General features: G+C 68.3%; 117 protein-coding genes and 1 tRNA gene (1 of these 118 only partly in view). 65 read left to right on the plus strand and 53 right to left on the minus strand.

What is annotated here, in order from left to right; genetic code table 11:
• Window positions 1–32 precede the first annotated feature (32 nt).
• From AVR91_RS22420 to pdhA, 7 genes are all read right to left on the minus strand, one after another.
• Complete coding sequence (locus AVR91_RS22420; RefSeq protein ID WP_063274060.1) at window positions 33–515, minus strand: FxsA family protein; 483 nt, start codon at window positions 513–515, stop codon at window positions 33–35.
• A gap of 44 nt (window positions 516–559) precedes the next feature.
• The gene (locus AVR91_RS22425; RefSeq protein WP_063274059.1) at window positions 560–1,060 is read right to left on the minus strand and encodes a P-loop NTPase family protein; all 501 of its coding nucleotides are present in this window, start codon (window positions 1,058–1,060) and stop codon (window positions 560–562) included.
• 2 nt (window positions 1,061–1,062) lie between these two features.
• Window positions 1,063–3,006, minus strand: a complete 1,944-nt coding sequence (locus AVR91_RS22430; protein WP_143254076.1) for an ABC transporter ATP-binding protein — start codon at window positions 3,004–3,006, stop codon at window positions 1,063–1,065.
• 26 nt (window positions 3,007–3,032) lie between these two features.
• Window positions 3,033–3,602 (minus strand): TetR/AcrR family transcriptional regulator, encoded by a 570-nt coding sequence (locus tag AVR91_RS22435; protein ID WP_063274058.1) that lies wholly within the window; start codon window positions 3,600–3,602, stop codon window positions 3,033–3,035.
• Between the two features lie 148 nt (window positions 3,603–3,750).
• Window positions 3,751–5,067 carry a dihydrolipoamide acetyltransferase family protein gene (locus AVR91_RS22440; protein WP_063275306.1) on the minus strand — a complete coding sequence of 439 codons (1,317 nt, stop codon included), beginning with the start codon at window positions 5,065–5,067 and terminating at the stop codon, window positions 3,751–3,753.
• A 16-nt stretch (window positions 5,068–5,083) separates the two neighbouring features.
• Window positions 5,084–6,076: an alpha-ketoacid dehydrogenase subunit beta gene (locus AVR91_RS22445; RefSeq protein WP_063275307.1), complete on the minus strand. Its 993-nt coding sequence runs from the start codon at window positions 6,074–6,076 to the stop codon at window positions 5,084–5,086.
• Between the two features lies 1 nt (window position 6,077).
• Window positions 6,078–7,283, minus strand: a complete 1,206-nt coding sequence (gene pdhA, locus AVR91_RS22450; RefSeq protein WP_063275308.1) for a pyruvate dehydrogenase (acetyl-transferring) E1 component subunit alpha — start codon at window positions 7,281–7,283, stop codon at window positions 6,078–6,080.
• A gap of 373 nt (window positions 7,284–7,656) precedes the next feature.
• Between pdhA and AVR91_RS22455 the strand changes: the two genes are divergently transcribed.
• Both AVR91_RS22455 and AVR91_RS22460 read left to right on the plus strand, forming a co-directional pair.
• Complete coding sequence (locus tag AVR91_RS22455) at window positions 7,657–9,069, plus strand: M20/M25/M40 family metallo-hydrolase (RefSeq protein WP_083737699.1); 1,413 nt, start codon at window positions 7,657–7,659, stop codon at window positions 9,067–9,069.
• 52 nt (window positions 9,070–9,121) lie between these two features.
• A complete protein-coding gene (locus tag AVR91_RS22460) occupies window positions 9,122–9,979 on the plus strand; it encodes an alpha/beta fold hydrolase (protein WP_063275310.1) in 858 nt (285 codons plus the stop codon).
• A 168-nt stretch (window positions 9,980–10,147) separates the two neighbouring features.
• Here the strand turns inward: AVR91_RS22460 and AVR91_RS22465 are convergent, their stop codons facing one another.
• Entirely contained in the window at window positions 10,148–11,146 is a 999-nt protein-coding gene (locus AVR91_RS22465; protein WP_063275311.1) for an ABC transporter substrate-binding protein, read from the minus strand.
• Between the two features lie 114 nt (window positions 11,147–11,260).
• Between AVR91_RS22465 and AVR91_RS22470 the strand changes: the two genes are divergently transcribed.
• Together AVR91_RS22470 and AVR91_RS22475 are read left to right on the plus strand one after the other, a co-directional pair.
• The gene (locus tag AVR91_RS22470; RefSeq protein WP_063275397.1) at window positions 11,261–12,244 is read left to right on the plus strand and encodes a FecCD family ABC transporter permease; all 984 of its coding nucleotides are present in this window, start codon (window positions 11,261–11,263) and stop codon (window positions 12,242–12,244) included.
• On the plus strand, window positions 12,241–13,245 hold the full coding sequence (locus AVR91_RS22475) for a FecCD family ABC transporter permease (protein ID WP_063275312.1): 1,005 nt from the start codon (window positions 12,241–12,243) through the stop codon (window positions 13,243–13,245). The genes AVR91_RS22470 and AVR91_RS22475 overlap by 4 nt, the downstream gene beginning before the upstream one ends.
• Here AVR91_RS22475 and AVR91_RS22480 read toward each other — a convergent pair.
• From AVR91_RS22480 to AVR91_RS22490, 3 genes are read right to left on the minus strand one after another with little or no spacing between them, the layout of a single operon-like run.
• Complete coding sequence (locus AVR91_RS22480; RefSeq protein ID WP_037334373.1) at window positions 13,242–14,084, minus strand: transglutaminase family protein; 843 nt, start codon at window positions 14,082–14,084, stop codon at window positions 13,242–13,244. The genes AVR91_RS22475 and AVR91_RS22480 overlap by 4 nt on opposite strands.
• Window positions 14,081–15,028 (minus strand): alpha-E domain-containing protein, encoded by a 948-nt coding sequence (locus AVR91_RS22485; RefSeq protein WP_016338202.1) that lies wholly within the window; start codon window positions 15,026–15,028, stop codon window positions 14,081–14,083. The genes AVR91_RS22480 and AVR91_RS22485 overlap by 4 nt, the downstream gene beginning before the upstream one ends.
• Before the next feature lie 11 nt (window positions 15,029–15,039).
• Window positions 15,040–16,701: a circularly permuted type 2 ATP-grasp protein gene (locus tag AVR91_RS22490; RefSeq protein WP_063275313.1), complete on the minus strand. Its 1,662-nt coding sequence runs from the start codon at window positions 16,699–16,701 to the stop codon at window positions 15,040–15,042.
• A gap of 201 nt (window positions 16,702–16,902) precedes the next feature.
• Here AVR91_RS22490 and AVR91_RS42850 point away from each other — a divergent pair, with 201 nt between their 5' ends.
• The 4 genes from AVR91_RS42850 (at window position 16,903) to AVR91_RS22505 (ending at window position 19,847) form a co-directional block, all read left to right on the plus strand.
• The gene (locus AVR91_RS42850) at window positions 16,903–17,190 is read left to right on the plus strand and encodes a hypothetical protein (protein ID WP_143254066.1); all 288 of its coding nucleotides are present in this window, start codon (window positions 16,903–16,905) and stop codon (window positions 17,188–17,190) included.
• A gap of 218 nt (window positions 17,191–17,408) precedes the next feature.
• Entirely contained in the window at window positions 17,409–18,221 is an 813-nt protein-coding gene (locus tag AVR91_RS22495) for a basic amino acid ABC transporter substrate-binding protein (protein WP_063275314.1), read from the plus strand.
• A gap of 70 nt (window positions 18,222–18,291) precedes the next feature.
• The gene (locus AVR91_RS22500) at window positions 18,292–19,095 is read left to right on the plus strand and encodes an amino acid ABC transporter permease (protein ID WP_063275315.1); all 804 of its coding nucleotides are present in this window, start codon (window positions 18,292–18,294) and stop codon (window positions 19,093–19,095) included.
• Complete coding sequence (locus AVR91_RS22505; protein ID WP_016338197.1) at window positions 19,092–19,847, plus strand: amino acid ABC transporter ATP-binding protein; 756 nt, start codon at window positions 19,092–19,094, stop codon at window positions 19,845–19,847. The genes AVR91_RS22500 and AVR91_RS22505 overlap by 4 nt, the downstream gene beginning before the upstream one ends.
• Here AVR91_RS22505 and AVR91_RS22510 read toward each other — a convergent pair.
• From AVR91_RS22510 to AVR91_RS22530, 5 genes are all read right to left on the minus strand, one after another.
• A complete protein-coding gene (locus AVR91_RS22510) occupies window positions 19,844–20,587 on the minus strand; it encodes an ESX secretion-associated protein EspG (protein ID WP_016338196.1) in 744 nt (247 codons plus the stop codon). The genes AVR91_RS22505 and AVR91_RS22510 overlap by 4 nt on opposite strands.
• Window position 20,588: 1 nt before the next feature.
• Window positions 20,589–21,794, minus strand: a complete 1,206-nt coding sequence (locus AVR91_RS22515; RefSeq protein ID WP_063275316.1) for a hypothetical protein — start codon at window positions 21,792–21,794, stop codon at window positions 20,589–20,591.
• 5 nt (window positions 21,795–21,799) lie between these two features.
• Window positions 21,800–22,405 (minus strand): DUF3558 domain-containing protein, encoded by a 606-nt coding sequence (locus AVR91_RS22520; RefSeq protein WP_063823174.1) that lies wholly within the window; start codon window positions 22,403–22,405, stop codon window positions 21,800–21,802.
• Window positions 22,405–22,911 (minus strand): hypothetical protein, encoded by a 507-nt coding sequence (locus tag AVR91_RS22525; protein ID WP_063275317.1) that lies wholly within the window; start codon window positions 22,909–22,911, stop codon window positions 22,405–22,407. The genes AVR91_RS22520 and AVR91_RS22525 overlap by 1 nt, the downstream gene beginning before the upstream one ends.
• 173 nt (window positions 22,912–23,084) lie before the next feature.
• The gene (locus tag AVR91_RS22530) at window positions 23,085–23,723 is read right to left on the minus strand and encodes a DUF3558 domain-containing protein (RefSeq protein WP_228709297.1); all 639 of its coding nucleotides are present in this window, start codon (window positions 23,721–23,723) and stop codon (window positions 23,085–23,087) included.
• A gap of 276 nt (window positions 23,724–23,999) precedes the next feature.
• Between AVR91_RS22530 and AVR91_RS22535 the strand changes: the two genes are divergently transcribed.
• A complete protein-coding gene (locus AVR91_RS22535; RefSeq protein WP_063275319.1) occupies window positions 24,000–26,345 on the plus strand; it encodes a hypothetical protein in 2,346 nt (781 codons plus the stop codon).
• A 35-nt stretch (window positions 26,346–26,380) separates the two neighbouring features.
• The gene (locus tag AVR91_RS22540; RefSeq protein WP_063275320.1) at window positions 26,381–26,842 is read left to right on the plus strand and encodes an SRPBCC family protein; all 462 of its coding nucleotides are present in this window, start codon (window positions 26,381–26,383) and stop codon (window positions 26,840–26,842) included.
• A gap of 261 nt (window positions 26,843–27,103) precedes the next feature.
• On the opposite strand, the gene AVR91_RS22545 is transcribed toward AVR91_RS22540, so the two are convergent.
• A complete protein-coding gene (locus tag AVR91_RS22545; protein ID WP_063275321.1) occupies window positions 27,104–27,673 on the minus strand; it encodes a hypothetical protein in 570 nt (189 codons plus the stop codon).
• A 179-nt stretch (window positions 27,674–27,852) separates the two neighbouring features.
• On the opposite strand from AVR91_RS22545, the gene AVR91_RS22550 reads away from it, so the two are divergent.
• From AVR91_RS22550 to AVR91_RS22560, 3 genes are read left to right on the plus strand one after another with little or no spacing between them, the layout of a single operon-like run.
• Window positions 27,853–29,661 (plus strand): NHL domain-containing thioredoxin family protein, encoded by a 1,809-nt coding sequence (locus AVR91_RS22550; protein ID WP_063275322.1) that lies wholly within the window; start codon window positions 27,853–27,855, stop codon window positions 29,659–29,661.
• A gap of 40 nt (window positions 29,662–29,701) precedes the next feature.
• Complete coding sequence (locus tag AVR91_RS22555) at window positions 29,702–29,995, plus strand: GroES family chaperonin (protein ID WP_007032412.1); 294 nt, start codon at window positions 29,702–29,704, stop codon at window positions 29,993–29,995.
• Between the two features lie 30 nt (window positions 29,996–30,025).
• Complete coding sequence (locus tag AVR91_RS22560) at window positions 30,026–31,858, plus strand: VanW family protein (protein ID WP_063275323.1); 1,833 nt, start codon at window positions 30,026–30,028, stop codon at window positions 31,856–31,858.
• Between the two features lie 3 nt (window positions 31,859–31,861).
• Here AVR91_RS22560 and AVR91_RS22565 read toward each other — a convergent pair whose 3' ends face one another.
• The 6 genes from AVR91_RS22565 to mug all read right to left on the minus strand — a co-directional run bounded on the left by AVR91_RS22565 (window position 31,862) and on the right by mug (window position 36,996).
• On the minus strand, window positions 31,862–32,578 hold the full coding sequence (locus AVR91_RS22565) for a leucine-rich repeat domain-containing protein (protein WP_063275324.1): 717 nt from the start codon (window positions 32,576–32,578) through the stop codon (window positions 31,862–31,864).
• Between the two features lie 22 nt (window positions 32,579–32,600).
• Window positions 32,601–32,894, minus strand: a complete 294-nt coding sequence (locus AVR91_RS22570; protein WP_038521684.1) for a GlsB/YeaQ/YmgE family stress response membrane protein — start codon at window positions 32,892–32,894, stop codon at window positions 32,601–32,603.
• A gap of 73 nt (window positions 32,895–32,967) precedes the next feature.
• The gene (locus AVR91_RS22575) at window positions 32,968–33,243 is read right to left on the minus strand and encodes a GlsB/YeaQ/YmgE family stress response membrane protein (RefSeq protein ID WP_016338181.1); all 276 of its coding nucleotides are present in this window, start codon (window positions 33,241–33,243) and stop codon (window positions 32,968–32,970) included.
• Between the two features lie 124 nt (window positions 33,244–33,367).
• A complete protein-coding gene (locus tag AVR91_RS22580; protein ID WP_063275325.1) occupies window positions 33,368–35,212 on the minus strand; it encodes an acyl-CoA dehydrogenase in 1,845 nt (614 codons plus the stop codon).
• 149 nt (window positions 35,213–35,361) lie between these two features.
• Window positions 35,362–36,162 carry a response regulator transcription factor gene (locus AVR91_RS22585; protein WP_063275399.1) on the minus strand — a complete coding sequence of 267 codons (801 nt, stop codon included), beginning with the start codon at window positions 36,160–36,162 and terminating at the stop codon, window positions 35,362–35,364.
• 282 nt (window positions 36,163–36,444) lie between these two features.
• On the minus strand, window positions 36,445–36,996 hold the full coding sequence (mug, locus tag AVR91_RS22590; RefSeq protein ID WP_063275326.1) for a G/U mismatch-specific DNA glycosylase: 552 nt from the start codon (window positions 36,994–36,996) through the stop codon (window positions 36,445–36,447).
• Window positions 36,997–37,024: 28 nt separating this feature from the next.
• Here mug and AVR91_RS22595 point away from each other — a divergent pair, with 28 nt between their 5' ends.
• A complete protein-coding gene (locus tag AVR91_RS22595; RefSeq protein WP_063275400.1) occupies window positions 37,025–37,678 on the plus strand; it encodes a class I SAM-dependent methyltransferase in 654 nt (217 codons plus the stop codon).
• Between the two features lie 97 nt (window positions 37,679–37,775).
• Entirely contained in the window at window positions 37,776–37,958 is a 183-nt protein-coding gene (locus AVR91_RS22600) for a hypothetical protein (RefSeq protein ID WP_063275327.1), read from the plus strand.
• Here the strand turns inward: AVR91_RS22600 and AVR91_RS22605 are convergent.
• Entirely contained in the window at window positions 37,893–38,546 is a 654-nt protein-coding gene (locus AVR91_RS22605; protein WP_063275401.1) for a VanZ family protein, read from the minus strand. The genes AVR91_RS22600 and AVR91_RS22605 overlap by 66 nt on opposite strands.
• A 150-nt stretch (window positions 38,547–38,696) precedes the next feature.
• Here AVR91_RS22605 and AVR91_RS22610 point away from each other — a divergent pair, with 150 nt between their 5' ends.
• The 4 genes from AVR91_RS22610 (at window position 38,697) to AVR91_RS22625 (ending at window position 42,199) form a co-directional block, all read left to right on the plus strand.
• Complete coding sequence (locus AVR91_RS22610; protein WP_063275328.1) at window positions 38,697–39,185, plus strand: GNAT family N-acetyltransferase; 489 nt, start codon at window positions 38,697–38,699, stop codon at window positions 39,183–39,185.
• 14 nt (window positions 39,186–39,199) lie between these two features.
• Window positions 39,200–39,988, plus strand: coding sequence for an alpha/beta fold hydrolase (locus AVR91_RS22615; RefSeq protein WP_063275329.1), 789 nt, complete (start codon window positions 39,200–39,202; stop codon window positions 39,986–39,988).
• Between the two features lie 65 nt (window positions 39,989–40,053).
• A complete protein-coding gene (locus AVR91_RS22620; protein WP_063275330.1) occupies window positions 40,054–41,751 on the plus strand; it encodes a bifunctional metallophosphatase/5'-nucleotidase in 1,698 nt (565 codons plus the stop codon).
• Window positions 41,752–41,860: 109 nt separating this feature from the next.
• Complete coding sequence (locus AVR91_RS22625) at window positions 41,861–42,199, plus strand: MmcQ/YjbR family DNA-binding protein (RefSeq protein ID WP_063275331.1); 339 nt, start codon at window positions 41,861–41,863, stop codon at window positions 42,197–42,199.
• On the opposite strand, the gene AVR91_RS22630 is transcribed toward AVR91_RS22625, so the two are convergent.
• Both AVR91_RS22630 and AVR91_RS22635 read right to left on the minus strand, forming a co-directional pair.
• Window positions 42,196–42,723 (minus strand): GNAT family N-acetyltransferase, encoded by a 528-nt coding sequence (locus tag AVR91_RS22630; protein WP_063275332.1) that lies wholly within the window; start codon window positions 42,721–42,723, stop codon window positions 42,196–42,198. The genes AVR91_RS22625 and AVR91_RS22630 overlap by 4 nt on opposite strands.
• Before the next feature lie 34 nt (window positions 42,724–42,757).
• Window positions 42,758–43,150: a pyridoxamine 5'-phosphate oxidase family protein gene (locus tag AVR91_RS22635; RefSeq protein WP_063275333.1), complete on the minus strand. Its 393-nt coding sequence runs from the start codon at window positions 43,148–43,150 to the stop codon at window positions 42,758–42,760.
• A gap of 36 nt (window positions 43,151–43,186) precedes the next feature.
• Between AVR91_RS22635 and AVR91_RS22640 the strand changes: the two genes are divergently transcribed.
• Window positions 43,187–43,588, plus strand: coding sequence for a DUF4279 domain-containing protein (locus AVR91_RS22640; RefSeq protein ID WP_063275334.1), 402 nt, complete (start codon window positions 43,187–43,189; stop codon window positions 43,586–43,588).
• Between the two features lie 61 nt (window positions 43,589–43,649).
• Complete coding sequence (locus AVR91_RS22645; protein ID WP_063275335.1) at window positions 43,650–44,303, plus strand: hypothetical protein; 654 nt, start codon at window positions 43,650–43,652, stop codon at window positions 44,301–44,303.
• On the opposite strand, the gene AVR91_RS22650 is transcribed toward AVR91_RS22645, so the two are convergent.
• From AVR91_RS22650 to AVR91_RS22660, 3 genes are read right to left on the minus strand one after another with little or no spacing between them, the layout of a single operon-like run.
• Complete coding sequence (locus tag AVR91_RS22650) at window positions 44,300–44,665, minus strand: hypothetical protein (protein WP_063275336.1); 366 nt, start codon at window positions 44,663–44,665, stop codon at window positions 44,300–44,302. The genes AVR91_RS22645 and AVR91_RS22650 overlap by 4 nt on opposite strands.
• A gap of 4 nt (window positions 44,666–44,669) precedes the next feature.
• Window positions 44,670–45,158: a GNAT family N-acetyltransferase gene (locus tag AVR91_RS22655; RefSeq protein ID WP_063275337.1), complete on the minus strand. Its 489-nt coding sequence runs from the start codon at window positions 45,156–45,158 to the stop codon at window positions 44,670–44,672.
• Window positions 45,159–45,173: 15 nt separating this feature from the next.
• On the minus strand, window positions 45,174–45,689 hold the full coding sequence (locus tag AVR91_RS22660; protein WP_228709299.1) for a hypothetical protein: 516 nt from the start codon (window positions 45,687–45,689) through the stop codon (window positions 45,174–45,176).
• Window positions 45,690–45,767: 78 nt separating this feature from the next.
• Between AVR91_RS22660 and AVR91_RS42855 the strand changes: the two genes are divergently transcribed.
• Window positions 45,768–46,031, plus strand: coding sequence for a hypothetical protein (locus AVR91_RS42855; protein WP_158077412.1), 264 nt, complete (start codon window positions 45,768–45,770; stop codon window positions 46,029–46,031).
• Here the strand turns inward: AVR91_RS42855 and AVR91_RS22665 are convergent.
• Window positions 46,012–46,659, minus strand: a complete 648-nt coding sequence (locus AVR91_RS22665) for a YdcF family protein (protein ID WP_063275338.1) — start codon at window positions 46,657–46,659, stop codon at window positions 46,012–46,014. The genes AVR91_RS42855 and AVR91_RS22665 overlap by 20 nt on opposite strands.
• Window positions 46,660–46,724: 65 nt before the next feature.
• Window positions 46,725–46,795: transfer RNA gene (locus tag AVR91_RS22670), tRNA-Gly, on the minus strand.
• A gap of 110 nt (window positions 46,796–46,905) precedes the next feature.
• Here AVR91_RS22670 and AVR91_RS22675 point away from each other — a divergent pair.
• Both AVR91_RS22675 and dcd read left to right on the plus strand, forming a co-directional pair.
• Window positions 46,906–48,108, plus strand: a complete 1,203-nt coding sequence (locus AVR91_RS22675) for an oxygenase MpaB family protein (protein WP_063275403.1) — start codon at window positions 46,906–46,908, stop codon at window positions 48,106–48,108.
• A 13-nt stretch (window positions 48,109–48,121) separates the two neighbouring features.
• Window positions 48,122–48,703 (plus strand): dCTP deaminase, encoded by a 582-nt coding sequence (gene dcd, locus AVR91_RS22680; protein ID WP_016338162.1) that lies wholly within the window; start codon window positions 48,122–48,124, stop codon window positions 48,701–48,703.
• Here dcd and AVR91_RS22685 read toward each other — a convergent pair.
• Window positions 48,700–49,887: an FAD-dependent oxidoreductase gene (locus tag AVR91_RS22685; protein WP_063275404.1), complete on the minus strand. Its 1,188-nt coding sequence runs from the start codon at window positions 49,885–49,887 to the stop codon at window positions 48,700–48,702. The genes dcd and AVR91_RS22685 overlap by 4 nt on opposite strands.
• Window positions 49,888–49,958: 71 nt before the next feature.
• Here AVR91_RS22685 and AVR91_RS22690 point away from each other — a divergent pair, with 71 nt between their 5' ends.
• Together AVR91_RS22690 and AVR91_RS22695 are read left to right on the plus strand one after the other, a co-directional pair.
• Window positions 49,959–50,417, plus strand: a complete 459-nt coding sequence (locus AVR91_RS22690; protein WP_063275339.1) for a MarR family winged helix-turn-helix transcriptional regulator — start codon at window positions 49,959–49,961, stop codon at window positions 50,415–50,417.
• A gap of 121 nt (window positions 50,418–50,538) precedes the next feature.
• Window positions 50,539–51,231 (plus strand): CAP domain-containing protein, encoded by a 693-nt coding sequence (locus tag AVR91_RS22695; protein ID WP_063275340.1) that lies wholly within the window; start codon window positions 50,539–50,541, stop codon window positions 51,229–51,231.
• On the opposite strand, the gene AVR91_RS22700 is transcribed toward AVR91_RS22695, so the two are convergent.
• From AVR91_RS22700 to AVR91_RS22710, 3 genes are all read right to left on the minus strand, one after another.
• Window positions 51,225–52,208 (minus strand): cation diffusion facilitator family transporter, encoded by a 984-nt coding sequence (locus tag AVR91_RS22700; protein ID WP_063275341.1) that lies wholly within the window; start codon window positions 52,206–52,208, stop codon window positions 51,225–51,227. The two genes, AVR91_RS22695 and AVR91_RS22700, sit on opposite strands and share 7 nt — an antisense overlap.
• A gap of 30 nt (window positions 52,209–52,238) precedes the next feature.
• Window positions 52,239–52,640: a DUF742 domain-containing protein gene (locus AVR91_RS22705; protein WP_228688270.1), complete on the minus strand. Its 402-nt coding sequence runs from the start codon at window positions 52,638–52,640 to the stop codon at window positions 52,239–52,241.
• A gap of 267 nt (window positions 52,641–52,907) precedes the next feature.
• The gene (locus tag AVR91_RS22710; RefSeq protein WP_063275342.1) at window positions 52,908–55,202 is read right to left on the minus strand and encodes a (Fe-S)-binding protein; all 2,295 of its coding nucleotides are present in this window, start codon (window positions 55,200–55,202) and stop codon (window positions 52,908–52,910) included.
• Between the two features lie 151 nt (window positions 55,203–55,353).
• Between AVR91_RS22710 and AVR91_RS22715 the strand changes: the two genes are divergently transcribed.
• Genes AVR91_RS22715 through AVR91_RS22725 form a run of 3 tightly spaced genes read left to right on the plus strand, consistent with a single transcriptional unit; the run spans window position 55,354 to window position 56,698 of the window.
• Window positions 55,354–55,680, plus strand: coding sequence for a DMT family transporter (locus AVR91_RS22715; protein ID WP_063275343.1), 327 nt, complete (start codon window positions 55,354–55,356; stop codon window positions 55,678–55,680).
• The gene (locus AVR91_RS22720) at window positions 55,681–56,241 is read left to right on the plus strand and encodes a TetR/AcrR family transcriptional regulator (RefSeq protein WP_016338154.1); all 561 of its coding nucleotides are present in this window, start codon (window positions 55,681–55,683) and stop codon (window positions 56,239–56,241) included. It begins immediately after the preceding gene.
• A 22-nt stretch (window positions 56,242–56,263) separates the two neighbouring features.
• Complete coding sequence (locus AVR91_RS22725) at window positions 56,264–56,698, plus strand: GNAT family N-acetyltransferase (protein WP_063275344.1); 435 nt, start codon at window positions 56,264–56,266, stop codon at window positions 56,696–56,698.
• Window positions 56,699–56,767: 69 nt separating this feature from the next.
• Here the strand turns inward: AVR91_RS22725 and AVR91_RS22730 are convergent, their stop codons facing one another.
• The gene (locus AVR91_RS22730; RefSeq protein ID WP_063275345.1) at window positions 56,768–57,307 is read right to left on the minus strand and encodes a YbhB/YbcL family Raf kinase inhibitor-like protein; all 540 of its coding nucleotides are present in this window, start codon (window positions 57,305–57,307) and stop codon (window positions 56,768–56,770) included.
• Window positions 57,308–57,468: 161 nt separating this feature from the next.
• On the opposite strand from AVR91_RS22730, the gene AVR91_RS22735 reads away from it, so the two are divergent.
• The 7 genes from AVR91_RS22735 to AVR91_RS22765 all read left to right on the plus strand — a co-directional run bounded on the left by AVR91_RS22735 (window position 57,469) and on the right by AVR91_RS22765 (window position 64,749).
• Complete coding sequence (locus tag AVR91_RS22735) at window positions 57,469–58,236, plus strand: DUF4097 family beta strand repeat-containing protein (RefSeq protein ID WP_063275346.1); 768 nt, start codon at window positions 57,469–57,471, stop codon at window positions 58,234–58,236.
• 26 nt (window positions 58,237–58,262) lie between these two features.
• Window positions 58,263–58,934: a DUF4097 family beta strand repeat-containing protein gene (locus tag AVR91_RS22740; protein ID WP_063275347.1), complete on the plus strand. Its 672-nt coding sequence runs from the start codon at window positions 58,263–58,265 to the stop codon at window positions 58,932–58,934.
• A complete protein-coding gene (locus AVR91_RS22745; protein ID WP_063275348.1) occupies window positions 58,931–60,337 on the plus strand; it encodes an alpha/beta hydrolase in 1,407 nt (468 codons plus the stop codon). Before AVR91_RS22740 ends, AVR91_RS22745 begins: the two co-directional genes overlap by 4 nt.
• Before the next feature lie 166 nt (window positions 60,338–60,503).
• On the plus strand, window positions 60,504–62,375 hold the full coding sequence (dnaK, locus tag AVR91_RS22750; protein WP_016338148.1) for a molecular chaperone DnaK: 1,872 nt from the start codon (window positions 60,504–60,506) through the stop codon (window positions 62,373–62,375).
• The gene (gene grpE / locus AVR91_RS22755; protein ID WP_063275349.1) at window positions 62,372–63,109 is read left to right on the plus strand and encodes a nucleotide exchange factor GrpE; all 738 of its coding nucleotides are present in this window, start codon (window positions 62,372–62,374) and stop codon (window positions 63,107–63,109) included. Before dnaK ends, grpE begins: the two co-directional genes overlap by 4 nt.
• 33 nt (window positions 63,110–63,142) lie before the next feature.
• A complete protein-coding gene (dnaJ, locus tag AVR91_RS22760; RefSeq protein WP_063275350.1) occupies window positions 63,143–64,315 on the plus strand; it encodes a molecular chaperone DnaJ in 1,173 nt (390 codons plus the stop codon).
• A 5-nt stretch (window positions 64,316–64,320) separates the two neighbouring features.
• A complete protein-coding gene (locus tag AVR91_RS22765; protein ID WP_063275405.1) occupies window positions 64,321–64,749 on the plus strand; it encodes a heat shock protein transcriptional repressor HspR in 429 nt (142 codons plus the stop codon).
• A 234-nt stretch (window positions 64,750–64,983) separates the two neighbouring features.
• Here the strand turns inward: AVR91_RS22765 and AVR91_RS22770 are convergent, their stop codons facing one another.
• From AVR91_RS22770 to AVR91_RS22785, 4 genes are all read right to left on the minus strand, one after another.
• Window positions 64,984–65,580 (minus strand): DUF305 domain-containing protein, encoded by a 597-nt coding sequence (locus AVR91_RS22770; protein WP_063275351.1) that lies wholly within the window; start codon window positions 65,578–65,580, stop codon window positions 64,984–64,986.
• Entirely contained in the window at window positions 65,577–66,329 is a 753-nt protein-coding gene (locus tag AVR91_RS22775) for a lytic polysaccharide monooxygenase (protein WP_016338143.1), read from the minus strand. Before AVR91_RS22775 ends, AVR91_RS22770 begins: the two co-directional genes overlap by 4 nt.
• 159 nt (window positions 66,330–66,488) lie before the next feature.
• Window positions 66,489–67,697: a globin domain-containing protein gene (locus tag AVR91_RS22780; protein ID WP_394329964.1), complete on the minus strand. Its 1,209-nt coding sequence runs from the start codon at window positions 67,695–67,697 to the stop codon at window positions 66,489–66,491.
• 273 nt (window positions 67,698–67,970) lie between these two features.
• On the minus strand, window positions 67,971–69,176 hold the full coding sequence (locus AVR91_RS22785; RefSeq protein ID WP_172843548.1) for a globin domain-containing protein: 1,206 nt from the start codon (window positions 69,174–69,176) through the stop codon (window positions 67,971–67,973).
• A gap of 271 nt (window positions 69,177–69,447) precedes the next feature.
• Between AVR91_RS22785 and AVR91_RS22790 the strand changes: the two genes are divergently transcribed.
• The 4 genes from AVR91_RS22790 to AVR91_RS22805 all read left to right on the plus strand — a co-directional run bounded on the left by AVR91_RS22790 (window position 69,448) and on the right by AVR91_RS22805 (window position 75,016).
• Complete coding sequence (locus AVR91_RS22790; RefSeq protein WP_063275352.1) at window positions 69,448–69,912, plus strand: MarR family winged helix-turn-helix transcriptional regulator; 465 nt, start codon at window positions 69,448–69,450, stop codon at window positions 69,910–69,912.
• 75 nt (window positions 69,913–69,987) lie between these two features.
• Complete coding sequence (locus AVR91_RS22795; protein WP_063275353.1) at window positions 69,988–71,187, plus strand: MFS transporter; 1,200 nt, start codon at window positions 69,988–69,990, stop codon at window positions 71,185–71,187.
• A 72-nt stretch (window positions 71,188–71,259) separates the two neighbouring features.
• A complete protein-coding gene (gene clpB, locus AVR91_RS22800) occupies window positions 71,260–73,857 on the plus strand; it encodes an ATP-dependent chaperone ClpB (RefSeq protein WP_063275354.1) in 2,598 nt (865 codons plus the stop codon).
• A gap of 508 nt (window positions 73,858–74,365) precedes the next feature.
• Complete coding sequence (locus AVR91_RS22805) at window positions 74,366–75,016, plus strand: DUF4232 domain-containing protein (protein ID WP_063275914.1); 651 nt, start codon at window positions 74,366–74,368, stop codon at window positions 75,014–75,016.
• On the opposite strand, the gene AVR91_RS22810 is transcribed toward AVR91_RS22805, so the two are convergent.
• From AVR91_RS22810 to AVR91_RS22825, 4 genes are all read right to left on the minus strand, one after another.
• Entirely contained in the window at window positions 75,013–75,450 is a 438-nt protein-coding gene (locus AVR91_RS22810) for a hypothetical protein (RefSeq protein WP_063275915.1), read from the minus strand. The two genes, AVR91_RS22805 and AVR91_RS22810, sit on opposite strands and share 4 nt — an antisense overlap.
• Window positions 75,451–75,511: 61 nt before the next feature.
• The gene (locus AVR91_RS22815; protein WP_063275916.1) at window positions 75,512–76,771 is read right to left on the minus strand and encodes an MFS transporter; all 1,260 of its coding nucleotides are present in this window, start codon (window positions 76,769–76,771) and stop codon (window positions 75,512–75,514) included.
• 215 nt (window positions 76,772–76,986) lie between these two features.
• Window positions 76,987–77,337, minus strand: coding sequence for a metallopeptidase family protein (locus AVR91_RS22820; RefSeq protein WP_037333558.1), 351 nt, complete (start codon window positions 77,335–77,337; stop codon window positions 76,987–76,989).
• A gap of 4 nt (window positions 77,338–77,341) precedes the next feature.
• Window positions 77,342–78,322: a septum formation family protein gene (locus AVR91_RS22825; protein ID WP_063275917.1), complete on the minus strand. Its 981-nt coding sequence runs from the start codon at window positions 78,320–78,322 to the stop codon at window positions 77,342–77,344.
• A gap of 94 nt (window positions 78,323–78,416) precedes the next feature.
• Here AVR91_RS22825 and AVR91_RS22830 point away from each other — a divergent pair, with 94 nt between their 5' ends.
• The 4 genes from AVR91_RS22830 to AVR91_RS22845 are packed head-to-tail and all read left to right on the plus strand — an operon-like array spanning window position 78,417 to window position 81,650.
• Entirely contained in the window at window positions 78,417–79,019 is a 603-nt protein-coding gene (locus tag AVR91_RS22830; protein WP_172843547.1) for a hypothetical protein, read from the plus strand.
• Complete coding sequence (locus AVR91_RS22835) at window positions 79,020–80,186, plus strand: glutathionylspermidine synthase family protein (protein WP_016330637.1); 1,167 nt, start codon at window positions 79,020–79,022, stop codon at window positions 80,184–80,186.
• Between the two features lie 50 nt (window positions 80,187–80,236).
• On the plus strand, window positions 80,237–80,689 hold the full coding sequence (locus AVR91_RS22840; RefSeq protein ID WP_016330638.1) for a DUF350 domain-containing protein: 453 nt from the start codon (window positions 80,237–80,239) through the stop codon (window positions 80,687–80,689).
• A 55-nt stretch (window positions 80,690–80,744) separates the two neighbouring features.
• Window positions 80,745–81,650, plus strand: coding sequence for a haloalkane dehalogenase (locus AVR91_RS22845; RefSeq protein WP_063275918.1), 906 nt, complete (start codon window positions 80,745–80,747; stop codon window positions 81,648–81,650).
• Between the two features lie 69 nt (window positions 81,651–81,719).
• On the opposite strand, the gene AVR91_RS22850 is transcribed toward AVR91_RS22845, so the two are convergent.
• A complete protein-coding gene (locus tag AVR91_RS22850) occupies window positions 81,720–83,003 on the minus strand; it encodes an aspartate aminotransferase family protein (protein WP_063275919.1) in 1,284 nt (427 codons plus the stop codon).
• Window positions 83,004–83,136: 133 nt separating this feature from the next.
• Here AVR91_RS22850 and serS point away from each other — a divergent pair, with 133 nt between their 5' ends.
• Genes serS through AVR91_RS22865 form a run of 3 tightly spaced genes read left to right on the plus strand, consistent with a single transcriptional unit; the run spans window position 83,137 to window position 86,493 of the window.
• Window positions 83,137–84,405, plus strand: coding sequence for a serine--tRNA ligase (gene serS / locus AVR91_RS22855; protein WP_076857403.1), 1,269 nt, complete (start codon window positions 83,137–83,139; stop codon window positions 84,403–84,405).
• Between the two features lie 25 nt (window positions 84,406–84,430).
• A complete protein-coding gene (locus tag AVR91_RS22860; RefSeq protein WP_063275920.1) occupies window positions 84,431–85,441 on the plus strand; it encodes a DUF3558 family protein in 1,011 nt (336 codons plus the stop codon).
• A 47-nt stretch (window positions 85,442–85,488) separates the two neighbouring features.
• Entirely contained in the window at window positions 85,489–86,493 is a 1,005-nt protein-coding gene (locus tag AVR91_RS22865) for a DUF3558 family protein (protein WP_063275921.1), read from the plus strand.
• Here the strand turns inward: AVR91_RS22865 and lhgO are convergent.
• The gene (lhgO, locus tag AVR91_RS22870) at window positions 86,490–87,674 is read right to left on the minus strand and encodes an L-2-hydroxyglutarate oxidase (RefSeq protein WP_063275922.1); all 1,185 of its coding nucleotides are present in this window, start codon (window positions 87,672–87,674) and stop codon (window positions 86,490–86,492) included. The genes AVR91_RS22865 and lhgO overlap by 4 nt on opposite strands.
• Window positions 87,675–87,754: 80 nt before the next feature.
• Between lhgO and AVR91_RS22875 the strand changes: the two genes are divergently transcribed.
• Both AVR91_RS22875 and AVR91_RS22880 read left to right on the plus strand, forming a co-directional pair.
• Window positions 87,755–88,351 carry a TetR/AcrR family transcriptional regulator gene (locus tag AVR91_RS22875; RefSeq protein WP_063275923.1) on the plus strand — a complete coding sequence of 199 codons (597 nt, stop codon included), beginning with the start codon at window positions 87,755–87,757 and terminating at the stop codon, window positions 88,349–88,351.
• Window positions 88,348–88,836 (plus strand): nuclear transport factor 2 family protein, encoded by a 489-nt coding sequence (locus tag AVR91_RS22880; protein ID WP_063275924.1) that lies wholly within the window; start codon window positions 88,348–88,350, stop codon window positions 88,834–88,836. Before AVR91_RS22875 ends, AVR91_RS22880 begins: the two co-directional genes overlap by 4 nt.
• A gap of 170 nt (window positions 88,837–89,006) precedes the next feature.
• On the opposite strand, the gene AVR91_RS22885 is transcribed toward AVR91_RS22880, so the two are convergent.
• Window positions 89,007–90,539 (minus strand): MFS transporter, encoded by a 1,533-nt coding sequence (locus AVR91_RS22885; RefSeq protein ID WP_063275925.1) that lies wholly within the window; start codon window positions 90,537–90,539, stop codon window positions 89,007–89,009.
• Window positions 90,536–91,633: a C45 family peptidase gene (locus AVR91_RS22890; RefSeq protein ID WP_063275926.1), complete on the minus strand. Its 1,098-nt coding sequence runs from the start codon at window positions 91,631–91,633 to the stop codon at window positions 90,536–90,538. Before AVR91_RS22890 ends, AVR91_RS22885 begins: the two co-directional genes overlap by 4 nt.
• A gap of 123 nt (window positions 91,634–91,756) precedes the next feature.
• Here AVR91_RS22890 and AVR91_RS22895 point away from each other — a divergent pair, with 123 nt between their 5' ends.
• Both AVR91_RS22895 and AVR91_RS22900 read left to right on the plus strand, forming a co-directional pair.
• Window positions 91,757–91,975 (plus strand): hypothetical protein, encoded by a 219-nt coding sequence (locus AVR91_RS22895; RefSeq protein ID WP_063275927.1) that lies wholly within the window; start codon window positions 91,757–91,759, stop codon window positions 91,973–91,975.
• Entirely contained in the window at window positions 91,972–92,658 is a 687-nt protein-coding gene (locus AVR91_RS22900; protein ID WP_063275928.1) for a hypothetical protein, read from the plus strand. Before AVR91_RS22895 ends, AVR91_RS22900 begins: the two co-directional genes overlap by 4 nt.
• On the opposite strand, the gene AVR91_RS22905 is transcribed toward AVR91_RS22900, so the two are convergent.
• Entirely contained in the window at window positions 92,637–95,768 is a 3,132-nt protein-coding gene (locus tag AVR91_RS22905; protein WP_063275929.1) for a BTAD domain-containing putative transcriptional regulator, read from the minus strand. The two genes, AVR91_RS22900 and AVR91_RS22905, sit on opposite strands and share 22 nt — an antisense overlap.
• 104 nt (window positions 95,769–95,872) lie before the next feature.
• Between AVR91_RS22905 and AVR91_RS22910 the strand changes: the two genes are divergently transcribed.
• The 4 genes from AVR91_RS22910 to AVR91_RS22925 are packed head-to-tail and all read left to right on the plus strand — an operon-like array spanning window position 95,873 to window position 99,776.
• On the plus strand, window positions 95,873–97,003 hold the full coding sequence (locus AVR91_RS22910) for a DegT/DnrJ/EryC1/StrS family aminotransferase (protein WP_063275930.1): 1,131 nt from the start codon (window positions 95,873–95,875) through the stop codon (window positions 97,001–97,003).
• Window positions 97,004–97,010: 7 nt separating this feature from the next.
• Window positions 97,011–97,940, plus strand: a complete 930-nt coding sequence (locus tag AVR91_RS22915) for an NAD-dependent epimerase/dehydratase family protein (protein WP_016330653.1) — start codon at window positions 97,011–97,013, stop codon at window positions 97,938–97,940.
• Window positions 97,941–97,966: 26 nt separating this feature from the next.
• Window positions 97,967–99,163 (plus strand): glycosyltransferase family 4 protein, encoded by a 1,197-nt coding sequence (locus AVR91_RS22920; protein ID WP_038507471.1) that lies wholly within the window; start codon window positions 97,967–97,969, stop codon window positions 99,161–99,163.
• A complete protein-coding gene (locus AVR91_RS22925; protein ID WP_038507474.1) occupies window positions 99,150–99,776 on the plus strand; it encodes an acyltransferase in 627 nt (208 codons plus the stop codon). The genes AVR91_RS22920 and AVR91_RS22925 overlap by 14 nt, the downstream gene beginning before the upstream one ends.
• Here AVR91_RS22925 and AVR91_RS22930 read toward each other — a convergent pair whose 3' ends face one another.
• Complete coding sequence (locus AVR91_RS22930) at window positions 99,777–100,193, minus strand: hypothetical protein (protein WP_063275931.1); 417 nt, start codon at window positions 100,191–100,193, stop codon at window positions 99,777–99,779.
• Between the two features lie 13 nt (window positions 100,194–100,206).
• On the opposite strand from AVR91_RS22930, the gene AVR91_RS42475 reads away from it, so the two are divergent.
• Entirely contained in the window at window positions 100,207–100,395 is a 189-nt protein-coding gene (locus AVR91_RS42475) for a hypothetical protein (protein ID WP_063275932.1), read from the plus strand.
• A 42-nt stretch (window positions 100,396–100,437) separates the two neighbouring features.
• Here AVR91_RS42475 and AVR91_RS22935 read toward each other — a convergent pair whose 3' ends face one another.
• Entirely contained in the window at window positions 100,438–101,028 is a 591-nt protein-coding gene (locus AVR91_RS22935; protein WP_063275933.1) for a hypothetical protein, read from the minus strand.
• A 173-nt stretch (window positions 101,029–101,201) separates the two neighbouring features.
• On the opposite strand from AVR91_RS22935, the gene AVR91_RS22940 reads away from it, so the two are divergent.
• The 4 genes from AVR91_RS22940 to AVR91_RS22955 all read left to right on the plus strand — a co-directional run bounded on the left by AVR91_RS22940 (window position 101,202) and on the right by AVR91_RS22955 (window position 103,788).
• Window positions 101,202–101,777: a Uma2 family endonuclease gene (locus tag AVR91_RS22940; RefSeq protein ID WP_063275934.1), complete on the plus strand. Its 576-nt coding sequence runs from the start codon at window positions 101,202–101,204 to the stop codon at window positions 101,775–101,777.
• Between the two features lie 158 nt (window positions 101,778–101,935).
• On the plus strand, window positions 101,936–102,496 hold the full coding sequence (locus tag AVR91_RS22945) for a copper resistance CopC family protein (protein WP_063275935.1): 561 nt from the start codon (window positions 101,936–101,938) through the stop codon (window positions 102,494–102,496).
• 45 nt (window positions 102,497–102,541) lie between these two features.
• The gene (locus AVR91_RS22950; RefSeq protein ID WP_016330660.1) at window positions 102,542–103,051 is read left to right on the plus strand and encodes a SigE family RNA polymerase sigma factor; all 510 of its coding nucleotides are present in this window, start codon (window positions 102,542–102,544) and stop codon (window positions 103,049–103,051) included.
• A complete protein-coding gene (locus AVR91_RS22955) occupies window positions 103,048–103,788 on the plus strand; it encodes a hypothetical protein (RefSeq protein WP_063275936.1) in 741 nt (246 codons plus the stop codon). Before AVR91_RS22950 ends, AVR91_RS22955 begins: the two co-directional genes overlap by 4 nt.
• On the opposite strand, the gene AVR91_RS22960 is transcribed toward AVR91_RS22955, so the two are convergent.
• The gene (locus tag AVR91_RS22960; RefSeq protein WP_076153331.1) at window positions 103,789–104,748 is read right to left on the minus strand and encodes a Gfo/Idh/MocA family protein; all 960 of its coding nucleotides are present in this window, start codon (window positions 104,746–104,748) and stop codon (window positions 103,789–103,791) included.
• Window positions 104,745–105,851 (minus strand): DegT/DnrJ/EryC1/StrS family aminotransferase, encoded by a 1,107-nt coding sequence (locus AVR91_RS22965; protein WP_063275937.1) that lies wholly within the window; start codon window positions 105,849–105,851, stop codon window positions 104,745–104,747. The genes AVR91_RS22960 and AVR91_RS22965 overlap by 4 nt, the downstream gene beginning before the upstream one ends.
• Window positions 105,852–106,009: 158 nt before the next feature.
• Between AVR91_RS22965 and AVR91_RS22970 the strand changes: the two genes are divergently transcribed.
• The 5 genes in view from AVR91_RS22970 to AVR91_RS22990 are tightly spaced (at most 10 nt apart) and all read left to right on the plus strand, a layout consistent with a single transcriptional unit that may run on beyond the window.
• Window positions 106,010–106,741, plus strand: coding sequence for an acyl-ACP--UDP-N-acetylglucosamine O-acyltransferase family protein (locus AVR91_RS22970; RefSeq protein WP_063275938.1), 732 nt, complete (start codon window positions 106,010–106,012; stop codon window positions 106,739–106,741).
• 10 nt (window positions 106,742–106,751) lie between these two features.
• Window positions 106,752–106,991 (plus strand): acyl carrier protein, encoded by a 240-nt coding sequence (locus tag AVR91_RS22975; protein ID WP_063275939.1) that lies wholly within the window; start codon window positions 106,752–106,754, stop codon window positions 106,989–106,991.
• Window positions 106,991–107,716 (plus strand): SDR family NAD(P)-dependent oxidoreductase, encoded by a 726-nt coding sequence (locus AVR91_RS22980; RefSeq protein WP_063275940.1) that lies wholly within the window; start codon window positions 106,991–106,993, stop codon window positions 107,714–107,716. Before AVR91_RS22975 ends, AVR91_RS22980 begins: the two co-directional genes overlap by 1 nt.
• A complete protein-coding gene (locus AVR91_RS22985) occupies window positions 107,716–109,113 on the plus strand; it encodes an AMP-binding protein (RefSeq protein ID WP_063275941.1) in 1,398 nt (465 codons plus the stop codon). Before AVR91_RS22980 ends, AVR91_RS22985 begins: the two co-directional genes overlap by 1 nt.
• A protein-coding gene (locus AVR91_RS22990; RefSeq protein ID WP_063275942.1) for a LuxE/PaaK family acyltransferase crosses the window boundary here: on the plus strand, window positions 109,110–109,974 show its 5' portion. 188 nt of this gene lie beyond the right edge of the window; only the first 865 of its 1,053 coding nucleotides appear in the window; the start codon lies at window positions 109,110–109,112; its stop codon lies beyond the right edge, outside the window. The genes AVR91_RS22985 and AVR91_RS22990 overlap by 4 nt, the downstream gene beginning before the upstream one ends.

Here is a 109,974-nt window from a genome sequence, read left to right on the forward strand (position 1 = left end):
GTGGCGAAGCTAGTGGCGAAGTCGAGCGGCGCTTAGCCCTCGACGATGCGGCCCTCGATCACCGGCGGCTGCTTCTTGGTGGCCTCCGCGGGCGGCGTGTCCACGACGACCTCGCTGTCCACGACCATCACCGGCCCGCGGGCGCGGTTCGCGAACTTGACCGCCCTGCGCTGCATCCGCTTCTGCCACACCTTGCGCGCGACACTCCGCGTCGGCGGCAGGATGAACAGCAGGCCGATGACGTCGCTGACGAAACCGGGCAGCAGGATCAGCAGGCCACCGAGCCCGATCAGCATCCCGTCGGTGAGTTCCTTCTCCGCGTCGGCGGGGCGGCCGAGCCGTGCGGACTCGGCGAACGCCCGGAAGGCGCGGCCGCCTTCACGGCGCGCGAGCCAGGAGCCGACGAACGCACCGGCGAAGAGCAGCGCGATCGTGCCGAGCACGCCAACGGCCGAGCCCACCGCCCACACGGCGGCGATCTCGGCGACGACATAGAGCAGGAACGCGACAGCCATACCTGGACAACGTACGGCTTGCCCGTTTTGCTCCCAACCCCCGGTCAGCCGATCCGGCGAAGGAACTCCTCCGCCTCGCGTGGCCTGGTCAGCACGATCCGCCGCGCGTGGGCCCCTTGCTCCGCCAGCCTTCGCACCGTCCGCTCCCGGTAGTGCTTGGGCCAGCGCCAGACGTAGGTATAGAACTCCGGATCCAGCCTTTCGGGGCAGCCGGGTGCCTGCTTGTCCTGGCCGAGATCGCGCAGGCACCGCACGAGCACTCGGCGTAGGCAGACGCGGCGCGGGTAGTCGAGGAAGACGATCGTGTCCGCTCTCGGGAGGCGGAGATGCATCGACGCCCCGTAGTTGCCGTCGATCACCCAGGCGTCGGACGCGATGACCTCCTGTTGCGCGGCGTGGAACTCGGCGTCCGGCGCCGGTGTCCACCCCGGCCGCCAGTAAAGCCGGTCGAGGTGGGTGACGGGCAGGCCGAGCGTGGCGCCGAGCCGTCGCGCGAACGTCGACTTCCCGGCGCCGCTGCAGCCGACGACCATGATCCGCCGCACGGTCAGGCCTCGTCGAGGTACGCGGCGGCCTGCAACGTGAACAGCTCGGCGTAGCCCGCCTCCGTCGCCATCAGCTCGTCGTGTGTCCCGTATTCGGCGACCTTTCCGTGCTCCAGCAACAGGATCCGCTCCGCCTGCCGCACGGTGGAGAACCGGTGCGAGATGTACAGCGTCGTGCGCCCCTCCGAAAGCTCCCGCAGCCGCGAGAAGAGGTCGTGCTCGGCCTGGGCGTCCAGCGCGGAGGTCGGTTCGTCGAGGATCAGGATCGGCGCCTCCCGCAGGAACGCCCTGGCCAGCGCGATCTTCTGCCATTCGCCGCCGGACAGGCTGACACCCTGGTCGAACCAACGGCCGAGCGGGGTGTCGTAACCGCTGGGCAGGCGCTCGATCCGCTCGTCGGCGCCGGCGCGTTTCGCCGACGTCTCGATCCGTTCCCGGTCGACGAGGTGCGTGAGGTCGCCGAGCCCGATGTTCTCGGCAGCGGTGCCCTGGTAGGTCACGTAATCCTGGAACATCGCACTGATCTGCCGCCGCAATTCCACCGGGTCGTACTCGCGGATGTCGACGTCGTCGAGCAGGATCCGCCCGCCCGTCGGGTCGTACAGCCGGCACAGCAGTTTGAACAGCGTCGACTTCCCCGCTCCGTTGCGGCCGACGACGGCGACCGTCTCACCCGGCCGGATCTCGAAGCTCACGCCGTCGAGGGCGGGATCGGCCGCTCCCGGATAGGTGAAGGACACTTCTTCGAACCGGATATGTCCCTCCACAGTGGACGGAAGCGGCCGCGGCTCCGACGGCGCGACGATCTCCGGTTTCGTCCCGAGGAAGCGATACAGCGTGTCGAGATAGAGATTGTTCTCGTACATCCCGGAAAACGCGGTGAACAGACCCTGGACGGACGTCTGTACCGACGCCGCGGCCGCCGTGTACAGCGCGAGGTCGCCGAGGGTGAGCCTGCCGCCGACGGCCTCCAGCGCGATGTACAACGCGATCGCGGATCCGGCGGCCGTGCTGAGCAGACCCCACGATGTCGAGCTGACGCTGCGCTTGCGGGTCAGTGTCCGCTGACGGTCGTAGAAGACCTGCCCGAGCCGCTGGAAGCGGTCGACGAAGTACGGGCCGAGGCCGAAGAGCTTGGTCTCCTTGGCGTAGGTGTCCGTGGTGACCAAGGAGTTCAGGTAGTCCATCCGCCGTTTCAGCGGCGACATCATCAACGTCAGCCAGAACGCGCGGGCGCCGTACTTCGACTGCGAGATGAACGCGGGGATCGGCGCCAAGAGCGCGACGAGCGCCAGCAGCGGGCTGACCGAGACCAGCAGAGCGATCATGCTGCCGAACGTGATCACCGTCCGGATCAGGCCCAACGCCGAGTTCATCATCGACAGCGGCCGGGTCGGCGCCTCCTGCGAGGCCTGACGCAACATGTCGTAGGACGCGGAACCCTCGAAATACGAGAGATGCAGCGCGCTCGCGTGATCCATCACCTGATGGCGGATGGTCAGCGTCATCCGTTCCTGCAGCAACGACTGGCCATAGGTGGTCAGCGCCTGCGAAACCGCGGTGAGCACGAGAATGCCGAACTGGAAGAGCGCGACACCGACGATCGCGCTCTTCGTCCCGTGTCCCTGGATCGCCGCGACCACCGAATCGATCAGCAGCTTCGCGATGTACGCGGTCGCCGTCGGGAGGAGACCGGAAAGAAGCGTTACGAGGGTGATCACGATGGTGAGGACCGGGCTCGCCTGCCAGGTCAGCTTCGCGACCTTCGGCAGGCCGCGGACCGTACCCGTGACGTTGACCCACATGCGGTTGAGCCGGGACTTGAGGTCTTTCGGAACGGCTTCGGGTTCGGGCTCCGGAATGTCGACCGGGCCGGTCAGCCCGCTGTCGGGCACCGTCGACGGCGGACGCCGCCGCCTGCCGCCGCGCGCCATGAACAGTTCCAGGCCGCCTCCCCCACCGGGCGGGCCGATCATGCGGCCGCCAAAGCGCCGTTGAGGAACACGTCGACGAGCTCCATCGTGGTGGGCTCGTCGCCGGTCTCGCTGAACCGGATCCGGCCGCTGAACAGCAGCGACAGGAAGAGCGCCGCGGACTGCGACGGCGGCAGGCGGAGCCGGTCCTTCTCGGGCTCGAACAGCTCGGCCATGGCGTCGCGCATGGCGCTCATCGACTCCTTGCGCCGGTCCCTCCGGTCGTCATGGCGATGCTCCAGCCGCCTGCCGGAACCGTGCATGACCGCCATGAGCGCGCCCATGCGCTGGAGGTGCGCGCTGAGCGCGTCGGCCGCCTCGATGAGCCTGTCGTCGAGGGTCTGGTCGAGGTCGATGACCGCGATCGCGTCGAGGACCTGGTCGGGCTTCAGCGCTTCGGCGAAGCAGGTGGCGAACAGTTCGTCCTTGTCCTTGAACACGCGGAAGACGGTGCCTTCGCCGATGCCCGCGGCGCGCGCGATCTGGCTCGACGTGACACCGGTGCCGTGTTCCACCAGCAAGGGCAGCACGGACTGGACGATCATCCGGCGCCGCTCGTCGGCACTCATCCCCGGCGCTCTCCGCCGGGTGGTGGTTTCTGTCATGAACCCAGTTTGCGGAGTGAGCGCTCACTCCGTCAACTGAATATGGCTGAAGCGCGTGAAGGCCCCCTTCCCTCGACTGAGCCGAGGGAAGGGGGCCTTCACGCGCGAAACGTCAGTAGGTGATCGCCACAGCCGGGTCGGCCAGCAAAGCGCCGACGTCGGCCAGGAACTCCGAGCCCTGCTGCCCGTCGACCACGCGGTGGTCGAAGCTCAGCGAAAGCTGGAGCACCTTGCGCACCTTGATCTCGCCGTCGACCACCCACGGGGTGTCCTTGATCGCGCCGAGGCACAGGATCGCGGACTCGCCGGGGTTGATGATCGGCGTGCCGGTGTCGACGCCGAAGACGCCGACGTTGGTGATGGTGATCGTGCCGCCGAGCATGGCAGCCGGGGTGGTCTTGCCCTCGCGGGCGACGTCGGTCAGCTCGGTGAGCGCGATCGCGAGTTCCTTCAGCGACATCGAATCCGCGTCACGGACCTTGGGCACGACGAGCCCGCGCGGGGTGGCCGCGGCGATCCCGAGGTGCACGTAGTCCTTGTAGACGATCTCCTGCGCCGCCTCGTCCCACACCGCGTTGACGTCCGGAGTGCGCTTGGCCGCCAGGCAGACGGCCTTCGCCGCGAAGGTCAGCGGGGTGACCTTGACCCCGGCGAACTCGCGCGACTTCTTCAGCTTCTCCCGGAACTCCATTATCGGCGTGACGTCGATGGTCAGGAACTCCGTGACATGCGGGGCGGTGTAGGCGCTCTGCACCATCGCGGCGGCGGTGGCCTTGCGGACGCCCTTGATCGGGACACGGCGTTCCCGCGTCGCGGGGTCATAGCAACTATCCACAGTGGACACAGCAGTCGGAGCGGCCGAACCGTTGGCGGCCGCCTGCACGTCGTCACGGGTGATGACGCCGCCGTCGGCGGTGCCGGTGAGCGCGTGCAGATCGACGCCGAGGTCCTTGGCGAGCTTGCGCACCGGCGGCTTCGCCAGCGGCACGTACCCGCCCTTCGGCTTCGAAGACACCGCGGCCGCAGCAGGCGCCGCGGGAGCAGGGGCGGGAGTCGCGCCCTTCCGCGCCCGACGCTGCGTGACGACGGCCTTGGAGCCGTAGCCGACCAGCGGCTTCATCTCCTCTTCCGCCGGCTCTTCCGCCGCGGGCGCGGCGGTGGGTGCCGGGGCCGCCTTGCCGCCGGGGTCGACGTCGATGGTGAGGATCGGCGCGCCGACCTCCACCGTCTGGCCCGGCTCGACGAGCAGTTCGGTGATCACGCCGGCCCACGGGATGGGCAGTTCGACGGCGGCCTTCGCGGTCTCGACCTCGACGACGATCTGGTTCACCGTCACGGTGTCACCCGGCTTGACCTGCCAGGCGATGATGTCGGCCTCGGTCAGCCCCTCCGCCGTGTCGGCCAGGGGGAATTGTTTGTACTCGGGCATTTCAGCGATTTCCCCCTTACCAGGCGAGCGAACGGTCGACGGTGTGCAGCACCCGGTCCAGGTCGGGGAGGTAGTGCTCCTCGAGCTTGGCCGGCGGGTACGGCGTGTCGAATCCGGTCACCCGCAGCACGGGGGCTTCCAGCGAGTAGAAGCATTCCTGCTGCACGCGCGCGGCGATCTCCGAGGTCAGCGACGATTCCGACGGCGCCTCGCTCAGCGCGACGAGCCGTCCGGTCTTGCGCACCGACTCGAACACCGGCTCCAGGTCGAGCGGGGACAGCGTCCGCAGGTCGATGACCTCCAGCGACTTGCCCTCGTCCTCGGCGGCGGCCGCCGCGTCGAGCGCGACCTTCACCGACGGGCCGTACGCGACGACCGTGGCCGTCGTGCCTTCTCGGACCACACGCGACTTGAACAGCTGGTCCGGCGTGGCTTCCGTGTCGACCTCGGACTTCATCGCGCCCGAGTGGTACAGCTTCTTCGGCTCGAAGAACAGGATCGGGTCGTCGGATTTGATCGCCTGCTGGATGCCCCAATAGGCGTCGACGGCGTTCGAAACCGAAACGACCTTGAGGCCGGGGATGTGCGCGAACAGCGACTCCGGCGACTCCGAGTGGTGCTCGACCGCGCCGATGCCGCCGCCGAAGGGCACCCGGATCACGATGGGCATCTTGATCTTGCCCTGTGTCCGGTAGTGCAGCTTCGCGACCTGGCTGGAGATCTGGTCGAAGCCGGGGAAGATGAAGCCTTCGAACTGGATTTCGCACACCGGGCGGAAACCGCGGACGGCGAGGCCGACCGCGGTGCCGATGATGCCCGATTCCGCGAGCGGCGTGTCCAGCACGCGCTGCTCGCCGAAGTCCTTCTGCAGACCGTCGGTGATGCGGAAGACGCCGCCGAGCTTGCCGACGTCTTCACCCATGATCAGGACCTTCGGGTCCTCTTCCATGGCGCGACGGAGGCCGAGGTTGAGGGCCTTGCCGATGGTGAGTTTCTGGAGGTCGGCCATTTCAGTGCTCACCCGCCCCGACGAAACCGTCCAAGTAGGACAGGAAGTCTTCGCGCTGCTTGTCCAGCAGCGGCGTGGACTCCGCGTACACGTTGGAGAAGATCCGGTCCGGTGGTGGTTCCGGCATGTTGAAGCAGTAGTCGCGCAGCTCGGCCGCGAACGCGTCCGAATCGGCCTGCACCTGGTCGAAGAACGCCTGGTCGGCGCCGCCACCGCGGGCGAGGTACGCCCGGACGCGCTCGATCGGGTCCTTGAGCTTCCACTCCTCCAGCTCGTCGGAGAGCCGGTAGCGGGTGGGGTCGTCGGTGGTGGTGTGCGCGTCCATCCGGTAGGTGAACGCCTCGATCAGCACCGGGCCGTTGCCGTGGCGGCACTCCTCCAGCGCCCAGCGGGAGACCGCGAGGCAGGCGAGGACGTCGTTGCCGTCCACGCGGATGCCGGGGAAGCCGTAGCCGCGGGCGCGCTGGTACAGCGGCAGGCGCGACTGGCGTTCGGTGGGCTCCGAGATCGCCCACTGGTTGTTCTGGCAGAAGAACACGAGCGGCGCGTCGTAGACGGCGGCCCAGACGAAGCCCTCGTGCACATCGCCCTGCGAAGTCGCTCCGTCACCGAAGTAACAGATGGTCGCTTCGCTGTCGTCGTCGCCGACCTTGCCTTCGAACTTCTGGCCCATCGCGTAACCGGCGGCGTTGAGCACCTGGTTGCCGATCACGATGGTGTACGGGTGGAAGCCGTGGGCCTTGTAGTCCCAGCCGCTGTGGTCGGTGCAGCGGAAGATGCCGAGCACCTCTTTGAGGTCGACGCCGCGGGTGTAGGCGACACCGTGCTCGCGGTAGCTGGGGAACGCCATGTCCCCCTTCCGCAGCGCGCGGCCGGAGCCGATCTGCGCGGCCTCCTGCCCGAGCAGCGGCACCCAGATGCCGAGCTGGCCCTGGCGCTGCATCGCGTTGGCCTCGCGGTCCGCGCGGCGGACCAGGACCATGTCGCGATACAGACCCTTGAGGGCCTCGGCGTCGATGTCCTCGACGTAGCGGTCGAATTGCGGCGAGGCGACCCGTTCGCCTTCGGGGGTGAGCAGCTGAGTCAGCTCAGCGCCACCTTCGCTCGTTGCTCGCAAACCGGCGATCACCTGTTCGGGGGAAGGCTGCGCCGCTACGGCGGCGGGACCATCTCCAGGCTCCGGGTGCGTCCAGTGTTCGGACGGCATGCGCTGCTCTCCTTGATGTCGGCGCCTCTGGCGGCCACTTGTGGCGGCCACAGTGACTGCGCCGGCGGGGACCAGCGCGTCGGATCTGAAGCGCTGGGTCACCGTCGGCGTTGACGGTTCGTGCGGACATCCTGGCATGCCGGATGCCGTTTTGGTCAGTGGCGGATGCTGATTTGTTGCTGAGAAAGGGTGTCTGATCAGGGAAAATGCTAGGAAGCCCGAGTGTGGGGCCGCCGAAAGTAGGGAATTCACCCGCGGGCCGACCAGCGGACGACGCACCCGGACGGGTGTCCTGTCCGGCGCGGGCGATGACGATCCGTGCCCGCCGCTGTGATCCATCCCACTCTCCGGCACCCGTGGCAGGATGGCGGACGTGGAGCAGAAATCCGTACGCGAAACCGTGGTTTCGAACTGGACGAACGACGTCCTTCCCAGCCTGTCCGGCCTGGTGGCGATCCCCGCCCTGTCGCCGGCGTTCGACGCCGAGTGGGCGAAGACCGGCCATCTCGCCGCCGCCGTCGAGCACGTCCGCTCCTGGATCGCCGCGCGGGAGATCCCCGGCGCGACGCTCGAGGTCGTGGAGCTCGAAGGCCGCAGCCCGCTGCTGGTCGTCGACATCCCGGCGACGTCCGAAGCCGCCGACAAGGGCACCGTGCTGATGTACGGGCACCTCGACAAGCAGCCCCCGGTCGGTGGCTGGTCCGAGGGGCTCGCCCCGTGGACGCCGGTGATCCGCGACGGCAGGCTGTACGGCCGCGGCGCGGTCGACGACGGCTACTCCGGCTACGCGGCGACGACGGCGATCGAGGCCGTGCGCGCCGCCGGTGGCGAGCACTCCCGCGCGGTCGTGCTGCTGGAGACCGGTGAGGAATCCGGCAGCCCGGATCTGCCCGCCTACGTCGAGCATCTGAAGGAGAAGCTCGGCGCGGTCTCGCTGGTCGTCTGCCTCGACGCCGGCGGCACCGACTACAAGCGCCTGTGGCTGACCACCAGCCTGCGCGGCATGCTGCACGTCAACGTCACCGTGAAGGTGCTCGAGTCCGCGCAGCACTCCGGAATGGCCAGCGGCATCGTGGCGAGCTCGTTCCGCGTCCTGCGTGTCCTGCTCGACCGGATCGAGAACGCCGAAACCGGCGAGATCAAGCTCGCCGAGCTGAGCGTCGACATCCCGGAGAACCGCGTCGAGGACGCTCGCGGTGTCGTCGAGATCGCGCCCGGCGCGGCGAAAACGCTCTTCCCGGTGGTCGGCCGGACGGTGTCCGACGACGATCTGGAGCTGCTGCTCAACAACTCGTGGCGGCCGACGCTGTCGGTGATCGGCGCGGAGGGCTTCCCGCTCCCGGCCGACGCGGGCAACGTGCTGCGCGACAGCACCACGCTCACCCTGAGCTTCCGCCTGCCGCCGACTGCCAATGCGCAGGCCGCGATGGAGGCGGTCCGCCGCGTGCTCACCACCGACGTGCCGTACGACGCTTCGGTGGAGCTCGGCGACTTCCAGGCGGAGAACGGCTGGAACGCTCCGGACACCGCGCCGTGGCTCGACGAGGTGCTCCACCGCGTCAGCGGCGAGGTCTTCGGTGAGCCGCACAAGAGCTTCGGCATGGGCGGGTCGATCCCGTTCATGGGGTTGCTCGGCGAGAAGTACCCGGACGCGCAGTTCGTGGTCACCGGTGCTTGCGGGCCGGATTCGAACATCCACGTGCCGGACGAGTGGCTGAACATCGACTTCGCGCAGCGGGTCACCGAGGCGGTCGCGCACATCCTGGACGCGCACGCGCGGAGCTGATCTCCCGGCTCACGCTGCAATGAACGGGCCGTTCATAGCGCTCGGGAGGATCATGTTCGAAGGCTTCGAGCTCGAAAACGTCGACACCGGCGAAGTGACCCTCAGGGTCCGCCACGGCGGATCGGGGCCGCCCCTCGTCCTCCTGCACGGACATCCCCGCACCCACACCACCTGGTACGACGTCGCGCCGCGGCTCGCGGACGCGTTCACCGTCGTCTGCCCGGATCTCCCCGGCTACGGCCAGTCCTCGAAACCCGAGACCACCGAAGACCACTCAGCGCATTCGAAACGCGCCATGGCCAGGCACATCGTCGCGCTCATGCGGCATCTCGGCCACGAGCGGTTCGCCGTCGCCGGCCACGATCGCGGCAGTTACGTGGCGCACCGGCTGGCCATGGACCATCCCGAAGCGGTCACCAAGCTGGTCATCCTCGACGGCGTCCCGATCGGTGAGGCGCTCGCGCGCGCCGACGCGGACTTCGCGCGGAAATGGTGGCACTGGTTCTTCTTCGGCCAGCTCGCGAAACCCGCCGAGCGGGTGATCAACGCCGACCCGGACGCCTGGTACGGCGGTGACCCCGAAGCCATGGGCGCCGAGAACCACGCCGACTTCCTGCGCGCGATCCACGATCCCGAGACGGTCCACGCGATGCTCGAGGACTACCGCGCGGGCCTCGGGCCCGACCGCGAAGCCGACGACGCCGACAAGGAGGCCGGGCGGAAGCTCGCTTGTCCCGTCCTCATGCTGTGGTCCAGCCGCGACGACATGGCCGAGCTGTACGGCGACCCGATCGCGGTGTGGCGTGAATGGGCCGACGATGTCCGCGGCTTCGCCATCGAGTCCGGGCACCACGTCGCCGAGGACAACCCGGCCGACCTCGCGGCGGCGCTACGCGAGTTCCTGGCCTGACTCGCGGGCCGGACCGGTACTTTCGCGTGACTGGATGGACGACACGCGTGATCAGACGGACGACACGCGTGATTGAACGGACGACACGGGGCGGGGACTCCGGCGCGCGTGTGTCGTCCGTCCAATCACGCGTGTCGTCCCTTCGGTCACGCCAAACCGCTCGGCCTCCTAGGCGAACTTGTTCAGCGCCGCGGTCAGTTCCGTCAGTTGCGGCGTGAAACGCTGATACGAGAACGGCGTCTCGTTGTTCCACGGGATCAGCTTCCCGGCCTTCACCGCGGGCAGCTGGGCCCAGGTCGGCACGCCGCCGAGCCCGTCCGGGCCGAGCGACAGCGAACCGCCGCGGTTGTCGTACATGATCACGTCGGCCGGGTACTTGCCGATGTTCTCCCAGCTGATCTGCTGGTAGTAGCCGCCCTGGCTCTCGTCCGGCGCCTCCGGCGTGACGAAGTTCAGCCCCTTGCTCTGGTAGTGCTTCGAGGTCGCGAACTTCGGCGCGTTCGAGACGTAGACGGCGTCCTTCTGCGCGGACACGAGGAGGATCTTCAGCCCGGCGGCCTTCTTCGCCGCTTCGGCGAGCGCGGCGTCGGCCTTCTCGTACTCCTCCTTCGCGGCCTTGATCGCCGGAGTCTCGGTGTCGGCGCCGAGCGCCTTCGCGAGCGCGATGAACTTCGCGATCCCTTCGGGCATCGAGATGTCCTGCAGCCGGACGCCGACGCTCGGCGCGGCCTTGTCGATCTTCTCCGTCTGCGTGTCCGGGACGTACCACATCTGGTCCTTGAGGTACATCACGCTGACCAGCAGCTGCGGATTCAACGAGACGAACTTGTCGAAGTTGAACTCGTTCCACACGTTCCCGAGCGAGGTCACCGCGTTCAGGTCGACGCCGCCCGCCTGCGGGTCCGGCTTGCCGTCGGCGAACTTCGACGGGCCGAAGATCCCGACCGACTTCACGCCGAGATCCCACAGCGCCGCCGCCGCGGTCACCTGCGCGACGATCCGCGTCGGCCGTTCGCCTTCGAGCTTGCGGCCGCGGTCGTCGGTGAAGGTCCAGGTCGCGCCCGCTCCCTGCGTGGGCGTCTCTTCCTGATAGCCGCAGGCGGTCAGGAGGCCGGTGGCGCCGAGCGCCGCGGTGCCGGCGAGAAAGCCGCGTCGGGAGAGGTGCATGGAGATCTTCTTTCGCCGTCGTACCGGATTTCGTCGTTAGGCTAGCCTTCCCTTATCGTGGACGCCATGGTCCAGGTCACGGAGCGCGGCACAACCATGAGGACCAGCGTTTCCGTGAGAACGCTGGTCCTCGTCGGGTCTCTGGCAGCGCTCGTCGCGGTCATCCTCCTGTCGATCGGCTTCGGCTCGAATCGCCTCTCGCTCGGCGAAGTGCTGCACGCCCTCTTCGCCTACGACGGGAGCTACAACGACGTCGTCGTCCGCGACGATCGCCTGCCCCGCACGGTGCTCGGCGTCCTGGTCGGGATGGCGCTCGCGCTGGCCGGCTCGCTCATGCAGGCGATCACCCGCAACCCGGTCGCGGAACCCGGCCTGCTCGGCATCAACCACGGTGCCGCCGTCGCGATCGTGCTCGGCTCGACGCTGCTCTCGGTGACTTCGCCCGGCGAGTACGTCTGGTTCGCCTTCGCCGGGGCACTCGCGGGCACCGCGCTGGTCTCGGTGATCGGCGGGACACGCGGTGCGACGAGCCCGCTGAGGCTGGTGCTGGCCGGTGTCGCCATCCAGGCGGTGTTCGTCGGGATCAACCAGGGTATGCAGCTGATCAACACGCACAACCTGCAGGCCATGCGGTTCTGGCTGGTCGGTTCGCTGGTGAACCGGAACCTGGATCAGCTGTCGGTCTTGCTGCCGTTCTTCGTCGCGGGCGTGGTGATCGCGATCGTGCTGGCCCGGGCGCTGAACGCGTTGGCGCTGGGCGAGGACACGGCCCGCGGCCTCGGCGCGAATCCGGCGCTCGTCCGCGTGGCCGGGATGGTCGCCGTCGGCCTGCTTTCGGCGTCGGCGACCGCGGCCTGCGGGCCGATCGCCTTCGTCGGCCTGATGATCCCGCACGTCGTCCGGACGCTGATCGGCCAGGACGAGCGCTGGGTGATGCTGATTTCGGCGTTGCTCGGCCCGGTGCTGCTGCTCGGCTGCGACGTCCTCGGCCGCCTGCTCGGCTCGCCGGGCGAGATCCAGGTCGGCGTGATGACCGACGTCGTCGGCGGGATCGCGTTCGTGATCGTGGCCCGGCGACTGAAGGCGGTGCGCCGATGACCGCGCCCGTCCGTCGTGAGTCCGGTTTGGACAGACGATCGGTGCTCGTCGTCGCCGCGCTGGCCCTGGTGACGCTGACGCTCGTCGTGCTTTCCGTCGGCACCGGCGACTACGAGATGAGCCCCGGCGAAGTACTCGCCACCCTGTCCGGCCAAGGGACGAAGGCGCAGTACCTGGTCGTCATGGGACGGCTTCCGCGCGTGCTGGTCGCGATCCTCGCCGGGGCCGCGCTGGCGCTGGCCGGGGCGGTCTTCCAGACGATCACCCGGAATCCGCTCGGCAGCCCGGACATCATCGGCTTCACCACCGGTTCGGCGACCGGCGGCATCGTGACCCTGCTGCTCTTCGGCTCCGGCCCGGGACTCGTGTCGGTCGGCGCGCTGGTCGGCGGGCTGCTGACCGCGCTGGTCGTGATGGCGTTGTGCGCGCCGCACGGTCTGCTGAGTTCGCGGCTGGTGCTGCTCGGGATCGCGATCAGCGCGGTACTGGTCGGGGTGAACTCGTACCTGCTGGTGAAGGCGAACCTCGAAGCCGCGTCGCAGGCCGTCGGCTGGCTGGTCGGCGACCTTTCCGGCCGCGACTGGAGCTTCTTCGTGCCGCTGGCCGTCGCGGTGGTGGTGCTCGCCCCGGTCGTGTTCGCCAACGGCCGCGCGCTGCGCATGCTGGAGATGGGCGACGACACCGCCACCGGTATCGGCGTCGACGTCCACCGCGTGCGGCTGACCTTGGTGCTGGTCGCGGTCGCGCTGGTCGCCGCCGCCACCGCCGCGACCGGACCGCTGCCGTTCATCGCCCTCGCCGCGCCCCAGCTCGCGCGCCGGATGACGCGTCTGCCGGGGCCCAACCTGCTCGCCTCGGTCTTCGTCGGGGCCACGCTGGTCGTCGCGGCGGACTACCTCGGCCAGCGGTTGCTGGAGTCCTCGCTGCTGCCCGCGGGTGTCGTGGCGGCGGCCCTCGGCGGCGCGTACCTGCTCTGGCTGCTGCTTCGGAGACGTGCCTAGGTCAGCCGGGTCAGCTGAACTGAGACGTCCAAAGTGGACTGGCCGCCACCGGTGAAGATGCCCTTGAGCGGCGGCACGTCGGCGTAGTCCCGGCCGTACGCGACCCAGACGTGCCGCGGTCCGACCGGGATCGCGTTCGTCGGGTCGTAGGCCCACCAGCCGCCGGTCCAGACGTCGACCCAGGCGTGGCTCTCGCCTTCGACCGTCTCGCCGAGTTTCGCCTCCGGTTTCGTGTGCAGATACCCGGAGACGTAGCGCGCGGGGACGCCGATCGCTCGCAGCATCACCAGCGTGACATGCGCGAAGTCCTGGCAGACGCCTTCGCGCGCACGCCACGCGTCGGTCGCCGTGCTGTGCACGCCGGTCGTCCCCGGCTGGTACTTGAGCTGCTGGTTGACCCATTCGCACACCGCGAGCACGGCCTCCGCCGGGTCGAGCCCCTTCCGCAGTTCGCGCGCGACCTTCGTCAGCTCCGGATCGCGGGGCGTGTACGGCGTCGGTGTCAGGTACTCGGTGCGGTGGTCGACCACGGTGTCACTGCGCAGGTCCTTCCACGTCGCCGAACGGACCGGCTCGCCTTCGTCGGCGGTCTCGACCACCGACGTCGCGAGCACGGTGAACTCGGTGTGCGGCGCGTGAAGGTCGAACGAGGTCACGACGGTGCCCCAGTAATCCGTGTACCGGTAAGCACGGGTCGCCGGCGTCGTCTCGACCCGGTTCACGACCGTGGTCTGCCGGCGGTCGGAGCGCGGGGTCAGCCGCGCCTCGTTGTACGACTGAGTGGCCGGCGTCGCGTACCGGTACCCGGTCCGGTGGGCCACCCGAAGCTGCCAGGTCACAGCGAAACCTCCGCACCGCTCCAGGCCACCCAAGGCGACGAATGGAAGTACTGCACCGAAACCGCGTCGCCGATGTCCTTGATCGAGGTCTGCAGGGCGCCGAGCCGTTTCGGCAGATCCTCCAGCAGATCCGACGGCCGCAGGAACTCCAGCTCGCTGCGCGCGCGGCCGAGCTGCCGCAGCGCTTCGGACTTCTCGTTGGCACGGGAGTTGACGCCGGGGTCGAGCCGCTCCAGGCATTCTTCGGCCTGCCGGAGCGCGTGGAACACCGAACGCGGGAAGAGCGTGTCCCGCAACAGGAACTGCACGACCCGGGCGGCGTCGAGCGCGCCGCGATAGGTCCGCAGGTACGTGTCCTGCGCGCCCGCCGAGCGGAGCACGGTGATCCAGCCGGGTGACGACGCGCTGTCCTGCACTCGGGAGAGCAGCAGCCGCACCACCATGTCGGCGCGTTCGACCGAGCGGCCGAGCACCATGAACAGCCAGCCGTCGTCGCGGCTCATCGTCGAATCGGCGAGTCCGGCGAACATCGCCGCGCGCTCCTCCACGAAGGAGAGGAACGCGTGCGGCCCGGCGCGGCGCGCGTACCGCTGCCGGTCCGGCACCGCGTTCCACGTGGCGTTCAGGCATTCCCACAGCTCGGTCGAGACGACCTCGCGGGCGCCGCGCGTGTTCTCGCGGGCGGAGTTGATCGAGCCGACGATCGACGCCGGATTGTCCTTGGCGTAGGCGACCAGTTCGGTCAGCTTCCACACGTCGAGGGTGTCCATGCCCTCGGGCGAGATGCCGAGGACGGCGAGCAGCTGGCGGCTCGCGTGGTCCGGGTCGACGCTCGCGTCTTCGAGCAGCTGATGCACGGAGACGTTGAGGATCCGGGAGGTGTCATCGGCGCGTTCGACGTACCGGCCGATCCAGTACAGCGATTCCGCGTTGCGGGCGAGCACATCAACCTCCCTTATGCCTGTTGCTGCTGCTGTTGCTGGGTGGTGGTCAGCTCCGGACCCTGTTCGGCGACCAGACCGTCCACTTGGGACAGTGCGCCGAGCGCGGGCCGGTCCAGTTCCCGTTCCGCCGTCGAGGACCGCGGCGCCAGCACCCAGGTGTCCTTGGAACCGCCGCCCTGCGACGAATTGACGACCAGGCTGCCCTCCGGAAGCGCGACCCGCGTCAGCCCGCCCGGCAGGACGAAGATCTCCTTGCCGTCGTTGACCGCGAACGGCCGGAGATCGACGTGCCGCGGCGCCAGTCTTTCGTCCACTTTGGATGGAACGGTGGACAGCTGGACCACCGGCTGGGCGATCCAGCCGCGTTTGTTCGCGCGGACCTTGCGCTTCAGCGCGGTCAGCTCGGCCTGCGTCGCCTCCGGGCCGAACACTATGCCGTACCCGCCCGAACCTTCGACCGGTTTGATCACCAGCTCGTCCATATGCCGCATGACGTGGTCGAACTCGTCCGGCAGCCAGCACCGGAAGGTGTCCACGTTGGGCAGCAGCGGCTTCTCGTTGAGGTAGTACTTCACCATCTCGGGCACGTAGGTGTAGACGAGCTTGTCGTCGCCGACGCCGTTGCCCACCGCGTTCGCGATCACCACGTTGCCCGCACGCGCCGCGTTGAGGATTCCGGCCACGCCGAGCACGGAATCCGGCCGGTAGTGCACCGGATCGAGGAACTCGTCGTCGATCCGCCGGTAGATGACGTCGACCTGCCGCTCACCCTCGGTGGTACGCAGGTACACGACGTTGTCCCGGCAGAACATGTCGCGGCCTTCGACCAGCTCGACCCCCATCAGCCGGGCCAGCAGCGAATGCTCGAAGTACGCGGAGTTGTGCACGCCGGGGGTGAGCACGACGACCATCGGGTCGGCGACGTTGGCCGCGGCCGCCGCCCGGAGCGCACGCAAGAGATGCGAAGCGTAATCGCCGACCGGGCGCACCCGGTGCTGGGCGAACAGGTCCGGGAACACGCGCGCCATCGTGCGGCGGTTCTCCATCACGTACGACACGCCGGACGGGTTGCGGAGATTGTCCTCCAGTACCCGGAAGGTGCCCTCCTCGTCGCGCACCAGGTCCACACCGGACACATGGATGCGGACGCCGTTGGGCGGGTTGATCCCGAACGCCTCACGCTGGAAGTGCTCGCACGAGGTGATCAGCCGTCGAGGAAGAACGCCGTCACGCAGGATCTGGCGGTCGCCGTACACGTCGGCGAGAAAGGCTTCGAGCGCGCGGACCCGTTGCGCCACCCCGCGTTCGAGTTTGCTCCATTCGGTGGTGGTGATCACGCGCGGCACCAGGTCGAGCGGGAACGGGCGTTCCTGGCCGGACAGCGAGAACGTGATGCCCTGGTCCACCATGGCCCGGTCGATCGCCGCCGACCGGGACGAGAGGTCCGCCGACGTCAGCGCGGAGATCGATTCGTACAGCGCGCGGTACGGCTGGCGGACCGTGCCGTCGGCGGTGAACATCTCGTCGTACGCGCCCGCGTGCGGCCGGGACGGCGAGAGATAGCCGTCGAACTGCGCCCCGGGTTTCGCCGCGCGCCGGGCCGACGTCGTCGTCCGAGGGCGGCGGCCCGCAGGTGGGAGCCGGGGCGCCGAGTTGTTGTTCATGGGGGTCATCGTGACCCATGTACCCCGTTCGGCGCGAGATGCCCGGGTTGGCTTGTTGGAATGATCAGCCTGATGCTAGCCTCGCCGCACGTATTCAAACCTGACTGGGGAAGGTTGGATTCTGTTCGGCGTTTCGCCATGCGTATAACTCGCATATTACCTGCTGGATAAGCAGGCTCTGAATTTTACATGCAATTTTCAAGGGGAATTGTGAAGAATCTTGTGAAGACGTTCATCGTGGCCGGTGCCGCAGTGGCGGCGCTGGCCGTTCCGGGTGTCGCGATGGCAGCTCAGGACGGTGCCGCGGCGCCGTCGACCAGTGTCGGCGTAACGGATGTCACGAGTCGTTGGTGCGGTCACAACTACGATAGCTGTATCCGTGAGCGGAGCGAATTCGCCCGGTATTACAACGTCGGGCCGCTCGAGTACTTTCCTGTCGACCCCAGTTGTGCGGGTATCTGCTACAACGGCTACAGGTTCCAATACTGGCCCAAGTAGATAGGGCGGCGGTGGGGCGCTTCGGCGCCCCACCGTGTTTCACGTGCCGGGCCGGTCGAACCCCTGTCGGGACCCACCGGGACCCGAGGTCGGCTCCATCCCGTCGTCGGGACGATCTTCGCTAGAAACAGCGCTGTAACGTCTCGGTGCTGTGCTTGCCGCCGGATGAGTGGCACTATGCATGCTCTCGACACATGGGAACTACAAGGAGTGACGACGTGGCTCGATTCAAAGCGCTCGCCCTGATCCCGGCGCTCGCCCTGGCCGCGGGTGCGCTGTCCGCGTGCGGCGAGGAAGGCGGAACCGCGGCCGGCGGCGTCCAGCTCGTCGCGTCCGGCAAGGTCACCACCTGCACGCACCTGCCCTACCAGCCCTTCCAGGTCAAACAGGGTGACAAGATCGTCGGCTTCGACGTCGACCTGGTCGACCTGGTCGGCAAGAAGCTGGGTGTCGAGCAGAGCATCGTCGACATCGCCTTCGAGAACATCGAGTCCGGCGAAGCGATGAACAGCGGACAGTGCGATCTCGCCGCCGCCGGGATGACGATCACCGACAAGCGCAAGGAGAAGTTCGACTTCTCCGACCCGTACTTCGAGGCGACCCAGGCCCTGCTGGTCAAGACCGGTTCGCCGATCAAGGACCTCTCCAACGTGGCGGGCAAGAAGATCGGTGTCCAGTCGGCCACCACCGGCGCCGACTACGCCAAGGAGAAGGCGACCGGCGCCGAGATCGTCACGTTCGACGACCTCGCCCTGCTGGAGCAGGCCGTCAAGAACGGCACGGTCGACGCGGGCGTCAACGACAACGGCGTGCTCTACGACTTCGCGAAGACGAACCCGGACACGACGGTCGTCACCGAGTTCAAGACGAACGAGTTCTACGGCATCGGCGTGAAGAAGGGCAACACCGCCCTCCTCGGCAAGATCAACGAGGTGCTCAAGGCCGCCGCGACGGACGGCTCCTACGCGCAGATCTACCAGAAGTGGTTCGGCAAGGCGCCGACCTGGCAGCCCGGAGCTGCGTCGAACTAGTCGAAGCCGCCCTGTGGCCGGTGCCGAGCGCACCGGCCACAGGCTTGTCGTCACCTGTTTGAGGAGAGAAATGGCTTTGAGCCGCCGCCAGCGACGTTCGGCGTTCCGGACCGGGCAATACGTCCTGCTGCTGGTGATCGTCATCGTGCTCGCACTGCTGGCCGATTGGAGCAAGATCGGCAAGGCGTTCTTCGATCTCGAAGTCGCCGCCAAGCAGTTCCCTGACGTCATCACGGTCGCGCTGAAGAACACCGTCATCTTCACCGCGCTGGGCTTCGCGCTCGGCCTCGGGCTGGGCCTTCTGCTCGCCCTCATGAGACTTTCGTCCGTGGGCCCGTACCGCTGGTTCGCGCGCGGGTACATCGAGTTCTTCCGCGGGCTTCCCGCGCTGCTGATCTTCCTCGCGGTCGGCATCGGTGTCCCGACGGCCTTCAACACGAACCTGCCGCGCAATATCGCGATCATGCTCGCGCTGGGCATCGTGTCGTCCGCCTACATGGCGGAAACCATCCGGGCCGGTATCCAGGCGGTGCCGCGCGGGCAGGTGGAGGCCGCGCGTTCGCTCGGTATGTCACCCGCCCGCACGATGATCACCGTCGTGATCCCGCAGGCGTTCCGGATCATCCTGCCGCCGCTGGCCAACGAGCTGATCATGCTGACGAAGGACTCTTCGCTGGCGTTCCTGCTCGGCACCACCCCGGCGCAGCAGGAACTCGCGCAGTTCAGCCGTCAGGCGCTGCTGGAGGCGAAGGGCCTGACCCCGATCGTCGTCGCCGGTCTGTGCTACCTCGTCATCACCATTCCGCTGTCGATCCTGCAGCAGCGGCTAGAAAAGAAATACGGAGCCGGAGTGCCCGGCGGAGGAACGGTATGAGCACCCAGACGATCGTCGAAGTTTCGGGACTGCACAAGGCGTTCGGCGAGCTCGAGGTGCTCAAGGGCATCGATCTGGAGGTTCAGCGCGGCCAGGTCGTCTGCATCATCGGCCCGTCGGGATCCGGCAAGTCGACGTTGCTGCGCTGCGTCAACCTCCTCGAAGAGCCGCAGCAGGGCAAGATCGTGGTCAACGGCAGCGAGATCACCGATCCGGACGTCGACATCGACGGCGCCCGCACGAAGATCGGCATGGTCTTCCAGTCGTTCAACCTCTTCTCGCACCTGAGCGTGCTCGACAACCTCACCGTCGCTCAGCGCAAGGTGCTGAAGCGCGGCAAGGAAGAGGCGGAGCGCGTCGCGCGGGAAAACCTCGCGAAGGTCGGGCTGGCGGAGAAGGAGTCTTCGCTGCCGACGCAGCTTTCCGGCGGTCAGCAGCAGCGCGTCGCGATCGCGAGGGCGCTGTCGATGAACCCGGACGTCATGCTGTTCGACGAGCCGACGTCCGCGCTCGACCCCGAACTGGTCGGCGACGTCCTCGCCGTCATGCGGCAACTCGCGCAAGAGGGCATGACGATGCTCGTCGTCACGCACGAAATGCAGTTCGCGCGTGAAGTGGCCGACATCGTGCTGTTCATGGACGGCGGCGTCGTCGTCGAGCAGGGCGCGCCGGACCAGGTGATCGGGGACCCGCAGGAGGAGCGCACGAAGACGTTCCTCTCGCGGGTCCTGAACCCGAACCACCAGGGCTAACGTCCGCGAAGCTGCGACTCCAGCTGGACGACCTTCGCGACGATTTCGTGCGGCCCGGCGCCCATGAGGCTCACCCAGCCCTTGGCGTCCGGGCCGAACACGACGCGGCCGTGTTCGGTGTCCATCCAGCCCGGCGGCCTTTCGACGCGTTTCCGGTTGCCGCCACCGTCACGGATGGCGACGTAGAGCCGTCCGAAGAAGGTGTGCGGCGACCGGATCCACTGGAGGATCTTCTTGGCGTCGCGGATGCTCGGACCGGTGCCGGTGAGCATCTCGCCCTTCATCAGGACCTGGAGATCGGCTTCCGAGCAGTTCAAGGACGGCGTGCGCGCGGCGGGCGCCTCGGGGAGCAGACCGGTGAAATCCTGCGCCAGCGTGTCCGGCCGCGTCGGCGTCAGATAGACGACCTTGTCGACCAAAACGACGTTGACCGCTTCCCGCCCACTTCCCGCGGCGCGAACCGTCCGTTCACGCCCCTCGGACTTCACCCACGAGTAGTACTCCACCGCCGGCCGCTGCAGGAACCGCAACGTGTCGAGGAATTCGTCGTCGATCCGGCCGCGCCTCAGCAGTCCTTGTCTGTCCAATTCGGACTGTGCGGTGGCGGCGAGCTCGCGCCGTTCCTCGGGCAGATACCACTGCGCACCGCGGACGAGCGTCGGATGGATGTCGCCGAGATTGTGTTGGTCCAGCAGGGTTTCGTAGGTCTGGAGCGTCAGTTCGACGGGTTTCTGCAGCACGTCACGCGCCGATCACCGGCGGAACCGGCTTGTCACCGTCGTACCCGCCGAAGAGTGAGTCGCCGTCCTCTTCCTGCAGCGTGATCTTGCGCTGGTGCTCCTCGTCCTCGCCGCCCTTGCCCTTGCCGGCCCCGGCGCCCATCCCGCCGCCGCCCATACCCGGCGCTCCGGGCCGCCCCGCCGCCGCGGGCCCGCCGCCCGCCGGTGTACCGCGCATCGCGCCTTCACCGGGCATGGCGGCGCCGACGCCGCGACCGGGCCCCATGCTCCCCGGCCCGCCCGTCGACCCACCCGGCCCGAACCCGCCGCCGGGCCCGAAACCAGGTCCGAAGCCGCCGCCCGATCCCGGTCCGAATCCGTTGCCGCCACCGGGTCCGCCGCTGCCGGGTCCGAAGTTGGGGGACCGGAAGTCGCCTGGCCTCGCTTGCATCCGGTGGCTCGTGCTGGACAGGTCGGTCCCATCGTTCGGCTGCGGCGACGGCAGCGGCCGCGGCATCTGCGGCACCCGCGGCGCCGGCGGAACCTGCGGGGGCCTCGGCGCCTGATACCCCTCGGCCCCCGGAGGCGCGCTGTACGAACTCGGCCCGCCGGTGTACCCGCTGGGACCACTGTGCCGCCCGGAGTCGCCGGGCCCGCCGCTAAACCCGCTGACCTTGGTCTGGCCGGGATCGATCGGATCCGGTGTGATCGGCCCCGACGAGACGTTCGGATCATGCGCGGCCGGATAGACCGGCGCGAGCGACTGCTGCCGCGGCTGGGTGCTTTGGTAATACGGCTCGTAGATCTCGACGTTGTGCTTGGTGTCGGCGTCGAACTTCGCCGCGGCGATCTCGTCGTCACTCGCGCCGATGGACAGGATGTCCTCGGGCCCGCTGTCCCCCGCGCGCTCCTTCTCGACCGGGCGGACATTGCCGCGCGTGTAATGGAAGGAGGCGTTCTGGTCGTACATCGACTGGCGGGCGCGGTCCATGTTCTCGCCGGCGATCTTGGACGTCGCGATGAGCGGGGCGAGGCCTGCTGTTCCGCTGTCGGCGGCCTTGCCCTTCCAGAAGGTACTCAGCGCCGTTTGGCTTTTCTCCAGCGTGATGCTCATCTTGTGATGGACGTCCATCAAGGTGTGAGAGGCCTGCTGTGCTTTGTCGAGGGTGCCGGTGGTGTCGGGGTTGGCGTTGAGCTTGGTGTAGATCTCCCAACCGCTGTAGGTCATGGGCCCTACGCTCCCTTGAGGTTCTTGATCGCCGCAGCCGCTACCTTGGTGGCCATTCCGCAGGAATCAGAATACGAAGGGTGGTCGCTACCGAGCCGCGGAATGACGGTGTAAACGAGGTCGTCTCGAATGCCGACAGCGAGGGTGCAGGTCCCAGGTCCTTCGCCGCCATTCGCGTAGACGACAGCTGGGTATCCGTCAACTTGTTCGACTGGTTTGAAGGTCGTCAAGCCTCCGGTCGCGTTCTGTGCGTAGAGAGAACTGAGTCCTTCTTTGTTACCGGCGACAAGCCCTGCACTGACGGTGTTCGCCCCTTTGGCGAAGATCCACGCGCAGGCTTTGCCCATGGTCAGATTCTCTTGTTCAGTGCGTTCGACTTTGCCGCCGAGTGACTCGACCTCAGCCGTGGGGACGGCCGCACACGGGTCGGACTCGAACTGCGCGGTGTTGGCGATCGGATTCATGACGGCTGGGGCTCCGTTCGACGGAAGACCTGTCGAGGACGGAGCACCGGTCGGCGTGGGAGTACCGGACTTCTGGTCGCTGCAACCACCGAGAAAAGCTATTGAGCTCAACGCCGCAATGGTCAAAACCGTGGCCTTGGGTCGCATCAGTCGATCTTTCCAATCTGGCGGAGCGCGTCGATCGCGGCTTGGTCTTGCTCTTGGTAAGCAGTCCGTATCTGGATCAGGGTGTCGACGTAGGCACGGGTGTACAGCTCCGCACCCTGGAGGAAGCTCTTGTATTCGGTACCGGACTTATTCGCCGCGGCTGTGTAACCCTGGCTGCCGACCTCATCACCAGGTGGCTTTATCTGGTCCAGCCATACACTTTCGTTCTGGGCAAGCCTGAAATCGTCCTTCAGGCAGTCCTCAAGGGATTTGATCACGTTGTCCATGGCTTCCGGGTCAAACTCCCAGCCGCCGTTCGCCGAGGCAGCTGCGAAGTCGGCCTTTGCCTGCCCTGCGCCGAGATTGCGGTAGTCCGGCGGTGGGGGTGGCGGAGGCGGCGCTGCGGCGGCGCCCTGAATCAGCCCCGATCCTTGCGGCGGCGTCTGCGGGCTGGGTCCGTTGATCTGGTCGTAGACCCCTTGAGGCCCGCTTCCCGGTCTCGTCATGTCGTGCCTCCCCGCACGGGCCGCGATGGGGCCGCGACCTACCCGTAGTTCCCTACTGACTCCAACCGGTGACGATAGCAGCAGATAAACCGGTGATCAGCACCTTCGTGGAAGATCACCATCGAAAGATGTGGACATCGATGTACTTTGTCCCGATCGACGGTTTCGTGTGGTCAGGAACCCTTCAGATTCTTGATTGCCGCTGCGGCCACCCTGGTCGCCATACCGCAGGGATCGGAGACCAGGGGATTCCCGGATGACAGGTGCGGGATCACCGTGTAGACGAGGTCGTCCCGGATGCCGACCGCGAGGGTGCAGGTCCCTCTGCCTTCGCTGCCGTTGGCGTAGATGACCGCAGGATGTCCGCCGACCGGCTCCACGGGTCTGAACGTGGTCAGGCCACCGGTCGAGTTCTGTGCGTATAGAGCGCTCAAGCCGTCCTTATTGCCGACGAGAAGCCCAGCGCTTACCGTGCTGGGGGCTTCGAGGAAAAGCCAACTGCAGTTCAGGCCTCCCGCTAGCTCGACAGTGCGTAAGCGCTCGACCTTGCCGCCGATCTCTTCGATCGTCGCTGTCGGGACCGCGCTGCACGGATCCGTCTCGACTCTTGTCGTGTCGTTGATCGGGTTCGGTACGGCAGGTGCGCTGTTCGAGGGCAGGTGCGATGATGGCTTCGCAGGTGGCGGCGGTGTGTTCTTGCCTTTTTCGTCGCAGCCGCTCAGCATTGCGGCGGTGATGGCGACGAGCGACAGAAGGACCGTTGAACGCGCCATACTGCCGGTCCGACGGGACCTATCGCCCAGTTCTTCCATGTCGTGCCTCCCCGCACGGGCCGCGAAGGGCGCGACCTACCCGTAGTCCACCACTGACTCCGGTGAGTGACCGTAGCAGCGAACCGCCGCCCTGGCGGCGAATCCGGTCAAGATCACCGCCGCGGACGCAAACGACCTGTTCCAGCACCCGGGGCGGCCGTTCTGCCGTCGCGATCCCGTGGCATGTTCCGGTCTACTGTCCCGGGCCACTTGCGAACCCCGTGCGTGATCGGCTTCGCTTGGGGCTGAAGAACGACGGGGGAGGGAAGCGAAACGATGCCGGGTTTTCGGCGCAACAACGGGCCGCGTGATCCGGGGGAAGGTGACCAGAACGGCGACACGTCCCTGCCGCCGCTCGACCCGTTCGACCCGAACCCCGACAAGCGGTACGAGGTCCCGGCGTCCGAGCTGATGAAGCCGGGGACGACGGGGCTGCTCCGGTGGCGCCGCCAGGCGACCAACGCGCCGATCGTGCAGGTCGAGGACGCGTACATCACCGGGACGCTCGATCTGCGCGCCGCCGACATCAAGTATCTGTTCCGGTTCGAGCGGTGCCGGTTCGAGCATCCGCCGGACGTCCGCGAGGCGCATCTGCTCGGGCTCGTGTTCCGCAAGTGCTGGCTGCCCGGGCTCAAGGCGCGCAATCTCCGTACCCGCAACGACGTCCGCCTCATCCGCAGTGTCGTGCACGTCGACGCCGAGCACGAGATCGAGGAGACCACGGTCCAGCGCGGCGACGATCGCGAGCGCGGGATGCCCAACGCGGCGGTCAATCTCACCGACGCGGTCATCGAGGGTTCCGTCGTGCTGACGCGTACGGTGATCACTCATCCGCGCGGCAAGGCGATCCAGGCCGACCGGGTCAACATCGTCGGCGCGCTGCTGGCGTATCGGTTGGTGGCCAACGGAGAAGTCCGCATCCCGGGTATGCGGGCAGGCGGTAACGTCAACTTCTCCGGCGCGACGTTGAACAACCGGGACGGCTTCGCGCTCAACGGCAACGGCATCCACATCGGCGGCAGCCTGCTGTGCGAGGTGGACAACTATGGGCCCGCCGCGCAGCGGAAACGCTTCTCCGCCAGTGGGATCATGTTCCTTCCGAGCGCCACTGTGGACAGTGACATCATTTTCCGCGAGGCCAAGCTCTCGGTGAACCAGTCCGGGCCGATCGTCGTAGACGCGTGGAAGTCGAACGATCCGTACATCGATCCGCGGCCGGCGTTGGTCGCGGATCGTTCGACGGTCAACGGAAACCTCGAGCTGAGCGACGGCATGCAGGCCACCGGGACGTTGCGGATGGTCAACGCCCGCATCGGCGGTTCGCTGCGGTTGGCCGGGGCCGAGGTCCAGGTCGTCCGCGGGCAGAGCATTCCCTACTACGACCGTGCCATCCACCTCGACGGGACCACCATCGGCGGCGATCTCGAGGCGACGAGCCTGCGGGTGCCGTCCGGGCAGCTGCGCATGGCCGACATCACCGTCGGTGGCAACGTGCTGGCGTGGAACTCGATGTTCCTGCACCCGCGCCGCGACGTCTTTTCCGCGCGGCGCGCGAAGATCGCGGGCAACTTCCAGCTCACGGACGCGACCGTCCAGGGCACCTTGCGGCTGCAGGGTGCGGAGATCGGCGGCAGCGTGAACCTCTTCGGCACGAGCCTGACCGAGCCCGGTGCGCGCACGCGGACCAGCTATTCGCTGGACGTCCGAACCGCGCGGATCGGCAGGGATCTGATCCTCACCGAGAACAAGGAACGCCCGTTCGTCGCGCAGGGCGGGGTCAACCTCGACGGCGCGCAGATCGCACGCCGCGTCGACTTCCGCGGCGCGCGGCTCGGTTCCCTGCCGCAGCACGGGATCGCGCTCGACGGCAGTGACGTGTCGGCCGACGAATTCCTGCTCACGCCCGCCGTTCCCCCGGACGGCCGCATCGTGCTGCGCCGGGCGCATTGCGGGACGCTGGGCGACAACGAGGCGTTCTGGGCGTCGGCGACGGGGATCGAGCTGGAGGATTTCCGTTACGACGCACTGCAAGAGGACATCGCGCTCGACGACGACCGGGCGATCGACCATCGGATCGCCTTGCTGCGCAAAGCGATGGACGGTTACCGGCCCGGCCCCTACGACCAGCTGGCGGCGACGCTGCGCGCGTCCGGTAACGAAGAGCACGCCTCCACGGTGCTGCTGAAGAAGCAGCAGTTCCGGTACGAGGCGCTCGCGAAGGGCTTCAAGTTCTTCGGGCCCGGCGTGCACGTGTGGAGCTGGTTGCAGCGGTCGATGGTCGGGTACGGCTTCCGTCCGGTGCGTGCGCTCGGCTGGCTGCTGACGCTGCTCGTGCTGGGCAGTCTGTGGTTCGGGTTCGGCGTCGACGACTGCGTCACCAAGCCCAATCTCACCGTGAGCGGGCCGCGCTGCCTGGTCAACCAGGACGACACCGGGCTGCAGTGGAACCCGGTGCTGTACACGATCGACCTGCTGGTTCCGATCGTCGACTTCGGCAACAAGTCACGGTGGTACATGCACGGCATGGACAACTGGGTCGCCGCCGGGTTCACCGCTTCGGGCTGGGTGCTGGCGACGACGGTCGCGGCCGGGATCAGTCGTATGCTCCGCCGCGACAACTGAGGGTATTTCACATACCATCAGTACGGAGGTATGTCATGACGGAGCCCAGCGCCACCGGAAAGATCGCGATCGCCGCCCCGCCCGAGAAGGTGTATTCCCTGGTCAGCGACCCGGGTGCGCTCGCGGGCATGGCCGAGGAATACGAGGGACACCGCTGGGTCGGCGCCGCGGGAGCCGTCGTCGGAGCCAAGTTCCGCGGGCGAAACCGCCGTGGGTTCCGTCGCTGGAGCACGCTCTCGACGATCACGGACGCCGACGAGGGCAAGCGGTTCGCGTTCGAGGTGACCACTTTCGCCGGCCTTCCCGTCGCGCGCTGGCAGTACGACATCGAGGCCTCGGGCGACGGGTGCGTGGCCGTCGAGAGCACGTGGGACCGGCGGCCGGGCTGGCTTCGCGGGCCGACGTCGCTGTTCACCGGGGTCTGGAAGCGGGACGACGCCAACCGGGCGAACATCGCCGCGACGCTGGCCCGGCTGAAGGCCGCCGCCGAATCCTGACCCATACCACGGTGGGTCGCGGATCACCGAAAAGAGCAAGGGACCTTTGCTACCACTTGGGGCACATGTGGTGGCGCACGACGCTCAACGCCACCACATGTAGCGATCCCAATCCGAAAACTCAAGGTATGAACGGACCGTTCATCACGCGTCGAGAGCTGCCGACAGGGCCAGCGCCCCCAATGTCACATCGGTGACGTCCAGTGCCCCCAATGCCGCATTGGGGGCGGCGAAGCGCCGCGGTGAACGCCCAAGCGCCGTTCATTCGACGAACCGCGACCAGAACTCGACGGGCCGCGGCCCGCCCTCCGGAGGCGGGCCCAGCGGCTGGCCGCAGAAGTCGTGCTGCAGGTATCCCCGCAGGTCGTAGCCGTAATAGACGATGTCGGTCTGATACACCGACAGCACCGGATATCCCGTGCTCCCGGCGATCCCGGGCAGATACCGGTGCCCGCAGACGGGTACCAGCTGCGGGGCGAGCGCCAGGTGCGATCGGGCCCGCGAAAGCGCGTCCGCGAGGTCGATCGGGCGCATGCCCCAGTCCGGCAGCCAGAAGCCGTTGTGTTCGACGTCGTAAAGCACCCCGTCGACCGGCCAGTCCAGGCGTTTTCGCAGTTGATCGGGGTTGCCGCAGCGCCAGTCCGGCCAGCGGTCGCCGATCGGCACCCCGGCGGACAGGAACGTCCGGTGGTCGGCGGCGAACCGGAAGCCGAAGCGGGCTTCGACGTCGTCGAGCTCGGCCTCGCTCAACCCGGGACGCACGGGTTCGGCCAAGCTCGCCTGGAGGTCGTGTGCCTCCTCGATGGTGAAGGCGTGCTCAACAGTGGACATGTGTTCGAGCCTAAATTGCACAACGCGAAGGCGCCTTCCCTTTTAACACCCCGCCCTCATCACCCACATGGGCCTCCTCCCGAGGGGTGAGCTCGCCCTCTCAACGCCTGGACCTCGGAACAGCACGGCCGCACGTGTAGTTCACTCATGTCGTGACTTCCCCACGAACGCAGTCCCGTGTGCGCGCGCCCGAGCTCGCCGGCGACGGGTGGCTCAACACCGGCGGCGAGCGGATCACGCTCGCCGGGCTGCGCGGCCGCGTCGTCCTGCTGGACTTCTGGACCAGCGGCTGCATCAACTGCCTGCACGTGCTGGACGAGCTGCGCCCGCTGGAGGCCGAGTTCGCCGACGTACTGGTGACCATCGGCGTGCATTCGCCCAAGTTCCTGCACGAGGGCGAGGCGGCCGCGATCGAGGCCGCCGTACGGCGTTACGAGGTGCACCACCCGGTCCTCAACGACCCGAAGATGACCACCTGGTCGCAATACGCGGTCAAGGCGTGGCCGACGCTGGTCGTCGTGGACCCCGAGGGTTACGTCGTCCACGTCGCCGCCGGCGAGGGGCACGCCGAGGCGCTGCGCCGGGTGATCGCCGACCTCGTCGCGACCCACGAGGCCAAGGGCACGCTCCGCCGCGGCGGCAGCCCGTACGTCCCGGCCGAGGAACAGCGCACCGAGCTGCGGTTCCCGAGCAAGGCCGTCACCACCGCCGAAGGCCGCATCCTGGTCGCCGACACCGGCAACCACTCCATCGTCGAGTTCGCCTCCGACGGCGAGACCATCATCCGCCGCTTCGGCAGCGGTGAGCGCGGCGCACAGGACGGGCCCTTCGACCTGGCGAGCTTCACCGAGCCGTCCGGGATCACCCTGCTGCCGTACGAGGTCGCCGAGCGCGCGGGCTATCACGCCGTCGTCGCCGACACGGCCGGTCACCGGCTGCGCGGTATCGACCTGATCACCGGCGAGGTCTCCACCGTCGCCGGCACCGGCCGCCAGTGGCGCGACGGCGTCGACACCGGCAAGGCGCTCGACATCGACCTCACGAGCCCCTGGGACGTCGCCTGGTGGGGTCCCGCGGGCGGCGTCGTGGTCGCGATGGCGGGCAACCACACGCTGAGCGTGTTCGAGCCGGTCTCGGGCACCATTCGCCGCTTCGCCGGCACGACCGTCGAAGGGCTGCGTGACGGCGACGTCCACGAAGCGTTCTTCGCGCAGACGTCCGGCCTGACGCCCGACGGGCAGAAGCTGTGGCTCGCGGACGCGGAGACGTCGGCGCTGCGCTGGATCCAGCCCGAGGGCGAGACGTTCACCGTGCACACCGCGGTCGGCGTCGACCTGTTCTCCTTCGGCCACGTCGACGGACCCGCCGACAAGGCGCTCCTTCAGCATCCGCTCGGCCTCGCCGTGCTGCCCGGCGACACCGTCGCGATCGCCGACACCTACAACGGCGCCATCCGCCGTTACGACCCGCTCACCCGCCAGGTCATCACGCTCGCGACCGGGCTCGCGGAGCCGTCCGGGCTGCTGGTGCACGACGGCGAACTGCTGGTCGTCGAGTCGGCGGGCGGCCGGATCGGGCCGGTGCCGCTCGGGGAGCAGGCCGTGGCGGGCGACGCGCACGCGGTCCGTCGTCCGCCGACCGTGCTGGCGCCGGGCGAGCTGGAGTTCTCCGTCGTCTTCACCCCGCCGCCTGGCGAGAAGCTCGACGACCGGTTCGGCCCGTCGACGCGGCTGGAGATCAGCGCGTCGCCGCCGGAACTGCTCGCCGACGGCGCCGGGGTGGGCACCGACCTGTTCCGCAAGCTCCGCTTCGCCGAGGGCGTCACCGGGGGAGTCCTGCAGGTCGTCGCGCAGGCGGCGAGCTGTGACGACGGCGGCGAGCATCCCGCCTGCCGCATCACCCGGCAGGACTGGGGCGTGCCGGTGCGGTTCGAAACCGGCGGAGAAAGCGTGCTGAGCCTGGTCATGGCGGGCGACCCGGGTAAGTAGAGTCGTACCTGTGTCAGATCGGCCGAAACTCGAGATTCAGATGCTGCAGGACAGGGTGCTCGTGAAGCTGTCCCCCGAGGACGGGGAGCGCCGAAGTTCCGGCGGCATCGTCATCCCCGCCACCGCGCAGGTGGCGCGGCGGCTCGCGTGGGGTGATGTACTGGGCGTGGGCAACAGTGTGCGGAACGTCAAGACCGGCGACCGCGTGCTGTTCAACCCGGACGACCAGCACGAGGTCGAGATCCAGGGCGAGGGGCACCTGGTGATGCGGGAACGCGACATCCACGCCGTGGCGACCGAACGGACCGAACACGGCACGGGGTTGTACCTGTAACTCGAGCCACGGGAGGGGCGGTGAGGGGCGGTGCGCGAAGACCATGACGACCTGTTCACCGAAGACCTCCTCTCGGCCCCCGAAACCGATGAGGGCCTGGTGGACGAGCTCTTCGAGGGCGACAGGGTGGTGCATCCGCCGCCGACGCCCGCGTCGAAGTTCCGCAAGGGACTGGGCAAGGCCCTGATGCTCACCGGCGTGCTCATGGGCCTGTTCGTGCTCCTGTACGCGGTCGATCTGATCGTCAGCGCCGGAGACGTCCCGCGCGGCGTCACGGTCGCCGGGATCGACGTCGGCGGTCTCACGCACAAGGAGGCCGAGTCGAAGCTTCGCCGTGAGCTGGAGCCGAGGCTGATCGAGCCGGTCCGGGTACGGGCGGGAGACGTCCGCACGGTGCTGTACCCGACGTCGTCCGGGCTTGGCCTGGACTGGCCGCAGACGCTGGGCCGCGCCGGGCATCAGCCGCTGAGCCCGTACACGCGGCTGATGTCGTTCTTCACCAGCCGCGAGGTCGGCGTCGTCACCTGGACCGACGCGCCGAAGCTCGAAAAGGCCGTCTCGGACCTCGCCGCCACGAAGCTGAACCGCCCGCCGGTCGAAGGGAACATCACCTTCCAGCCGATCGCGGGCACCGACGGCGGCGTCGTCCCGGCCGCGGTCGAACCGCGGAACGGCCAGACCCTCGCCGACCTCAAGGAGGCGGTCACCGCGATCACCGACGGCTGGTTGAGCGACGACGGTGTCGAGCTGAAGGTGAACGTCGCGCCCGTGAAGGCGACTTCGCCGGGGGTGCACGCGGCGCTCGTCAAGATCGTTGTCCCGGCCGTCGCGAAGCCGCTGCTCATCCGCGGTGAAGGCAAGGACGCGACGCTGAAACCGGACGTGATCGCGGGCTCCTTCCAGTTCGCCGCGCGCGACGACGGTAACCTCGAAGTGCGGATCGACCAGGGCAAACTGCGGGCGGTGGCGCAGCCGCAGCTCAAGGAGACCGAGACCGACGGCGCCGACGCGCAGATCGTCTTCGTCGGCGACCGGCCCGCCGTCCAGCCGTCGAAGGACGCGAGGAAGGTCAACTGGGACCTCACGTTCTCGTCGCTGACCTCGACGCTCGCCAAGAGCGAAGAGCGGGAGCTGAAGGCGGTCTACGACGCCAGCAGCCCGGCCGTCAGCACCGAGGCGGCGAACGTCCTCGGCATCAACGAGGTCATCGGCGAGTTCACCACGTCCGGTTTGAGCGGGCCGGCGATGACGAACGTGCAGGCGCTGGCCGCCAGGGTCTCCGGCAGCATCGTGAAGCCGAACGAGCGGTTCAGTCTCGGCGCGCGGTCCGGGCCGAGGACGGCGGACGCGGGCTACGTGCCCGCCCCGGTGAACGAGGACGGCACCGGGCCGGTCGTGGTCGGCGGCGGCGTCTCACAGCTCGCGACGACGCTCTACAACGCCGCGTACCTGGCGGGCCTCGCCGACGGCGGTCACCTTGAGCACGACAACTACCTGGACCGGTATCCGGTCGGGCGCGACGCCAAGGCGATCAACACCGACGGATCGCCGGTCGACCTGCAGATCGTCAACGACGCCCCGACCGGGATCGCGATCCAGGCGATCCCCGCCAACGGCTCGGTGACGGTGCGGATCTGGGGTACGAAACGGTTTTCGGTGCAGAGCGTCGCCGGTGAGCGGCATTCGTACGTCCCTCAGCCGGTGCAGATGGGCTCAGGGCCCGGCTGCGTCCCGGATCCCGGCGCTGCCGGGTTCAGCACCTCGGACACCCGCGTGCTCGTCGACGTCGTCACCGGTACGGAGGTCCGCCGGGAGACCCGCAACGCGACCTACTCGCCGAGGGCCGCGATCATCTGCGCCTGAGCTTCACCGCAGCACCATGCAGCCCCGCGCCTCGAAGTCCGCGAGCCACGGAGGCTCGCGCAGTTCCTTGTTCCACCGCAGATCCAGTTTGTCCAATTTGGACAGCCGGGTGATGGACTCCGGCAGCGAGGTGAGCCGGTTCTCCCGCAGGTCCAGCTGACGCAGCTCGCTCAGGTCGCCGATGGAGGACGGCAAGGACGTCAACAGGTTCTTCCGCAGGTGCAGTTCGCGTAGCGCGGAAAGCGTCCCCATCGATTCCGGGATCCCGGTCAATCCGTTGCCGTACAAGCGGAATTCGCGCAGCGAAGCCAGCCCGGAGAGGTCTTCCGGAAGCGTGGGGATGCGGTTGTCCGTGCACCCCAGGTATTTCAGCCGCCCGAGCGAACACAGCGCGGCGGGGAACTCGGTCAACCGGTTGTCGCTCACGTAGAGGTATTCCGTCAGCCCGGAAAGCTCGCCGAGTTCGTCCGGCAGGACGGAAAGTTCGTTGTGCCCCAGATCCAGCGTGTGCAGATTCCGCAACGCGCCGATGGCGGGCGGTACGGAGGTCAGCCGGTTCGTGGCCAGATTCAGCACGCGGAGTCCGGAAAGCGACCACAGCTCGTCGGGAACGGACGTCAGCCGGTTGTCGTACAGATCCAGGTACTCCAGCGTCGCCGGAAGGGGGATGCCGGACAGGGAGGTCAGCCCCTGGCCACCGAGTTCGAGCCGAGTGGTCACAGGGGCCGACCGTAGTCCTGGGTCAGGTCGCGGCGCGATGCCCGCCCTTGATCTTGGCGTAGATCGCGGCCGCGGCGATCACGCCGACGATGGCCGCGCCGACCTGGAAGGCGTGCCGGATCCAGTCGATGCCCGCGGTGTCACGGACGCCGAACACGCCGGCCAGCCAGTTGCCGATGAACGCGGCGACGATGCCGACGACGATCGTCAGCCACATCGGGATCTTCTGATCGCCGGGCGCGATCATCCGGCCGATGACGCCGAGGATCAGCCCGACCACGATCGTGGTGATGATGCCCCAAAGGCCACCCAACATGGTTCCTCCTTCGCTGGAGAATCGAGTGAACCCACGGTGACACCGAAACCGGCTCGTCGCGCCTCAAGACCCCTTACCGGGTGACACTGCGGCGTCCGTAGAGGTTCGCGGCCAGCGTGACCCCGATACCGGCGATGACGATCTGGGTGATGAGTTCGAGCCAGTCGAAGCCCTTCGTGTCCGCGTAGCCGAGCCCGCGGGCGATCGCGGTGCCGATGAAGGCGGCGACGATACCGACGACGATGGTCAGCCAGATCGGGATGGACTGCTTGCCGGGGGCGAAGAACCTGCCGAGCACCCCGAGGATCAGGCCGACCACGATCGCCGTGATGATGCCGGTGACTGTCATTGAGACTCCTTTGCCGAGGTCTCCGCCAACGGGCGGACTCAGCACGGAAATTCCCCCGGAAATCCTCCTCGAAACCACGAAGAGCCCCCTCCGGGCCGGAGAGGGCTCTTCGTCACGAAACCGTTTAGAACGCGGCTTCGGGGATGTCCATGAGGCTGTTGTCCGCGGCCTCGACGATCGCGCGGCGCGAAGTCAGCTCCGGCAGCACGTTCTTCGCGAAGAACGACGCCACGGCGAGCTTGCCCTCGTAGAACGGGACGTCCTTCGCCGACGCGCCCGAGTCGAGCTTGCCGATGGCGACCTCGGCGTGCTTGATGAGCTGCCAGCCGATGAGCAGGTCGCCGACCGACATCAGCAGGCGGACCGTGTGCTGGCCGACCTTGTTGATGTTCTGCGGGTCTTCCTGCGACGAGGTCAGGTAGCCGATCAGCGAGCCGAGCATGCCCTGGGTGTCCTCGAGCGCCTGCTTGAGCAGACCGCGCTCGTTCTTGAGCCGCCCGTTGCCGATCTCCGACTCGATGGTCTTCGTGATCTCCCCGGCGACGTAGGCCAGCGAAGCGCCCTTGTCGCGGACGATCTTGCGGAAGAAGAAGTCCAGCGACTGGATGGCCGTGGTGCCTTCGTACAGCGAGTCGATCTTCGCGTCACGGATGTACTGCTCGATCGGGTAGTCCTGCAGGAAGCCCGACCCGCCGAGGGTCTGCAGCGACTGCACGAGCTGCTCGGTCGCACGCTCGGAGCCGACGCCCTTGACGATCGGCAGCAGCAGGTCGTTGACGCCGTGCGCGATCTTCTGCGAGGCCTCGTCGCCCTCGCCGGTCCACACCTGGTCCTGGAAGGTCGCGGTGTAGAGGTACACCGCGCGCAGGCCCTCGGCGTACGCCTTCTGCAGCATCAGCGAGCGGCGGACGTCCGGGTGGTGGGTGATGGTGACGCGCGGCGCCGCCTTGTTCAGCATGTTCGGCAGGTCCGCGCCCTGGACGCGCTCCTTGGCGTACTCGAGCGCGTTGAGGTAGCCGGTCGACAGCGTCGCGATGGCCTTCGTGCCGACCATCATGCGGGCGTACTCGATGACCTGGAACATCTGCGCGATGCCGTCGTGCACCTCGCCGAGCAGCCAGCCCTTGGCGGGGGTGCCGTGCTGGCCGAAGGTCAGCTCGCAGGTGGTGGAGGCCTTGATGCCCATCTTGTGCTCGACTCCTGTGACGAAGGCGCCGTTGCGCTCGCCCAGCTCACCGGTCTCGCCGTCGAAGTGGAACTTCGGCACGAGGAAGAGCGAAAGGCCCTTGGTGCCGGGTTTGGTCTCGATGCCGGGGCCCTCGGGGCGGGCCAGCACCAGGTGCATGATGTTCTCGACCATGTCGTTCTCGGCCGAGGTGATGAACCGCTTCACGCCGTCGATGTGCCAGGAGCCGTCCTCCTGCTTGACGGCCTTGGCGCGGCCGGCGCCGACGTCGGAACCGGCGTCGGGCTCGGTGAGCACCATGGTGGCGCCCCAGCCGCGGTCGATCATGATCTGCGCCCAGCGCTTCTGCTCGTCGGTGCCGTTCTTGTCGACGATGCCGGCGAAGTTCGGGCCCGCCATGTACATGAACAGCGGCGCGTTGGCACCGAGGATCAGCTCGGCCGCGGCCCACTGCACGGTCGGGGGCAGGCCGAAGCCGCCCAGCTCGTTCGGCAGGCCCAGCCGCCACCATTCGCCGTCCATCAGCGCCTGGTAGCTCTTCTTGAACGACTCGGGGATCTTCACCGAGAAGGTCTTCGGGTCGTACACCGGCGGGTTGCGGTCCGCGTCGGCGTACGAGTCGGCGAGGGGACCGGAAGCGAGCTTGTTCAGCTCGGTCAGCACGCCGCGGGCGGTCTCCTCGTCGGATTCCGCGAGGACGCCCTTGCCGAGGCGGTCCTGCACGCCGAGGACCTCGAAGAGGTTGAACTCCAGGTCTCGGACGTTGCTCTTGTAGTGGCCCATTTCGTCACTCCAATGTGTTCGGCTCCCCGGCCGGGCACACGTCCCTACTCGCCGGTAACATCAGGATATTACCTGTGGGTAACCGGCGGCAAGTGAATGGCCACTGTTGTGATGTGTAAATCAGCAATACGGGGGGTCTCGGCGCCGGTTCAGCGGGGCGACGGCGCGACCGAAGTGGCCGCCTGCGGCTCCGCCGGGGTGTGCGCGTCGTCGGGACTCGCCACCAGGATGCCGGAGCGGAACGCGATCGTCACCGCGTGTGTGCGGTCGCGGGCCGAAAGCTTGCGCAGGATGCTCTTGACGTGCGTCCGCACGGTTTCGACGGACAGGAACAGGATCTTCGCGATCCCGGAGTTCTCCAGTCCCTCGGCCACCAGCTGCAGGACCTGGTACTCGCGGCGGGACAGCGGCATCAGGCCGCGTGCGGTCGCCGGTTTGGGGGCGTCGCCGGGCTTCGGGAGCACGGGCTGGCGCTTCGGCCGTGCCGTCAGCGCGGCCAGCGTCGGGTCGATGTAGCGGCGGTCGCTGTGCGCGCGCCGGATCGCCTCGGCGAGATGCCGCCCGTCGGTCGCCCGCGGCACGATCGCGTGCACGCCGGCCGCGATGGCCGCGGCGAGGTACTGCTGGGTGCGGTTGGTGTCCCTGATCATCGTGATGATGACCAGCGCCGGGTCGCCGCCGCTGAGCAGCCGGGACAGATGGCAGTTCGGGTCGAGCGCCGAATCCAGCACGATGACGTCCGGTTTGAGCTGCTCGCACAGCTGGAGCGCGGCGTGGTGGCTCGCCGCGTGGCCGAGCCAGGTCAGCCCCGGCGTGCGGTGGACCAGCGAGCTCAATCCCTCGCAGAAGATCGGGATCGGATCGACGGCGGCCACGCCGAGTCCGCGGCCGCCTGGCGACAGTCCGCCAGGCCTGCCGGCCTGCGTTCGGTTCGGCTCGATGCTTCGCATCACGGACCCCTCCGTTTTCGTGCCCGCCATCTCCGGACGAGAGGACTCGGAAGTCCATTCGGTGACCACTGCCCCCCGGCGTGGTCACCCTCGTCAACCGGTCCCCCCTGCGGGACCGGACAGAGATGACACCTCGTAACTATTACGAGTCGGTAGGTCGGGGCACGTGACGCGATATCCCCCTCATAGATGTATCGCCTCGTCGCAGCAAACTCTGCGTATCTGCTGGTTGTGGATCTCTTGCTCGAATGAGCGCGCCGGCGGGAGATCCTGACCCGTTCACTACTCAGAGTGGACTTCGGCGCGGAGGCGCCCGAACTCGTCCCCGAGCGCCGCGGGCGTCCAATGCGCGTTCAACCCGCTCGGATTCGGCAGCACCCAGAGCCGTGCTCCGCCGATCTCGGTGTCTTGCGGACCGATCTTCGCCTTCGGCAGGCCGAACGCGATCCGGTAGGCCGTGATCCCGACCACCGCGAGCCAGCGTGGCCGGAATTCGGCGACCCTCGCCGTGAGCAGGCGGCCGCCTTCCCGGAACTCGTCCGGCGTCAGCTCGTCGGCCCGCGCCGTCGTCCGCGCGACGACGTTCGTGATGCCGAGACCGAGGCCGAGCAGTTCGTCCTGCTCGCTGGGGTCGAGCAGACGCGGGGTGAAGCCGCCGCGGTACAGCGCGGGCCAGAACCGGTTCCCCGGCCGGGCGAAGTGCAGGCCGAGGGCGCCCGAGTAGAGGCCAGGGTTGATCCCGCAGAACAGCACGTCCAGATCGGGCGCGATGACGTCGTCGATGGTCTTGCCGTAGGCGGCGGCCAGCTCGTCCTTGGTCGGTTTGGTCCTCACCCGGCCAGTTTCCGGCACGCTGGCGGGTATGGAGCAGGGGGCGTTCACGGCGGACGGCTGTTCGGTGGAGGTGTACCGGCTGCTGCCGCCGGGCGACGAGCCGGGCATCGTGCACGCGGCGGCCCCGGCGGGGGCTTCGATCCTGGAGCTCGGCAGCGGCGCCGGGCGGGTCGCCCACGCGCTGCTGGAGCTGGGGCATCGGGTGGTCGCGGTGGACGACTCGCCGGAGATGCTGGCCCACGTCCGCGCCGAAAAGGTGTGCTCGAAGATCGAAGACCTGCGGCTCGGCCGGGTCTTCGACGTGGTGTTGCTCGGCAGCCACCTGATCAACACCGCCGCCGCGGCCGACCGCGCGGCCTTCCTGGCCACCGCCCGAGCGCATGTCGCACCCGGCGGGCGAGTGCTCGTCGAATGGCATCCGCCGGAGTGGTTCGACTCGGTCCGCGACGGCCAGGGTGGCAGGCTCGGCGAGGTCGACGTCCGGCTCGGCCAGGTCGTCCGTGACGGAGACCTGCTGTCGGCCGTCGTGCGCTATGCGGCGAGCGACCGGTGGTGGAGCCAGGCCTTCACCTGCCGACGGCTGGAACCGCCGGCCCTGAAAGCCGCCCTGACCAGCGCAGGCCTGGTCTTCGAACGCTGGCACACCGAAGACCGGACCTGGTTCTCGGCGAGCCCCGAGTGACCTGCGACACCCACTTTCGTCTCAAGGGGTGGTCAACTCAGCACGATATGCGTACTGTTTGTGATCTCGCACACAAGGTCGTCTTCGAGGAGGGGTTTTGCAGCTCTCGCTCATCCTCGGCTTGGTCGCGTTGATCTTCGTGGTGGCCACCGTGCTGGTGATCGCGGAAGACCGGCGGGCCGCGCGGCGCGCGGCTCAGCGACGGCAGGCGAGGCTAGCGGATCTGGGCGAGGTCGACCCGCTCGCGGCGCGGAAGCTGAAGCTGAAGCTCGACCGTTGAGGGGGCCGGCTTCCGCACGAGGCTGAGCAGCAGTGCCCCGGCGATCCAGCCGAGCATCGCGCCACCGGTGTTGTTGAGCAGGTCGTCGACGTCGAAGATCCGGTAGACGTAGGGCGCGGTGCCGAAGTTCGCGGTCAGCTGAGTGACCTCGATCAGCAGCGAAGCGGCGAAGCCGATCAGCGTCGTGCCGACGAGGCCGCGCTTCCAGAGCGTCCTGGCGAAGAAGCCGAGCGGGACGAACAGCAGCACGTTCATGGTGGCCTGCTGGAAGGTCTGCGTGGTGAACCAGTCGGCCATCGGCAGCCCGTGCTTGAGCAGTTCGGTGTGGATGTCGGCGACCCACTGGAACGGGTTCAGCTGCACGGTCTGGCTCAGCCGTTTGACACCCGGGCCGGGCAGCGGAAGGAAGGTCACGGCCAGCGTCATGGTCCCGTAGAGCAGCACGGCGGCCATGGTCAGGACGGGGCGAAGCCGCACTCGGCCGTGCCGCGCGTGCAGGATGATCAGCTGCGGGATCAGCACCGTCGCCCAGAGCGCGAAGAAGCCGATCAAGCCGTACTGCAGGGCGGTGACCTGTGCGTTCGTCATGACCATGACGTTATGGATCACGAGGGGTCCGGCACTTCGGTCGAAGGGCCGCGGCCGACGGCGCCGGATCGGCCGAGTGGCCGACCCCGATCTTGGCCGATCGGCGATATTCGTTCCGCGATCAGCCCGCCGACGTGGGATTCTGCCCGGATGTTGCTCGTTCGACGGCTCGTCCCCTCGGACCTCGACGTCTTCCGCGAGGTCCGCCTGCGTGCCCTGACGGACACCCCCGAGAACTACGGCTCGATCGCCGCGGCCGAAAGCGCGCAATCGGATGAGGAATGGCTCGCGAAGCTGGAGGGCGACGTCTGGTTCGCCGCCTTCGACGACGGGCGTCCGGTCGGTCTCGTCGCCGGCCGGGTGCGGGACGACGGCTGGATCGTCTACTCGATGTGGGTCGCGCCCGAAGCCCGGGGCCGCGGGCTGGGCACCAGGTTGATGGGCGAGGTGCGGTCGGCCGCCGAAGACGACGGCGCGCGTGAGGTGTGGCTGCACGTCGCGGAGGACAACGACCGGGCGCGGCGGCTGTACTTGAAGCTCGGCTTCATCGCGACGGGTGAACTGGAGCCGATGCCGAACGACGTCACCCGACGGCGCGAACGTCTTTATTTACCTGTTACCGCCGGTAGCAGTAAATAGCTTAACCTCGCGGGATGGACGACGTCGTCTTCGACCGCGCCGGCACGGGCGAGCCCTTGGTGCTGATCCACGGGGTCGGCCATCGCCGCCAGGCCTGGTCACCGGTACTCGGCCTGCTCACCCCGCACCGGGACGTCATCACCGTCGACCTGCCCGGTTTCGGCGAATCGGCGCCGCACTCCGGCGGCTACGGCGTCGAGGCGGCCGTCGAGATGTTCGGGAAGTTCTTCGACGACCTCGGCCTCGGCAAACCGCACGTCGCGGGCAACTCGCTCGGCGGGCTGCTTTCGCTCGCGCTCGGGGAGGCGGGCCTGGTCCGCAGCGTGACGGCGTTGTCCCCGGCGGGACTGTGGACACCCCGGCAGCAGCGGTACGCGCTGAGCATGTTGCGTACCCATCGCCTGCTCGCTGAGCGGATCCCCGAACGCACCGCGCTGCGGCTGGCCGCGACCCCGGCGGGCCGGTCGGTGCTCACCGGGATGATCGTCGGCCGCCCGGACCGGCTTACCACGCAGGTCGTCATGGAGGACATCCGCGCGCTCGCGGGCTGCCCCGGCTTCCGGCCGACGCTGGAGCAGGCCCGCGGCGGATTCCGGTTCGAAGGCGTCGTCCGGGACGTGCCGGTGACCATCGCGTGGGCGGAACGCGACCGCATCCTCGCCCGCCCGAAGGCCGCCGAACTACGCCGGATCGCGCCGGAGGCCGAGCTGCTGGTGCTGCGCGGATGCGGGCACGTGCCGATGAACGACGAGCCGGAGCTGGTCGCGCGGGTACTGCTCGACGGCAGTTCACGCGCCATGTGACGGTTGCCTATCGTCCTCCTTTTTCCTCTGGTGAAGGTCAAATCCGCAAGGCAGACTCCTCCGCCGTGCGCCCAACAACGAAGCTCTCCACCCGGCTGGCCGTCGTCGCCGGTGCCGCGCTGACCGCGCTGGCCGCCGTCGCCGCGCCCGCGTCCGCCGCGCCGTCGACCACCGACGTCCGGCTGATCACGTTCAACGACCTGCACGGCAACCTCGAACCGCCGTCCGGTTCGAGCGGTCGCGTCACGCTGCCCGACGGGAAGACCGTCAACGCGGGCGGTGCCGCCTACCTCGCGACGCACCTGAAGAAGCTGCGCGGCGAAGCGCGTAACTCGGTCGTCCTGTCGGCCGGTGACAGCATCGGCGCGTCGCCGGTGATCTCGGCGCTGTTCCACGACGAGCCGACGGTCGAGCTGCTGAACCAGCTCGGCGTCGAGGCTTCCGTGGTGGGCAACCACGAATTCGACGAGGGTCTCAAGGAGCTCCGCCGGATGCAGCACGGAGGCTGCCACCCCACCGACGGCTGCCAGTTCCGCGAGTCCTTCAAGGGCGCGAACTTCCCCTTCCTCGGGTCCAATGTGTACTACGAGAACGGTGTCCCGGCGTTGCTGCCGTTCAGCATCGAGGTGTCCGGCGGCGTCCCGATCGGTGTCATCGGTGCGACGCTGAAGGATCTGCCGCAGGTCGTCACCCCGGAGGCGATCAAGGGCCTCAAGTTCGGCGAAGAGGTCCAGGCCATCGACCGCACCGCGAAGCTGCTCGACATGTTCGGTGTCAAGGCGCAGGTCGTGCTGCTGCACCAGGGCGACAACTCCGAGACCGCCGGCCCGGACGAGTGCAAGGTCAAGCCGGGCGCGGCGACCGCGATCGCGCAGAAGGTGACGTCCAAAGTGGACGCCATCTTCACCGGACACAGCCACCAGCAGTACAACTGCGTGATCAACGACCCCGAGGGCAAACCGCGCCCGGTGATCCAGGGCGCGTCGTTCGGCCGTCTGCTGTCGGTCGTCGACCTGAAGATCGACCGCCGGACCCGCGACGTCGTCCGCGGCGAGACCAAGGCGCACAACCAGATCGTCACCCGCGACGTCACCCCGGACGCCGACGTGGTGAAGCTGATCGACGAGGCCAAGACCAAGGCCGCGCCGATCGCGAACAAGGCCGTCGGCACCATCACCGCGGACCTGGTCGCCAAGGGCGCCGCGTCCGGTGAGTCGCCGCTGGGCGATGTGATCGCCGACGCCCAGCTCGAGGCCACGAAGTCGAACGGCGCGCAGATCGCGATGACGAACCCGGGTGGTATCCGCACGGACTTCACCTACGCGTCTTCGCCCGCCGGCGAAGGCGACGGTGTCGTGACGTACGGCGAGGCGTTCGCCGTGCAGCCGTTCGCGAACATCATGCAGACGATCACGCTCACCGGGGCGAACCTGAAGAGCGTGCTCGAACAGCAGTGGCAGGCCAACGGAGTCGTGCGGATCCTGCAGATCTCGAAGTCGCTGAAGTACACGTATTCGGCATCGGCGGCTCAGGGTTCGCGAGTCTCGAACCTGACGCTCGACGGCGCGCCGATCGACCCGGCGGCGTCGTACCGCGTTTCGGTGAACAACTTCCTCGCCGCCGGCGGGGACGGCTTCACCGAGTTCACGAAGGGGACCGATCTGTCGGGTGGTCCGGTGGACCTGGACGCGCTGATCGCGTACTTCGGGGCGCACCCGGGCATCGCTCCGCCGCCCGCGGACCGGATCACCGCCCTGCCGTAGCTCCCGCGAATGTCATGAAAGGGTCGTTCCTGACGTTTTTCGTCCTGAACGACCCTTTCCTGACATCAGAGGGGTGGTTTTGTCGGTGACCCAGGGCACAATGTCCGCCATGACGACCTGGGAAGAAGTCGTGGCTCTGGCGGGCAGGTTGCCGGAGGTCGAGGAGTCCACGTCGTACCGCACGCCGTCGCTCAAGGTCGCGGGCAAGAGCTTCGCCCGGCTGCGCACCGAGGCCGAGGGCGGGCTGATGCTGCTGTGCGAGCACGCGGAGAAGGAGGCCCTGCTGGCTTCCGGTGACCCCGCGTACTTCACCACGCCGCATTACGACGGTTACGGCGCGATCCTCGTCGACCTCGAGAAGGTGGATAAGGCGCAGTTGAGCGAACTCATCGAGGACGCCTGGCGGATGAAGGCACCCGCCAGGCTCACGAAAGGACTGAACGACTAGCGAAGTTCCCCTTCGAGCAGGCTCATCAGGTACTCGTCGTGCCACTGGCCGTTCTGGCCGCGGAACGACTGCCGATGCCTGCCGTCCACCTTGAACCCGAGCTTCTTGTAGATGTGGATCGCGGCCTCGTTGTCGACCACGACCCACAGCGCGATCATGTGCAGCCGCATCATGTCGAAGCCGTAGCGGCAGAGCGTGCGCATGGCGTCGGTGCCGTAACCGCCGCCCCAGTGGTCCTTCTCGCCGAGGTAGATGTCGAGTTCCGCCCGGCCCTGCTCCGGGGTGGCGTCGCGCAGGGTGCAGGTGCCGATCAAGGTGCCGACGGCGAGGCTCTCGATCGCGAAATCCACTTGGCTGAAGCTGTTGGGCTTCCGGAGGGCGAAGCGTTCGCGGATCTGGGCGAGGGATTCCGGGTGGTCCGCGGGCAGCCAGCGCGTGACCTCCGGGTCGTTGTGCCAGCGCCACAGCGTGTCCGCGTCCTCGGGTTCCAGCGGGCGCAAGCGGATCAGTTCACCGGTCAGCATCGTCCATCCCAAGATCGGTATCGGACTTTCCAGACTATTGGGCGACACCCTCGAGCAGCCACCGCTTAACGGGGACTTCCAGCAGCACCCGTGCGCCGAACGGGGCGATCTCCACCCCGGCCGCCCAGCCGTCGTACTTCGCAGCCAGCGCCGCGAGGACGTCTCCGCGCAGAGCCCCTCGATGAACGCGCGCCACGCCTTCGGCGACAGCGGGAGCGTCGCCGTCCTCAAGCGCGATGCTGACGCGCGGATCACCGTCGATGTTGCGCACCTTCACGTTCCGCTCGCCGCTCCCGATCCAGAAGACGTCGTCGAGGTACACGAACCACACCGGCGTGACATGCGGAGATCCGTCCCCGCGGAGGGTGCACAACCAGGCGTTGCGCTCCCCGGCGAGCCGTTCGATAAGCGATTGATCACGTTTCACCTGGTCAGCTTGCCCGAAAGCTAGGGTGCCGGGCGTATGAAGGTCCACCAGTACTGCTACTTCGCCTTGAAGAGCGAAACCGTGTCCGCCGGGGAGATCACCGCGCGGCTCGGCATGGAGCCCGACGAGGTGCTGGTACTGGGTTCGCGGTCCGCCGAACACCGGTTGCCGCGGATGCACGCCTGGAAGGTGGCGCATCGCGGTTCGGAACCGGTCGACGACCAGATCGAGAGCGTGATCGGCAGGCTCGCCCCCGTCCGCCCGGAAATCCGGCGGCTGGTGGACGAAGGCGTGAGCGCGGTGCTGCAGGTGGTGCGCTATTTCCATCACCGTGACGGCGGCGAGGAATTCGGCTGGCACCTCTCGCCCGCCGTGATCGCGTTCCTCACCGAAGCGGCCGCCGCGCTCGACGTCGACGAGTACGACCTCAGCGAATGAGCTTCCGCCGGTCGTGGTGGGATGGTGCCCCACAGCCGGACAACCCCGTTGGGAGCCCAGCATGTCGAGCGAGAACTGGCCGCTGAGTCAGGATCCCGAGTCGCCGGTGATCATCTCCCGGTCGCTGGTGGACGATCCGTCGAACCTCGCGTTCGTCGTCCTGGACGACGACGGCGACTGGTTCATCAGCGACGGCAACGAGTTCTCCGAGGACATGGAGGAGAACAAGGACGCGTTCGGCGCGCTGCCCCTGCGTGACGCGGTGGAGCTCATCCCGGAGATCGCCGCGCTGGCAGGCCTCCCCACCGGCATGGCCGCCGACTGGGATCCGGAACGGCGCACCTGGCTACTGAGCTCGGTCGCCGACTCGGACGACGACGAGGAAGACCTCCTCGTGCGCGCCGCCCGCCTCGCCGCGTGGACGCATCCCGGCTCGCCCCTGGAAGAAGTCCAGGTGAGCACCGAACTCGCCGAGATCTCCACCGACCCCGCCGCCCCGGTGCGCGCCGTGCGCCAGGTCGTCCGCGAGGCCGACGGAAGCTGGCTGCTCGTCGGCTTCCAGGTCCCGGAGAGCGAAGACTTCGAGGTCGAAGCCCTCGAGATGGAACACGCCGTCACGCTGTACCCGGACGTCGCGCTGGTGCTGAGCGCCGCGCCCGGCCAGGTGTACGACCGGCCGAGCGCCGACGCCCCGTGGGAACTCGTCGAAGGCTAAAGGCAGCGCAGCCACACGGCGTGCCGCCAGGACATCCCGTCGGTGCGGACGTCGACCACGCCGAGTTGGACCTGGGTCGCGACCGTGGTGTCCGTGCCGACGCACGTCGGTCCCGACGAGCCATCACGCCAAACGTTGTCGGGGCCGACCCATCGAGCGCCCGACAGAATGAAGCCGTCGCCGTTCGAGCCGCCCTCGGATGACTCGGTCAGCCAGATCGTGTTCCCGGCCGCGTTCGGCCATGCCCAGCCTTCGACGGTGGTCGGCCGGACGTCGCGGTTCAGCAGCCAGGCCGCCGTGATCGCGACCGCCGCCACGGCGACGACGGCTGTGACGGCATGTCTCTTGATCGTCGCGTTCACGTTTTCAGCCGAAGTCGCAGTACATGACGTGCAACCCGATGCGCCCCAGCGTTGGATGCCGGAACGCGCCCGGCACCGTCCCGACGATCTCGAACCCGAGCCGTTCGTAGACCCGGATCCCGGCCGCGTTCGACTCGGCGACCGCGTTGAACTGCATACCGGCGAAACCCTGTTTCCTGGCCCAGTCCAAGGCATTCGCGCACAGCGCACCACCGATGCCCTTGCCGCGAGCTTCCTTGTCCACCATGAAACTGGCCGTCGCCACATGGGACCCTGGCCCGCCGCGGTTCGGGCCCATCTTGGCCGTGCCGAGCACGCGGCCGTCCTCGACCGCGACCACCGTCCGGCCCGGCGGCGTCTCGATCCATGAGCCGCGGGCGTCGTCCTCGGTGAGGTTCGGGTCGTAGGTGTACGTGTCCGCCGCCCGCACGACTTCGCGCACGATCGGCCAGACCTGCGCCCAGTCGTCTTGGGTGAACTCCCGGATTTCCATACCTGGCACGGTAAATCAAAAGCCCGCCCGGCGGTTCCGCCGCCACCGCCAGGCGAAGCCGGAAAGCAGGAGCAGGCCGGCGATCGTCAGTCCCGAGCCGATCCAGATCCGCGTCGTGCCGGATTCCGGCTCGACGCGGACCCCCGGCGGCAACCCGGCCGCGATCCCGTCGATCTTCGCCTGGACCGAACGATGGTCGAAGACGCTCAGCTCGCCGTCGTCCGTCAACGTGGCCAGCCAGCGGCGAACCTCGTCGTTCTGTTCGCGGGAGAAACCGGGGAATTCGAGCGAGGCGTCCCGGAGCACTCCCGGACCCATACACCTCAGCGGTTCCCCGGTGGACGCGTCGAGATACTGGCCTGTCGACCCACATTCGTCACCCGCCTTGGCGAAAACGACGGTGTACGGCCCCGGTGTGCTGCCCGCGTTCAAACCGACGATGAGGAAGATCCCGCCGACCAGGATGAGCGGAAGGATCAGCGACCCGGCCAGCACGGTCAGCAAGGCGGCCGCCGTACCGTCGCTCGACATTTTCCGCACGGTGCAGAAGGTAACCGCGGGGTGCGGGGAGGAGTCCCCAGCCAGGTCGTGTTCACTGGAGGCGTGCATGTGGCTAAGACGACCGGCGGAAGCCCGGACCCGGTTGCAGCTCGCGTGTCCGCTGTGCCGACACCGCCTCGGCAGTCGGCCGAAGCGCAACCGGACGATGAGCCGTCGCGCCGTCGCTTTCGCATGGCAGGTGTGTTCGACGGCGAGCATGATCTCGGCCGGCGTTCCAAGGAATTGGCCCGCCATGAACTCGGCGGCGGGATCGAGCAAGTCGGCGTGATCCTGGGTTGGCGCGATCGATCTGTCACACAAGACGTTCGCTGAAGCCGGCCTGGACCAAGCGGTCGTAAGCCTCGGCGACTCCGCTCGGGATGTTCTGCTGGACAGCGAAACCACGCTCGGCATAGACGGTGATCCGTTGCGTATCACCGACAAGCATGTTGATCACCCGGTCCGCGTCACCGATGCTCTCGACGTAGTCGTCCAGCGGCAACGGCCGGGAAGCGCAGATGACGTCGACCTCGGGCCACAGCTTCTTGCAGGTCGCATAGGCCCGCCGCTGCTGGTACGGCCGAGAGATGAGGATGACCGACCCGACCTCGATGCCGCGTGACTCCAGCAGCCTCCGAGTGAGCGTGATGTTGTCCCCGGTGTTCCGTGCCTTGGGCTCGACCAGGATGGCGTCATCGGGTACGCCCAGCTCAAGCGCGTGTTCGCGGTAGTGCACCGCCTCGCCGCGCGGGAAGCGTTCGACGGTGGTCGGCGCGTTGGCTCCGGTGAAGACGATGAGCGGGAACATCCCAGCTTGGAACAGTTCCGCGGCGAAGGTGGCGACGCCGAGGTCGTGGCTGCCGAGTCCGATGCCGACGTCGGCGGGTCGGAGTCTGTGGCGCATGTCGTGGTAGTCCCAGAGCGTCCGGACGTCGTGGCGGAGGTCATCCGGCAAGGTCATAGGACTCCAAAGCGAAAGCCCCAGGTCTAAAGTGGACATCCACTGACCTGGGGCTTTCACATGAGAGCGGATGACGGGAATCGAACCCGCGTATTCAGCTTGGGAAGCTGATGTTCTACCATTGAACTACATCCGCAGTGCTCGGCCAGCATACATGGCCCGGATCTCTCCTTGCCAAGACCCCGCCCATCTTGACGTCACCGCCGAAAGTGACAACACTTGTTGTCTACCTCGGAGGTGATCCGGATGGGCGAGCGGCTGCCTGACCCCGAACTGTTCCGTCAAGGCGGGTTCCGGGTCGCGTCGAGGTTGTTCATCGAGGGCGACATCAGGGGTGACGAGCGCCAGGTGGCGCGGTTGCGGCGGTTCGCGCAGCGGGAGGACCCGGCGGCCGACGTGCTGGTGCCGTTGCTGCGCGAAGGCCGGCCCGAGTTCGAACAGGCGCTGCGGCAAGGCATCGACAGTGTCGAGAACCCGCCGGAAGAGCTCGAAGCCTTCTTCCGCAACGTCGAGGCGACGCCGTACTGGGTCGACCGGGACCGCCTTGACCGCGGAGCGCGGGCGATCACGCGTGCCGGGTTGCTCGGCCTCTTCCCGCTCGGCGACGTTTCGTTGATGGGCGGCTATCTCGCTTCGCGCGCCACGAAGTCGCTCGTCGGCACCGGCGAGATCGAGTACAAGGCGGCACGACGGCTCGTCGAGACGGCGACGTGGTGGATCCACGTGACGACACCGGGCGCGCTGGTGCCCGGCGGGCGCGGGTACGAGTCCGCGTTGCGGGTGCGGATCGTGCACGCCCACGTCCGCGCGGCCATGAACCGTCGCAAGGACTGGGATTACGCGGCTTGGGACAGGCCGGTCAACCAGGTCCAGACCGCGGGCACGCTCCTGCTCTTCTCCCTCGTCTACGTCTTCGGCACCCAGCTGCTCGGGCTTCGCTACACCGCCCGCGAGCGCGCCGACATCCTGCACCTTTGGCGCTATGTCGGCTGGCTGATGGGCGTCGACGAGGAGCTCCTGCCCGCCGGCGAGGACGACGCCTGGCGGTTGCTGTGGCTGCTCGCGAGCACCGAGTTCATCCCCGACGACGACTCCAAGCGGCTCGCCGCGGCACTCATGAAGGCCCATGCCGGGATCGGCGACGGCCGCGGCGCGCTCGGCAAGGTCCTCGCGCACGTGTCGGTCGCGGGGCACGGGGCGATCAGCAGGCTCCTGCTCGGCAAGACCAACGCCGACTTCCTCGAACTGCCCGACGATCCGATCGCCCAGGCGGCCGTGGTCGCGGCGGCCGGAGTGAACTTCGCCGCCGAGACGGTCCGGCGGGTGGTGCCCGGCGCGACGGCCCTCCAGGAGCTGATCGGGGCTGCCGGCCGTCGTCACTACCTACGCCAGGTCACCAAGGTGTTCGGGCTCGACCCGACCTACGGCAGGCACATGAAGGCCGCTTGACTACGCTGATCGCGTGCTCCTCAGCGACCGTGACCTCCGTAAAGAGCTCGACGCCGGCCGTCTCGGCGTCGACCCGTTCGACCCGACGATGGTCCAGCCGTCGAGCATCGACGTGCGACTCGACCGCTTCTTCCGCGTGTTCGACAACAGCAAGTACACGCATATCGACCCGCAGCTGCAGCAGGACGAGCTGACTTCGCTGGTCGAGAAGGAGGGCGAAGACCCCTTCGTGCTCCACCCCGGCGAGTTCGTCCTCGGGTCCACCTACGAGACCGTCACGCTCGCCGACGACCTCGCCGGCCGCCTGGAGGGCAAGTCCTCCCTCGGCCGCCTCGGCCTGCTGACGCACTCCACCGCGGGCTTCATCGACCCCGGCTTCTCGGGCCACATCACCCTTGAGCTGTCGAACGTGGCGAACCTGCCGATCACGCTCTGGCCCGGCATGAAGATCGGCCAGCTCTGCATCTTCCGCCTGTCCAGCGCGGCGGAGTTCCCGTACGGCTCGAACGAGGCCGGTTCGCGGTACCAGGGGCAGCGGGGCCCCACCCCGAGCCGCGCGTACAAGAACTTCCACCGCGTCGACACCTGGCGCTAAGAAGCAACCGGGGTATCCCAATCGATCCGGTGCCGCCACATGAAGGCGTTCGGATCCTCCTTCGGCAGGTTCTTGAACGCCCGCGCGAGGAAGAAGTCCCGGATCACCCGCCCGATGGGCCCGGCCGCCTTGTCGTCGCCGTTGCGCTTGCCGCGCTCGACGACGGCCTCGACGCGCTCGCGCCGCAGTCCTTCGTAGACGGCGAGCGCCTTCGGGATCGAGGGCACGTCACGCAGGCATCGCGCCAGCGTGACGGCGTCCTCGATGGCCATCGCGGCGCCTTGCCCGGCCGCGGGTGAGGTCGCGTGCGCGGCGTCGCCGATGATGACCATCCGGTCCGTCCGCCACGTCGGCACGCTCGGGAAGTCGTAGGTCGCCCACGGCCGGTAGATCTCGCGCGTCGCGCGCACGATCTCGACGGCCGGGGTGCGGTCCACCGCCAGCCCCCGGATCAGGTCCTCCCGCCAGGTGGCCGTCACGGTGAGGTCGGCCGGCGACGGCTCACGCTTCCGGGGGACGTTCGCGAACCACCAGACACCCCCGTCCGGATGGACGACGTGGGCGAAGAACAGCCGCTTGCCGAACGTCATGTGCATGACGCCGGGTTCGCCGTCCAGGCGCAGGCCTTCGGCCAGTCCGCCCGTGTTCAGCAGCGGCACGTAGCGCGGTGACGGCGCCTTCGGGTCGATGATCGTCCGCACCCGCGAGCGGAGCCCGTCCGCGCCGATCAGCAGGTCGCCTTCGGCCGTCGAGCCGTCCTCGAAGGTCGCGAGGACGCCGTCGCCGGTCTCGCGCGCGTCGGCCAAACGCTTGCCATAGCGGATCTCGATGCCGCGTCTGACGGCTTCGTCGCGTAGGCCGACGTACAGCTCGGAGCGCAGCACCGTCTGGCTCACGGTGCCGTCATCGAGTGCCCCGCCGAGCGCCAAATCCGCCAGCTCACGGCCGTCACCGAGGTGCATCTTGATCCGCGGCGTGTCGAATCCCAGGTCCTTGACCAGGCTTTTCAAGCCCAGCGGTGCCAGCGCGTCGAGTCCGTTCACCGCCAGGGTCAGGAACGCGCCGACCCCTTCCGCGGTCCGGTCGTACGCCTCGTGGATCACCGGCTCGTGCCCCGTCTCGTGCAGTGCGATCGCCGTGATCGTGCCCGCGATACCCCCGCCGGCGATCAAAACCTTCGCCATGTCGTTCACCATCGAATCTCTTAGAAACTAATTCGTTCTATCGAACTAAAGACTCCGCTAGGCTGGCCGCTGTGTCAAGCGAGCGAGCGGAACTGGTCGAGCGGATCCTCAACGGATCGCGCGCGCTGTCGACGGAGACGGTCATGTTCCACACGGCCATCGCCGAGCTGAGTGGGCTTTCGGCGGTCGAAAGCAAGGTGACCGACTACCTCGCCCGCTTCGGGCCACAGACACCGAAGGCTCTTTCGCAGCTGTCGGGGCTCGCGCCGGCGTCGATCACCGCGCTCGTCGACAGGCTCGAAGGCAAGGGGATCGTCGCCCGCAAGCCGCATCCCGAAGACCGGCGGAAGGTCCTCATCGAGATCGACGCGGCGAGGATGGCCTCCGCCGCGCCTCTCTGGGATCACCTGGTGAAGTCGGTCCGCGAGGCCTGCGAGAACTACACGGACGGTGAGCTGCAGACCGTGATCCGGTTCCTCGCCGACGCGACGGCGATCACGCACGAGTCCACGGGTCGCCTCAGCCGCTGACCGGTATTACTACTTTCGGGGGTATTGCCGTAACCAGTTCGTGATAGTTTTCGGCCCCGTGTCCCCCAATAGAACACGAAGCCGGTTACTGCTTGTCACGCTCAGTGTCCTGCTGGGCGGGGTGATCGCCAGCGCGAGCTACCTGATGGTGACCGATCGGTTCCAAGGCACCGCGCTGAGCAATCTCTCACTCAGCGTCCCCGACACCAAGGGCAGACCCGGCGACGCCCTCGCGAAGCCGCCCGCCTACTTCGGTCAGACGTCCGCTCCGGCGCCGGAGGGCTCCGCGCCCGGCTCGGCCGCTCCGACGTCGTCCTCGGCGGCTCCCACGTCGTCCTCCGCCCCGCCCAGCTCGTCCTCCGCCGCGGCCGAGCCGCCCGCCCAGCCTTCCGAGGCGCCCAAGTCCACGCCGAGCAAGGCGCCGGAACCGCCCCGTTCGCAGGACAGCTCGCTCGCCGGGCAGGTCATCGACCTCGTCAACGCCGAGCGCGCCGACGCGGGCTGCTCGCCGGTGAGCAACGAATCGCATCTCGCCGCCGCCGCCCAGGGCCACAGCGACGACATGTCCGCGCGGAACTACTTCTCGCACACCACGCCGGAAGGCGTCACGTTCGACCAGCGCATCCGGGCCGCCGGCTACGACAAGCCCGGCGCCGAGAACATCGCCAAGGGCCAGTCGACCGCCGCCAAGGTGATGGACGCCTGGATGAACTCCGAGGGCCACCGCGCGAACATCCTGAACTGCAAGCTGAAGAAGATCGGCGTCGGCGTCAACACCAAGGGCATGTACTGGACGCAGAACTTCGGCTACTGACCCTTGCCCCAATCGCCATAGCGGGCCAGCACGGCCGCGCGCAGCTCGGCGTCCGTGCGGGGGACCGGTTCGATGAACACCTCGGTGACGTCGCCGAAGGACCCGGTCAGCTCGGCCGCCAGCCGGACGCAGGTACGTTCGACCTCCGCCGCGCCGAGTGCGTCGTCGAAGTCGACGCGGGCGCAGACGAGCACCTGATCGGTGCCCATCAACATGGTCTGCAGATCGACGACGGCCTCGATCTCCGGCGCGTTTCTCAGGTGGTCACGCACCCCGCGCACCAGCGTGGGGTCCGCCTGCCTGCCGATCAGCAGGCCGCGGTTGGTCCGGCCGAGCAGGTAGGCGACCAGCGCCAGCAGGACACCGATCGCGATCGACGCCGCGCCGTCCCAGACGTGCGAGCCGGTGAGCTGGTGCAGGCCGATCCCGGCGAACGCGAGCAGCAGGCCGATCAACGCGGCCGAGTCTTCGAACAGGACGGTCTTCGGCGCCGGGTCGTCGATCATCCGCAGATAGACCGAGACCTTCTGGCCGGAGGCGGCGGCGTCGCGGCGCACCTGCCGCACGGCCTGGAACCACGAGACGGATTCGAGCGCGAACGCGATGGCGAGGACGATGTAGCCGACGATCGGATCGGTCTGCTCGGTCTCCTCGCCGAAGACCGTCGAGAAGCCTTCGTAGAGCGCGAACATCGCGCCGGAGGCGAAGATCGACACCGCCGCGAGCAGCGACCAGAAGTACCGTTCCTTGCCGTAGCCGAAGGGATGGACGCGGTCGGCGGGGCGGTCCGACCGTTTCAGCGCGGTCAGCAGGAGCACCTCGGTGATCGTGTCGGCCACCGAGTGCGCGGCTTCCGACAGCATCGCGCCCGAGCCGGTGATGATCCCGGCGATCAGCTTCAGCACGGCGATGGCGAGGTTGACCCCACCCGCCAGCACCACGGTCAGGGTGCTTTCGCCACCGGATTCTTCACTCACCTCGCGTAGCGTAGTGCGAGTGCGCCGATCTCACAGGCGACGCAATCCCTGCAGGACACGTTCCATCAAGGCGAGTGCCGGATGACCGTCGAATTCAGCCTGTGTTTCATGAACGGTGACCAAACCGAGTTCGGCCATATCACCCAAAAGGACCTTTGCAACGCCGAGTGGAACGCATAAGGAAGCAGCCACTTCGGCGACGGAAGTGGGACGGCGGCACAGTGCTCTCACGGAATGGAATTCGACGCTGAATCCCGGCGCGGTCCACGGTGCGTCGTTCCGGACGGAAATCATCGCTTCGATCGCGAAGTTCCGCTTGGACTGGGTGCGTCCGCCCGTGCGGACGTACGGGCGGACGCGCGTGCGTTTCCGCTCCTGCCGCGGCGGTCGCCGGGCGGCCGGGATGCTGGGGATGGTCGCTTCCTGAGCCATCCTGGCGAAGGCCGCGGACGAGGGGACCCTGGCGGGCGGGCGAACGGTCGGCGATCCCGGTGTGGCGAGCCGGTGCTCCCGTGCCGAGCGGAGTTCGTGACGGTTGCCCATTGATTCCTCGCCCCTTTTTTCCGGATCCGCTGCAGCCTATCGCCACGGTGTACCGCCGAACGGGTAATGGAACGAAATGGTCCCCATCCGGATAAAACAAGAGGGAACATTCTCTCGCATTATGTGCGAGAGAATGTCCCCTCCGGGTGTGACGTTCTACTTGTCTTCCTCGGGCAGCGGAGTTCCGGTGGCCGTTTCGTCGGTCGGCACGTCGGCCTTTCCGTCGAGTTCGGCGTCCGAGACCGCGTCCAAAGAGGGCGCACCCGCCGGCACCAGTTGCGGCTCCGGCTTCCGCTTGACGGCGGTCAGCAGCAGCTGGGCGACGTCGACGACCTCGACCTTCTCGCTCGCCTGCCCGTCGCTCTGGCGCGCGGTGACGCCGTCGGTGAGCATCACGCGGCAGAACGGGCAACCGGTCGCGATCTTCGAAGGTGCGGTGCCGAGCGCTTCGTCGACGCGCTCGACGTTGATCCGCTTGCCGATCTTCTCTTCCATCCACATCCGCGCGCCACCGGCACCACAGCACATCGAGCGGTCGCCGTGCCGCGGCATCTCGCGCAGCTGCGCGCCCGAAGCGCCGACGAGCTCACGGGGAGCGTCGTAGACCTTGTTGTGGCGGCCCAGGTAGCACGGGTCGTGGTAGGTGACGTCCTCGGCGACCGGGGCCACCGGGGTCAGGTGCTTCTCCCGCACCAGGCGGTTGAGCAGCTGCGTGTGGTGCACGACGTCGAACTGGCCGCCCAGCTCCGGGTACTCGTTCGCGAGGGTGTTGAAGCAGTGGGCACAGGTGACGACCACCTTGCGCGCCTTGCGTTCGCGGCCCTCGAAGACCGAGTTCAGGATCTCGACGTTCTGCTGCGCCAGCATCTGGAACAGGAACTCGTTGCCCGCGCGGCGGGCCGGGTCACCGGTGCAGGACTCCTCCGAGCCGAGCACGGTGTACTTGACGCCCGCGATGTGCAGCAGCTCCGCGACGGCGCGCGTGGTCTTCTTCGCGCGGTCCTCGAACGCGCCGGCGCAGCCGACCCAGAAGAGGTACTCGGTGTCGCCGAGGTCGCCGTCGAACACCGGCACCTCGAAGTCCAGGTCCTCGGTCCAGGCGAGCCGGTCCTTGGCGTTCTGGCCCCACGGGTTGCCCTTGTTCTCGAGGTTCTTGAACATCCCGTTGAGCTCGCTGGGGAACGCGGACTCGATCATCACCTGGTAGCGGCGCATGTCGACGATGTGGTCGACGTGCTCGATGTCCACCGGGCACTGTTCGACGCAAGCGCCGCAGGAGGTGCAGGACCACAGCACCTCGGGGTCGATGACGCCGCCGTCGTCGCCGACGAGCGCCTTCTGTGACTCCGCGATCGCGAGAACGTCGATACCCGCGTACATGTTGTCGCCCGACAGGCCGATTTCGTCGCCCGCCATGTCGCGCTTGCCGCCTGCGAGCAGGTACGGCGCCTTCGCGTACGCGTGGTCGCGAAGCTGCGTGATGACGAGCTTCGGCGAAAGCGGCTTGCCGGTGTTCCACGCGGGGCACTGCGACTGGCAGCGGCCGCATTCGGTGCAGGTGGAGAAGTCCAGCCAGCCCTTCCAGCTGAAGTCCTCGATCTTGCCGACGCCGAAGGTGTCCTCGTCCGGGTCCGCCTCTTCGAGGTCGAGCACCTTGCCCTTGCTCATCATCGGCTTGAGCGCGCCCAGCGCGACGCCGCCGTCGTCCTCGCGCTTGAAGTAGATGTTGAAGAAGGCGCTGAACCGGTGCCAGGCGATACCCATGGTCATCGTGCGCGCGATGACGAACAGCCAGATCGTGGCACTCATCAGCTTGACGAAGGCGAACACCGAGACCAGGTTCGGACTGGCAGGCAGCAGCTCACCGATCGGGTGCGAGACGAACGCCGCCCAGATCGGGGTTTCGTGGACGTTCATCGCGGACTTCGCGGCGCGGACACCGATGATGCCGATGCCCTCGATGAGCACGACGGCCTCGATGAAGTACGCCCACTTGAAGTTGGAGCCCTGGAACCGGGACTGGCGGTCGGCGCGGCGCGGGTGGTTCTTCTGGCGGATCCCGATCAGCACCAGGGCGCCGACGATGGTGCCGACCCCCAGCACCTCCATGAGCAGCTGGAACAGCGACCAGTCGTCGAGGATGGGCCAGCCCCAGGTGGGGACGAAGACTTCGCCGTACGCCTCGAACAGGGCGAGCGACCCGAGCAGGAAGCCCCACATGACGAGCCAGTGCGCGGCGCCGACGCTGCGGATCTTGTTCATCCGGGTGTGCGCGGCGAATTCCTTGATCAAGGTCTTCATGCGCGGCACGAACGGGCCGTTGCGGGTCGAGTCGGGCTGGCCGAGGCGGATCACCCGCACGAAGCGGGCGATGGTCGCGAAGAACATTCCCCAGGCGACGACGCCGAGCAGGACCGAGATCCCGCCGAGCGTCAGCTGTACAGCGCCCATCGTCGGGTGCCTTTCGTCCGTGAAGCGTGTGGTGGTTCGGGCAGACTAATGCTTCTTACTGATGGGTAACCCACTGACCGCGCCCAAGTCCCACCGATGTGGTGTACGCCTCTCTTGGTTTTAAGACGATCGTCCAGGTAGTTTTTGTGACATGGGTGCGTACTTCCTCCTCGCTTTCGCCATCGCCGCAGAGGTAACCGCCACGGTCTCGTTGAAACTTTCGGAGGGTTTCAGCAAGGTGGGGCCGTCGATCGTCGTCGTGACCGGATACGCCGTCGCGTTCGTCGCGCTCGCGTATGTACTGAAGGCGGGCGTGCCGGTGAGCGTCGCGTACGCGATCTGGGCGGCGGCCGGGGTCGCGCTGGTGGCGGCCGTCGGGATGGTGTTCTTCAAGGAGCCGGTCAACCTCTCGGTGATCGCCGGCCTGGTACTGGTGGTCGGCGGTGTCGTGTTGATCGAGGCAGGGAGCGCGCACTAAGTGAAGATCCAGGTCGACGGCCGCAAGGCCAGGGGCGAGAAGCGGCGTGAGGAGATCATCGCGGCCGCGTTGCGGGTGATCGAACGGGACGGAGTCGCGGGCGTCACCCATCGGACGGTCGCCGCCGAAGCGGGTGTGCCGACGGCTTCGACGACCTATCACTTCTCGAGCCTCGACGATCTGCTGATCGCCACCCTCATCTCGTGCGCGCGGGATATGGCGACCGAGGTCTACTGGATGATCGACCGCGCCCGCTCGCGCGGCAGCCGCGGCGCGGAAGAGGTCGCCGGGCTGCTCGCGGAGGCGCTGGGCCCGCGCCGCGGGCGGACGATGGCGGAGTACGAGCTGTACCTGCTGGCCGCGCGCAAACCCGAGCTGCGGCCCGCCGCCCGGCGCTGGCTGGACGTGCTCACCTCGATGGTCCGGCACGACGACGAGGTCGCGTTCCGGGTGTTCCTCGCCGGGATCGACGGCCTGCTGATCCAGGGCCTCATCGACGACGAGCCGCCGTCCGCGGAAGAGCTGCGGCCGGTGGTGGACTATCTGCTGAAACCTCGTTGACCTGCTGGGTAGCGTTCGGCTCATGAGGATCGTCGGCGCGTACGAACTGGATGACGACCCGGCACGGGTGGACCTCGACGTGGTGTGGAAGCACCTGTCCACCGGCGTCTACTGGGGCAAATGGCGAGACCGCGAGCAGGTCGAGAAGGTCTTCAGGAACGCTTGGCGCGTCGTGGGCGCGTACGAGGCTTCGAGCGGTCGTCTGGTCGGCTTCGCGAGGGCGTTCTCGGACACCATCGGCAGCGCGTATCTCGCGGACGTCTTCGTCGTCGACGAGGCACGCGGCGCGGGGCTCGGCAAGGAACTGGTCCGGGAGATGATCGACAACGGGCCGGGCGCGGAGTTCCGGTGGATGCTGCACACCGCCGACGCGCACGGGCTGTACCGGCAGTTCGGCTTCGGTGACCCGCCAGAGGGGCAGTACATGGAGCGGGGCCGGGCGAACGGGCAGGTCTGAAGGGGACCTTCCCCGCATGAGACGTGGTGAAAGCGTCCCTCACCGCATGCCATGCGGGGAAAGCGTCCTTCAGCCCTTGTTCTCGTGCAGGGCCGTGAGCGACGCCCGGGCGATCGCGTGGCTGAAGAGGTTGAAGCCGAGGAAAGCCGGCGTAGCGTCTTCGCCGACTTCCAGCTTTTCGACGTCGACGGCGTGCACCGTGAAGATGTACCGGTGCGGCCCGTGTCCGGGCGGCGGGGCGGCGCCGAGGAACTGCTTCACGCCACCGTCCCCCTTCAGGGTGACTGCGCCCTCCGGCAGACCGGAGCCCGCTTCGTCACCCGCGTTCGCGGCCAGCGCGGTCACCGACGCGGGGATGTCGAAAACCGCCCAGTGCCAGAACCCGCTCGCCGTCGGGGCGTCGGGGTCGTAGCAGGTGACCGCGAAACTCTTGGTCTCCGCGGGGAAACCCTCCCAGGACAGCTGCGGGGAACGGTCCTCGCCGCCCGCGCCGAAGATCCCGGAAAGCTGGGGCGTCGGCAGGAAGCCGCCTTCCTCGATGTCGGTGCTGCTCAAGGTGAAGGCAGGCAGATCGGGCAAAAAGTCGTACGGATCGGGTGCCTGCGGCATGCGTCCTCCTGGTCGTTGAACAGATGACGGAGCCAGGTTATGACCCCGAGAGCCCTGGTGCGGGTTCAGGGACGAATCCGGGGGTTACCCCTATGTCCAACCCGCCGCGCTGCCCTTAGCGTCGAGCTACACGAAAACCTGCTCTGGAGGGACTCAAGACCATGGCGCGCCCACTCCTCGCGATCGGAGGCATCGCGTTGATCGGCGTCGGTGTCCTCACCGGCCTCGGCTGGTGGTGGCCGTCCGGCGCGGAGGCCACCTCGGAGGTGACCCAGCCGATCCGCAGCGTGCGGATCGACAACGACGAGGGCCGGGTCAAGATCCGCACCGGCGAGGGGCCGGTCCGGATCCACCAGGAGTTCGAGTACCGGTGGAACAAGCCGGGCGACTCCTTCCGTGTGGAAGGCGACACCCTGGTCCTCGCCGACTGCGGCACCACCTGCGAGGTCGGCTACGACGTGGTGGTCCCGGCCGGTGTCCCGGTCTCGGGCAAGCTGGACTCGGGGGCGCTCGACATCGCCGGAGTGTCCACTGTGGACGTCATGGTCGATTCCGGTGCCGTGTCCGTCACCGACGTGCCGGGCACCGTCAAGGTGCGATCCGACGCCGGTCGCGTCGAGTTGGCGAACATCGGCCAGGCCGTCACCGTGCAGGCGGCTTCCGGTGCCATCAAGGGGGAACGGCTCGGCGGCAACGTCGAGGCCCGCACCGACAGCGGCCGCATCGAACTCGAACTGCTCAAGGGCGCCGACGTCACCGCGCAGACCGACAGCGGTTCGGTCGAGGTCACCGTCCCGCCCGGTGAGTACAACGTCACCGGCGGCTCCGGCAGCGGACGCCGCGACATCGACGTGAACCAGTCCGGTTCGGCACAGCACAAGCTCGATCTCAACACCGACAGCGGAAGCGTCAAGGTCCAGGCGGCCTGACCGACTTATCGGGGGAATACTTTCTCATGGGGAACAAGGAGAAGCGCGTCCTCGGCGCGCTCGCTCTCGGCGCGCTGACCGCCTTCGGGATCGTCGGCTGCACAGGGGAATTCCAGCAGAAACTGAGTGACGGCGCGCCCGTCACCGAGCAGATCACCGCGATCCGGGTGGACGTCCCGGTCGGCGGGGTCACGCTCCGGGTCGAGGACGGCGCGCCCGTCTCGCTGCGCCGTGAAGTGACGTACACCGGCAAGAATCCCGGAAAGACCTACAGCGTCGAGAACGGCACGCTGGTCCTCGGCGGCTGCCAGCAGTGCGGCGTGGATTACGACGTCGTGGTGCCGCGCGAACTGGCGATTTCCGGGTCCATCGGCACCGGCGAGATCACCCTCGCCCGCGCCGCCTCGGTCGACCTGAAGGGCGACGTCGGCGATTTGAAGGTGCTGAGCACGTCCGGGCCGGTCAACCTGCGCACCGGCACCGGCGACATCGAAATCGGGCTCGCGAAGCCGGGCGCGGTCACCGCGAACGCGGAGGTCGGCAAGGTCGTCGTCACCGTTCCCGACGGCGCGTACCAGGTCCGTGCGAAGGCGGAGGTCGGCAAGGTCGAGACCGGCGGCGTCCGGCAGGACCAGGCTTCGGCGAACGTCCTGGACCTGGTGTCCGGCACCGGCTCGATCACGGTGAAGCCCGCATGAAGACCGTTGCCGCCGTCGCCGCGCTGACCTTGCTTCCGCTCACCGCGCCGGCGGCGTCCGCCGCGTCCGGGATCGACTGGAAACCGTGCGCGACCGAGTACGCGCCGACGCTGGAATGCGCGAACCTCCGGGTGAGCGGTGGATTTTCGATCGCGCTGGCGAAACTGCCCGCGACCGATCCCGCGCGCCGCATCGGTTCGCTGCTGACGAATCCCGGCGGTCCCGGTGGCTCCGGGGTCACCGTGCTCAAGTACGGCGGCCGCGGTTTCGCGCTCGACAAGCCGGAAATGGCCGAAGTGCGGCAGCGGTTCGACGTCATCGGATTCGATCCGCGCGGCGTCGGCGAAAGCACGCCCGCGATCACCTGCGGGCCGGATCTGCACGATCCGGCGGTCAGCCGGTTCCCGCGGAGTCGCGCCGATTACGACAGGCTCCTCGCGCACAACCGCGCGTCGGGCGAGGAATGCCTGAAGCGGACCGGGCGCACCTTGTCCTCTGTGGACACTTGGCACGCCGCGGACGACATCGAAGCGATCCGTGGCGCTCTCGGCGAGCCGAAGGTGAACTGGCTCGGCGTCTCCTACGGTTCCGAACTCGGCGCCGTGTACGCGGAGAAGTACCCGGACCGCATCCGGACGATGGTGCTCGACGGCGCCGTCGACCACTCGCGGACGACCAGGCAGGCGGTCCTCGAAGAAGCCGTCGCGACCGAAGGTGCGCTCAAGGACTTCGCGAAGTGGTGCACGACGTCGGCCGAGTGCGTGCTTCGCGGCAAGGACGTCCTCGCCACCTACGACGCCTTGATGCGGACGCCCGGTGGCGTGCCGTCGAAGCAGCTCGGGCGGAACGTGACCGCCGAGGAGATGGCGTCCGGGGTCTACGGCAACCTCATCCTGCCCGCGTTCTGGCCCGGCCTGGCGAAGGCGATCGACGCCGCGAAGGCGGGCGACGCGGACGGATTGCTGCCGTACTCCCAGCTCGACCCGTCCTACGGCGCGTACCGCTCGATCGGCTGCCACGACTTCGGCTCGCCGTTCACCTCCTACGCCGACATGAGGGCGATGCAGGGCCTGGTGAAGGCGCTCTCGCCGCACGGCTGGCGGTACTCGGAGTTCTGGGACATGGCGAGCGGGTGCGCGGGCTGGCCGGTGCCGCCGGCGTACCTGCCGCGGCCGCAGAAGGTGATCGGCGCCGCGCCGATCCTCGTGGTCGGCGGTGAACACGATCCGGCGACGCCGCTCGTTTGGGCGAAGGGGCTCGCGAGGAACATCGAGAACTCGACGTTGCTCGTCGACGCCGGGTACGGGCACACGGGCCTGCTGAACTCGGCCTGTGTGCGCACCGAAGAGACGAAGTACCTGGTGAGCGGCGTCACACCCGCTCCGGGCACGGTCTGCCGGTAGCCCGGGAACAAGACGGCCGTGCCGCACGTTGAGCCGGATACAAGGTTGAGTGAGGGTGACTCAAGTCCGGCTTGACGGAAGCCCCACCATCCCGATACAACTTGCGTTGAGCCCACTCAAGGTGGGCGAGAACGTGCAGGTCACGAACTAGCAGGAGGATCACACCATGGCGCGAGCGGTCGGCATCGACCTCGGCACGACCAACTCGGTCGTCGCTGTCCTTGAGGGCGGCGAGCCGACGGTCATCGCCAACTCGGAAGGTTCACGCACCACCCCGTCCATCGTCGCCTTCGCCAAGAACGGCGAAGTGCTGACCGGTCAGCCGGCGAAGAACCAGGCCGTGACGAACGTCGACCGGACCATCCGGTCGGTCAAGCGGCACATCGGTACCGACTGGAAGACCGAGATCGACGGCAAGGCCTACACCTCGCAGGAGATCAGCGCCCGCGTGCTGATGAAGCTCAAGCGCGACGCCGAGGCGTACCTGGGCGAGACCATCACCGACGCGGTCATCACCGTCCCCGCCTACTTCGAGGACGCGCAGCGGCAGGCCACGAAGGAAGCCGGGCAGATCGCCGGTCTGAACGTGCTCCGCATCGTCAACGAGCCCACCGCGGCGGCGCTGGCGTACGGCCTCGACAAGGGCGAGAAGGAACAGACCATCCTGGTCTTCGACCTCGGTGGCGGTACGTTCGACGTCTCGCTCCTGGAGATCGGCGAGGGTGTCGTCGAGGTCCGCGCGACCTCCGGTGACAACCACCTCGGCGGTGACGACTGGGACGAGCGGATCGTCACCTGGCTGGTCGACAAGTTCAAGTCGTCCAACGGCATCGACCTCACCAAGGACAAGATGGCGCTCCAGCGCATCCGTGAGGCCGCCGAGAAGGCGAAGATCGAGCTGTCCAGCTCGAACTCGGCCAGCATCAACCTGCCGTACATCACCGTGGACGCGGACAAGAACCCGCTGTTCCTCGACGAGCAGCTCTCCCGCGCCGAGTTCCAGAAGATCACCTCGGACCTGCTCGAGCGCACCCGCAAGCCGTTCAACAACGTCATCCGTGACGCGGGTGTCGCCGTCGGCGACATCGACCACGTCGTGCTCGTGGGTGGTTCCACCCGGATGCCGGCCGTGTCCGAGCTGGTCAAGGAGCTGACCGGCGGCCGCGAGCCGAACAAGGGCGTGAACCCGGACGAGGTCGTCGCGGTCGGCGCGGCGCTGCAGGCCGGTGTGCTCAAGGGGGAGGTCAAGGACGTCCTGCTGCTCGACGTGACCCCGCTTTCGCTGGGCATCGAGACCAAGGGCGGCGTGTTCACCAAGCTCATCGAGCGCAACACCACGATCCCGACCAAGCGTTCGGAGATCTTCTCCACCGCGGACGACAACCAGCCGTCGGTGCAGATCCAGGTGTTCCAGGGTGAGCGCGAGATCGCCGCGCACAACAAGAAGCTCGGCATGTTCGAGCTGACCGGTCTCCCGCCCGCCCCGCGTGGCGTGCCGCAGATCGAGGTCACCTTCGACATCGACGCCAACGGCATCGTGCACGTCCTCGCGAAGGACCTGGGCACGAACAAGGAGCAGTCGATGACGATCACCGGTGGCTCCGCGCTGCCGAAGGACGACATCGAGCGCATGGTCAAGGACGCCGAGGCGCACGCCGAGGAGGACAAGCAGCGCCGCGAGGAGGCGGAGACCCGCAACCAGGCGGAGACGCTGGTCTACCAGACCGAGAAGTTCGTCAAGGACAACGAGGACAAGCTGCCCGACGAGCTCAAGGGCAAGGTGAAGTCCGCGATCGACGAGGCCAACGAGGCGCTCAAGGGCACCGACTCGGCGAAGATCCGCGAGTCCATCGAGAAGCTGAACACCGCTTCGCAGGAGCTGGGCACCGCGCTCTACGCCAACGCCACCCCGGGCGCCGAAGGTGCCGCCGGTGAAGGCGCCGCCGGTGCGGCGGGCGCGGGCACCGGTTCGCAGGCCAAGGCGGACGACGTCGTCGACGCCGAGATCGTCGAAGAGGACGAGAAGGACAAGAAGTGACGGGACGCTACGACGAAACCGAGGGCCGGGGCCCGGAGGAACCGGTGGTCGTGCGGGACCGTAGGCGGATCGACCCGCTGACCGGCGAGATCCGCCCGGCCGCCCCGGCCGCCGAACCCCAGGACGGCCCGAAGCACGCCGCCCCGGCCGAAGAGGCCACCGAGCCGGAGCCCGCGGCACACGCGGGCCCCGGCCTCGGGGAGTCCATTGTGGACGACTCCGTGTCGGTGGCCACCGGTCTGGAGAAGGAGCTGGCGGAACGCACCGCCGACCTCCAGCGCCTCCAGGCGGAGTACGCCAACTACCGCAAGCGCGTGGACCGCGACCGCGAGCAGGTAGTCGTCGGCGCGAAGGCGTCGGTCGTCGGCGACCTGCTTCCGCTGCTCGACGACCTCGAGCGCGCGGAGCAGCACGGCGATCTGACCGGTGCCTTCAAGGCGGTCGGCGAGAAGCTGGTCGGGAGCCTGCAGCGGTCGGGCCTCGAAGCGTTCGGCGCCGAGGGCGAGCCCTTCGACCCGAGCGTGCACGAGGCGGTGCAGCACAGCACGTCTCCGGACGTCACCGGGCCGACGGTCACCATGGTCATGCGCCGCGGTTACCGCTTCGGCGAGCGCGTGCTGCGTCCGGCGATGGTCGGGGTCACCGACCACGAGCCGGGTGGCGCCCCGGTGGACCCGCCGGTGGGCGGCGAGCTGCCGCTCGAGGGCGAACTTTTCGATGAGAACAACCGCTGATCGGCGATACGGCGTGAAAGGAGGAGACGTTCGGTGAGTGCACGGGAATGGATCGGTAAGGACTTCTACCGTGAACTGGGCGTCTCCTCCGACGCCACCGCGGACGAGATCAAGAAGGCCTACCGCAAGCTGGCCAAGGAGAACCACCCCGACGCCAACGCGGGCAACGCGGAGGCCGAGAAGAAGTTCAAGGCGGTCTCCGAGGCGTACGGCGTGCTGTCCGACACGTCCAAGCGCAAGGAGTACGACGAGGCTCGCCGCCTCTTCGGCTCCGGCGGTCCCGGTGGCTTCGGCTTCCCGGGCGGTGGTGCCGGCGGCGGGTTCGACGTCGGCGACATCTTCGGCCAGGCGGGTCAGCAGCAGGGCGGCTTCGGCGGTCTCGGCGACATCCTCGGTGGCCTCTTCGGCCGCCGCGGTGCCGCGGCCGGTGCCACGGCGAACCGGCCGCAACGCGGTGCCGACGTGGAGACCGACGTCCGGATCGACTTCGCCGAGGCGGTCAAGGGCGCGACCCTGCCGCTGCGGCTGTCGAGTCCGGCGACCTGTTCCACCTGCGGTGGCAACGGCGCGAAGCCGGGGACCTCTCCGCGGACGTGTGCGACCTGCCAGGGCAGCGGGCTGGTCAGCCGCAGCCAGGGCGCGTTCGCGTTCTCCGAGCCGTGCCGCGACTGCCGCGGCCGCGGCAAGATCATCGACGACCCGTGCCCGGAATGCGCGGGCGAGGGCATCAGCACCCGCACCCGCACCCTGACCGTGCGGATCCCGCCGGGCGTCGCCGACGACCAGCGGATCCGGCTGGCAGGCCAGGGCGAACCGGGCCGTGGCGGCGCGCAGCCGGGCGATCTGTACGTCCGGGTGCACGTCGCTCCGCACGCGTTGTTCGGGCGCAAGGACCTCGACCTGACGATCACCGTGCCGGTGTCCTTCGCGGAACTGGCCCTCGGCGGCACGATCACCGTGCCGACACTCGAGGGCAAGGTCTCGCTGAAGGTGCCGCAGGGTACGGCGAGCGGTCGCGTGCTTCGCGTGCGCGGCAAGGGAATCGCGAAGCGTGACGGCTCGCAGGGCGATCTGCTGGTCACCCTGCAGGCGGCCATCCCGGCCAAATTGGACGACAAGGCCCGTGAGGCGCTGGAGGCCTACGCGGAGGCCATGGTCGGCCACGATCCGCGACCGGAGATCACCGAACTTCTCGAAGGCAGGTGAGCACGATGTTCGGCGGGCTGCCGCACGGTGCGGACGAGGACACCCCGGTGTTCGTCATTTCGGTGGCGGCGCAGCTTTCCGGCCTGCACGCGCAGACCCTGCGGTCCTACGACCGCCAGGGTCTCGTGTCGCCGGGCCGGACCTCCGGCGGTGGACGCCGTTACTCGATGCGGGACATCGCGTTGCTGCGCGAAGTGCAGCGACTGTCCCAAGAGGACGGTGTCAACCTCGCGGGCATCAAGCGGATCATCGAGCTGGAGAACCAGGTCGACGCGCTCCGCTCGCGGATCGCCGAACTGACCGAGGAGCTCACCGCGGCGTACCTCGCCGCCGAACAGACGGCCGCGGCCGTGCACGCCTCGTACCGCAAGGATCTCGTTCCCCTGCGGCAGCAGACGGCGCTCGTGGTCTGGAAGCCCAAAAAACGCAGTTAGTCCTCTAAATGCTCCGGGCGCCGGCCCGCGCGAGTACGTGAAGGCCCCCTTCACTGCGCTAGACGCAGTGAAGGGGGCCTTCACGTACTTCACGCCAGGATGCCGCGACACGAGCACCGACGCTCGCTGATGTCACCCACCGACGTTGCGAAAGCCACTTTCGCAACCCTCAACGTTGTGAAAGTGGCTTTCGCAACGCGACGCCCAGCGAACGCATTTAGAGGACTGAACGCGTCACTGGCCGGGCACCAGGGTCCGGATCTGCTGGACCTCCCCGGTGCGCGAGTCCTGGATCCGCTGGGCCAGCGCCTTCGCTTCGGGGTTCTTGCCGTCCTTCAGCTCGGTCCTCGCCAGCGCGACCCCGTTGTGCTGATGCGCCACGAAGATGTCCGCGAAGTCGAGGCTGAACTCCACACCATCCTTTTTGGACAGTGCTTCCAGTAGTCCCTTGTCGGTGAGCCCGTCGCCACCGTGGTGGTGATGCGCGTGCGGGTCCGCCGAGCCCGTCTCGGGTTTGCCCCAGGCCTTCAGCCAGTTCCGCATGTCGGTGGTCTCGGTCTGCTGTGTCGCCTCGATGGCGGCGGCGAGATTCGTCAGCTCCTGCTTCTGCCCCTGCTTGGCCTTGACCAGCTTGACGATCTCCACACCCTGGTTGTTGTGGGCGATCATCATCTGCAGGAACATCACGTCGGCGTCGTTGTACTCCGCGGACGCCCCGGCCGACTGGGGGACGGGGGAGATCGGGGCGCCGGCGCTGGTGGGTGAGCCGTCGCCGGCCCCGCAGCCCGCGAGGGCCACGAGACCGGCGACGAGAACGAGGGCCAGCTTCACTGCCGAGTCCAAAGCGCGGGCGTGTTCGGCGGCTCCCAGCCTTGGATCGCGGTATGCGCCATCTGGCAGCGGTAGGTCGCGCCGCCGTAGGTCACCGTGCTGCCGACCGCGTAGGACGTTCCGGCCGCCCAGGTGCCGCCAGTGGGCGGATTGCTGGTGCTGGTCGGCGGGTTCGACGTCGTGGGCGGGTTGCTCGTGGTCGGCGGATTGCTGGTGGTGGGCGGGTTTCCGCCGCCGATCTGCAGGTCGATGCAGCTGTAGAAGGCCATCGGCGTGTCCGCGATGTTCCAGATGGCGAGCACCTTCTGGCGGCCGCTGAAGCCGTTCAGGCTCACCGTGTGCGACGTCGGGTCCTTCGGCGCGGAGTTGTTCCCGCTGATGTCGGCGATCTTGGTGCCGCCGATGTAGTACTCGTAGTTCGTGGTCCGGTGGTAGGCGGTGAACTTCCAGTTGAAGGTCACGCTGTTGCCGACCGACGCGGCGGGCCACGGCTTCGACTCGTCGTTGAGCTCGGCGAATCCGGGAAGGCCGCCGTTGCAGCTGCGGAGCCCCTTGGGGCCTTCGACGCTCTGCGGTTCGTAGACGATGGCACCGCAGCCGGAGACCTTGCCTTGGGCGCAGTTCGCCTGGCGGCTGGGCGGGGACAGCACATAGCCGTGGGCGCTGGCCACCTGCGGGATGGCGACGATGGCGATCGGGGCGAGGATCGCACCGGCGGCGGCTGCCACGAGCTTGCGTTTGACGGTCATGCCGGCTCCTGGGGATGGAACGACGGTGTTCCCGCGACGGGGAGCAATGTGGTCTAGACCATAAATCCGCCGGTGACCGTGGTCAATGATTCACTGACCTACTGCTGCGTCGAGCCCAGGTGGAACAGCCGATCGGCCTAATACGAACGAAGCATCGGCTCAGTCCAGGGTGAAGGGGTCGTACTTGATCCGCCCCAGGTCCTTGCCCGCGGCGAGCAGTTTCGCGATCGTCGCCCGGATCATCGACGGCGATCCGGCGACGTACACGTCGCGCTCCTTCCACGCCCCGCGCTGGGTGACCGCCGTGGCCAGCGTGCCGCGGTCGCCGCCGGTGATGGCGCCTTCCTCGGTCACCGGTGTCACCGTCAGCCAAGGGCAGGTGACGGCGAGCCCGCGGAGCTGGTCGAGGGCGTAGAGGTCTTCCGGACGGCGGCCGCCGAAGAACAGGTGCACCGGCGGATTGTTCTTCCAGCGCGACATGTCGTCGAGCAGGGCGAGCAGCGGCGCGACGCCGGTGCCACCGCCGATCATCAGCAGCGGACGGCTTTCCGTGTGGTTCACCGAAAGCGCGCCGAGCGACGGGCCGAGGCGCCAGACGTCGCCGAACCGGGTGTGGTGGACGATCGCGCGCGAGACCCAGCCACCGCGCACGGCATGCACGTGGAACTCCATCGTCCCGTCGTCGTGCGGAGCGGTGGCGGGTGAGAAGTACCGCCACATCCGCGGTCGTTGCGGGACCTCGACGCTGACGTAGCCGCCGGCCCGGTACGGGAGGGGCTGATCGGTGCGCACCTTGACGATGGCGACGTCACGGGACACGACGCGGTGTTCGATGACGGTCGCCTTCCACCACGCCGGCCCGGTCTCCTTGCCGGCGGCCTCGCGCATGCTCTTCGAAATGACGCCGTACGCGGTGACCCAGGCGTCTTCCACCTCGGGAGTCCAGTCGTCCTTCAAGAACCTCTTCAGCGCGGCGATCAGCGCGACGCCGACGGCGTCGTAATGGCGGCCGAGGACGTCGAACTTCCGGTGATCCCGGCCGAGCTGGCCGAGGAACGTGGCCAGTTCGTCGGGCCGGTCCACCATCTGCACGACGTAGACGAGGGCGCGCAGCAAACGATTTCGCTGCGTGGCCATGTTGATCGGGAACAGCGCCCTGGCGTCGGGCGAAACGGCGAAGAGTGCCCCGTAGAAGTATTGGGACAACTCCTCGGACTTCGTTTCGACGGCGGCGAAACTCTCCCTGATGAGCTTGGCCAGCTGCACGGACTTGTCCGCCGTCGGCGTCTCGATCAAGGGCGGGACGGGAACCGGTGAAGATCTGGACGAACCGGGTGGATGCTCGTACTTCACTGTTTCGGCAGTCATGGGTGAACGATTTTCTCCAGTTGGATCGGGCATATTCTCCAGACCCGATGTCATCGTGCTCGTGTTCCCCCGAGGGTTCCCGACTGTATGCCCGAAAGTCGCGAAAGGACCCGATAACGTTTGTTTCCCGCTCGATCGGAGCAAACGATATACGCGCCGTCAACCCCGTCTGGCACTAAGTAAAGGAAAGCGTGATCGGCCGATCGGGTGGGTTTTTCGCCGTGATTACGAGATCACGTAACGCGGCTGAACACCATTGTGGAATCGAATTGCCTAGTCGATGGTGAACGGGTCGTACGCGATCTGGTCGAGCGCGCTGCCCGCGACCAGCATCCGTGACACCGTCGCCCGGATCATCGCGGGCGAACCGGCGACGAGGATCCGGTGGCCCGGCCAGGACCCTTGCTGCGTAACGGCTTCCGCGAGCGTGCCCTGGACGCAGCCGGGGGCTTCTTCGCCGTGCTCGACCACCGGGGTCACGGTGAGCCACGGGTTGGTGGCCGCGAGAGCACGCAACTCGTCGAGGTCGTAGAGGTCCTCACGCGACGGTCCGCCGTAGAACAACTGGACCTTCGGGTTCTCGCCCCACTGCGCGAGGTCGTCCAGAATGGCGCGCAGCGGCGCGATGCCGGTGCCGCCCGCGATCATCAGGACACCGCGGCCGTCGGTGCGGTCGACCGAAAGCCTGCCGAGCGGCGGCCCGAGCCGCCAGACGTCGCCGGGCTGCGTGTGGCTCACGATGGCGCGCGACACCCAGCCGCCGTCGACCGCGCGCACGTGGAACTCGATGCCGCCGTCCTCGCGCGGCGCGTTCGCCGGCGAAAGGTAGCGCCAGAGCCTCGGCCGCTGCGGTACTTCGACGCTCATGTACTGACCGGGCTGGTACGGCACCGGGAATTCGGGCTGGACGCGGACCAGGGCGAGATCCCAGGTGAGCCGCCGGTGTTCGAGGACGGTCGCCGACCACGACGCCGGGTTGACGTCGGCCGCGGCGGCCTCCTGCATCGCGCGGGCGACGATGGTGAAGGCCTCCGCCCAGGCCCGTTCGACCTCGGGGGTCCAGTCCGGACCGAGGTGGTTCTTGAGCGACGCGAGCAGTGCGGTGCCGACGGCCTCGTAGTGCCGCGGGATGACGCCGAACTTGCGGTGGTCGCGGCCGAGCTGGGTCAGGAACGGGACGAGGTCGTCCGGCCGGTCGACCATCTGCACGATGTGGACCAGTGCGCGGACCAGTCTGCCGCGCTGGACCTCCATGTTGATCGGGAAGAAGTCGCGGGTGGCGGGCGCCAGGGTGAACAGCATCCCGTAGAAGAACTGGGAGATCTCCGGAATGAAGGGTTCCGACTTCGCCCAGGTGTCCCGGATGAGCCGCACCATCGCGGTGACCGCGGGCGGGGCTTCGCGCGGCGCCGAAGACCGCGGGACCGGGCTGACCGCGTCGGCCGTCACGGGCTGGGAGTCGCTGATCGGGAAGCGCATACCGGAAGACAGTTCCCCAGGTTCACGAACGAGGGTCCACTGGAGAAGAATTCACGGATCATTCACCTCTCCGGTCAGTGGCTGTCGGGCCGGTCGGCTGAATTCCGGCTCGTTCGCGAGACTAGCCGCCGAGAGACCTTTTGCCCGCATCGTTGCTCCGGACGGGTGTACTCGAAACCGGTCGGCAGTGGGCGATCTCACGAGGTAAATAGTTGTCTTACGCAAGTGTCGCCGAATAAAGTTGTACTGTACAAGTAGCCAGGAGGGACCGATGAGCTCCGCGGACGACGCCAGGGTCGAGCTGATGCGTGAGCTGAAGGCCGCCTCCCAGCTGCAGCACGCCTGGATAATGCAGGCGTGGCAGGACGACCCCGGGCTGCATCCGGCGGCCGCGATGCTGCTGTCGGATCTGGCGAAGCACGGTGAGGCGCGGCCGTCCGAATTGGCCAAACGACGCTTTGTGGACCTTTCGGTCATAAGTCGTCAAATCTCCCAGCTGTCCGCGGCGGGCATGGTCGACCGCCGTCCGGCACCCGAAGACGGCCGCGCGTCGATCATCAGCATCTCCGAACGCGGACGCGTGGAGCTGGGCCGGCGGCGGGCCGGTTATCTGGAGTTCATGGAGCGTGCGCTCGGTGACTGGGACGACGAAAAGGTGCTCGAACTGACCACGCGCCTGGCGGAGATGAACGCCGATGTCCGCGCCGCCCTGTCCGTGCGGACCTGCGACGTCTGACCGGGGCCGTTACTACCCGCCGGTCTTGACTGAACGGACCTTTCGTAGCGCCGTGACGCCGGTAGCGTCGTATCAGTGCGTAACCGGGTCGCATTGCTGGTCGCCTTGGGAATCGACAACTTCGGCTCGGGACTGTTCCTCCCGCTCGGGCTGGTCTTCGTCGTCCGTGTGGTGGGTCTCCCGCTCGCTCAGGCGGGGGGTGCGGTCACTCTCGGTGCACTGGCAGGCCTGCTCGTCCCCGCGTTCGCCGGGCGGCTCGTCGACCTGATCGGCCCGCGGACGGTGATGATCTGTGCCCACGTCCTGCAGGCCGCCGGGGTGAGCGCCTTCCTGCTGGCCGGTGGGTTCGCCGGGGTCGTCGGCGCGTCGGTCATGCTCGCGGCCGGGCAGCAGCTGTTCTACAGCTCGCAGTTCTCACTCATCGCCGACGTCGCCGGCGAAGGACCGAAGGATCGGCCGTTCGCCGAAGCCGCGATGGTCCGCTCCGCGGGCTTCGGGCTGGGCGGGCTCGCGGCGGCGGGGCTGCTCGTGTGGATCGGGCGCGACGGCCTCTACGTCGTCGTGATGCTGGACGTCGCGACCTTCGTCATCGCCGCGGCCATCCTTTCGACGCTCGTCACGCCGGTCCCCCGGCACCTGCCGCGGTGCTCGGCGTCCGCGCGGGTCTGGCGGAACCGCCCGTATCTGGCGCTCATCGTGTTCAGCGGCCTCTTCGCGCTCACGATGGACTTCTTCCTCATCGGGATGCCGGTGTACATCTTCAACGCGTTGCAGGGGCCCCGATGGCTTCCCGGTGCGATCATCGCGCTGCTCACCGTCGTCACCGGTCTGGGTGGAGTCGTCGGGCTGCGGCTGACCAGGAAGCTGACCCGGATCGCCGCGATGCGCGTGGGTTCGGCGTTGTTCGCGGTGTGGTGCCTGGCTTGCCTGATGGTGGTGTTCGTGCCGAAGGTCTTCCAGCCGGTTTACCTGCTCGGCGCGACCCTCGTGCTGGCCGCGGGCGATCTCGCCTTCGGCCCGCGCTCCGGGGCGCTCGCCGAAGCGGCGGCGCCACCGGAGGCCCGGGGCCGGTATCTGGCGGCCTTCCAATACGCGTTCACGCTCGCCGCGGTGATCGCTCCGGCCGTCGTCGCGCTGTTCTCCGTGGCAGTCTGGATCCCGTGGGTGCTCGTGGCCGCGTGCGCCTGCACGGCCGTCGTCGGCCTCGGCCAGGTGGGTCCGCGCCTGCCCGCGGAGGCCGTCTCGCCGACGGGTAGCCGAAATTTTCAGAGTTGAGCGGAACAGACTCAACTTATCTGACGTTGTACCTGTCGACAGTATTTCGCAGGACCTAGTACGAGGTGAGGGATGGACGCTTTCAACCCGACCACGAAGACCCAGCAGGCGATCTCGTCGGCGGCGCAGGCGGCCACGATGGCGGGGAACCCGCACGTGGCGGCCGCGCACCTGCTCGGCGCCCTGCTGGCGCAGGGTGAGGGGCTCACCGCACCGCTGCTGACCGCGGTCGGGGCCGATCCGGCGCAGGTGCACAAGGAGCTGGAGCCGCTGATCGCGGCGTTGCCGTCGGCGACCGGCGCCACCGTGTCGAGCCCGCAGTTCGACACGAACGCCGTCAAGGCGCTGACGCACGCGCAGAAGCTCGCGACCGAGCTCGGCGACGAGTACGTCTCGACGGAGCACCTCCTCGTCGGCCTCGCCACCGAAGGCGGGCCGGTGGCCGAGCTGCTCAAACGGCACGGCGCCACCCCGGACGCGCTGCGCGAGGCGTTCGCCAAGGTGCGCGGCTCCGCACGGATCACCAGCGCCGATCCCGAAAGCACGTTCAAAGCGCTGGAGAAGTACGGCGTCGACCTGACCGAGCGCGCCCGCGCCGGCGAGCTGGACCCGGTGATCGGCCGTGACACCGAGATCCGCCGCGTGGTGCAGGTGCTTTCGCGTCGCACCAAGAACAACCCGGTGCTGATCGGCGAGCCGGGCGTCGGCAAGACGGCCATCGTCGAAGGGCTCGCCCAGCGCATCGTCGCCGGTGACGTGCCGGAGTCGCTGCGCGGCAAGCGCGTGGTGGCGCTGGACCTCGGCTCGATGGTCGCGGGCGCCAAGTTCCGCGGCGAGTTCGAAGAGCGGCTGAAGGCCGTGCTCAAGGAGATCACCGACTCCGCGGGCGAGGTCGTCACCTTCATCGACGAGCTGCACACCATCGTCGGCGCCGGCGCGACCGGTGAGGGCGCGATGGACGCGGGCAACATGATCAAGCCGATGCTCGCCCGCGGCGAGCTGCGGATGGTCGGCGCGACCACGCTCGACGAGTACCGCGAGCACATCGAGAAGGACGCCGCGCTGGAGCGGCGCTTCCAGCAGGTGCTGGTCGGCGAACCGTCCCCCGAGGACACCATCGCCATCCTGCGCGGGCTCAAGGAACGGTACGAGGTGCACCACGGTGTGCGCATCACCGACGCCGCGCTGGTCGCCGCCGCGACGCTGTCCGACCGCTACATCACCGCCCGGTTCCTGCCGGACAAGGCGATCGACCTGGTCGACGAGGCCGCCTCGAAGCTCCGCATGGAGATCGACTCGCGGCCCGTCGAGATCGACGAGGTCGAACGCGCCGTGCGGCGTATGGAGATCGAAGAGATGGCATTGTCCAAAGAGGACGATGCCGCGTCCAAGGAGCGCCTCGCCGCGCTGCGCTCGGAACTGGCCGAAAAGCGGGAAACGCTGACCGCGCTGACCGCGCGCTGGCAGAACGAGAAGGGCTCGATCGAGCGCGTCCGCGAACTCAAGGAGCAGCTGGAGCAGCTGCGCGGCGAGTCCGAACGCGCCGAACGCGACGGCGACCTCGGCAAGGCCGCCGAACTCCGCTACGGCCGGATTCCCGCGCTGGAGAAGGAGTTCCAGGCCGCGACCGAGGCGAACGAGGTCAGCCAGCAGAACGTCATGCTCAAGGAGGAGGTCAGCGCGGACGACGTCGCCGACGTGGTCAGCGCGTGGACCGGCATCCCGGCCGGGCGGCTGCTGGAGGGCGAGACGGGCAAGCTGCTCCGGATGGAAGAGGAGCTCGGCAAGCGGGTCGTCGGGCAGAAGGAGGCCGTGCAGGTCGTCTCGGACGCGGTGCGCCGCACCCGGGCGGGCGTCGCCGACCCCGACCGGCCGACCGGTTCGTTCCTGTTCCTCGGCCCGACCGGTGTCGGCAAGACCGAGCTGGCGAAGGCGCTGGCCGAGTTCCTGTTCGACGACGAGCGCGCGATGCTGCGGATCGACATGAGCGAGTACGCCGAGAAGCATTCGGTGGCGCGCCTGGTCGGGGCGCCTCCGGGCTACGTCGGCTACGACCAGGGCGGGCAGCTGACCGAGTCGGTGCGCAGGCGGCCGTATTCGGTGGTGCTGCTCGACGAGGTCGAGAAGGCGCATCCGGACGTGTTCGACGTGCTCCTCCAGGTGCTCGACGACGGACGGCTCACCGACGGCCAGGGCCGCACGGTCGACTTCCGCAACACGATCCTGGTGCTGACGTCGAACCTCGGCTCGCAGGCCATCGCCGACCCGGCGCTCGACGAGCGTCAGCGCAACGACGCGGTGATGTCGGTGGTGCAGCGGCAGTTCAAACCGGAGTTCCTGAACCGGTTGGACGACATCGTGGTCTTCCACGCGCTGGGCACCGACGAGCTGACGTCCATTGTGGACATCCAGATCGAGCGGCTCGCCACGCGGCTTTCGCGGCGCCGCCTGACGCTGGAGGTCACCGACGGGGCACGCGAGTGGCTCGCGCTGAACGGCTTCGACCCGATCTACGGCGCGCGGCCGCTGCGGCGGCTCGTGCAGTCGGCCATCGGCGACAAGCTGGCGAAGCAGCTGCTGGCCGGTGAGATCCGGGACGGCGACACGGTCCGGGTGGACATCCCGGCCCAGGAGGCGTCGGAAGCCCTGACGGTCACGCGGGTGGACTGAGGCCTCGTGAGTGGCGAGGGCGGACGCCGCTCGGCAGGGCTCGGCTGCCGCCGCGGTGGGTTGCGAAAGCCACTTTCGCAACCTTCAACGTTGCGAAAGTGGCTTTCGCAACGTCGGCCGCGACCGGGCCCCGGTGCCGCCCTGGCGATCATGTCGCGAAAGCCACTTTCGAGACGTCTGATGTCCCGAAAGTGGCTTTCGCGACAGACCTCCACAACCTTCACGGACAGTGAGCTGGGGACCGGTAGCAGCCGGAAGCCGGTACTAGCCAAGACAGCCTTGCTAGTACCCGAAACGCCACTCACGACCGCCGGTCACGTGGCGAAAGCGTCCTTCACCGCGTCTCGTGCGGGTATGGCTCCTTTCAGCCCGTTTGCCTCCACCCCCGCCGGGGAACACAGCACACAAGATCTATTAACACCTTGTGGGGAATTAACCGGTGGGGCGCAACCTCGTCGGCGGACGACACGTCTACTGGACGGTGGGTCACCCGGATACAGGGAGGCGAATGACCATGGTTCGTTCGAAGTTGATCTCCATCGGCGGTCTCGTCGCGGGTACCGCCGGGTTGTTGCTGTTCAGCGCGTGCGGTGCGGAGAACGTGCCCGTCGCCCAGAACACGTCCGCGTCACCGTCGAGTTCGGTGCCGGACACCTCGGCGGCGCCCAGCGCGACCTCTTCGGCTTCGTCCCCGGCTCCGCAGCCCGTCCAGCCGCCGGCGCAGGCGCCGAAGAACGACGGGCTCTGCAAGGCCGGCGACGTCAAACTGTCCCTCCAGGACAGTGACGCCGCCGCGGGCACGGTGTACCGGAAGCTCGTCATCACCAATACGAGTGGGAACTCGTGCACCATCCAGGGCTTCCCCGGCGTCTCCTACGTGACGGGCGCCGACGGTCACCAGGTCGGCGAGGCCGCGTACCGCGACGGCACCAAGGGCGGTCCGGTCCAGCTGGCCAACGGCGAGAGCGCGATCGCCGACGTCGGTTTCGTGAACGTCCGCAACTATCCCGAGGAAGTCTGCAAGCCGGTCGAGACCAGGGGCCTGCGGGTGTACCTGCCGCAGGAGACGGCGTCGAACTTCCTCGCGGTGCAGGGACTCGGCTGCACCGGCAAGATCTCGGGCAACCAGCTGACCGTCAAGACCGTCCACAAGGGCTAGAGCTGCGTGCAGAGCTGTTCGGCCTGCGCGAGGTGCCGCTGCCCCGAGATCTGGTTGAAGTGGAGGCTGAACACCATCCGGCTGACGCCGTCGATGTGGTCGGCCAGCGGCCGGTAGGTGTCGTTGGCGGCGGCCGCCGCGGCGGAGAGTTCGCGTGCGGCCGTCATCCGGTGCAGGACCTCGGGCGCCAGCACGGCCACGGTCCGCTCGCCGGGCGCGGAGTCGGTGGTGTCGGGGATCGTGCCGACCCTGGCCAGCGCCGAACAGGCCGCCTGCGCGTCTTCGAGCGCCCCCGCGTTGACGCCGGAGAGCGCCCACAGCATGCCGATCACGCCGCCACCGATCACGAAACCGACGACGGCGGTGAGTACCTGCGGGCGTCTGGAAGGTTCTGTCGTCCCCACGCCGGCCTCCGGCACCAGTGTCTGCTGCATCGCGGACCTCCCCGTCACCCGTGGCGGTGATGGGCTATTTCAGCACCAAAGACCTTGGTTTTCACCGGTCTTGGTGGAGAACCCGCTCCTCCGTGGCCGATTCGTCATCGAAGGCGCCGGGCCGTAACGAGACGAACGCGAAACCGGCTACGCCGAACAGCAGCAGCCCGGACGTGAGGAACGTCCGGGCCGGGGAACCGAGGGCGTGGGTGAGGACGCCGCCGAGCAGGGCCCCGATCGGGATCGCGCCCCAGACGACGGTGCGCCACACGCCCAGCACCCGGCCGAGCAGGTCGCCGGGGACGAGGGTGTGCCGCGCCGTCCCGAGCACGATGTTCACCGCGACGACGGCCGCCGCGAACAGGCCGAACAGCGCCGCCCCGGCCACCGGCGAACTCGTCAGGCCCATACCGGTGAACGCCGCGCCGCAGCAGGCCGTGCCGCCGAGGAGCACCGCTCGACGGCTGAACGCCTTCACCAGCCGCGGAGCGAGGGCAGCGCCGAGCAGGCCGCCGATACCGCCGACGAACGCGAAGAGCCCGAAGGCCGCTTCGCTGAGGCCCAGGTACTCGATCGCGTACAGCACCAGCTGCGCCTGCGCGAGTTCGCTGACCAGGCTGATCGCCCCGGCGAGGACCACCAGGCGCAGCACCAGCCGGCTCCGCTTCAGCCAGCGGAAACCCTCCGCCAGTTCGGTGCGGAGGTCGGTGGTGGCGCGCTCGGCGGTTCGCGGCCGGTAACTCCCGGCGAGGCCGATGAGCACGACCGCCGCGATCGCGAAGCCCACCGAGTTGAGTAAGAACGGGAAGGTCGCGAAGAGCGCGAAGGTGGCGCTGCCGACCGGCCCGCCGAGGAAGGTCTGGCCGACGATCTCGGTGGCCTGGAGCTTGCTGTTCGCGCTGTCGAGCGAGCCCTCGCCTACGACCGCCGGGATGAGCACGTTCGCGGCGCTGTCGGCGACCACTTCCGCGAAACCGATGAGCAGGGCGGCGGCGTAGACCATCCAGATCGTCACGCCGCCCGCGGCGACCAGCGCGGCCGTCCCGCCGACGACCACCGCCCGGGCGCCGTTCGCGAGGATCATCGCCCTTCGCCGGTCGACGCGGTCCAGCAGCGCGCCCGCTGGGAGCGCGAACAGCAGCCACGGCAGGAACTGGGTCGCCGAAAGCCCGGCGATGAGCAGCGGATCCCGGGTCAGGGTGACCGCGAGCAGCGGGAAAGCGACCTTGCCGATACCGTCGCCGAGGTTCGACGCCGCGCTGGACGCGAGCAGCCAGCGCAATCGCCGGTCACCCCTCCCGCGTGCCGCCGATCCGGCCATGTCCGCCTCCCCAGGCCTTCGCCGGCACCGGCCGGCGACAACGTGTCGAAGAGTTTAGCCGGGGCTGTCGCCCAAAGTGGCTGGGTTGTTACACCGAGTTAAGAATTCGGAGCACCCGTGGTGCTCCACGCACAAAAATCACCGACCATGCCGCCTTCGGCGCGGAATCCGTCGCGGAGGAGCAAGGGACCTTTGCTACCACCTCGGGCGGCGGCTCAGCCCCACCCGAGTTCGTGCAACCGCTCGTCGTCGATGCCGAAATGGTGGCCGACCTCGTGGACCACCGTGATCAGCACCTCCTCGACGACGTCCTCCTCGGTGTCGCACATCTGCAGCAGCGGGCGCCGGTAGATCGAGATCCGGTCGGGCAGCACCCCTCCGTACTCGTGGGTCCGCTCGGTCAACGCGACCCCGTGATAGAGCCCGAGGATCGTGGGCGACTCCTCGTTGAACTCCTCCACGAGCACCACGACGTTGTCCATGGCGTCCGCGAATTCGGGTGGGAGCTCGTCCAGTGCCTCCGAAACCAGCTCTTCGAAACGTTGCTGGGTCATCTCGACGGGCACCTGATCATCCTCCGGTCTTCGGCGGCGAGGAAGACGACGGCGGCGGGGACTCGCCGGTGCCGACCTTGACGCTCCCGGTGACCGGCGCCAGCCCCTTGTTGTCCGGCAGGACCGCCGCCACCTTGCAGTTCACCAGCGTCGACCCGGCGTCCCAGCTCTCCTGCTCGCGGACGTCCCAGCTGATGATGAGCTTCTTCGCCGCCAGGTCCGCGTTGCCGCTGTACTCCTGCGCGGCCGTCGAGCACTCGGTGTCCAGCCAGGTGTTCTGCTGCTCCTGCGACGGGTAGCCGTCCTTGAACTTCGTCTTGAGGTCGAGCGTCGCGAAGATCTCGTACGAATGCGCCTGCGCGCAGTCGATCGGGTCGCCGAAGCTGTTGTTGAGCAGCGCGAGGCAGGTGCCCGGCTCCCACACCGCGGACTGGTTCTGCTCCTTGGCAGGCCCCTTGGTCGGCTGCAGCTTGCCGCCCTGGCCCGCCCACTGCAGGCCGCACCGCAACTGCCGGTCGCCGTCGGCCCACTGCGCGGGCGTCGGCCGGAGCAGGTTCATGCTCAGCTTGCCGTAGGGATCGAGGTTGCGGCCGAGGTACGGCTTGACGTCGACAGTGCACTGCGACCGGGAGATCTCCTGCCACTGCTCCAGGTTCGGGCTCGGCACACCCGGCGGGTACTGGGCGCCGATGTCGACGATGCTGGTGACCTCGAACAGATGGGACTCCGCGCACGGCACGCGCCGCGCGTCGGTGGCGTCCGGGTTGTTCCAGGTCAGACAGGTGCCAGGGGGAGATTGGAACGCCTCGGCCGCGGCGGGCGACAGTTTGGGGGCGCCGCCGCCCGCACCGCCCTCCGGGCCCACGTTCCACGAAAACGCCACACTCAGCGAAAGCGCGATGATCGCGCCCACGAACACACCGGCCATGACGAGCCGGGTGCGCAGGGTGCTCAGCGCGTTTCGCGGATCACGGAACCGCTCGGCCTGTTGAGACATCCACTCCATGATGCCCGCGCCGCACGTAAGGTGCGCGTACCGGGTGGTTAGTGTTGGACACGAGTTCGGGCCGGCGGGCGATTACGGAGCTTCGATGACGCAGGATGACAACCAGGGGGCACAAGCGCCTCAGGAGCCGCCGAAGCGCGGCACCATGCGCTTCCAGGACAGCAGCACGCAGGCGCGGCAGCCGTCGCTGGCCGAGCAGCGGGCACGCCAGCAGGCGCTGGCGGAGCAGGAGCGCCAGGAGGCGCTCGCCGCCGAGGCCGCCCGCGCGGCCGAAAAGAAGTCTTCGACCAAGAAGAAGATCCTGATCGGTACCGGCGTGACCGTCGGCCTGGTCGGCCTGGTCGCGACGTTCTACACCGTCGCGAAGCCGGAGAACGTCACGGCCGTCTGCACCACCAAGGACGGCATCGTCGACCAGGACGACAACTGCGACGAGCGGTACGTGACGTCGCACGGCGGCTACCACTCCGGTGGCTTCTTCTTCATCCCGATTCCGGGCGGCGGCGGGTACAACAGCTACCGCTACAACTACGGCGGCACCGGGACCATCGGGCAGCGCGTGTCCGGCGGCTCGTACACCGCGCCGTCGGGCGCGAACATCAGCACGAAGTCGGGCAAGTCCGTCCAGCGCGGCGGGTTCGGCATCAGCGGCAAGAGCGGCGGCAGCGGCAAGAGCGGGGGCTCGTAGGTGTACCGGGATTCCAAGCCGCCCCGGCGGGACTGGCAGAACATCGTCGAAGAGCAGGGTCTGGTCTTCGGCACGCCCGCCCGTGACGGCTCCGGCAAGTCCCGGCCGTACTGGGACGAGTCGGTCCACTACGTCTTCGACATGGACGAGATCCTGTCGGTCGAGGCGGACGTCGAACTGCTGCACTCGATGTGCCTCGAAGCGGTCGACAACGTGATCACCACCGAGCAGTACCACCGCTTCGGCATCCCGGAGTGGGTCTGGCCGCATATCGCGGAGTCGTGGAAGCGGCAGGATCCGCACGTCTACGGCCGGTTCGACCTGCGCTACGACGGCAAGAGCCCGGCGAAGCTGCTCGAGTACAACGCCGACACCCCGACCTCGCTGCTCGAGGCCGCGGTGCTGCAGTGGCACTGGAAGACCGCGGTCTTCCCCGAAGACGACCAGTGGAACTCGATCCACGAGAAGCTCGTCGAGCGCTGGGGCGAACTCGCCGACAAGCTGCCGTCCAACGAACTGCACTTCACCTGGTCTTCGGCCGATCCGTCCGGTGAGGACCACGTGACGACGGCGTACCTGCAGGAGACCGCGGCCGAGGCCGGGCTCGACACCGTCGGCCTGTCGATCGAGGAGATCGGCTGGGATCCGGTGCTCAAGCGGTTCGTCGACCTCGAAGAGGCGCAGATGGCGACCGTGGTGAAGCTCTACCCGTGGGAATGGGTGGTCGACGAGGAGTTCGGCCGCTTCGCCGTGGAGACCATGCCGCGCACGCTGTGGGTCGAGCCGCTGTGGAAGATGATCCTCTCCAACAAGACGCTGCTCGCGATCCTGTGGGAGAACTACCCTGGGCATCCGAACCTGCTGCCCGCCTTCGCCGACGACCCCGGCCTGCTGACCGAGTACGTCCGCAAGCCGAAACTCGGCCGCGAGGGCGCGAACGTGCAGATCGTCGCCACCGGCTACGAGACGCAGACCGACGGGGTCTACGGCGCGGAAGGGTACGTCTACCAGGCGTTCGACCCGCTCCCGGAGTTCCAGGGTTACCGGCCCGCGCTCGGCGCGTGGATCGTCGGGGACCAGGCCGCCGGTCTCGGTATCCGCGAGACCGCGGGACTCGTCACGGACGACGGTGCGGCGTTCGTCCCGCACCGCATCATCGAGACGTGATAGAAGCAACCGCACAAACCTGACATTTCCTGACTTCCTGGAGAACCCCTGTGACCACCACCCTTGCGCTGTCCGACACGTTCGGCTCCGACCTCGTGCGAGGGATCGGCGCGATCCTGCTGTACGGCGTCGTCGGCCTGCTGATGATGTTCGCCGGGTTCTGGGCGATCGACTGGACCACGCCCGGCAAGCTGTCCCAGCTGGTCACCCGCGGCCTGCCGAACGCGGTCATCGTCACCGCGTCGGGCCTGCTGTCGATGGCGTTCATCATCGTCGTGGCGATCGCGAACTCCGCCAGCGACCTGACCGAGGGCCTCATCACCTCGCTGGTCTACGGCCTGCTCGGGATCATCGTGCAGGTGGCCGCCGTCCGGCTGCTGGAGTGGGCGACCCGGATCGACATCCGCTCGACCATCGAAAGCGAGAAGTTCGCCCCGGCCAGCGTCGTCGTGGCCTCCGCGCACCTGGCGCTCGGCCTCATCGTGGCCGTTGCCATCTCGTGACTTTCTGACGCACTGAAAACGGCATAGGCGCACGATTCCCACTAACGTGGGAGTCGTGCGCCTTTTGAGGACACCGGACGACCGGTTTTCGGACCTGCCCGATTTCGACTTCGAACCGCGCTACGCGGAACTCGTCGACCTTCACGGCGGCGTGATCAGAGTGGGCTACGTGGAGGCCGGACCCGAGGACGGACCGCCCGTTCTCCTGCTCCACGGCGAGCCGACCTGGTCCTACCTCTACCGCAAGGTCATCCCGGTGCTCGCCGACGCCGGGCTGCGCGCCATCGCGCCCGACCTGGTCGGCTTCGGCCGCTCCGACAAACCCGGCGACATGGTCGACCACACCTACCAGCGGCACGTCGAGTGGATGCGCGCGTTCGCCTTCGACGTGCTCGACCTGACCGACGTCACCCTGGTCGGCCAGGACTGGGGCGGCCTGATCGGCCTGCGGCTGGTCGCCGAAAACTCCGACCGGTTCGCCAGGGTCGTCGCGGCCAACACCGGCCTGCCCACCGGCGACACCGACATGCCCGAGCTCTGGCACAAGTTCCGCGACGCCATGGAGAACGCGCAGGTCATCGACGTCGGGCGGTTCGTCCAGTCGGGTTGTCAGACCAAGCTGCCCGACGAGGTCCGCGCCGCCTACGACGCGCCCTTCCCGAACGAGATGTACAAGGCCGCGCCGCGCGCGATGCCGTCGCTGGTGCCGATCACCCCGGAAGATCCGGCCTCGGCCGCCAACCGGGCCGCGCTCAAGGTGCTGTCCGAACTGGACAAGCCGTTCCTGGTCTCGTTCTCCGACGGCGACCCGATCACCGCGCCGTGGGGCCTCGAACTGCGGGGTGCGATGCGCGGCGCCCGCGAGCTGGAGCATCCGACGATCACCGGGGCCGGGCACTTCCTGCAGGAGGACGCCGGCGGGCGGTTGGGCGAGGTCATCGCCCGTTTTGTCCGCTCCTGATCCCCGTGGATGTCATGAACGACCCTTTCCTGACGGAAAACGTCAGGAAAGGGTCGTTCATGACACTTGTCAGGAGACGGCGGCCAGCGCGTCCACGATGATCCCGAGACCCTCCGCGGCCTCTTCGGCGGTCAGCGTCATCGGCGGCGCGATCCGCAGCACGTTGCCGTGCAGCCCGCCCTTGCCGATCAGCAGCCCCCTCGCCTTGGTCTCCTCCATCATCCGCGCCGCGGCGCCCGGGTTCGGCGTCATGCCGCCCGGCTCGACCAGCTCGACACCGATCATCAGGCCCTTGCCGCGCACGTCCCCGATCAGCGGGTTCCCGGCCGCGCGCAGGCCGTCGAGCAGTTCGTTGCCGCGGGCCAGCGCGTTGGCCTGCAGGTCGTGGTCGGCGATGTGGTCGAGCACCGCGGCCGCGCCCGCCATCGCGACCGGGTTGCCGCCGAAGGTCGAGATCGAGTTCGCGGTCAGGCAGTCGACGAGGTCGCCGCGCGCCACGAGACCGCCGATGGCGAGGCCGTTGCCGAGCCCCTTCGCGAAGGTCATCGCGTCGGGGACGACGTCGTGCGCCTGGATCCCCCAATAGTGTTCCCCGGTCCGTCCCCAGCCGGTCTGGACCTCGTCGGAGATGAACAGGATCCCGTACTGGTCGAGGACCTCCTTCATCGCCTTGAACAGGCCGTCCGGCGGTGAGCTGAAGCCGCCGACGCCCTGGATCGGTTCGGCGATCATGCAGGCGACGTCGCCCGAAGTGCCCGTCTCCAGGACGTCCACGAGGTCCGCGACGCACGCGTCGATGTACTCGGTGTCCGAAAGCTCGCGGAATGGGCTGCGGTACCGGTAGCCGCCGTGCACGTAGCTCACCTTCACCGGGCTGAGCGACGACGCCGACCAGCCGCGGTTGCCCGTGATGCCGACCGTCGCGAACGACCGCCCGTGGTACGAGTTCCGCATCGCCAGCACCTGGTTGCTGCGCCGGTACTGGGTGGCGAGCATGAGCGCGGTGTCGTTGGCTTCGGTCCCGGAGTTGGTGAAGAACACCTTCGCGTCGGGGATGCCGGAGAGTTTCGCGATGCGCTCGGCCAGTTCGACCTGCGAGCGGATCAGGTACAGCGTCGACGTGTGCAGGATCCCGGTGTCGAGCTGCTTGCGCACGGCGTCGCTGATCGCCGAGACGTCGTAGCCCATCGAGTTCGTCAGGATGCCCGCGAAGAAGTCGAGGTAGGTGCGCCCGGTCGAGTCGATGACCCGGCGGTCCTGCGCGTGCACGATCTCGATCGGCTCGTCGTAGTAGAGCGCCAGCCACGACGGCAGCACCGCCTTGTGCCGCGCCAGCAGGTCCGCATCGGTCATCGGGTTTCTCCGTCCGCAGCAGGGAGATCTCAGTATGGGGAGCGGCCGAAACGGGCGGCAACGATCAGACTGTCGGGTTATCCGCCCGGACCCGCACATTTTGTGCGACTCGCACGGACTACCCTCAGCACTCGTGATTGACCCCAGGACTCTGCGCGATGAACCGGACGTCGTGCGCGCTTCGCAGCGTGCCCGTGGCGAGGACGAAGGAGTGGTCGACAAGCTGCTCTCCCTCGACTCCCGCCGCCGGTCCTCCATCGCCGCCGCCGACAAGCTGCGCGCCGAGCAGAAGTCGCTGGGCAAGCTCATCCCGAAGGCGCAGGGTGACGAGCGGGCCGGGCTCCTCGCCAAGGCGAAGGAGCTCGCCGCCCAGGTCAAGACGGCCGAGGTCGAGCAGACCGAGGCGTCGGAGGAGTTCGAGCAGTTGCACCGCCTGGTGCCGAACCTCGTCCACCCCGACGCGCCCGAAGGCGGCGAGGACGACTACGTCGTGCTCAAGCACGTCGGCGAGCCGAAGAAGTTCGACTTCGAGCCGAAGGACCACCTCGAACTCTGCGAGGGCCTCGGCGCGCTCGACATGGAACGCGGCGCGAAGGTCTCGGGCTCGCGGTTCTACTTCCTCACCGGCGTCGGCGCCCAGCTCCAGCTCGGCCTGCTGAACATGGCGATCGCGCAGGCGACCGCGAACGGCTTCACCCCGATGATCACGCCGACCCTGGTGCGGCCGGAGATCATGGCGGGTACCGGGTTCCTCGGCGCGCACTCGTCGGAGGTCTACCGGCTGCGCGACGACGACCTGTACCTCGTCGGCACCTCCGAGGTCCCGCTCGCCGGCTACCACGCCGACGAGATCCTCGACCTCGGCAAGGGCGCGAAGCGCTACGCGGGCTGGTCTTCCTGCTACCGCCGCGAGGCCGGTTCGTACGGCAAGGACACCCGCGGCATCATCCGCGTGCACCAGTTCGACAAGGTCGAGATGTTCGTCTACACGCGTCCCGAGGACGCCGAGACCGAGCACGCGCGCCTGCTGGACTGGGAAGAGCAGATGCTCGCCAAGATCGAGGTCCCGTACCGGGTGATCGACACCGCCACCGGTGACCTCGGCACGTCGGCGTACCGGAAGTTCGACTGCGAGGCCTGGGTGCCGTCGCAGGGGACCTACCGCGAGCTGACCTCGACGTCGAACTGCACGACGTTCCAGGCCCGCCGCCTCGGCATCCGCTACCGCGACGACGACGGCCGCCCGCAGACCGTCGCCACGCTGAACGGCACGCTCGCCACCACCAGGTGGATCGTCGCGATCCTGGAGAACCACCAGCTCGAAGACGGTTCGGTCCGGGTGCCGGAGGCGCTTCGTCCCTTCCTCGGCGGAACCGAGGTGCTCACGCCGGCATCGAAGTAGGGTCCGCACCGAGGAGGGGACCCGAATGAACCGCCGTCGCAAGTCGATCACCGCGTTGTCCGCGGCGGTCCTCCTGCTCGGCGGATGTTCCGAGACGATCTCGGGTACGGCGTCGCCGGTGCCCGGCCAGGGGCCGGTGCTCACCAAGGCGGCGCCGTGCTCGTTGCTCGCCCCCGAACACGCCGACGCGCTGGCGCTCAAGCTGCCGGGTGTCGAGACCAAGGGCGACAAGGCGCGGAAGCTCCCGCCGATGTGCCTGCTGTCCGAACGCGACGATTCGCCGCGCGGCGTGTCCCTGTCGATCACGCAAAGCGCCGACATCCCGCTGAACGACTTCTACGCGGGCGCCCTGCCGGGTGAGAAGTTCGGCATCGGCGGCTTCACCTGGACGCGCTACGCGTCCCCGCTCGGCCCGACGGCCTGCTCGCTGAGCACCGAACTCGGGCCGTCCTCGTTCGTCGAGCTCGGCAGCGAGACCCAGGCGGGCGCGCCCGAGGCGACGGCCTGCGATCTCGCGCTCGCCGCGGCCCCCGCGATCGCGTCGAGGCTGCCCGGCGGCGAGCCGAACCCGAAGATCGTCGCGCCGCCAGGGCAGAAGAAGCCCGAGCCTTCCGGGCCGTTGCTGCAGGTCGACCCGTGCACGCTGCTGAAGCCCGACGAAGCCGCGAAGCTGGCCATCGCGCCGGGCACGCCGGTGGATCCGGCCAATCTGGCCAACCCCGAGGACAAGGGCTGCGAGTGGAAGGACTCCGACGGCGACAAGGGACAGCGTCCGCTGAACGTGACGCTCTTCCTCGCGACGGCCGTCGCCGACGTCGCCGGGCTCCAGGGCACCCCCGAGGAGACCGACCTCGGAGGTCGCAAGTGGACGGTCCGGTCCGACACCGCCACGAAGTACTGCACGGCCGCGCTGCCGATCAGCGCGACGTCGACCGTGAAGGTCTCCAGTGGCCACTGGGACGACGAGACGAAAGCCTGTGACCTGCTGCGGGCCGCGCTGCCGACGGTGAGCGCCGCGCTGCCCGCCGGTTCGTGAAATGCGGCCGCGCACAAGTAATGTGCGAGCCGATGAGGAGGGAACGCATGCGGTTTCGGAACTCGCTCGCGATCGGGCTGGCGGTGCTGACGCTCGGCGGCTGCACGTCGACGGTCGCCGGTACGGCTTCGCCGGTGCCCGGACAGGGACCCGTCATCACGAAGGCCGAACCGTGCGGCCTCCTCTCGGAGGAGCACGCGAAAGCACTGGGAGTCACCTATCCCGGAGCGGAGCGCCCGGCCAAACCCGAACAGAAGGTCCCCGCGGTCTGCCGGTTCCGCGAGCCGGAGGACGTGCGCAAGGCGTCGAACCTCGAGGTCGCGCTGAGCAAGGACCTGTCCCTGAACGAGTACATGAACGGTGCCCAGCCGGGCGAGAAGTTCGGCATCGGCGGCTTCACCTGGACGCGCTACGCGACCATCCTCGGGCCGACCTACTGCTCGCTGAGCACGGAGATCACGCCGGACTCGTTCGTGGAGATCGCCAGCGAGAGCCCCGACCACACCGAGGCCAACGCGTGCGACCTCGCCAAGGCGGCGGCCCCCGCGATCGCGTCGAAGCTGCCGGGTGGGGAGCAGAACCCGCAGATCACCGCCCCGCCGGGGCAGAAGCCCGCCGAGCCGGGCGGGCCGCTCGTGAGCACCGACCCGTGCGCCATGCTCAAGCCCGAGCAGACCGCCCAGTTGCGGCTCGCCCCCACCGGCGAGCCGATGAAGTCCAGCGTCGACCCGAACCAGTTCGGCTGCGAGTGGGCCGACACCGACGGCGAAAAGGGCGAGAAGGCACTCGACCTGTGGTTCTACACGACGAAGCCGATGGACGAGACTCCGACGCTGATCTCGCAGGGCCAACCGCAGGATTTCGACTCGGGCGACCGCAAATGGAAGCTCTACACCGAATCGGGCAGCAAACTGTGCGCGGCGGGTATCGCGATCACCCCGACGTCGACGGTGGCGATCATCGCGGGCAACCTCGACGACCCCGCGAAGGCGTGCGAAGTGATCAAGGCCGCCGTCCCGCTGCTCAACGCGAACCTGCCGCCGTCGTCCTAGCCGGTCACCTCGTCGGCGATGTGCTTCGCGATCTCCAGCGCGCTCGTCGCCGCCGGTGAGGGCGCGTTGAGGACGTGCACCTGGTTCCGCGCGGTCTCGATCAGGAAGTCGTCGACGAGTGAGCCGTCCGGGCGCAGCGCCTGTGCCCGGACACCGGAGCCGTGCCGCACGATGTCGTCCTCGGTGACGGCGGGCACGAGCCGCGCGAGGCTTTCGGCGAAACGGCGGCGGGAGAACGACCGGCGGACCTCGTCGAGCCCGGTCGGGTACGCGTACTTGCGCGCGAGCCGCCAGACGCCGGGGAAGCGGGCGACTTCGGCGAGGTCCTTCGCGGAGATGTCGCGCCAGGTGTAGCCCTCGCGCCGCAGCGCGAGCACGGCGTTGGGGCCGGCGTGCACGCTGCCGTCGAGCATGCGGGTCAGGTGCACGCCGAGGAACGGCAGCGACGCGTCGGGGACCGGGTAGATCAGGCCCCGCACCAGATGGCGGCGTTCGGGCTTCAGTTCGTAGTACTCGCCGCGGAACGGCACGATCCGCGCGCCCGGGGTGAGCCCGGCGAGCCGGGCGATCCGGTCCGCGTGCAGGCCCGCGCAGTTGACGAGGGCGTCCGCGTGGATCACGTCGTCGCCGGTCGCCACCTCGACACCGCCGGTGCGGCCGGGGCGGATGCCCAGCGCGGGCGTGCCGAGCCGCAGGTCGGCGTCGGACTCGTCGAGCAGCCGTACCAGCGCGGTGCAAACCGCGGGGAAGTCGATGATGCCGGTGGACTCCACGCGCAACGCGGCGACGCACGAGACCTCGGGCTCGTACTCGCGGGCCTCGCTCGGGGTGATCAGCTTGGCCGGGACCCCGTTGGCCTCCGCGCGTTCGGCGAGCACCTTGAGCGCCGGAAGCTCGGCTTCGCCGGTGGCGACGACCAGTTTGCCGCAGACCTCGACCGGCACCCCGTACTGCCTCGCGAAGTCCACAATGGACCGGTTGCCCGCGGTGGACATCCTGGCTTTGAAGGAACCCGGCTTGTAGTAGAGCCCGGCGTGCACGACGTTCGAGTTGTGCCCGGTCTGGTGGGCCGCCCAGCGGTCCTCCTTCTCGAGCACCGTGACGTCCAGACCTCGTTTGGTCAGCTCCCAGGCGGTGGCGAGACCGACGATCCCGCCTCCGATGACTACTACTGTGCGCACGATCGACCAGGTTACCCGGAGCGCTACCTGACAGACGTCAGGTTAGCTGATACCGTACCTGACAAATGTCAGGTAAGCGGTTGAGCAGGGAAGAGCGCCGGGAGCGGATCCTGGCCGCGGCGGCGCGGGTGTTCGCCGCGTCCGGATACGACGCGGCGGGGATGCGCGAGGTCGCGACGGCGGCGGGGATCAGCACGCCGGTGCTCTACGACCATTTCCCGTCCAAGGCGGCGCTGTACGCCGGCCTGCTTGAGTCCGAAGTGGACAGTCTGCTGGCCGGCTGGGCGGAGCTGCCGCCGTCGGACACAGCCGAGGAACAGCTGCACGCCAGGGTGGCGGCGATCTTCGCCTGGATGGAGGCGAACGAACGCGGCTGGCGGATGATCTTCGCCGAGACGCCGTCCGACGAGGGCGTCGCCGAAGTGCACCGGCGCGGCCAGGCCAGGTCGACCGCACAGCTGACCGAGGTGTTCGCCCAGGTCCCCGGCCTGGCGCTGACCGCGGACCTGCCGCGCGACCGCGCGAACGAAGCGCTCGCCGAAGCGGCGAAGAGCGCGCTGAACGCCATCGCCACCTGGTGGTGGGACAACCGCGACATCCCGCGGGAGCAAGTCGTCGCGCTCACGACGGATCTGTTGTGGCGCGGGCTGGGGAACCTGATCCAGGAGGACCGATGAGCATCGAAACCACCGAGCGGTACCGCCGCGCCCTCGAGACCCGGGACGTGGATCTCGCGCTGAGCCTCTTCGCGCCGGACGCCGTGGTGCGTTCGCCGCTGACCAGCCGGGTCCGGTTCAGCGGCCACGCGGAACTCAAGCCGCTGCTGGAAGTCGCCTACGCGCATCTGCGCGACGTCCGGTTCCACACCGACACCGGGGACGGCGAGACACGCGTCGTCGTCTACACCGCGCACATCCGCGGCGAGGAGATCGAAGAGGCGGCGGTGCTGAAACTCGGCGAAGACGGGCTGATCACCGAAGTGACGCTGTTCGTGCGGCCGTTGCCCGGGCTCGTCGCGCTGATGGACGCCTTCGGCCCGGACATCGCGCGCCGCAACGGCCGCACCTTCGCGGCGCGGTTGCTCGCGGTGGCCGCGAAACCCTTGCTGGCCATGGTGCGGTCGGGTGACCGGCGCGCCGTCCCGCTGGCCGGGCCCCGCTGACGGACGCTTTCCGGCTCCCACGCGACGGTCTTGGCTACCTACCGGGCCCGGCCACGGCCGACGTTGCGAAAGCCACTTTCGCAACCTTCAACGTTGCGAAAGTGGCTTTCGCAACCCATGAACGACCCTTTCCTGACGAAAAACGTCAGGAAAGGGTCGTTCATGACATTTCACGCGGCCACAGGGACCGGAGCAGGTTCCTCTTCCGGGTCTTCGAGGACCTTCGGCACCCCGCGTAACGTGAACAGGGCGCTCACCGCCAGCACCGCCATCAACCCCGCCGAGCACAGCATCGTCACCTGCAACCCGTCGACGAACGCCAGTTTCGCGTTGGCCAGCACCAAAGCGCCCTGTTCGGGTGGCAGCTGGGCCGCGACCTGGACGGCGCCGCCGAGGGTGTCCGAGATCGCCTCCGGCGGCACACCCGGCGGGACGACGAGTTCGCTCCGGTACAGCGCGCCGAGCGCACTGCCGAGGACGGCGATCCCCAGCGCCCCACCGAGTTCGGTCGCCGTCTCGGAGATCGCCGACGCCGCGCCCGCCCTGGCCTTCGGTACGACACCGAGCACCGTGTCCGTCGCGACGGTGAGGATCAGCGCCAGCCCCACGCCGAAGACGATCATCGCCGCCAGCAGATCCGTGTAGACGATCGTCACGCCGATCCCCGAGTACAACGCGAACCCGGCCGCCGACAGCGCGCAGCCCAGCCCGATGGTGACCGCGCGGCCGAAGAGCTTGATCCCGAACGGCGCGAGCACGCCGCCGAGGATCGCGCCGCCCATGCCGGGCAGCCCGGCGAGCCCGGATTTCAGCGGCGACCAGCCCGCCACCAGCTGCAGGTACTGCGCGAACATCAGCGAGACCGCGAGCTGCGCGAACATCGCCACGATGGTGGTGCCGACGGTCGCCGAAAACGCCCGCCGCGCGAACAGCTTCAGGTCCATCAGCGGTTCGGCCAGCCGCGGCTGCCGCAGGACGAACGCCAGCAGGCAGCCGAGCCCGAGCACCGCGGCGACCGCGACATCCCAGTGTTCCCAGCCTTTGTACGCGACTTCCTTGATCGTGTAGACGATCCCGACCATGCCGACGATCGACAACAGCACGCTGAGGACGTCGATCCGGCCCGGGACGGGGTTCTTCGATTCGGGCAGGATCAGCGCGCCCGCGATCACCATGATCACCACCACCGGCACGTTGACCAGGAACACCGAACCCCACCAGAAATGGTCGAGCAGGAAACCGCCGACGAGCGGCCCCATGCCGAAACCGAGGATCGTCAGCCCGCTCGAAATCCCGATCACGGCCGCGCGTTCCTTGCCGGTGAACACGTTCCGCACGATCGACAGGGTCGACGGCATCAGCGTCGCGGCGGCGACCCCGAGCAGCGCGCGGGCGGCGATCAGGAGCTCCGCCGTCGGCGCGTACGCCGTGATCACCGAAGCGACCCCGAACAGCGACGCCCCGATGAGCAGCAGCTTCTTCCGGCCGACGCGGTCGCCGATGTTCCCCATCGTGATCAGCAGCCCGGCGAGCGCGAAGCCGTACGCGTCGGCGATCCACAGCAGTTCCGTGGTCGACGGGTGCATCTGCTCCGAAAGCGACGGCAGCACCAGATGCAGCACCGTCAGGTCGATCGCGATCAGCAGCTGCGCGAGCACGCAGACCGCGACCGTGCCGATCTTGCGGGCCTTGCCGATGGTCACCGCGACACCCCGAAGGTGAGTTCGGGCGAGTTCCGCGCGGTGCCGTTCTCACCGTCACCGAGGTAGAACCGCGTGCTCATGGTGCGGGCCGCCGGGTCGAGGACACTGCGCCACAACGTCCGCCACGGCGCGCCGGGCTCGACCGCGAACGACACCGCGTCGAGCGCGGCGCGCGGCCCGGCGTCCGCCTCCTTGGTGACGGTGCGCAGCCGCTCGTAGGTGCGCATGGTCTCCGGCGTGTCCTCCGGCAGCGCGTCGACGTCCGGGTGCCGGTGCAGCAGGTGGTTCGTGACGCACAGCGGCCCGTCGGCGACCTCGACGAAATACTCGATGTCGTCCGCCCCGCGCTCGTAGACGAAGCCGCGGCCCGAAGCGTCGGCGACGATGTAGTGACAAGGCGCGCCGTGCGCGTACTGCTTGGCGAGCATCAGCGCCTCCTTGGCCTCGTCGACGTTTTCACAGGTGTCCAGCAGATACCGGCACACCTGCAGCACCGACAGGCCCGCTTGCGGCCCCGGATCGTTCTCCAGCGGAGCGGCCGTCTCGACGTCGGCCATCAGCAACGCGACCACCATCCCGGCCTCGTTGACCCCTTCCGTCGCACCGTCCATCGTGGCCATCGTCAGCGCGGTCGAGGCGATGCCGTCGTCCGGGATCGTCGTCAGGACGTAGGGCCGCGACGCCATCGGCACGGTGCCGTCGTCGACGGGTTCCTTGCCGGCCAGCACCGCACCCAGCTGGGTCCAGCTCATGGTGAAGAAGTCGTAGTTCCGGCCGAGCGTGCTCCCCGTCCACAGCGCCGAACACCCCGATCCGGCGGGCAGCGCGCTCGCGTCGTCCAAGGAGACCGCCGCGTCGGCCGGGAGCCCGTAGGCCTCGGCGAACCCGGCCAGGCGTCCCGCGTACTGGGGCCAGTTCCGGGTGAACCAGGTGCGCCGCGCCCTGGCGACGATGGGGTCGAGCGGCGACGGCGACCAGTCCGAGCGCGCCTTCACTTCGGCGCCGAGCGCCCGGCCGATCTCGGCCTGGGAGCCGCGCAACGTCAGATGCCGCACGGCGAGGAAGTCTTCGGGAGATCCAGCTGCGTAAGTCATGTCCGGAGGGTCTCCGCGACCGCTGACCGTCCACGCACCGAACGCTGTCAGCGCTTGTCATCGGAATGTCATGTGCCCCGCGCGAAAGTGATCCCACCAAGGCAACGACAAGCGAGGGAAACCATGCTCAGCAACAAGGTGTACATCATCGGCGGGGCCGTCATCAGCGTCCTGTTCGTCGCGCTCGCGCTGGCCGAGTTCTCCACCGGCTACCCGGAGGACGGCCTGCAGGACCTGCTCTACGCCGTCGTCAGCGCCGGTGCCGGCGCCCTGCTGTACGTCCTCGACCGTCGCCAGCGTGAACGTCGTGCGGCTGCGGAAGCACAGCGTGATGCCCGATGAGGAACATCGACGGCGGCTTCCTCGGCGCACCCGACCAGGCCTCGCTCCAGCGCCGCGAACAGGACGTGCGCAAGGGAAAGCTCGCGCTGATGCTGGCCGTCGTGGGCGGCTTCGTCGCACTGATCGCCGGCTACAACGTCTTCGCGGACTTCTCGCCGGTTTCCCTGGTGGTGACGATGCTCGGGCTGGCCGCCGCGGTCGGGGGCGGGGTGCTCACCAAACACCTGACCCGCAACGTGCGGTTCCGGGTGCACAAACCGAACGCGGGCCTGGTCGGCGCCGCGAAGCTGACCGGGCTCCTGGTGGCCTTCCTGGGGATCGCCGCCCTGCTCGGTGCGATCGAGGCGCCCGGTGCGCTGCGCGTCGTTCTGATCGCCGGCGGCGTCGGCACCATCGCCTACGTGAAGTCGCTGCACGACCAGCAGTGGGTGCTCTTCGAACTGGACGCGGTGGGCGTCCGGATCGAGCGGACCGTCGTGCCATGGCGTGACGTCGCCCGGCTCACCATCGACCCGGTCGGCCCCGGGATGACCCGGCTCGGCGCCGTCCCGAACAACGCGGCACCGCTGTACGTCGCGGTCCAGGACAGCGAGCTCGACCAGCGTCAGCTAGCCGGCGCCGTCGGCCGCTTCGCGCCACAGGGGATCCAGCTGGCAGGCGGTCAGAGTTTCCCGGTCAATTGAGCGGCACCGCGTACGCCGAGCCCTCGGCGATAGGCCCGGTCGAAATCGTCCCCGAGCCGCTCCCGCACGGTCGTCCTGAGCAGGGCGGCGTCCAGATCGACGGCGAACGAGGTGCCCCGGATGGTCACCGCCGCCCCGATCAGGACAGCCGCCCGCTCGGCGTCGCCCCGCAGCAGCGCGACCCCGGCGAGGCCTTCGACGGCACAGGCCATGGTGATGCTGTCGTGCCAGCGGTCCGCCGACACCAGCGCCAGCCGGTGCAGCTCCTCGGCCCCGTCGGCGTCGCCCTCGGCGGCCAGCACCCAGCCGAGGGAGATCTTCGCGCCGGCACGCACCCCTTCGGCCGCGAACGAACCACCGGAACACTCCGCGAGCGCGCGTTCGCTCAACGCGCGGGCCGCCGCCAGATCGCCCTCGTGCCGGGCGAGGAACGACAGCCCGACGTATCCGGCCGCCCGGCTTTCGGGCATCCCGGCCCGGCGCGCGATCTCGATGGCGAGTTCGAGATCCGCCCGCGCGCCCGCCGCGTCGCCGTGGAGCAGTTTGCTGCCGCCGCGACGGCACAGCAGATCCGCGTTGTCGTCGGACGCGCCGAGCTCCCGCATCAGCCGCAGGGCCTCGTTCATCGTTTCGAGGGCTTCGGCCTGCCGGTTCGTCCAGATCAGGATCTGTGACAGATGGTCGAGGGCCATGGAAAGGCCCCAGCGTTCCCCGATCGAGCGGAACGCCTGCGCCCCTTCACGCAGGAATTCCTCCGCCGTGTCGAGATCGCCCTGCATCATCGCGCGGAGACCGTAGCCGGTCGGCGCGAGGGCGAGACTCCAGGCATCGCTGTTCGCCAGCAGCGCCTGGCTGCGTTCGATCAGCGCGTCGTCGTCACCGGGCGGTCCGCTCACGGTACCCAGCAACAGCAGCAGTGCCGGGTTCCGGGGCGCCTTGACGAGGCTCAGCATGAGACCTTCCACCAGCGGCAAATGCCGGTCGAGCGCCTCGTGGCCCCGCAGACCCGCGGCGGCGGTGAGCACGCAGAGCTGGTGTTCCTCTTCGAGACCTTCCGGCGGCCGCTCTCCGAGCTGTTTGACCACTTCCAAGCACAGCGTCGAGCCCTCGAACCGGCGACCGCGCATCCACCAGTACGTCACCAGCGAAGCCGAAAGCCGGAGCGCGATCCGCGGGTCGGATTCGGCGGCCCAGCGCAACGCGGCGAGGAGATCGTCGTAGGCCGCGTCGAGACGGTCGAGCCAGCGCAGCTGGTCGCCGGTGCGCAGCATCGGATCCGCTTCCTCGGCGAGGGCGAGGAAATGCTCGGCGTGCCTGCGCCGCAATTGCTCGGTTTCGCCCGCTTCGGTGAGTTTCCCGGCGAAGAAGGCCCGGATCGTTTCGAGCATCCGATACCGGTCGCCGCCGCGTTCGACGAGTGATCTGTCCACAAGGGACGGAAGCAGCTCCGCGGTGTCCGCCACGGCGCAGACCGCTTCGGCGTCGGCCAGTGTCGTGCCGCCCGCGAAGACCGTCAGCCGCCTGCCCAGCAGACGCTCGTCCTCGTCGAGCAGGTCCCAGCTCCACTCGACGACGCCGCGCAGGGTGCGATGCCTGCTCTCGGCGGCCCGGCTGCCCCGCGAGAGCAGTCCGAACCGGTCGTCCAGCCTGGCCGCGATCTCGCCGATCGGCAGCGTCCGCACGCGCGCGGCGGCGAGTTCGATGGCCAGCGGCAACCCGTCCAGCGCGGCGCAGACCCGCTGGACGTCGCCCGAGGTGGTGTCGTCCACGGCGAAGCCCGGGTCGCCGGCCCGCGCGCGGTCGGCGAACAGCCGGACGGCGGCGAAGTCCAGCGACCGGGCGGGCGGCGTGCCCGGCGGCGGCACGGCGAGCCTCGGCACGGGGGAGACGACCTCGCCGGTGATACCCAGCGGTTCGCGGCTGGTGGCGAGCATCCGCAGAGCCGGGGCCGCGCCGAGCAGCCGGGCGGCCAGCTTCGCGGCGGCCTCGACCAGATGCTCGCAGTTGTCGAGCACCAGCAGCACCGCCCGATCGGCCAGCGCGTCGATCAGCCGGTCCAGCGGCGCGTTCTCCACCGGCGCGGTGACCGCGCCGAGCGGGACCGTCCGCAGGCCGAGCGCGGTCAGCACGGCGTGGGCGACGTCCGAGTCCTCGGTGTACGGCGCGAGTTCGACGAAGACCGCCGGGAGATCCATCGCGGCGGCGGTCTCGATGGCCAGCCGGGTCTTGCCCGTCCCGCCGGGACCGGTCAGCGTCACGAGCCGCGAGCGGTCCAGCTGCCCGAGCACGTGCCGGAGGTCGCCTTCGCGGCCGATGAAGCTGGTGAGCTGGGCGGGAAGCGGTGCGGTCTTGATGGGCGCTGTCTTGACCGGCGGCGTTTCACCCCGCAACACGGCCAGATGCGCGGCGGCGAGCTCCGGTCCGGGGTCGGCGCCGAGCTCGTCTGCCAGGACCCGGCGGGCGTCCTCGAACGCGGTCAGCGCGTCCGCCTGACGGTCGGCGGAGTGCAGGGCTCGGATCAGCAGCGCACGGGGCCGTTCCCGCAGTGGCTGCTCGTCGATGACCTCGCGAAGCTCGGCGAGAACGTCTTCGTGTCTCCCGAGCTTGAGAGCGGCCTCGACACGGTCTTCGATCGCCGACGTCTTCAGCTCGTTCAACCGCGTGACCTGCGGATCACGGAACGGCGCGTCGGTGATGTCCGCGAACGCCGGACCGCGCCAGAGACCGAGAGCGTCACGAAGCAGCTCGGCCGCCTTCATGGCGTCTCCCGCCGCGAGAGCGCGCCGTCCTTCGGCGGCGAGCCGCTCGAACCGGTGGACGTCGACGTCGTCGGGGTCCACGACGAGGCGGTAACCCGCCGGGCTGAACTCGACGGGCGCGAGCTCCTTCAGCGCGCCACGCAGCCGCGAGACCTGCGATTGCAGCGCGTTCGCCACCCCGTCCGGCGGCTGCTCGCCGTAGAGGCCGTTGATGAGCCGTTCCGCGGGGACGACCCGGCCAGCCTCCAGCGCGAGCAACGCGAACAGCGTCCGGACCCTCGGGCCGCCGACCGGGACGGTGGTGCCGTCGTCGCGGCGCACCTCCGTCGCCCCCAGAACGCCGAATCGCATGAGTCAAAGACTAGGGCGTCGTTTACCTGGGCGGATCCAGCCCGCCCGAGATCGGCCGAATGGCGTCTATACACTTCGCCGGGTCCCCACGCAATGGGAGAGGTATGTCTGAGCACGAACCCGTGGTCCTCGGTCAGCCGACCGTCGGCGACGAAGAGCTCGCCGCGGTGGCGGAGGTGTTCCGGTCCGGCTGGCTGGCCGGTGCCGGTCCCGCCTGCCGCCGTTTCGAGGAACGCTTCGCGAAGACCGTCGGCACCGCGCACGCCCTGACCACCAGCAACTGTGGCTCGGCACTCTTCCTCGGGCTGCGTGTGCTCGGCGTGAAGCCGGGCGACGAGGTCATCGTCGGCGACTACACGTTCCCCGCCACCGGCCACGCCGTGCTCCAGGCCGGTGCGACCCCGGTGTTCGCGGACATCCGCCCGGACGTGTGGAGCGCCGACCCGGCGTCGATCGAAGCGCTGATCACGCCGCGCACGGTCGGCATCCTGGCCGTCGACGTCGCCGGGCAGCCCGGTGACTTCGACGAGTACCGCGCCATCGCCGACAAGCACGGCCTGTGGCTGTTCGAGGACGCCGCCTGCGCCGCGGGCGCGACGTACAAGACCCGCCCGGCCGGCAGCCTCGCCGACCTCGCCGCGTTCTCCTTCCACGGCCGCAAGGGCATCACCGCGGGCGAAGGCGGCGCGCTGGTCTCGGACCGCGAAGACCTCATCGCGCACGCGCGCAAGCTGCACACCTACGGCATCGAGCCCGCCATCACCCGTGAGGGTTCCGGCGCGTTGCCGATCCCGGAGTTCCACGAGCTGGGCTACAACTTCCGGCTCTCGGACGTGCAGGCCGCGATCATGAACGTCCAGCTGGACCGCCTCCCGGACCTGCTCTCGGCCCGCCGTTCGGTGGCCAAGCGCTACCACGAGGCGTTCGAGAACCTGCCCGGTCTCGACGTCCCGGTGGAGCTGCCGGACCGCGAGCACCCGTGGCAGGCCTACATCCTCACCGTGGCCCCGGAGATCGACCGCGACGCGCTCGCGCTGCGGATCCGCGAGCAGGGTGTGCAGTGCAACTTCGGCACCTACGCCTCGCACCTCCAGCCCATCTACGGCAAGAAGCAGACCTTGCCGGTATCGGCGGACCTCTTCGCCCGTCACCTCGCCATCCCGATGCACGCCAACCTCACCGATGCCCAGGTCGACCGGGTCATCGGGACCGTCAGCGCCGCACTGCCGAGCTAGGAGAGAAATGCCCGACAAGAAGGTCCTCTTCACCGGGGGCGGCGGTTTCATCGCCGCGCACGTCATCCCGATGCTGATCGAAGGCGGCTACACCGTCCGCGTCTTCGACAACATGACGCGCGGCGACCGCGCCCGGATCAACGAGTTCGTCGCCACCGGCAAGGTCGAACTGGTCGAGAAGGACGTGCGCTACGGCGGCGCCGTGCGCGAGGCCATGCGCGGCTGCACGCACGTCATCCATTTCGCCACCGTGTCGATCAACAAGTCGGTCGCGGATCCGCACGAGTCCATCGACATCAACATGGTCGGCAACCACAACGTCTTCGCCGCCGCGGCGGACGAGGGTGTCGAGCGGCTCGTGTTCGCCTCGACCGCGTCCGTCTACGGCGACCCGAAGCGGCTGCCGATGCACGAGGACGACGAGCTCAAGCCGCTCACGCCGTACTGCATCTCGAAGCGCGCGGGCGAGGACATGCTCGGCTTCTACGAGCGCACCAAGGGCCTGTCCTGGAACGCGCTGCGGTTCTTCAACGTGTACGGCCCCGGCCAGAAGATCGAGGCCTACTACACGTCGGTGATCAACCACTTCATCCAGCGCCTGCGCGCCGGCCAGCCGCCGATCATCGACGGCCGCGGCGACCAGTCGATGGACTTCGTGCACGTCACCGACCTGGCCCGCGCCGTCGTCGCCGCGCTCGAATCGGAGCAGGCCAACGTGCCGATCAACATCGGCACCGGCATCGACACCTCCATCGCGACGCTGGCGAAGATCCTCATCGACGCCGTCGGCGTGAACGTCGAGCCGCTGTTCAACGAGCGCGACGTGCTGGTTTCGCGGCGTGCCGCCGACATCACCCGTGCCCGCGAGATCCTCGGCTGGGAGCCGAAGATCTCGGTGGAAGAAGGCATGTACGAACTGGTGAAGGCTTCCGAGTGACCGCCGGGCCAGGGGAGAGCCGCCCCATGCGTATCGCCGTGGTGAACAACTTCTTCCCGCCGAGGGTGGGCGGAAGCGCGCACATGGCGGCTTCCCTGGCCGAGCAGTACGCGGCGCGCGGGCACGAGGTGCTCGCGATCACCGCCGCGTACGCCGACGCCCCGGCCGACGAGACGAAGGACGGCTACCGCGTCGTCCGCCTGCCCGCGGTGAAGATGCCGCAGCTGGGCCTGTCGATCGACTTCGACATGAGCTTCGCCTCGCTGCGGCCGGGGAACTGGCGACGGCTGCGGAAGCTGCTGGACGAGTTCAAACCGGACGCGATCCACCTGCACGGGCAGTTCTTCGACCTGTCGTGGCTGGCCGGACGGTACGCGCGGCGGCACAAGCTGCCGATGCTGCTGACCATCCACACGCTGCTGATCAGCGACAACAAGCTGTACGGCGGCGTCTTCCGGTTCCTGGACACCGTGCTGGTGAACCCGATCCTGCGCTACCTCAAGCCGCGGTACGTCATCCTCGACAAGCTCGGCGTCGACTACTGCGTCGAGCGCTACGGCACGAGCGACGCGAACTCGGACTACTTCCCGATCGCCGTCGACACCGGGAATTTCGAGAAGCCGTTGACGAAGGATGTCCGGGCGGAGCATGGACTCGGCGACGGTCCGGTGATCGTCTCGCTCGGGCACGTGATCCCCCTGCGCAACCGGCTGCCGCTGGTCGAGGCCCTTCCGTCCATTTTGGACAAGCACCCCGGCGTGAAGGTGGTCGTCGTCGGCCGCGTCTATCACGACGTCTTCCTCAAGCGGGCGGAAGAACTCGGGGTCGCGGACGCCATCATCGTCACCGGCGCCGTGCCGAAGGCGGACGTGCCCGCGTACTTCGCCGCCGCCGACATCGTCACGCACGACCTCAACGGCGGCTGCGGCACCGCGTCGCTTGAGGCGATGCTTTCGGGCACCGCGACCATCGCTTCGGTCACCGAGGACAACTACCCGGGCATCGAACTGCGCAACGGCGAGAACATCCTGCTGGTGCGACCGGACGACAGCGAGGCGGTGGCGAACACCGTCATCGAACTGCTCGACGATCCGGAGAAGCGGGCTTTGGTGGCACAGCGGGAAAGCGCGATGGTGCGGGCCAACTTCGGCCTCGACGTCGTCGCCGAAGAACACCTGCGTACCTTCGAGAAACTGGTGACCGAGGCCGATGTTCTTCGATGACGAGCGCAGCAACCGGCTGCGCCCGCAGATCCTGACCGAACTCGTTTCGCAGTACATGAACGACGCCGAGCGTGCTCGTTTCTACGGGCTGCCGGAGTCGACAAGGGTCCGCGAACGCGTCAAGATCATCAGCCCGGAGAACCTGAAGATCGGCGAACACTGCTGGATCGGCGAAGGCGCGGCGCTCGACGCGAGCGGCGGGCTGGAGATCGGCGAGCACACCAGCATCGGCCTGAACACGCTGATCTTCACGCATTCCAGCTGGCTCGCGAACATGACGCTGCAGAACCACTCCGGCAGCGACCTCATCGAACGCAAACCCGTGAAGATCGGCAAAGGCTGCTTCATCGGCGGCCTCGTGGTGATCATGGCCGGGGTCACGATCGGCGATTTCGCCACCGTGCAGCCGAATTCCGTGGTCGCCAAGGACGTCCCGCCGCGCAGCCTGGTGGCGGGCAACCCGGCGCGCGTCTTCCAGAAGTACGACGACGAGTACATCCAGTCCGAAGTGGAGCGTGTGCGCGCCGAAAACGCGCGACGGCGGGCGCTGGCCGAGGAACGCGGGGACGCCGCCGGTTCTTGGGGCGCACCGGCGGGCGACTTCACGGAATAGCTAGAGCCGGTCGGCCATCAGCTTCGCCAGTGACGCGTAGACGTCGGTTCTGGTCTCGTACAGGTACAGCGTCGCGACCCGGGTTTCGCCATGGCTACGCTTCCCCGCGGTCACCAGGATGTTGAGGTCCGGCCCGTCGGTGGGGATCCCGCACCACAAGGCCTGCTCGCCGATACCGGGAAGCTGGGTGACCGGTTGCTTGCATTCCTTCGCGAGCTTGTCGATCGTGGCGCGAGGCGGCTGATTTCCGGGGATCGCCGCGACGAAGAGTTCGGCCGAACGCGCGTACTTTCCCTTGGGGTCGTCGAAGGCGCACCGATAGGCCTTGCCGGCACCGACCCGTTCGGGCTCGCCTTCGTTGGCGACCAGATCGTCTGATTTCCCGATCACTTGAAGGAACTCGGTCGGGCTCAGCACGGGGCACGCCGCGGTGATCTTGGCGAGGGGCGTCGGTGGTGGCGTGGTGCTGGGTGCCGTGCTGACGGCCGGTTTGCTCGATGACGACGGTGGTGCCGTCGAGGTCGGCGTCGGCCCGGTCGCGGCGCCACTGGAGCAGGCCGCGACGGCGAACAACAGGCATGTGGTGGTGAGGATTCCCCTCGATCTGTGCACGCGGTGAACGTATCCGAGGTAATGGGCGATCAGCCAGGCGATTTCCGGGTCAGAGCCGTTCCGCGAGCAGCTTCGCGATCGCTTCGTAAACGTCCGCGCGGTTCTTCGCGAGATCGACGAGGGCGAGCCGGACCTGTCCGTTGCTGCGCTTGCCGACGACCACGATCGCCCTCGTGAAGTCCTTGCCTTGCTCGCAATGGGCTGTCTTGTCCCCCACGCCGCCGACGGTCGTGATCGGCTCGCGGCAGAACGCCTTCATCGTGTTGTCCACCGCCGCGACACTTTCCGCGCCGATCTCCGGCGCCACGGTGATGTGCAGCCGCGGCGCGCCGTCGGGCGACTGATGGATGTCCTCGTAGAGGCAGCTGTACCGCTTCTCGGTGCCTTCCACGTCCGCCGGCTGTTCCTGCGCCCGGATCTCGGCCGACGTGCCGATGATCTGCGCGAGTTCACCGACGGCGATGAACGGGCAAGCGTCGGTGACCGTGGCGGGCGATACGGGGATCGGCGTCGTGGGCGTGGCGGCCTTGAATGAGGAGGTCGGAGTCGTTTGCGAGCGGATCGGGATCTCGATCTCGATGGAACAGGCCGTGGCGAGGAAGAGCAGGCCGACGGTCAGGAACCCCCAGGTTCTTCTCATGTTTCGAAATCTAGCTGAGCAGCGGAAATGGTGGGATCACGATCGGATTTCCCGGCACAGGAGTTGTTGCCGGGCAACTCCTCACCGTAATGATTCGCTACTTTCCGTGGTGCTACGTTCGTCGGGAAACCGTGGGAAGATGGTCTGGTGATCACCGGCGAAGGAGGAGTTCGATGAGTGTCGTGCAATGGCCTCACCGCCTCCTGACGCTCGACGACTGGGCCGCGTTGCCGGAAGACCCGGAACACCGCGCAGAAGTCGTCGAAGGAGTGCTGGTCGTGGCCCCCCGGCCGATGTCGTTCCATCAGCTCGCGGTCACTCGCCTGGGCTACCTGCTCAACGAACAGCTGCCTGAAGCACTCATGGCTCTTTCGGAAGCCGAGTTCATCGTTTCGGAACTCCCGTTGACGATTCGAGTCCCGGACGTTCTCGTCGCGGCGACTGAGCTCGTGGAACGAAACCCGGCACGGTACGCGGCTCAAGACGTGCGCCTGGTCATCGAGGTGCTGTCCGAAGGCACCGTCCGCACCGACCGGGTCACCAAGTTCTCCGAATACGCCGAAGTCGGCATCGGGCACTACTGGATCGTCGACCTCGAAGAACCGGCGAGCATGACCACCTACCGCCTGATCGACGGCGAGTACGAGAACTTCGGCGAGCACATCGGCAAGGTGAGCTTCGACTTCGACGGCACCCCGCTCACCCTCGACCTCGACGCGCTGACCACCCGCCACGCGCAATGCCCCTGAATGTCATGAACGACCCTTTCCTGACGAAAAACGTCAGGAAAGGGTCGTTCATGACATTCGACCAAGCACCGGCGCCCCTGATCACGACCGGGAACCACCACCCCGCTCGACCCGACTACTAGGCTCACCGGGGGAGTTCCCGGTGAGAAGGGTGTCAGATGAGGTTCAAGCGGTTCGGTGCGTCGTTGCTGGTCACCGGGTTGGCCCTGCTGGGCACCGCGTCCCCGGCGCTGGCCCACTCGGAGCTGAAGAGCAGTGACCCGGCGAGGGGTGCTTCGCTGGCGACGCCTCCGACGCAGATCAAGCTGACCTTCTCGGGCCCGGTCACCCTCGCCGACGACAACCCGATCCAGATCACCGGCCCGGAGAACGCGTCGTGGACGGTCGGCCGCGCGGAGGTCGCCGGAGCGGTCGTCACGGCGCCGGTCCAGGCCGTCGGCCCCGCGGGCGAGTACACGCTCCGCTACAAGGTCACCTTCGAGGACACGCACGCCGCGAGCGGCTCGGTGAAGTTCAACCTCAGCGCGCCGGCACCGAGCCCGACGAGTCAGGCCCCGACGAGCAGCCAGGCCCCGGCCGGTAGTGCGGCCCCGGCACCCCAGGCAGGCGAGACGACTCCCGAGGCTTTGGTGCCCGCCTGGGTGTGGATCGTCCTGGCGGTGGCCGTGGTCGTGGCGGGGATCGTCGTCGCGCTCCGCTTCACTCGCCGGAAGGACTAAGCAACCTTTCCGGTGGTCAACCGTCGAACGGAGATGAGGACCAGGGTGGCTCGCGGCGATGACGAGTTCGTCGAGTTCGTGCGGAACTCGGCGACGCGTCTTCAGCATGCCGCCTACCTGCTCACCAGCGACCGTCATCAGGCCGAGGACGCCACCCAGACGGCGCTCGCCAAGACGTACGCGGCCTGGTCGCGGGTACGCCGCAAGGACGCCTACGCGTACGCGCGGCAGGTCCTCGTCAACCACGTCATCGACGGCTGGCGGCGCCCGATCCGCGAGAACGCCACGGAGGACATCCCCGAGCAGCCGAGCGGCCTGGACGTCGCCGGTGCCGTCGTCCAGCGGAAATGGCTGCTTGACGCGTTGCGTACGCTCACAGACCGGGAGAGAGCCGTCGTGGTGCTCAGGCACTTCTTCGACTTGAAGGAATCCGATGTGGCCGGCGAACTGGGTGTCTCGGTCGGCACCGTGAAGAGCACCAATTCCCGCGCCCTGACCAAGCTGCGGATCACCGCGGAGGACGGAACGGAACTGATCGGGGGGCTGGGACGATGACCGACCTCGAGACGCTGCGTTCGGCTTTGCGGGAGCCACCCGCCGAAGGGTTCGCCGAGCCCGACCTCGGCGCGATCATGACCAAGGGCAGGCGTATCCGTCGCCGCCGCCGTCTCGCGACCGGTGCGGGCGGAGTCGCCGCCGCCGTGGTGACGGTGCTGGTCATCGTCGGTGCGGTGGCCTTGAGGGAACCCGTTCAGCAGCCGCTCCCGCCCGCCGCGAGCGCGCCGGTCGCCCCCGTCCCGACGATCCCGGCACCGGTGAGCCCGTCGATCACGGCGGCCCCGTCGGCCGCCCCGCTCGGTGACGTGATCCCGCTCGGGTACAAGGGTGAAGGCGGCCGCGAGCTGGTGATCTACGCGTCCGAGATCGACGAGCCGTCGATGCCGGAGGTCCGGTTCGGTCTTCAGGTCGCGTACCGGGACGGCGCGGGCGAATACGAGGCGCTCCTGAGCGCCAACGAATTCAAGGGATCCGACCGGTCGTTCGGCTTCCACGCCGTGGACGGCGGCGACGTGGTCCGGGACACGTTCGTGCCGGTGTTCGGCTACTTCTCCGGTCCGGCGGTGCGGGTCACCAGCACCGTCCGCGGGAAACCGGTCGAGGCCAAGGTGATCCCCTGGAGCGAGGACCCGTCGGTCGTCATCTTCTGGTTCAACCCCGGCCAGGTGGAGTCGCCGTACGTGCTGACCCCCCTCGTCGCGTACGACGCGAAGGGTCAGCGGCTCACCAAGTGATCAGGCCGCGGCCTGCGTCAGCACCTGGTCGACGACGGCGTGCGACGGCAGGATCAGGTCCCGCTCGGTGTCGGCGTCGACCTTGCCTTCGAGCAGGTCGACGAACCGGTCCAGCTGCGTCGCGAGCGGCTCGCGCGCGGTGACCAGCTCCGGGATCTCGATGACGGTCTGCTGCCGGTAGCCGAGGCCGTCCTCGGTGACCGAGTCGTGCGAGACGTGCCGGTAGATGGTGACGTCGCGGCGGAGCAGGTCGATCTCGATCATGCGGTCCAGTTCGGACACCCACAGCGAGCGGACCTTGCGCTGGCCGAGGCGGGAGGCCGAAACCGTGGCGAGCCCGGACTCGAACGACAGCACCGTCTCGATGGTGTCCTCGGCGCCCTCGACCGAACTCGGGTGGAAGTAGCCGGCACCGGAGGCGACCCGCTGCGGGGTCGCGCCACCGAAGAACTGGATCGCCAGGTCGACGTCGTGCACCAGCAGGTCCCACGCGACACCGGTCTTGATCCGCGGTGCGTACGGGCCGTGGCGGCGGGCCATCAGGTGGATCGGCTCGTTGACCAGCGCCCGCGCGGTCATCACGGCCGGGTTGTAGCGCTCCAGGAGCCCGCACATCAGCGGGACGTCCTTCTTCGCCGAAAGCCCGACGATCTCCTGCGAGAACTCGAAGCTGTTGCACACCGGCTTCTCGACCAGCATCGGCTTGCCCTGGCCCAGGATCTCCTGCGCCAGCTCGTAATGCGCCTCGGTGGCCGAAGCGAGCACGACGGCGTCCACATCGGACAACGAGCCGATTTCGGGCGTCCACTGGGTTTCGTAGCGTTCGGCGACCTTGCGGCCCGCCTCTTCGCGCGGGTCGATCACGCGGACGAGGTCCACGCGCTCGTTCGCGGCGAGCACACGGGCGTGCAGCGAGCCCATGTTCCCGGTGCCGATGAGGGCGATCTTGTGGGTGCTCATGCGCCGAGTACCTCGCGAACCGTTTCGATGATGGTGTCCAGGTCGGACTCGGAAAGGTGCGGGTGCACCGGCAGGGAAAGCGCCTGCGCGGCGACGGAAGCGGCCACCGGGAAGTCCTCGACCTTGGCGTCGGGGATCAGCGGGTTGTTCCGGTAGCAGTCGTAGTCGAAGACGATCTTCGGGTAGTAGATCCCGTTGCCGATGCCCCGCTCGGTCAGCGCGGCGGCGAACTCGTCACGCGAGAGCATCGCGTGCGGGCCCACCAGCACGGTGTACTGGTGCCACACGTGCTCACGGCCGGGCAGGACCTGCGGGATGTCGAGGCCCGGGGTGCCGGCGAGGCCTTCGGAAAGGCGCTTCGCGTTGGCCTGGCGGGCGGCGGTGAGCTGGTCCAGCTTCTCCAGCTGCGGGATGCCGACGGCGGCGTGCAGATCGGTCATCCGGTAGTTGTGCCCGGCGACCTCGTACTGGTACCGGGCGCGCATGCCCTGGTTGCGCAGCACGCGCAGGCTGTCGGCCAGCTCGTCGTCGTCCGTGGTGATCACGCCGCCCTCGGCGGTGGTCACGTTCTTGGTGGCGTACAAGGAGAAGCAGCCGATCCCGAAGGAGCCCGACGGCTTGCCCTGGAACGACGCGCCGACGGCCTGCGCCGAGTCCTCGATGACCTTGAGACCGTGCTCGGCGGCCAGCGGCGCGAGCTTGCCCATGTCCGCGGTCTGCCCGTAGAGGTGCACGGGCATGAGGACCTTGGTGCGGTCGGTGATCGCGGCGGCGACGGCGTCCGGGTCGATCGCGAAGTCGTCGCGCCGGATGTCGGCGAAGCGGACGGTCGCGCCGGCTTCCAGGATCGCGTTCAGCGTCGCCACGAAGGTGAACGGCGAGGTGACGACCTCGTCGCCCGGCTTGAGGTCGAGCGCCTGGATGGCGGCGACCAGCGCGGTGGTGCCGTTGTTGACGGCGATCGCGTGCTTCGTGCCGGAAACGCTCGCGAACGCGTCCTCGAAGCGCTTGACCATCGGTCCCTGTGCGATGGCGCCGGATCGCAGCACCTCGACGACGAGGTCCTCCGCGTCACGGACGTCGACCACGGTAATGGGGATCATCTGCAAGTCTCTCTCGACTGGGCGTTCTGGTGCGTCCGGTACAGTGAGCCGCCGGTTCTGCGCCCGGCCGCCCCCTCTGGCGCGGGCCACACGTTACCGGGACCGCCGAAGCGGCCATTACCCCAGGCTGCCTCCAGCCACAACGAACGGATCTTCACGTGGTGAACCGCATCCACCCGACAGCAGTCATCGGCGAGGGTGTCGAGCTCGGGGAAGACAACGTCATCGGACCGTTCACGGTCATCGTGGGCCCCACCCGCATCGGGGACGGCAACTGGATCGGCCCGCACGTCACCATCGGGACCCCGGGCGAGGACCGGGGCCGCGAGCATCCCGCCGCCTGGGAGGCCGCGCCGAACGGTGATCCCGATCACGACGGCCACGGCGTCGTCATCGGCAGCCGGAACCGGATCCGCGAGTACGTCAGCGTCCACCAGGGCACCTGGCGCACGACCACCATCGGCGACGGCGGCTACTTCCTCCGCGGCTCGCACATCGCCCACGACTGCCTGGTCGAGGACGCCGTCACGGTCGCCTCGAACGTCATCACCGGCGGCCACTGCCACATCTGGTCCGGGGCGAACCTGGGCATGGGCGCGATCCTGCACCAACGGGTCGTCATCGGCCCCGGCGCGATGGTCGGGATGAGCTCCGCGGTCCGCAAGGAGGTGGGCGCGTTCACCATCGCCGTCGGCAACCCCGCCCGGGTGACCGGCGTCAACACGGTGGGACTGTCCCGCCGCGGCCTGGACGAGGCCGCCATCGAGGCGCTGGGACCGTGGCTGAAGGGTAAGGCCGGTCTCCCTGAGGACGGGCTGGCCGACCGGCTGCCCGGCGACCTCTCTACCTTGGTGAAGGCGTGGGACGCCCGTCCACGCGACGATCATTAGGAGTACGGACATGGCGGATGTCGCCGGCAAGCTGCGTGAGGTCTTCGTCGAGGCGCTGGACCTCGACGGCGAGGTCGACGTCGAGAACCTGAAGTACCGCGACATCGAGGCCTGGGACTCGGTCGGTCACATGGCGCTGGTCGCGGCCATCGAGGACGAGTTCGATGTGGAGTTCGACACCGACCAGGTGATCGACATGTCCAGCTTCAAGGTCGCCGTCGACATGGTGACCGACCTCCAGTCCAAGTGATGCTGGACGGAAAGGTCGCCCTGGTCACCGGGGGCACCCGGGGCATCGGGCTGGCCACCGCGCGGGCGCTCGCCGAGGCGGGCGCCACCGTGGTGCTGACCGGCCGCGACGAGGCGAAGGCCAAGGAAGCGGCGGCCGCGGCGGGGGCCGCGAGCGGGCTCGCCCTGGACGTCACCGACGCCAAAGCGGTGTCGACGCTGGTCCGCGGGGTGGCCAAGGAACACGGCAAGCTCGACATCGTGGTCGCCAACGCCGGGATCATGGAGGACGCGCTCCTCGGCATGATCCGCGAGGAACTGATCGACACCACGCTGAGCACGAACGTCGCAGGCACGCTGCACACCGTCCAGGCCGCGGCCAGGGCGATGATGCGCAAGAAGACCGGCGCCATCGTGGTGCTGGCTTCGATCGTCGGCGAGCACGGAAGCGCCGGTCAGACGGTGTACGCGGCCTCGAAGGCGGCGGTGGCGAACATCGCGCGCTCGGCCGCGAAGGAACTCGGCCGGTCCGGGATCCGGGTCAACGCGGTGGCGCCCGGCGTCATCGACACCGACCTGACCTCCGGCCTGACGGAGGACGCCAAGGCCGAGAACATCGGCAAGACCCCGCTGGGGCGCCTCGGGACACCCGAGGACGTGGCGAACGCGATCCGGTTCCTCGTCAGTGATGACGCTTCGTTCATCACCGGGCAGGTGCTGGGCATCGATGGAGGATTAGTTCTCTGATGACCCTTCTGGGTGTGGGTGCGCGACTGATCGACGTCACGAGCGGCAGGACGCTCGAAGGCGAGGAACTCGACACCGAGGTCACCCGCGTGGGTGCCGCGTTGTCGCTGCTGCCGCCGGGCGCGCTGTTCGCGCGGATGTCGGTGGACCTGGACAGCGTCCTGAACTACCTCGGCGCGTTCGAGGCGGGCCGCGCGATCGCGCTGATCGACCCGACGCTGGACGCCGACGTCCTGGCGGGGCTCATCGAGCGTTTCCGCCCGGCCGCCGTGCTGTCCGCGCCGGACGCGCCCGCACCCGAGGGGTACGGCGTCTCCGACGGCCACTGGGTCCGGAAGTCCGCCGAAGGTGTCGAGCCGCATCCGCAGCTCGCGGTCTTGTTACCGACCAGCGGTTCCACCGGCAACCCGAAGCTGGTCCGGCTCTCCCGCGGCGCGATGTACGCCAACGCCGACGCGATCGCCGAGGTGCTCGGTATCGACCGCCACGAGATCGCGCCGACCAGCCTCCCGCTGCACTACAGCTACGGCTTGTCCGTGCTGAACTCGCACCTCGTCCGCGGCGCGACCGTCGTCATCGAGCCCTCCGGCGTGCTCGGGCGCGGATTCTGGGACGCGGTCAACGAGCACAAGGTCACCTCGCTCGCCGGGGTTCCGTACCACTACGAGATGTTGCGGCGCCTGAAGTTCGACCCGGCGAAGTACCCGACGCTGCGCACACTGACCCAGGCCGGCGGCAAGCTCCGCGACGATCTCGTCGCTCAGTTCAACGACAAGATCCGCGAGGTCGGCGGGCGGATGTTCGTGATGTACGGGCAGACCGAGGCCGCCCCGCGGATGACCACCGTCCCGGCGGAACGGCTGGCGGAGAAGCTCGGTTCGGCCGGGCCCGCGTTGCCCGGCGGTTCGTTCGTCATCCGGCGTGAGGACGGTTCCGAGACCACGCATCCGAAGATCGTCGGCGAGGTCGTCTACCGCGGGCCCAACGTGATGATGGGCTACGCCGAGGACGAGGCCGGGCTGGCCGCGGGCGACGAATACGGCGGCGTGCTGGCCACCGGCGACCTCGGCTACCTCGACGAGGACGGGTTCCTCTACATCACCGGACGCCTCAAGCGGATCGGCAAGGTCTTCGGCAACCGCGTCAGCCTGGATGATCTCGAGCACGCCGTGCGTTCGGCTTCGGTGGGGATCGACGTCGTGGCCGCCGTCCCGGCCGGGGACAAGGTCGTCCTGTTCGCCGAAGGAGCCGACAAGGACATCTGCAAGGACGCCGCGAAGGCGCTGTCCGAGCGGCTGCACCTGCACACCAGCGGGTTCGACGTCCGCCCCATCGACACCGTGCCGCTGCTGGCCAGCGGCAAGATCGACTACCGGTCGCTGGAGGCCCAGGTATGAGCGTCTTTACGTTGTCCCAGGCCGAGCGCGAGAAGCACTTGCTTCCGCAGCTCGCCGAACTGACCGCGCACCACCGCGAGAACTCCGAGGGCTACGAGCGCATCCTGTCGTCGCTCGGTATCGCGCGGGACGCTTCGTTCGGCTCCATCGCGGACCTGCCGTGGCTGCCGGTGCGGATGTTCAAAACGCACGACCTGCGCAGCATCCCCGAGTCCGAGATCTTCAAGACGCTGACCTCCTCGGGCACCACCGGCGCGGGCGCGTCCCGGATCTACCTGGACAAGGACGCCGCCGGCGCGCAGACCAAGCAGCTCGGTGCCACGCTGCAGGAAGTCCTCGGTGGCGAGCGCCTGCCGATGCTGATGGTCGACACGATCGGCATCATCAAGAACCGCCGCTCGTTCTCCGCGCGCGGCGCGGGCGTGCTGGGCATGGCGAACTTCGGCCGCAAGCACACCTACGTGCTCGACGAGAACGACCAGCCGGACGTCGAGGCGGTCAAGACGTTCCTGGCGACCTATGGCGACAAGCCGTTCCTGATCTTCGGCTTCACCTTCATGGTGTGGCAGTACCTCTACGAGGTCGCCCGCGAGCACAAGCTCGACCTCTCCAACGGGATCCTGATCCACTCCGGCGGCTGGAAGAAGCTGATCGACCGTGCGGTGGACAACACCGAGTTCCGCCGTCGCTTCAAAGAGGACACCGGGCTCACCCGGATCCACAACTACTACGGGATGATCGAGCAGATCGGCACCGTGTTCCTCGAAGGACCGTCCGGGAACTCGTTGTACTGCCCCGATTTCGCCGACGTGGTGATCCGGAACCCGGAGACCTGGGAAGAGCAGCCGGTCGGCGAGCCCG

It is taken from the genome of Amycolatopsis keratiniphila subsp. keratiniphila, from assembly GCF_001620365.2.
Classification (GTDB): Bacteria; Actinomycetota; Actinomycetes; order Mycobacteriales; family Pseudonocardiaceae; genus Amycolatopsis; species Amycolatopsis keratiniphila.

Excerpts from the sequence above, each read along its gene's own strand:
- AVR91_RS22790 (WP_063275352.1), top strand. The coding sequence starts at position 69,448 with ATGAGCTCCGCGGACGACGCCAGGGTCGAGCTGATGCGTGAGCTGAAG.
- AVR91_RS22890 (WP_063275926.1), bottom strand. The coding sequence starts at position 91,633 with ATGACTTACGCAGCTGGATCTCCCGAAGACTTCCTCGCCGTGCGGCAT.
- AVR91_RS22980 (WP_063275940.1), top strand. The coding sequence starts at position 106,991 with ATGCTGGACGGAAAGGTCGCCCTGGTCACCGGGGGCACCCGGGGCATC.
- AVR91_RS22640 (WP_063275334.1), top strand. The coding sequence starts at position 43,187 with ATGAAGGTCCACCAGTACTGCTACTTCGCCTTGAAGAGCGAAACCGTG.
- AVR91_RS22500 (WP_063275315.1), top strand. The coding sequence starts at position 18,292 with ATGGCTTTGAGCCGCCGCCAGCGACGTTCGGCGTTCCGGACCGGGCAA.
- AVR91_RS22580 (WP_063275325.1), bottom strand. The coding sequence starts at position 35,212 with ATGGGCCACTACAAGAGCAACGTCCGAGACCTGGAGTTCAACCTCTTC.
- AVR91_RS22540 (WP_063275320.1), top strand. The coding sequence starts at position 26,381 with ATGACGGAGCCCAGCGCCACCGGAAAGATCGCGATCGCCGCCCCGCCC.
- AVR91_RS22435 (WP_063274058.1), bottom strand. The coding sequence starts at position 3,602 with ATGAGTGCCGACGAGCGGCGCCGGATGATCGTCCAGTCCGTGCTGCCC.
- AVR91_RS22765 (WP_063275405.1), top strand. The coding sequence starts at position 64,321 with ATGTTCGGCGGGCTGCCGCACGGTGCGGACGAGGACACCCCGGTGTTC.
- AVR91_RS22710 (WP_063275342.1), bottom strand. The coding sequence starts at position 55,202 with ATGGGCGCTGTACAGCTGACGCTCGGCGGGATCTCGGTCCTGCTCGGC.
- AVR91_RS22975 (WP_063275939.1), top strand. The coding sequence starts at position 106,752 with ATGGCGGATGTCGCCGGCAAGCTGCGTGAGGTCTTCGTCGAGGCGCTG.
- AVR91_RS22630 (WP_063275332.1), bottom strand. The coding sequence starts at position 42,723 with ATGCTGACCGGTGAACTGATCCGCTTGCGCCCGCTGGAACCCGAGGAC.
- AVR91_RS22530 (WP_228709297.1), bottom strand. The coding sequence starts at position 23,723 with ATGGAAGAACTGGGCGATAGGTCCCGTCGGACCGGCAGTATGGCGCGT.
- AVR91_RS22460 (WP_063275310.1), top strand. The coding sequence starts at position 9,122 with ATGTTCGAAGGCTTCGAGCTCGAAAACGTCGACACCGGCGAAGTGACC.
- AVR91_RS22665 (WP_063275338.1), bottom strand. The coding sequence starts at position 46,659 with ATGACCTTGCCGGATGACCTCCGCCACGACGTCCGGACGCTCTGGGAC.
- AVR91_RS22810 (WP_063275915.1), bottom strand. The coding sequence starts at position 75,450 with ATGCAGCAGACACTGGTGCCGGAGGCCGGCGTGGGGACGACAGAACCT.
- AVR91_RS22775 (WP_016338143.1), bottom strand. The coding sequence starts at position 66,329 with ATGACCGTCAAACGCAAGCTCGTGGCAGCCGCCGCCGGTGCGATCCTC.
- AVR91_RS22585 (WP_063275399.1), bottom strand. The coding sequence starts at position 36,162 with ATGCGAAGCATCGAGCCGAACCGAACGCAGGCCGGCAGGCCTGGCGGA.
- AVR91_RS22570 (WP_038521684.1), bottom strand. The coding sequence starts at position 32,894 with ATGTTGGGTGGCCTTTGGGGCATCATCACCACGATCGTGGTCGGGCTG.
- AVR91_RS22505 (WP_016338197.1), top strand. The coding sequence starts at position 19,092 with ATGAGCACCCAGACGATCGTCGAAGTTTCGGGACTGCACAAGGCGTTC.
- AVR91_RS22915 (WP_016330653.1), top strand. The coding sequence starts at position 97,011 with ATGCCCGACAAGAAGGTCCTCTTCACCGGGGGCGGCGGTTTCATCGCC.
- AVR91_RS22850 (WP_063275919.1), bottom strand. The coding sequence starts at position 83,003 with ATGACCGATGCGGACCTGCTGGCGCGGCACAAGGCGGTGCTGCCGTCG.
- AVR91_RS22960 (WP_076153331.1), bottom strand. The coding sequence starts at position 104,748 with ATGAGCACCCACAAGATCGCCCTCATCGGCACCGGGAACATGGGCTCG.
- AVR91_RS22535 (WP_063275319.1), top strand. The coding sequence starts at position 24,000 with ATGCCGGGTTTTCGGCGCAACAACGGGCCGCGTGATCCGGGGGAAGGT.
- dnaK (WP_016338148.1), top strand. The coding sequence starts at position 60,504 with ATGGCGCGAGCGGTCGGCATCGACCTCGGCACGACCAACTCGGTCGTC.
- pdhA (WP_063275308.1), bottom strand. The coding sequence starts at position 7,283 with ATGCCGTCCGAACACTGGACGCACCCGGAGCCTGGAGATGGTCCCGCC.
- AVR91_RS22440 (WP_063275306.1), bottom strand. The coding sequence starts at position 5,067 with ATGCCCGAGTACAAACAATTCCCCCTGGCCGACACGGCGGAGGGGCTG.
- AVR91_RS22605 (WP_063275401.1), bottom strand. The coding sequence starts at position 38,546 with ATGACGAACGCACAGGTCACCGCCCTGCAGTACGGCTTGATCGGCTTC.
- AVR91_RS22785 (WP_172843548.1), bottom strand. The coding sequence starts at position 69,176 with ATGCGCTTCCCGATCAGCGACTCCCAGCCCGTGACGGCCGACGCGGTC.
- clpB (WP_063275354.1), top strand. The coding sequence starts at position 71,260 with ATGGACGCTTTCAACCCGACCACGAAGACCCAGCAGGCGATCTCGTCG.
- AVR91_RS22895 (WP_063275927.1), top strand. The coding sequence starts at position 91,757 with ATGCTCAGCAACAAGGTGTACATCATCGGCGGGGCCGTCATCAGCGTC.
- AVR91_RS22945 (WP_063275935.1), top strand. The coding sequence starts at position 101,936 with ATGAGGTTCAAGCGGTTCGGTGCGTCGTTGCTGGTCACCGGGTTGGCC.
- AVR91_RS22925 (WP_038507474.1), top strand. The coding sequence starts at position 99,150 with ATGTTCTTCGATGACGAGCGCAGCAACCGGCTGCGCCCGCAGATCCTG.
- AVR91_RS22745 (WP_063275348.1), top strand. The coding sequence starts at position 58,931 with ATGAAGACCGTTGCCGCCGTCGCCGCGCTGACCTTGCTTCCGCTCACC.
- AVR91_RS22935 (WP_063275933.1), bottom strand. The coding sequence starts at position 101,028 with ATGAGAAGAACCTGGGGGTTCCTGACCGTCGGCCTGCTCTTCCTCGCC.
- AVR91_RS22740 (WP_063275347.1), top strand. The coding sequence starts at position 58,263 with ATGGGGAACAAGGAGAAGCGCGTCCTCGGCGCGCTCGCTCTCGGCGCG.
- AVR91_RS22465 (WP_063275311.1), bottom strand. The coding sequence starts at position 11,146 with ATGCACCTCTCCCGACGCGGCTTTCTCGCCGGCACCGCGGCGCTCGGC.
- AVR91_RS22730 (WP_063275345.1), bottom strand. The coding sequence starts at position 57,307 with ATGCCGCAGGCACCCGATCCGTACGACTTTTTGCCCGATCTGCCTGCC.
- AVR91_RS22525 (WP_063275317.1), bottom strand. The coding sequence starts at position 22,911 with ATGACGAGACCGGGAAGCGGGCCTCAAGGGGTCTACGACCAGATCAAC.
- AVR91_RS22655 (WP_063275337.1), bottom strand. The coding sequence starts at position 45,158 with ATGGAAATCCGGGAGTTCACCCAAGACGACTGGGCGCAGGTCTGGCCG.
- AVR91_RS22595 (WP_063275400.1), top strand. The coding sequence starts at position 37,025 with ATGGAGCAGGGGGCGTTCACGGCGGACGGCTGTTCGGTGGAGGTGTAC.
- AVR91_RS22575 (WP_016338181.1), bottom strand. The coding sequence starts at position 33,243 with ATGACAGTCACCGGCATCATCACGGCGATCGTGGTCGGCCTGATCCTC.
- AVR91_RS22445 (WP_063275307.1), bottom strand. The coding sequence starts at position 6,076 with ATGGCCGACCTCCAGAAACTCACCATCGGCAAGGCCCTCAACCTCGGC.
- AVR91_RS22905 (WP_063275929.1), bottom strand. The coding sequence starts at position 95,768 with ATGCGATTCGGCGTTCTGGGGGCGACGGAGGTGCGCCGCGACGACGGC.
- AVR91_RS22705 (WP_228688270.1), bottom strand. The coding sequence starts at position 52,640 with ATGGCTCAGGAAGCGACCATCCCCAGCATCCCGGCCGCCCGGCGACCG.
- AVR91_RS22735 (WP_063275346.1), top strand. The coding sequence starts at position 57,469 with ATGGCGCGCCCACTCCTCGCGATCGGAGGCATCGCGTTGATCGGCGTC.
- AVR91_RS22660 (WP_228709299.1), bottom strand. The coding sequence starts at position 45,689 with ATGTCGAGCGACGGTACGGCGGCCGCCTTGCTGACCGTGCTGGCCGGG.
- AVR91_RS22715 (WP_063275343.1), top strand. The coding sequence starts at position 55,354 with ATGGGTGCGTACTTCCTCCTCGCTTTCGCCATCGCCGCAGAGGTAACC.
- AVR91_RS22940 (WP_063275934.1), top strand. The coding sequence starts at position 101,202 with ATGAGTGTCGTGCAATGGCCTCACCGCCTCCTGACGCTCGACGACTGG.
- AVR91_RS22830 (WP_172843547.1), top strand. The coding sequence starts at position 78,417 with ATGACGCAGGATGACAACCAGGGGGCACAAGCGCCTCAGGAGCCGCCG.
- AVR91_RS22625 (WP_063275331.1), top strand. The coding sequence starts at position 41,861 with ATGACGACCTGGGAAGAAGTCGTGGCTCTGGCGGGCAGGTTGCCGGAG.
- AVR91_RS22910 (WP_063275930.1), top strand. The coding sequence starts at position 95,873 with ATGTCTGAGCACGAACCCGTGGTCCTCGGTCAGCCGACCGTCGGCGAC.
- AVR91_RS22515 (WP_063275316.1), bottom strand. The coding sequence starts at position 21,794 with ATGACCTACAGCGGTTGGGAGATCTACACCAAGCTCAACGCCAACCCC.
- AVR91_RS22985 (WP_063275941.1), top strand. The coding sequence starts at position 107,716 with ATGACCCTTCTGGGTGTGGGTGCGCGACTGATCGACGTCACGAGCGGC.
- AVR91_RS22780 (WP_394329964.1), bottom strand. The coding sequence starts at position 67,697 with ATGACTGCCGAAACAGTGAAGTACGAGCATCCACCCGGTTCGTCCAGA.
- AVR91_RS22880 (WP_063275924.1), top strand. The coding sequence starts at position 88,348 with ATGAGCATCGAAACCACCGAGCGGTACCGCCGCGCCCTCGAGACCCGG.
- AVR91_RS22610 (WP_063275328.1), top strand. The coding sequence starts at position 38,697 with ATGTTGCTCGTTCGACGGCTCGTCCCCTCGGACCTCGACGTCTTCCGC.
- AVR91_RS22555 (WP_007032412.1), top strand. The coding sequence starts at position 29,702 with ATGCTGCAGGACAGGGTGCTCGTGAAGCTGTCCCCCGAGGACGGGGAG.
- AVR91_RS22920 (WP_038507471.1), top strand. The coding sequence starts at position 97,967 with ATGCGTATCGCCGTGGTGAACAACTTCTTCCCGCCGAGGGTGGGCGGA.
- AVR91_RS22805 (WP_063275914.1), top strand. The coding sequence starts at position 74,366 with ATGACCATGGTTCGTTCGAAGTTGATCTCCATCGGCGGTCTCGTCGCG.
- AVR91_RS22825 (WP_063275917.1), bottom strand. The coding sequence starts at position 78,322 with ATGTCTCAACAGGCCGAGCGGTTCCGTGATCCGCGAAACGCGCTGAGC.
- AVR91_RS22420 (WP_063274060.1), bottom strand. The coding sequence starts at position 515 with ATGGCTGTCGCGTTCCTGCTCTATGTCGTCGCCGAGATCGCCGCCGTG.
- AVR91_RS22725 (WP_063275344.1), top strand. The coding sequence starts at position 56,264 with ATGAGGATCGTCGGCGCGTACGAACTGGATGACGACCCGGCACGGGTG.
- AVR91_RS22645 (WP_063275335.1), top strand. The coding sequence starts at position 43,650 with ATGTCGAGCGAGAACTGGCCGCTGAGTCAGGATCCCGAGTCGCCGGTG.
- AVR91_RS22475 (WP_063275312.1), top strand. The coding sequence starts at position 12,241 with ATGACCGCGCCCGTCCGTCGTGAGTCCGGTTTGGACAGACGATCGGTG.
- AVR91_RS22490 (WP_063275313.1), bottom strand. The coding sequence starts at position 16,701 with ATGACCCCCATGAACAACAACTCGGCGCCCCGGCTCCCACCTGCGGGC.
- AVR91_RS22865 (WP_063275921.1), top strand. The coding sequence starts at position 85,489 with ATGCGGTTTCGGAACTCGCTCGCGATCGGGCTGGCGGTGCTGACGCTC.
- AVR91_RS22815 (WP_063275916.1), bottom strand. The coding sequence starts at position 76,771 with ATGGCCGGATCGGCGGCACGCGGGAGGGGTGACCGGCGATTGCGCTGG.
- AVR91_RS22675 (WP_063275403.1), top strand. The coding sequence starts at position 46,906 with ATGGGCGAGCGGCTGCCTGACCCCGAACTGTTCCGTCAAGGCGGGTTC.
- AVR91_RS22545 (WP_063275321.1), bottom strand. The coding sequence starts at position 27,673 with ATGTCCACTGTTGAGCACGCCTTCACCATCGAGGAGGCACACGACCTC.
- AVR91_RS22965 (WP_063275937.1), bottom strand. The coding sequence starts at position 105,851 with ATGATCCCCATTACCGTGGTCGACGTCCGTGACGCGGAGGACCTCGTC.
- AVR91_RS22520 (WP_063823174.1), bottom strand. The coding sequence starts at position 22,405 with ATGCGACCCAAGGCCACGGTTTTGACCATTGCGGCGTTGAGCTCAATA.
- AVR91_RS22615 (WP_063275329.1), top strand. The coding sequence starts at position 39,200 with ATGGACGACGTCGTCTTCGACCGCGCCGGCACGGGCGAGCCCTTGGTG.
- AVR91_RS22685 (WP_063275404.1), bottom strand. The coding sequence starts at position 49,887 with ATGGCGAAGGTTTTGATCGCCGGCGGGGGTATCGCGGGCACGATCACG.
- AVR91_RS22955 (WP_063275936.1), top strand. The coding sequence starts at position 103,048 with ATGACCGACCTCGAGACGCTGCGTTCGGCTTTGCGGGAGCCACCCGCC.
- AVR91_RS22900 (WP_063275928.1), top strand. The coding sequence starts at position 91,972 with ATGAGGAACATCGACGGCGGCTTCCTCGGCGCACCCGACCAGGCCTCG.
- AVR91_RS22860 (WP_063275920.1), top strand. The coding sequence starts at position 84,431 with ATGAACCGCCGTCGCAAGTCGATCACCGCGTTGTCCGCGGCGGTCCTC.